This is a genomic window from Christiangramia flava JLT2011, assembly GCF_001951155.1.
Classification (GTDB): Bacteria; Bacteroidota; Bacteroidia; order Flavobacteriales; family Flavobacteriaceae; genus Christiangramia; species Christiangramia flava.
Genome location: NZ_CP016359.1, coordinates 2,235,761 through 2,351,103, shown reverse-complemented (window position 1 = coordinate 2,351,103; position 115,343 = coordinate 2,235,761). Strand labels below are relative to the sequence as shown.

Sequence of the window (115,343 nt, the reverse complement as noted above, 5' to 3'; positions counted from 1 at the left end):
TGAAAACCCAGGGAATACAAGCCTTTCCGGTTTTACTGAATTCAGTCGGCGGCCAGGAAATCACTGAAATGCTGCCTTCTGCCAAGCTTTTTGACCATTGTATCGTGCAGGTGCAGACCGATGAAGGCGTTCGTTATATAGATCCTACCATTAACAACCAGGGCGGTTACCTCTATTCGACCTATTCTCCAGATTATAAATTTGGACTGGTCTTGTCCAATTCGTCTTCGGAAATTGTCAAATTCCCATCGAACGAATCCAAACCGGTAGAGATATTTGAAACCATTCATGTGGAAGATATTGGTGGTGATGCCACCATGAACGTTAGCACGACTTATTATGGCTCGAATGCGGATGCCCGCCGAAGTGAATTTTCTGATAGCAGCCTGGAGTCGATACAAGAAAATTACCTGGATTATTACCGACTCATGTATCCCAGTATCGAGGCCGATGAAGAGATTATTTTTGACGACTTCCGAGGGGAGAATAAAATCATTGTAACTGAATCTTATAAAATCCCTGGTTTCTGGTCACCGAGTCCTGAAAACGATCAGATCATACAGGCCGATTTTTATCCTCTTTCCCTGGACAGCTATGTATTTCCTTCAGAAAATACGAACAGAAAAATGCCTTTTTATTTGAATGATGAACTGAACATTAATCATAATATCGCGGTAATCCTTCCGGAAAGTTGGAATATTGAAGAAGACGAGGTAAATATTTCTAATAAAAATTTTCAGTACAACTATGAAGTCAGCGGCTCCGGAAAAAGAATTGACATTAGCCATTCTTACAAAAACCTCAGCGCTTTTGTAGCCCCGGAAGACTATTCGGCTTATGTAAGTGATATCCAGGAAATACAGAAAAATCTTACCTATAGCATCACCTACAATAAAGGTTTGGGCGATAGTATCGCCACGGCGGGCATCAGCTGGCCGTCTGTGATGATCATCGCTATTGCCCTTTTTGCTTTTTCATTTCTATGTTATAAGGTGTATTACCGCTACGATCCTCGGCCAGAATTAGATCCCAGGGTTTTTCACCGCCCAATTGGCGGTTGGTTGGTTTTGATCGCCATCGGCCTTTGTGTCGCACCTGTCGTCATGCTGGTTCAATTATTTCAGACACCGGAATATCTGGGACCTGCCACCTGGGAACTCTGGCGCACAGGAAATCCGGGAATGACCTTATTTATTCTTTTCGAAATGATCTATAACTGTGGAATCCTGGTCTTCGGAATATTTGCGGCTATCGTTTTCTTTAAAAAGCGAACAATCGCGCCCAAGGTTATGATCGTCTATCTGGCGGCTAGCTTCGTTTTTCTTTTGGCCGATACCGTGATCGCCCTCAGCCTTATGCCAGATTATTTTACACCACAGGAAGAGAGTGAATTCTATGGCGAAACCTTGAAGGCTTTTTTCAGGGCAGGTATCTGGATCCCGTATTTCCTGGTAAGCAAGCGTGTAAAAGAAACTTTTACCGTCACCCTTAAAGACGAGCCGGAACCACTGGAACCAGCAGAGGAAGAGGTGTTGATCCCTCTTGAATAGACTCTGAAGCTCATTAAGAGCTTTCAATTTTATCATTTCTTCGGAAAACCTTAACAACGGTGCGCATTTTAAATCCCTAATTTTAAAATTCACCAAGCAGGTTTCCAATGTCTTTATTTAAAAAAATCAGAAACACCGTTAAGCTACTACAGTCGGTTGATATGGATCAACTGGCCAAGATCAACCAGAAAATCGATCTCGCCGAAGCCATGAAAACTTTAGGCAAACTCGATGACCGACAGTTAGTGGGTTTGATGAGAATGTTAAAAACCAAGAATAAAAAAGGACAACACGACCTCCCTCCTATTGACGGGGATTTTTACAACCTTGACCTGAAACTTACTCCGGAACAACGCGAACTGCAATTAAAAGTTCGCAATTTCATGGAAGATGAGATCAGGCCGCTTGTGAATGATTACTGGAAGAAGGACCAGTTCCCTTTTGAGATCATCGATAAATTCAAAAAAATGAATATCGTAGGTGTTCCCTATGAAGGCTATGGATGCCCAAATTTGCCGTTTTTGATGGAAGGTATCATCGCACAGGAAATTGCGCGGGTAGATGTTTCCACATCCACATTTTTCGGAGTTCATAGCGGGCTGGCAATGGGTTCTATCTACCTTTGCGGAAGTGAAGAACAGAAACAGGAATGGCTTCCGAAGATGCAGAAAATGGAAAAGATCGGAGCCTTTGGTTTAACCGAACCAAATGTGGGCTCTGGAGTAGCCGGCGGACTCGAAACTACCTGTAAATTTGATGGCGAAAACTGGGTGCTCAACGGTCAGAAAAAATGGATCGGGAATGCCACTTTTGCTGATGTTACCATTATCTGGGCTCGCGATCTGGATTCCAACCAGGTGAAAGGATTTCTGGTTAAAAAGGAAAATCCGGGATTCGAAACCGAAAAGATCCAGGATAAAATGGCCTTGAGAATCGTTCAGAATGCGATCATCACTTTAACCGATTGTAAAGTTCCTGAAAGCGATCGCCTTCAGAATGCTAATTCATTTAAAGATACCGCTAACGTCTTGAGAATGACCCGCGCCGGCGTTGCCTGGCAGGCCGTTGGCTGTGCCCGAGGGGCTTATGAAAGCGCCTTGAAATACACCAAAAAGAGGGAACAATTTGGAAGACCGATTGCTTCTTACCAGCTGGTACAAAATCACCTGGTAGAAATGCTTTCTAATCTTACCTCCATGCAAACCCTCTGTTTCAGGCTATCTGAATTACAGGATCAGGGTTTACTGAAAGATGAACATGCGAGCCTGGCAAAGGTTTATTGCTCTCTGCGAATGCGGGACACCGTAAGCCAGGCCAGGGAAGTTATGGGCGGAAATGGAATTCTGCTGGAATATGATGTAGCAAGATTTGTGGCAGATGCCGAAGCGATCTACAGCTATGAAGGAACCAAAGAAATTAATTCGCTTATCGTAGGCCGTGCCATTACCGGTTACAGTGCTTTCGTGAGCTAAAATGAAAAAGAAAAATTTATGTCGTTATTGATTGTATGCCCGGGAAGGGATCCCGAAAACTGGATTGAGACCATACGTAAAAAAGATTCAGCCATTGAATGTTATGCTTATCCCGAAGACCACCAGAAAGAAGACGTAGAATTTGCGTTAACCTGGAATCATCCCCGCGGAATATTTAAGAATTATCCCAATTTGAAAGTTATCGCCAGCATGGGTGCCGGCGTAGACCATATTTTAAGCGATCCTGCTTTGCCAGACGATATCCAGATTACCCGGGTAGTGGATGATAAAATGACCGAGGATATGAGCAATTTTGTGCTCACCCAGGCTCTGGCCCGGCTTCGTAAAATACAAGATTATACCAAACACCAAACCGAAAAGAAATGGGATCGAACCCAGTATGGCCGCCCTCAGGACACTAAAATCGGGATTATGGGACTTGGAGTTTTAGGAGATGCCGTTGCCGAAAAACTTCATAAGAATAATTTTCAGGTCTATGCCTGGTCTCGTACTGAAAAAGATTGCCAGAATATTACCTGCTTCCACGGAAAAGAGCAAATGGAAGAGTTCCTTAGTCATGCTGAAATTCTCGTGTGCCTTCTTCCGCTTACAGAAGACACGCGCAATATCCTGAATGCAGACCTTTTCGACATGCTTCCCGAAGGAGCTTACGTGATCAATGTGGCACGCGGGGAACACCTGGTGGAACACGACCTGCTGGAAATGATCGATAATGGTCATCTTAGCGGGGCTTCTCTTGATGTTTTCAGGGAAGAACCTTTACCAGATGAACATCCATTTTGGGAACATGAAAAGATCAATATCACGCCCCATATTGCCAGTCTAACCAGCCCCGAGTCGGTAGTGCCACAGATCATTGAAAATTATGACCGCATGATGGATGGCAAACCTCTCAGGCATGAAGTAGAACTGGAAAAAGGATACTAACTAATTTTCTGAAATATGGACGCTTTCAAAAATATCATGGTAGCTGTAGATTTTAATGACAGCATTGGTGAATTAATGGTCTATGCCGATAGCCTGGCCGCAAAATATGATTCCAAGGTCTGGATCGTTCACGTGGCCGATCCGGAACCCGATTTCGTGGGCTACCAACCCGGACCTCAATACATTCGGGATCTGAAGGCTGAAGAATACCGGGAAGAACATCATAATCTACAGGAGGTATGCAAAAACTTTCTCAGCGAAGGCATTGACAGCGAAGCCTTACTCATTCAGGGAAGCACCGTGGAAACAGTGATGCAGGAAGCTAAGAAACTTCAGGTAAATCTATTGATCGTAGGCACGCACAAACATAGTTTTTTGCACAACCTGTTACAGGAGAACGTCTCCATGGAGCTGCTGAAAAAATCTGAAATTCCCATGCTTACTATTCCGATTGAGGAAATTTAGGCCGAGCTTGCCAGGTATTTCCTATATTCGAAATAAAAAATGCAGCCAACCAGCGAACAGCTTCTCAAGGTTCATAAAAGGATCGAAAGTTATATTCACCGCACGCCGGTGCTCACTTCCACGCTCATTAACCAATTAACCGGTGCTGAAATTTTCTTTAAATGTGAGAATTTTCAGAAGATGGGTGCATTCAAAATGCGGGGTGCGGCGAATGCGATTTTAAATCTTCCGAAGTCCAAGCAGAAGAATGGCGTAGTTACCCACTCTTCCGGAAATTTTGCCCAGGCGCTCTCACTAGCCGCAAAAAGTATTGGAGTTCCTGCCTATATCGTGATGCCAGACACTGCTCCGGAAGTAAAAAAAGCGGCGGTGCGAACCTACTGCGGGCAGATTACGGAGTGCCCTTCGACGCTGAAAGATCGAGAGCGAACCGCAGCTGAAATCGTAAAGAATACCGGCGCTACTTTCATTCATCCTTCGAACGACCTGGATGTCATTTTGGGCCAGGGAACCGCGGCGTTGGAATTATTGCAGGAACAGCCGGAGCTCGCAAGCATTATTTGCCCGGTTGGAGGTGGCGGGCTCATCGCTGGCTCTTCTCTTGCTGTAAAACACTTCGGAAAAAAGGCTACCTGCATCGGAGCCGAACCTAAGGCTGCTGATGATGCCTGGCGCTCCTTAAAAAGTGGAAAAATCGAACAAAATGAGTCGGCTGAAACGATTGCAGATGGCTTGAAAACCCAGCTCGGAGATGTCAATTTCCCGATCATCTTAGATAATGTTTCAGAAATCATACGTGTGGAGGAGCCGGAAATACTGGAGGCAATGAAACTGATCTGGCAACACATGAAAATTATCGTAGAAGCATCCAGCGCCACGACACTGGCCGCCATTATCAAAGAAAAAGAACGATTTCAGGCTCAGAAGATCGGGGTGATTCTCTCTGGTGGAAATGTGGATCTCGACAATCTTCCTTTTTAAGCCTGCTCTTTTACAACTGAAATACTTACCAGCATCTGGCCAATATGCCTCTGGGTGTGTTCCGCCGCGTGAAATAGCAACCCTAATACCGTGGAGGGCAATTGCTTCCGGCCAACACCTCTGAACTCGGTAAGACTTTCCGAAGGGATTTCCGGTAATATTTGCAGCATTTCGTCAATCTTATTTTCGGCATTTTCAACCAAAGTATCCAGGCTGATCGTTTCCTGCATCACCCCCTCCTTTTTAAGGTATGAAAACTGTTCTTCAGTCAAAGATTTTCCTTCCGCATAAGTCAGCATTCGATCTATGACCCCGCAAATATGTTGCAGGTGAAAAGCGACCGAAGCTCTTCCAGCCGGGCGGTCCCACAACAAATTTCCAGGAAAATCCCGTGTATAATTCCTGATCTCTTCCCTGGACTGAATGAGCGCATGAGCCACAGGTTGCAACAACGCGGGAATTCCCGCCACCGGGCCTCTCAGCCAGGCTTCCGGTAAATTTTCAGAATGCATAGTTTCAGTAAAAAATGTTCCGGAAATTAGAAATAAATAACTTCAAATTAAAAGAATTAATATCTTTAATAGGAGACTGAATTACTAAACCAACCAGAAAATGGAGCTGTATCTTACGGTTGCGATCATCATTATTGGGATCATCCTGTTCGTTCGGGATTATTTCTCGATCGACACCACCTCGATTATCATCATGGCTCTATTTATAGTTTCCGGCGTGCTTAGCCCGGAAGAAGGCTTTTCCGGTTTCAATCACCCTGCGACGATCACATTAGGCTGTATGTTCGTGGTTAGTGCCGCCATTTTTAAGTCTGGAATCATCGATGGTCTTAGTGCCAAACTGATCAGGATCGCGCGGCTCAATTACTTTTTCGCACTGGTCTCTTTATGCCTCACTTCTGCCGTTTTATCAGCATTCATCAACGATTCGGCCGTGGTTGCCATTCTGATTCCGGTTGCTTTGCTGGTATGCCGCGAAACCGGGATCAGTCCCGCGAGATTATTGATCCCCATATCATTTTCGGCATTGTTCGGTGGAACCTGTACGCTCATAGGCACTTCCACCAATATTCTGGTGAGCGGTTATGCGGAACAGCTGGGGCAGGAAGGCTTCGGAATGTTCGAGTTTTCTCTGGTTGCACTATGCCTTATGGCCATTGGTTTGACCTATATCTTTCTCCTCGGGCCCCTTATTCTTCCGAAGCGAACACCACCTGAAGGCGCCGGCCTGAAGAAGGAAGCCGAACGCTATATGGCTGAAATTGAATTGTTGCCAGAAAGTGAAGATGTTAATATTCCTATTTCCAGGTCGCATCTCGTTGTGGATCATAAAGTGCAGATCCTCCGTATCAAACGCAAACATACCCGGGTTTACGAGATCAATGGGGAAACCGTTTTGCGAAGCAACGATACGATTCGTATTTTGGTAGACCCGGTAAACCTGGCCAAGCTTAAGATAAAAAAAGGAGTAGCGCTGATTGGTGATGAAGAAGACATTCACGAAGTGGCTCCGGAAAAAACTCCCAACAAACTTCAAAGACCGAACGAAGAAAAAAAGATTTTTGAAGTAATGATTCCCTATGGCTCTGAACTCGCGGGTAAATCATTGAAAGAATTAAACTTTCGAAGTGTGTATTATGCTTCCGTGCTGGCCATTCGCCACCGGAAGGAAACCATTACCGAGGATGTAACGCACGTCACGCTCCGGGAAGGTGACATGATGCTGTTGTTTGCTTCGGAAAAAGCGCTGAACGCACTGACTACTGATAAATTACTGGTAACCCTTTCAGAATATCAGGGTAAAAAAGTGGATTATAAAAAGGCCATCCCGGCATTGCTCATCGTCATCGGGGTGGTTTCAGCAGCCGCACTGAATATCACTTCCATTTTGATCAGCGCCATGATTGGCAGTTTGTTGCTCATCACATTGACTATTTTGAAACCGCAGGAAGCCTACGAAGCCATCGAATGGAAGGTGATTTTTATGATGGCTGGCGTACTTTCAATGGGGAAGGCACTGGAAAAAACAGGTGGTTCAGAAATTATCTCGCAGTATATCTTTGAATCCCTGGGAGGCCTGGATCCCCGGTGGACGCTCAGCCTGATTTTCCTGATTACATTCCTCTCCACCAACGTGCTGTCCAGCAAAGCGGCCGCTGCGCTCATGACCCCAATTGTCATTAGCCTGGCCGGCGCAATGCAGGTAAGTGAAAGACCATTTTTGATTGGGGTGATGTTTGCGTGTTCCCTTACATTTATGACGCCAGTAAGTTATCCTGTAAATACGATGGTTTACGCTCCTGGAAATTATCGCTTCCGGGATTTTTTAAAATTCGGAACTCCTCTTAACTTTATCGTCTGGGTAGCCGCATCATTTTTGATACCGATATTTTTCCCATTTTAGTATGAAACGCAAAGTACGCCTACATAACCCCTTCAAAACCCGGATCATCGATGAAAAGCTGATCAGGGAACACCTGGCTCTCGAACGCACCAAACTGGCCAACGAGCGCACAGTACTTTCTTATATCAAAGCTTCGCTATATCTTTTGATAGGCGGAATTGCCCTGCTTCAGGTCAAGGATTACCAGGGCATTAGTACCATTTGGGTTGGTTATTTGTCATTATTTTTCTGTGTGTTGTTCCTGATCGTGGGAATTTCAAGATACATTGCATTGGAACGTAAACTCAACAAGCTCCTAAAACCGGAAAGGTCTTCTCCCAACCATCAAAAAGAAGAAAGCGAGTGACCCAGCAGATTGTACATTATTCGCTTCACTTTCTCGCTGTAGGTCTGATAGCCTATTTTTACGACCGCAAAAACTGGAAAAAATACTGGCTGATCTTAATCGCCACCATGTTAGTAGATCTTGATCACCTTCTTGCTACGCCTTTTTTCGATCCTGAACGATGCTCCATCGGTTTTCATCCTTTACACAGTGAGCTTGCTATCACCATTTATGTTTTAGGGATGATCTTTGCCAAAAATAAAGTTCTTCGGCTAGTGTTCATTGGTCTATTCTTTCACATGCTTACCGACCTGTTGGATTGCCTGTGGACCTATGCCCGTTGCGCCCCCTGCATGCAGGATATTTTCTGAAGTTAAAAATTGGCATTCTACGAAAAGCTTTTCAGAAATCTGATTCTGTTAATCTTGCCAAAAAAAATCGGCCGAACCTGGAAATTGCCCTGCACATTAACACAATTCTTTTATCTTTACACCGCAAAAAGAGCCAAAGAAATTTCTAAATTATGCACGTAGCCATCGCAGGAAACATCGGTGCGGGAAAGACCACGTTGACCAGATTATTAGCTAAACACTATAAATGGGAACCGCAGTTCGAAGATGTTCTTGAGAATCCATATCTGGAAGATTTCTACAACAAAATGGAGCGATGGTCGTTCAACCTACAGATCTATTTCCTGAATAGCAGATTTCGGCAGATTCTTCAAATTCGCGAAAGCGGAAAAAAGATCATCCAGGATCGTACGATCTATGAAGATGCCTACATCTTCGCGCCGAACCTGCATGCCATGGGCCTTATGACCAATCGCGATTTTGAAAATTATAAATCTTTGTTCGATTTGATGGAAAGCGTGGTTCAGGGACCAGATTTGCTGATTTACCTGCGTAGCAGTATTCCAAACCTGGTTTCCCAGATTCACAGTCGTGGCCGGGATTATGAGAATTCGATCTCGATTGATTACCTCAGCAGGCTGAATGAAAGATACGAAGCCTGGGTACACGGATATGATAAAGGAAATTTACTGATTATTGACGTTGATAATATTAACTTTGTAGACAATCCGGAAGATCTTGGGAACATCATTAACAGGATCGATGGAGAGTTGCACGGACTTTTTTAAAAGCAGAGAGAATTATGGAATCTACAAAACTGAAAAGACCTAAACACAAAGGATCACCAAAGTTGTTCGACAACCCGATCCTCGAAAAATTAACACATACGCATATTTCAATCCCATTGATCATCTTCGGAGTGATCTCAGCAGCATTGGTCTATTACGGGATTATTGAAAAAGGATTTCAGGTACCTATGATGATCGCCCTGTTCTTTGCGGGACTATTCTTTTTCACCCTGATAGAATACATCATGCACCGTTACCTGTACCATATCCCGGCCACCACGCCGAGAAAACAGAAGTTATCGTATACGATGCACGGGGTACACCATGATTATCCCAAAGACAAATCTAGACTGGCCATGCCTCCGGTACTTAGTTTGGTGATCGCCACGGTATTGTTCATTATTTATCGGGCTGTCCTGGGAGATTTTGTATTCGGATTTTTAGCCGGTTTCCTCATTGGGTATGCCGCCTATCTGGCCGTACACTATTCGGTGCACGCTTTTAAGGTTCCGAACAATTTCCTGAAGACTTTATGGCACCACCATAGTATTCACCACTATCGCGAGCCAGACAGGGCTTTTGGAGTATCTTCTCCTCTATGGGACCACATTTTCAGTACCATGCCCAGAAAATCACCAAAAAATCAGCGTGCGGCAGTGGGAACGAGCATCGATCCCAGTTAAAATGAAAAGCATTTAGATTTATATGAAATCCCGGTACACCACCGGGATTTTTTTATTTGATCCAACCGTTTTCCCGGGCATGATCTACTGCATCCTGGGATTTTTCCACCATCATGACCGGCACCGTATCAAAATTATCGATCAGGCTGCGAACCCGTTGCATTCGTTTTTTGTGTCGAACACTCCTTAGATAGATCGCCAGGATCCTGTCTGAATACTGTGCGGCTATATCAGTATAAATTGATGCGTCATGTTCACCGCTGTCCCCTATCAGGATAAATTTCATATCGGGATAGGTCTTCAGAATATTGGTGATTTCTTTTTGCTTATGTGGTTTTTCAGGTTTTACGGCACTTTCAAAAGGCGTACGGAGATCGCGTAATAAAATAGCTCCTTTGGGAAATTCATTATGATCAAGGAACAACTTCAGATATTCATATAAATTCCACGGACTGTTACTGAGATAGAACATCGGGTTCTTGTTCTTACCGGAAGCGCCCAGGTGTAATTTCTGATAAAATTCCGGAGCACCTTTTAACGGAATTCGGGCGTATGCATTCGTAAGCAGGGAATTTTTCAGCAGTCGCCATTTCAGGAAAGAGGTAACACCTGTATGCAGGATCGTATCATCAATATCACTAATGACCCCAAATTCCGCATCAACCGGCGGAACGAGAAACTCCCCTTCGAAGGGATCGCCCAGTAATTCTGTACGTTCTTCCAGTTCACTTCGGTAAAAAATATGATAACTCACCCAGCCTTCTTCCGTAGCATGTTCCGCAAGATTCTGCTCGATGGTCTTATCGATCAAAAAATAACCTTCATCATTGGTCTTCGTGAGTACATCCAGCTGGTCCCTGATCTGTAATTCGATCTTGGCATCGGGGATCTCAAAACTATCGAACTGCTTCCAGGTATTTTTGATGGTTTTGAAAACTGACTGGTCCTGAATGATCTTCAGCGGTTCATTATCGAGCGCCCTTCCCTTGATATATAGGTGCGAGTAGGTACCATAACTGCGATACGGTACCACGTAAACCTGTTCCAAATTGCGATACCTGCCAATAAGTTTTTTAAAGCGTTTGACCATGCAATAAGTAGTTTCAGTCAATTTACAGATTATGGGCACAACAAGGCAGGCAGCTTATTCATTTTATCAATATTTTAATATTATAGGCCTTCCAGTGCCTCTATGGCCTTTTCCATGTTTAATCCTTCGGAAAGTACCGGGCTGAAAAGGTCTCCCTTTTGCTGAAGCCGCTCCGGCATATTTTTCAGGTTGAAATCCTGAATTTTCAAACCTTTTTTAACTTCTTTCCACTCCAGGGGAGCTGAAACCGGAGCTGATTTTTTAGGACGCACGCAGTAAGCCGAAGCGAGCGTTTGCCCCCGCCTGTTCTGAAGATAATCCAGATAGATCTTTCCTTTGCGGTTTTTGATCACCCGCTCCATACTGGTAAGCTTTTTGGTTTGCTCCTGAATATAATAACAAACCAGTTTTGTAAAATCCCTCGCTTCATCGTAAGAATAATTGCCCCCCAGAGGCAGGTAAATATGGAGTCCGCTGGAACCGGAAGTTTTGCAGTAAGCCGGAACCTCGATATTTTCGAGAATTTCACGTGCCACCTGGGCCACTTCAATCACCTCTTCCAAAGTATTTTTATCAGAAGGATCCAGATCAATTACCGCATAATCTGGACGATCCAGATTGTGAATCGTTGAATTCCACGGATTGATCTCAATGCATCCAAGATTGGCCATATATAACAGGGTGGCCTCATCCTGACACAGCAAATATTCTATATCCCTTGCAGCCGATTTTGAATGGATTCTGGTAGTTTCCACCCAGTCTTCCAGCAAACCCTCATTGTCTTTCTGGTAAAATCCTGGCCTGCCAATTCCGTTGGGATGACGATGCATATTTTCAGGACGATCCTTGAGGTAAGGCAAAATATAATCAGCCACCTGCAAATAGTAATCGATCAGGTCATACTTCCGCAAACCCGAATCGGGCCAGTACACTTTGTCCAGGTTGGTCAGCTTCAGTTTCCTGCCGTCAATTTCCAGGGTATTATCAGAAGTGGTTTCTTTATTTTGGATATTTTCAGCCTGTTGTTGCTTCGGAATGGTTATTTCCGCTGGCAGCTTATCTTCCCTGATCGCTTTAAAAACCGGATGTCTTAGATGCTCATCCCTGGTCCATTCTGAAAAATTCACCTCGCAGATCACTTCCGGCGCTGTCCAGTTCGGCTTGCGACCTTTTAGCTTGATCTTCCGGGAAAACGGACTCGTTTCCTGCTGAAAGGGCTCCAGTTTATTCAGGATTTCCTGTTGTTGTGAAACCGAAAAACCCGTTCCGCAGTTCCCGATATAACGCAGTTCGTCATTTTCAAAAACACCTAATATCAGGGATCCAAACGGGGTAGCTTTCGAATCAGTATACCCGCAGATCACCGCTTCCAGGCTCTCAACAGCTTTGATCTTCAACCAGTTTTCAGACCTTCTGCCAGGATCATACAAAGAATCGGCTTTTTTGGCAATTACACCTTCCAGTCCGGCTTCGATCGCTTTATTGTAAAATGCAGTCCCCAGGGACTCAATGTGATCACAATAGATGGCCAGTTGCGTATCTTCCAAAACTTCCGGAATTAGTGATTTTCGCTGAGTGAGCGGGAGATCCAGCATGCTGTGCCCGTTCAGAAACAGCATATCAAAAACATAATATCGAAGCGCTCCTTTGGTTTTTGAGGAATAATTCTGAAGCTCCTGAAACAGCGGTTTTCCTTCTTCATCCAGCACCACGACTTCCCCATCCAGGACCACATCCTGCGGGATCTGTTCCAGGTCCTGGACCAGGTTCGGGAATTTGGAATTGTACGATATACCGTTTCGGGAATGAATATAGACCTGGCCGTCGCTAACATGCGTGATCAATCGGTAACCATCCCATTTTAATTCGTAAATCCAGCCCGGATCGTTAAAAATTTCTTTAGCCGGAGTAGCCAGCATGGGCTGTACCGGGTCACGGAGTTTTAAGGTAGATCGGGTTTCAGGTTTTGCTTTTCCAGAAAAGTAATCTTCCGCATCATAATTAAGATCGGTTGAAAAATCATCTTTTTTCTTGATAAGTAACCAGTGATTCTGCGTTTCTTTCCTGTTGGTTCTCACAAGTGCAAATTCACCTTTCAGCTTTTTACCATTAAAGACCAGTTTTAAATCGCCATTTTTATAAGCATTGGAAAGATCCGAATCCTTTGTGCCCGAATAAAAAAGTCCCTCATCCCAGATCCACATATCGCCAGCGCCGTAATTTCCCTTCGGAATATTCCCTTCAAAATGCAGGTATTTTACAGGATGGTCCTCGGTTTCCACCGCCAGGCGCTTATCGCGATGGCTCATGGAAGGCCCTTTAGGAACGGCCCAGCTTTTGAGGACGCCATCAATTTCCAGCCGTAAATCGTAATGCAAACGTGTTGCCTCATGGCGCTGCACCACGAACCGACCTTTGTTCGAAGCGTCGACCTCCGCTTTTGGTTCAGGAGTTTTAGAAAAATTCCGCTTTTTTTGGTATTCCTCGAGAGACATCTTTTACGATGCTTTGCTTTTTTTCTTTTTCTTTTCCAGACTGGCTTTGAGCTGAGCCATCAAATCTTTAGCAGGCGTTGGTTTGCTGTCATATTCTTCAACTTCCTGCACCTCGCCAGTTGCTTTGGATTCAATAATTTTCAACAACTGATCATTGTAAACGTCTTTGTACTTTTTGAGATCGAATTTGGAAGTATATTGCTCAATAAGCGAAACTGCCATCTCCACTTCTTTCGGTTTGACCTTGGTAGTCGAAATCTTGAGGTCTTTAGGGTTTCTGATCTCGTCATTGAACCGGATCACGTGCAACACCAGCACATTTTTATAAACTCCCACGAGGCTCAAATGTTCCTTTTGCCGCATGACGAAAGTGGCTACACCAAGTTTGCCGGTCTTCTTAAGCGCATCGCGAAGTAAATTGTACGATTTTCCACCTTCCTTTTGTGGTTCTATGAAATAAGGTTTTTTGAAAAGCACATCAGCCACTTCTTCTTCATCGATAAATTCTTCAATATCGATGGTCTTACTTTTCTTCATGTTAGCCTTTTCAAAGTCTTCATCCTCCAGGATCACATAGCCTTCTTCCTTTTTGAAACCTTTGACGATATTTTTCCATTCCACCTCTTTTCCCGAATTTTCGTTCACCCGCTTATAGCGAATACGAGCATGATCGCTTTTATCCAGCATATCGAGATCCAGTTTCCGGTCTTCGGAACCAGAATACAATTTGACCGGTATGGAAACCAGTCCGAAACTAATTGAACCATTCCAGATCGATCTCATATCAGTTGTTTCTTAAAGCTTTGATCAATTCATCTTTAGACATCTCACTACGACCTTCAATTCCCACCTTCTTTGCTTCTTCGTAAAGATCGTCTTTCGTGCGATCTTCATATTTTTTGGCCTTTCCACCTTTTACTCCGGATTGGGAATCGTTGGCGATTCGTGCTGCTTTTTCCTTACTCATCCCTTTATCGCGAAGCTTTTCATATTGTTCGTCATTTTTAATCTGGTTTCCGTGATCCTTAGCCATTGTAAAATAATTTGAAGTCCTGTTAAAGCTACGATTTGTTAAGGATTTTTAATGGACGTAAAGACTTCGTTAACTATGATTTAACCCAAATTCTTAAGAAGCTACTAATCATAAGAATGTCAATTTTATGATCTTCAGGAGTTTTCCGTGGTAACAGATTTTAGTCGGCTTTTTCCTGATAAAAAAAGTTTAAAAGGGGGTTAAAATGGTTAAAAAAATGGCTTCGTAGCAGGCTTCCGATTAATTTTGTGAGGCATAAAAATAAAGGGGGAGGATAGTAATGAGATTGGCGGAAAAAAGAAAAACCATCAATTATCTCGAAAAGCTGAGAAGAACGAATTTTAAAAGCGCATACATTTACAAAGTCGCTCACGACCACGAAAAGCGACTCATGCTGAAGAATTTTTACCTGCGGCTTTTTGAGCAGAAAAAAATGTTCATCGAGCAGATTGAACACCTGATCGACCAGTTAAAAAAGGAAATTTCACCTTTACCAGATTCGGAATTATTGAATTTCTACCAGCGGAAGAAATGCCAGGTTTCGCACCTGTACCTGCATTACAAGATGCGTTTGAATTATACCGATGTCTACAAGCGGGAAACGAAAGCCCTCAATAAATACCTGAAGTATCTATCGAAAATTAATCATGGCTGCGTTCGCGAAATCCTAATGGAACACAAGCACAAGGTAAAGCTGAACCTTACAGAAATGAACGGAACCGGCATTATGAAATTTCCGGTGGCCTAAAACAAAAAATCCCCTGTTGCTAACAGGGGATTTTTCTATTTTTAACGCCAAACGTTATTTCAAATTCTCTATTTCGGCTTCCACTTCCTCCTCTGTTCCGGTGAAGTTGTATGTCTTGACCTCTTTCTTACCATTTTCAACCGAGGTAACTTCAACCCTGGCCACCGTTTGGTCATTCTGGCTCGTTAACTGTACTTTCAGCTCTTTTTGCTGAGAGATCATGGAGGTTTCAACTCCCGGCTGAGGAGTTTCTCCTTCCGTATGACCGCCCAGGATTGGCGCCAGCACCAGGCCAATAAGGCAGGTAAGCTTGATCAAAATGTTCATGGATGGCCCAGAAGTGTCTTTAAACGGGTCTCCCACCGTATCACCGGTTACCGCGGCTTTATGCGCATCAGAACCCTTATAAGTCATTTCTCCATTGATCATCACTCCAGCCTCAAAAGATTTCTTCGCATTATCCCAGGCTCCTCCCGCATTGTTCTGAAAAATTGCCCAAAGTACACCACTAACGGTTACCCCGGCCATATAACCGCCTAGCATTTCCGCAATTTCAATATTGGCATAGCCGAAAATCATTGGCAGGAATGCGATCGCGATCGGGAAACCAATGGTGATCACCCCGGGAAGCAACATTTCTTTCAAGGCTGCCGTTGTGGAAATTTCCACACATTTATCATATTGTGGTTTGGCAGTTCCTTCCATAATCCCGGGAATTTCCTTGAATTGTCTTCGTACTTCCCGAACCATCTGCATGGCCGCTTTTCCTACCGAGCTCATTGCCAATGCTGAAAATACTACGGGCACCATTCCACCCACAAATAGCATCGCAAGAACTGGTGCTTTAAAAATATTGATTCCGTCAATTCCTGTAAAAGTCACGTAGGCAGCAAACAGCGCCAAAGAAGTGAGCGCGGCTGAAGCGATCGCAAAACCTTTCCCGGTCGCAGCGGTAGTGTTTCCTACTGAATCTAAAATATCGGTTCTTTCCCGAACTTCCGAAGGCAGTTCACTCATTTCCGCAATACCACCAGCATTATCAGCAATAGGCCCAAAGGCATCGATAGCCAGCTGCATGGCAGTCGTTGCCATCATCGCAGAAGCCGCAAGTGCGACCCCATAGAAACCAGCAAAAGCATAAGATGCCCAGATCGCAACGGCAAAAAGTAATATCGAAAAGAAAGTGGAGATCATTCCGGTTGAAAGTCCGGCAATGATATTGGTCGCCGCACCGGTACTGGAATTCTGAACGATTCCAAGCACGGGTTTTTTGCCTAAACCTGTATAATATTCGGTTACCGCAGAGATCACTCCCCCCACGATGATCCCGATAAGCGTTGCATAGAACACGCGCATCGAGGAAATCTCCTTGAATTCAAATCCATCGGCACCTCCTTCAAAGAATCCCATGGACATTGGCTGGGAAGGCAACATCCATTTTACGAGGAAGAAACTGGCTACGGCAACCAGGAAAATGGAGAACCAGTTACCAATATTCAAAGCTTTTTGCACTTCAGCTTCCTTGGCGTCATTCGATTTGATACGTACCAATAAAGTCCCGATGATCGAAATAATAATTCCCACCCCGGCGATCGCCATTGGTAAGAGAATGGGGCCTATTCCGCCAAAACCTTCAGCAGTGATATCTCCGCCCATATCCTCGATAATGTAATTACCAAGCACCATGGCCGCGAGTACGGTTGCCACATAACTTCCAAAAAGATCGGCTCCCATACCGGCAACGTCACCCACGTTGTCGCCTACGTTATCAGCAATAGTGGCCGGATTACGAGGATCGTCTTCAGGGATACCGGCTTCCACTTTTCCTACCAGATCCGCTCCAACATCTGCCGCCTTGGTATAGATCCCACCCCCTACACGGGCAAAAAGTGCGATCGACTCGGCTCCAAGAGAGAAACCGGCCAGAGTTTCCAGAACGACGGTCATTTCTTCCGTAGAAGTCCAGACACCGCCCATGAAATAATTAAAGAACAAAATGAAGAAACCGGTAAGGCCTAAAACGGCTAAACCGGCAACACCCAGCCCCATGACCGTACCTCCACCAAATGAAACATTTAGCGCTTTTGGCAAACTGGTTCTCGCGGCCTGAGTGGTTCGAACATTTGACTGGGTGGCGATTCGCATTCCCATATTCCCAGCAAGGGCTGAAAATATCGCTCCGCAAATGAACGAGATGATAATGAGCCAGTGGGTGGTTGGCACAAAATAGGCAATCGCGAGTAAGGCCAAACTGGCTACGATCACGAAAATGGTCAATAATTTATATTCTGCTTTCAGGAAAGCGAGGGCGCCTTCGTAAATATGCGATGAAATATCTTTCATTTTTCCGTCGCCGGAATCCTGTTTCATCACCCAGGATCTTTTAGACCACATATAAATGAGTCCGATTATTGCCAAAACAGCAGGCATATAAATCATTAGTGCTTCCATATTTGCGTTTGTGTTTGTTAATTAAATATTAAATGCGCACTAATGTAATAAAATCGGATATAATTAAAAAAGCAATAACTTTTTAAGGTTATTGCTTTTAGAATGATAATATATTTAGGGAATTGTTACGCAATCTGAAAACGCGACTTATCGCCTTCATAGTTTTCGTAGCGTTGCACGCATTCCTTGATAATTTTTCGAGCTTCTTCTGCATTTCCGAAATCACCGGTATCTACTTTTTTCTTTTCAAGGTCTTTATACACTTTAAAGAAATGTTCTATTTCCTTGATCATGTGGCCATTCAGTTCACGAAGATCTGTAAGCCTGTTCCAGATAGGATCTGAAACCGGTACACAGATGATCTTCTCATCAGGACCTTTTTCATCAGCCATATGGAAAACGCCAATCGCCTTACATTGCATGACCACACCCGGGAAGGTTGGTTCTGTAACCAAGACCAGCACATCCAGCGGGTCATCGTCCAGCGCAAGGGTTTCAGGAATAAATCCGTAATCTGCAGGATACATCATGGAAGAAAAGATCATCCTGTCGTAACGTACCTTTTTCAGTTCGAAGTCGTATTCGTATTTGTTTCGGCTTCCTTTCGGTATTTCAATCAGTACATCAAAAGTGTCAAAATTCTCAGACATTTTTCTTTATTTTCTACATTATAATTAAGGGGTGCAAAGATAGTCAAATTCAGGCTTTAAAACCTTAACTAAAAGTGAAAACCGAAATCTGCCGTAATTGCAAAGGATCTTGCATCAGGAACATCGAAATAATTTCCGCGGAAATGGGCATCGATGCGCAGGATCTTGAAAATATTGCCTATTCCCACGCTGTATTCATAGAATGGGTCCTGGTTCGGCACCCGAAGCGGCAACCCGGAAGCATCAATTTCCCTGCTACCTTCAGAAATATCTCCCCAAACAGCCCTAAAGCCAACCAATTCTCTTAGATTCAGCTTGCGCAGTAAGGGAATTCTGGAAAAAAATCTTCCGTTGAAATTATGGTCAAAATGTGCCGCCGCATACGAATCGGTCACAAATTCGTAGTAGTTCAGGGTTGGAAAAGTATTGTACATCGCGAAATAGGTCTGGTTCCCAGGAACCACGCTCAACAGGCCAAGAGGGATATCCCCAAAGGTTTTCCCGGCCTCGATGCTGAGATTGGAACGCCCCAGCCCTCCTATCAATAACGGCTGGTTATAAAATAACTGCAGTTTCTTATAATCAAAATCGGAATTCAGGATTTCTTTTACCCCAAGACTGTAACTCAGGAAAATGGTCGGAAATTCTTCATCGTTCACGATCTGCCGTTCGACGCCATAACCCGAGGTCTTCCTTCCCGGAGTAAAAGTTAGAATAGTAGAAATTTCAGACTGGTTGATGATAGAATCGGTCCTGGTACGGGAGGCATCTGTATAGTATGCCAGGCTAAAACCAGGTGAGGCCGGTTTGATCTCGCGATAGCTGGACCCTACCCGAAGCGTAAAATTCTTCAGTGGTTCCATGGAAATAGCGAAAACCGAAAGATTGATGCTGCTTAATTTATCGTTTGCGCCTACATTGATGAGGGACGAAGAAGCGAGGCTTCGACCAAGAACATCGGTTGAATTGGTCAAATTCGTACCAAGTTGCTCCACATCCCTTCGGTTCCCCCCGGAAATGATCAGCCTGGACTTTGGATCGAGCAGTACTTTTCCTGAAATTCCATACTTCAGCTTATCATCTTTAAAACCATAGGCTCCATAACCTTCGATTCGCCAAAGGTCATTCTGACCGAAATAGGTTCGGCCTCCAAACCTCAACCGCATTCCTTCCACATCGTTGAAACCGAAAGTACTGTAAATTGGGCCATAATCCCATCCGTTCATTTCCACATAACCAGATTGTGCAATGGTCGCGATATCATACAGCCTGTTGAAAGCCTTTGTTTTAGTTAGCGTATCCAACATGGTATAGATCCCTTTCTCATCCTTATTCAGCTCCTCCATCCTGTTCTGAGCCCAGAATTCATCACTGCGGTCATAGGCCTGGTTCTGCGGATTATAAACTTCCTGTTGGTAAAATGATGCCGGTTTCTTTTTATTGAACTGGTAATCGTTGTAGAGTATGGTACGCTTAGAATAGACGCCCCGAGAATCTTTTTTCTTGTTCAACCCAAAATCTGCCTGAAAAAAGTCCCGATTGATCAGGAAGATAGAGTCATTTAAAACATCATATTCCTGCTCGATGTACACCTGCTTCACCCAGTTAATATTGGCGCTCGGGCTGGTTTCCATATTGATCTGCTTCACCGCCCAGGTCGTATCGTTCACCCAAAAATCTCCGCTAAAAGTGAGTTCATTTTTTCGGCGTGGATAGTACACAATCTTGTAACACCATTTCTCCTGAATATAGGCACTATCTGCCAGGACATAATTATAGGTGTCGATCCCGTTGGTGGAAACCGGGCTTACAAAACTCTTATCATAAAATTTGATGTAATTCTTATAAATATCATAGTCATCATAAAAGCCTTTCACGAAATCGATCAGGTTTCTATTCTGGTTGAAACCGGAATTCTTATTCCCCAGTAAGACTTCTTTTTTCTCATTGATCGTATTATCTCCATAGACCTCGTTCAGGGATTCATTAATGAACATGGGCAGATAGGTTTTACCGGTAACCCGGTTGGTATCGGCATAATCGAAAATAAATTCCATCCCGTTAAAAATCCTGTTATTAATGACGGAACTATCAATGGTATTCAGGTCGAATTCCAGTTTTTCATATTTTCGGTAAGCGTACTGATCAAAAGCATACACCCCGTTTTTACGCCGATTGGCCCATACTTTTTTCAGAATTTCGATTGCCGGGTTACCCTTTTTCGGTGTTTTTCCGCGGTAGATCACCACTTCGTCAAGTGATGAAGCTTCCTCCTGAAGGATGATTTCCAGGTTCATATTAACCGCCTTCTGAAGCGCCACATCCCGAGTAGCATATCCTATAAAGGAAATGGTGATGGTATCATAAGAACTGGAAGACTGGAGGTAAAATTCGCCATTTTCGTTACTCGTGGTTCCTTCCGAAGAATTCTTAAAAACCACATTAGCGAATGGGACGGTTTCCCCGCTGGAATCTTTGACCACTCCCCCAACCTTTGTCTGGGAAAAAGCGATAAAACCAAAGAGTAGGAAAATGCTATAGAGAACTGCTTGTTTGTTCATGTTTGGGTAAAAAAAAACTCCATCTAAAAAGATGGAGTCAAAGATAAGTTGATTAGGTCTACTTATACATTACCTTTTTCACAGCTTTAACAACATCTTCGCTATTCGGTAACCATTCTTTAAGCAGAACCGGTGAATATGGTGCCGGAGTATCGGCGGTATTCAGTTTTACGATTGGTGCATCCAGAAAATCGAATGCTTTACTTTGCACCTGGTAAGTAATTTCAGTAGCCACATTTCCAAAAGGCCATGCTTCTTCCAAAATTACCAGTCGGTTTGTTTTCTTCACAGATTCGATAATGGCATCATGATCCATTGGTCGAACGGTACGAAGATCGATGATCTCACAGGAGATACCTTCTTCTTCCAGTTTATCGGCAGCGGCGTAGGCTTCTTTAATGATCTTTCCAAAAGAAACGATGGTCACATCATTTCCTTCTCTTTTAATATCGGCCTTACCAATTTCAATTACATATTCCTCTTCCGGCACTTCCCCTTTATCACCGTACATCTGCTCGCTCTCCATAAAGATCACAGGATCGTCATCTCTAATGGCCGCTTTCAGCAATCCTTTCGCATCATATGGGTTGGAAGGCACGATCACCTTTAATCCCGGAGTATTGGCATACCAGCTCTCGAAAGCCTGCGAGTGCGTCGCACCAAGTTGCCCTGCACTGCCGGTAGGCCCACGAAAAACGATAGGAATATTGAACTGTCCACCGCTCATCTGGCGCATTTTAGCAGCATTATTAATGATCTGGTCAATTCCAACCAGTGAAAAGTTAAAGGTCATAAATTCAATGATCGGTCTGTTACCGTTCATCGCAGAACCGATACCGATCCCGGCGAAACCAAGCTCAGAAATTGGTGAATCGATCACACGCTCCGGCCCAAATTCGTCAAGCATCCCTTTAGAGGCCTTGTAAGCACCATTATATTCGGCAACTTCTTCACCCATTAAGTAAATACTCTCGTCGCGGCGCATTTCTTCGCTCATTGCTTCGGCAACAGCTTCTCTAAATTGAATTGTCCTCATTCTGTTATTTAATGTTTTAATTCTGGAAGAGCAAAAATAGTAATTCACTTAGGTATATACCATATTTGCCGGGCAAAATTTTGGTTTTTTGCCAAAAAGGAAAACTTCGGAAACAGCTCCAACAACAAATTGCCAATAAAATTTCTGTTAAATTGAATTTTATTCAGAATAATTTTAATTTTCTGACAATTTTTCAAAAACACCAACCGAATTTACCAAAAATTTATTATGCATGCATAGCATTTTTTCTATAAAATTGGTTACCTTCGTGAGCGAAAACGTTTTATTAAAAAAAGAACTTTATATATGAAAATCCTGGTATGTATTAGTCATGTCCCAGACACTACTTCAAAAATCAACTTTACGGATGATAATACAAAGTTCGACACCAATGGTGTTCAGTTTGTAATCAATCCGAACGATGAATTTGGTCTTACCCGAGCCATGTGGTTCAAAGAAAAACAGGGCGCAACCGTAGACGTCATCAATGTTGGCGGCGCCGAAACCGAACCAACGCTTCGTAAAGCCCTCGCCATTGGTGCTGATAGCGCCATCAGGGTAAACACTGAAGCTAAAGACGGTTTTCAGGTGGCTAAAGAACTCGCCAACGTGGTAAAAGACGGTGGTTACGACCTGGTCATTGCCGGAAGGGAATCTATCGACTATAATGGTGGAATGGTGCCTGGAATGCTGGCACAAATGATCAAGGCTAATTTTGTAAACAACTGTATTGGCCTAGAAATAGAAGGAGATAAAGCAACCGCCACCAGAGAGATCGACGGTGGTAAAGAAACTTTAAGCACAGCACTGCCTTTAGTGATCGGTGGTCAAAAAGGTTTGGTTGAAGAAAGCGACCTCAAAATTCCAAATATGAGAGGGATCATGCAGGCGCGTAAAAAACCTTTGAACGTGATGGAACCAGCGAATGCTGCTTCGGCTACGGAAGCGGTTAAATTTGAAAAACCGGCTCCAAAAGGTGAGGTAAAACTGATTGACCCAGATAATCTTGATGAATTGATCAACCTGCTTCACAACGAGGCCAAGGTGATCTAAATTTCAGCCAAATCAGGTAATAATCTTTAAAATTTAAAAGAATGTCAGTTTTAGTATATATAGAATCAGAAGAAGGAAAAATCAAGAAAGCAGGACTGGAAGTAGCCTCCTATGCCAAAGCAGTGGCTGAGAAAATGAGCGCTTCCGTGACCGCTATCACTTTCAATGCAGAAGAAACTTCCGAACTTGGAAAATACGGTGTGGAAAAGGTCCTGAAAGTATCAAATGATAAATTAGCAAAATTCAATGCTGAAGCCTATTCAGATGCCATCAAACAGGCTGCTGAAAAAGAGGGCAGCAGTGTAGTGGTAGTTAGCCAAAGCGCCAATGCCAAATACCTGGCTCCACTTCTGGCTGTTCAAATGGAAGCCGGATACGCGTCGAATGTGGTAGGAGTTCCAGAAAGTACGGAACCTTTTACCGTAAAGAGAAACGCTTTTTCCAATAAGGCTTTCAGTTTTACCAAAATCGCTACCGATAAAAAGATCATTGGCCTTGCCAAGAATGCTTTTGGCCTGGTAGAGAGCAATGCCTCTGCTTCCGAAGAAGCTTTCAGTCCAAACCTGGATGCGCACGATTTTGATGTAGAAGTGCAAAGTGTGGATAAAGCTACAGATAAAGTCACCATCGCCGATGCAGAGATCGTTGTTTCCGGAGGTCGCGGCCTCAAAGGGCCGGAAAACTGGGGGATGATCGAAGAAATGGCTGATATACTCGGTGCGGCAACTGCCTGTTCCAAGCCTGTGAGTGATATGGGCTGGAGACCACACAGCGAGCACGTAGGCCAGACCGGTAAACCGGTTGCTTCTAACCTCTATATAGCGGTAGGTATTTCTGGGGCGATTCAGCATCTTGCTGGTATCAACGCGGCAAAAACCAAGGTGGTGATCAATAATGATCCCGATGCGCCATTCTTTAAGGCCGCAGATTATGGGGTTGTAGGCGATGCTTTTGAAGTGGTTCCGAAGTTGAATGAAAAATTGAAGGAATTTAAGGAGAAAAACGCATAATTTTCATAAATTGCGACCCGTAAAAGGGCTGTCTAAATTCGGTAAATTGCCCTATTTAGACAGCCTTTTTAATTTATTGATGTATGAGTTTAGTGCGCCTGAATATTAAAGGAATATCTTATAGTCAAACGCAGAACGGAGCATACGCTCTTATATTGAATGAAGTTGGCGGGGAACGAAAATTACCAATAGTCATTGGTGCTTTCGAAGCCCAGTCAATCGCCATTGCCCTGGAAAAAGAAATTAAGCCGCCCAGACCGCTTACACACGACCTGTTCAAGAATTTTTCTGACAGGTTCGAAATTGTGGTAAAGCAGGTGATCATTCACAAACTGGTAGACGGTGTATTTTATTCCAGCCTAATTTGCGAACGCGACGGTATCGAGGAAATCATCGATGCCCGAACCAGCGATGCAATCGCCCTGGCCCTGCGATTCAATGCGCCAATTTTTACTTATAAAAATATCCTGGACAAAGCCGGGATCTATTTAAAAGCCGAAGAAGCCCAGCGAGAACAACAGGAGAAGGAGAAAGAAGAGATCATTTCAGAAGAATTGCTGCAGGAAGAAATCGAGCTTCAGGGTGAAGACGAGGATGATTCAGATTACCGGAAATTGTCTGTTTCTGAGCTGAATGAAATGCTTTCACAGGCCGTTGCCAAAGAAGATTACGAAAAAGCGGCCCGCATTCGGGACGAAATCTCCAAAAGAAAATAATACAGCATGAACAGAACCTGGTGTGCCCTACTCCTGATCGTATTTTCCATCTCATCAGCTCTTTCTCAAACCATATCCAAAACCTGGGAATTCCAGCAAAACGACAGCATCCAGCAACAACGATTTGGCGGTGCCAGTGAGTTGCATTTCAATGAAGGGAAATTCAGTTTTTTAAAAGAAGAAGATACACTTGCCCAAGGCGATTATCTATATCAGAATAATTTACTGGTCCTTTTTTACAATTTCCCGCAAGATTCCATACAGCACGTTCGAGTTGCAGCACTTGAAGACAATGCCATGAGCTTGAATATGGGGGGTGAAAATTTCAATTTTCAGGCGAGGGATCCGGAAGTTCAGGAAGTAGTTCCTGCAGAAGTTTCCAAAGAAATCATTCCCAGCCAGGGGCTCACTCTTTCCAGCATCCTGCGTGGGGTTTTGGGAATGTTCTCTTTAATTGTGATCGCATTCCTCTTCAGCAGCAATCGTCGTGGTATTAACTGGAAAACCGTGGGACTTGGGCTGGCAGCCCAGCTGCTACTGGCCATTGGCGTCCTGAAAGTCACGATCGTTCAAAAAGTATTTGAATTTGTTGGAAAAATCTTTGTCCTGATCCTCGATTTCACCATGGCGGGAAGCGAATTTTTATTAGGCGACCTGATGAATACCGACAGTTTCGGCTTTATTTTCCTTTTCCAGATCCTGCCCACCGTAATTTTCTTTTCCGCACTAACCTCGGTACTTTTCTACTTCGGAATCATCCAGGTTGTGGTAAAAGGAATGGCCTGGGTGCTCACCAAACTTTTAGGAATTTCAGGACAGGAAAGTTTAAGCGTTGCCGGGAATATTTTCCTTGGCCAAACCGAAGCTCCCTTAATGATCAAAGCCTACCTCGAGCGCATGACGCGATCAGAAATCCTGCTGGTAATGATTGGCGGTATGGCGACGGTTGCCGGTGGTGTGCTGGCGGCGTATATCGGCTTCCTGGGCGGCGACGATCCTGAATTGCGATTGCAGTTCGCCAAGCATTTATTGACCGCTTCAGTAATGGCGGCACCTGGTGCGATCGTAGTTTCAAAAATACTTTATCCGCAAACCGAAAAAGTGAATACAGACGTATCGGTTTCTTCGGAAAGCATCGGTTCAAACATCCTGGATGCTATTGCAAATGGTACTACTGAAGGTTTAAAACTGGCAGCAAACGTGGCGGCAATGCTACTGGTATTTATCGCATTTATCGCCATGATCAACTATATTCTCGGGTATGTTGGTGGCCTTACCACCTTGAATTCTTTAATCGCGGAATATACCCCGTATTCCAAATTTTCGCTGGAATCCATCCTCGGGCTGATCTTTGCGCCTTTAATGTGGCTTATTGGGGTAGCCAAGGAAGATGTCATGCTCATGGGGCAATTATTGGGAATCAAGCTGGCGGCGAGTGAATTCGTAGGTTACATCCAGCTGGCAGAATTGAAAAACCCTGTAAATGCACTGAGTCTTCAGTACGAAAAGTCGGTCATCATGGCTACTTATATGCTCTGCGGATTTGCGAATTTCGCTTCGATCGGGATACAGATCGGTGGAATTGGTTCACTGGCTCCTGGTCAGCGTAAAACCCTTTCCGAATTCGGAATAAAAGCCCTGATCGGGGGAACCCTTGCGTCCCTGCTTTCCGCAACTATCGCCGGAATGATCATTGGCTAAGCCAAATTTTTAGAAAACTTTCTAAATTGATTTTCTTTCAGCCACTCGATTAGTTCTAACTTTCGGCTACTAACCTGAAGTTGACGCCAACTGAAATGAGCGAAGATCAAACCAAGACCGTTTACCGCGGCGAAGAAGCGCAGTGGCCGCACCAGATCCCTCTGAAAGGCTGGATAGACATCGCCAAACGCGTTTTCCACGAAATGAAGGCAGATAACGTACAGATCGTTTCTGCGGGAGTTGCCTTTTATTTTTTCCTTGCTATCTTCCCCACGATCGTCGCGGCGATATCTGTCTACACCTTGGTGATCGATCCTGCCAGAATTGAACAACAGATCTCACATGTTCAACTTTTTTTACCGCAACAAAGTTTCGGGATGCTGATGAATTTCCTGGACCCGATCCTGAACCAGTCCAACCACGAAATTGGCTGGGGGCTTTTTATCAGTATAATTATCAGTATCTGGAGTTCTAATAAGGGAACCAGCGCGTTGTTTCAGGGTATCAATATCGCCTACGATGAGCCGGAAACCCGTCATTTTATCAAAAAGAACATACTCACCTTAGTCTTTACACTTGGAGGAGTGGTGATTGGGTTCATCAGCTTACTCATCGTTATATTCTTCCCATTGCTGATCGAAAAACTTGGTCTGGGTGCCAAAATCGAACACGTCCTGGGCTGGATTCGCTGGGTGATCCTGGGAATCATCCTTATTTTCAGCCTCAGCATGGTGTACAAGATCGCTCCCAATAGGAGAAGTCCCCGTTTCCGTTGGGTGAGCTGGGGAGCTTTCCTCGGAACACTAGTCTGGCTTGGCGGTTCTATCGCCTTTTCCTGGTATGTGAGCAATTTTGGCAGCTATGACGACCTCTACGGAAGTTTTGCTGCGGTCGCCATTCTCATGCTTTGGTTATTTCTCACCGCTTTTATTGTACTCATGGGTGCTGAAATCAATTCTGAAATGGAACATCAGACCCGTTATGACACCACGATAGGCAAACAAAAACCGATGGGAGAGCGCAATGCCTATCACGCCGATCGCTGTGCAGTTGACGGTGACTGTTAGCACCTCAGTAATTCACATCAAGTTGATAACTATTTTCGAATCCTTCTGAAATTGTCTTTCATTTTTTGCCTGTTTTCTTATTTTTATTCGGATAAATTTTCTGGAAAATAGACTGATTATGAAGCAGTATCACGATCTTTTAAAGCATGTTTTAGAACAGGGAGCCGTAAAAGGCGATCGCACCGGAACCGGCACCAAAAGCGTCTTCGGTTACCAGATGCGGTTTGACCTCAGCGAAGGTTTCCCAATGGTCACCACCAAAAAACTACATCTTAAATCGATCATTTATGAACTGCTTTGGTTCTTAAAAGGCGATACCAATATCGACTATCTTAAAGAAAATGGCGTACGCATCTGGAACGAGTGGGCCGATGAAAATGGCGATCTCGGGCCTGTTTACGGTCACCAGTGGAGAAACTGGAACAGTGAGGAGATCGACCAGATCCAGGAAGTCATCCAAACCCTGAAGACCAATCCTAACAGCAGAAGAATGATGGTTTCGGCCTGGAATCCTTCGGTTTTACCAGACACCTCCAAATCTTTTTCAGAAAATGTGGCGAACGGAAAAGCCGCACTACCTCCCTGCCACGCTTTTTTCCAGTTTTATGTGGCTGATGGTAAGTTATCCTGCCAGTTGTACCAGCGCAGCGCTGATGTTTTTCTAGGAGTACCCTTCAATATCGCCTCTTATGCCCTGCTTACCATGATGATGGCTCAGGTTTGCGGTTACGAGCCGGGAGATTTCGTACACACTTTTGGGGATGTTCATATTTACAGCAACCATATGGAGCAGGTAGCACTGCAGCTTTCCAGGGATCCCAGACCCCTTCCAAAGATGAAACTGAACCCAGAAATCGAAGATATTTTTGATTTTACGTTTGAAGATTTTAAATTGGAGAATTACGATCCGCATCCGGCCATAAAAGCCAAGGTAGCGGTGTAATTCTTTAATTTTTAAAATTTTCAAATTATTATGAAGCGCTTATTAGTTATTACATGCATTTTACTTGGTGGAATTGGTTTTGCCCAGGCCCAGCAAACATCACCCGTTTGGCCCGGTTGCGAAGACAGCGGCAACGTAAAGAAATGTTTTAACCAGAAATTATCCCAGCACGTTAGAGAAAATTACGTTTACCCTAAAAATGACGCGGGTGAGTACGTTCGCGGAAAAGTAACCGTTAGTTTTGAAATTGATGAGAACGGTAAAGTAAATGTGCTGGACATAAAAGGAAAAAATCAGCAGGTCAATGCGGCGGCCGAAAAAATGATCAATAAAATACCTGAAATGGAACCGGGAACCCTTCAGGGAGAACCCGACGCCCGTGAATTTACAGTCCCATTTAATTTTTAATACCATGAAAAAAATCTTAATCGCCTTCTTTTTGTTGGCAGGAATTACCACTTATGCTCAGGAAGATGTGAAGGTGGAAGGAAATACCGTAACCATTAAGGAATCTTCACCCGTTTGGCCCGGTTGTGATAACAAAGCCGATAAGGATGGCTGTTTCAACAAAATGCTCATGCAGCACGTGAAGACCAATTTCAAATATCCCAAAAATGATAAAGGCGAATATATCAGGGGAAAGGTCACGATCAAAATGGAAGTGAACGAAGAAGGCCGTGTTGTGGTGAATTCTGTAGACGGTAAATATCCTCAATTAAACGCCGAAGCCAAAAGAATGATGGAGGCGGCTCCCAAAATGACACCTGGAAAAAGAGGCGGCAAAGCCACTGCCATCAAATACACTATTCCGCTTACTTTTTAATATCCTAAGAAATGAACAATCCAAGGGATCTGGAAACAGGTCCCTTTTTTTGTACAAAATGGAAATTCAGGATTTAACTACACCTTAACTACTGCCTAAGTTTTTCGTCTATTGAAAATTGTAAATTTGAGAGATACCTAAAACGTATCCCTCTTTTTTATGCTCAATCAACAGGAAATCACTCAACTTTTCAAGGAAACCCGAACAGATTCTGAACTGATCTGTTCCTTCCTTAAAACTGAAGACTATGTGGTACAACCCGTGGAATATGTCTCACCCCCTAAATGGCATTTGGGGCATACTACCTGGTTTTTTGAAGAATTTATTCTGAAAAAATATGCGGAAGATCACCAGCTTTTTGATGAGCATACAGCCTATGTTTTCAATAGCTATTACGAAAGCGTTGGTGAAAAAGTGATCCGAACAGACCGGGGAAACCTGTCCAGGCCCAGCGTAGAATGGATCTATGATTTCCGCCGTTACGTAACCGATAAAATCCTGGAACTATTAGAAACTCAGGAACTTTCAGCGGAAGCACTTGGAGTCATGGAAATTGGTTGCCATCATGAAAAACAGCATCAGGAATTGCTGTATTACGACATCAAATACATTCTGGGAAACAACCCGCTATTTCCCAAATATAACGACCAGTTCCGGGAAAACCCTATTGAAGATTTCCCTAAGAAATGGATTGAAATTCCGGAAGACGTCTATGAAATCGGGCATAAAACAAATGATTTCAGCTATGATAATGAACTGGGCGTTCACAAGGTATACCTGCAGGATTACAAGATTTCCAACAAACTAGTCACAAATGCCGAATTCTTGGAATTCATTGAAGACGGCGGTTATGAGAAAGTACTTTTGTGGCATGCAGAAGGCTGGGACTGGGTGAACCAAAACAATATCCGGTCACCGCTGTACTGGCATAAGATTGGACAAAGCTGGCACCAGTATACATTAAACGGATTAGTTCCTCTAATCGGAGAAGCTCCTGTCACTCATATTTCCTATTACGAAGCTTTTGCTTTTGCCCAATGGAAAGGCATGAGGTTACCAACTGAACAGGAATGGGAGATCGCTCAGAAATATTTTGAATGGGGCTCCCGCTGGGAATGGACCGAGAGCGCTTATTCTCCTTATCCAAATTATCAAAAAGCCGATGGTGCTTTGGGCGAATACAATGGTAAATTCATGGTCAACCAAAAAGTGTTACGCGGTGCATCGGTAGCGACTTCCAGAGATCACCAACGCTACACGTACAGAAATTTCTTTCACGCGCCACTGCGATGGCATTTCAACGGGCTAAGGCTCGCTCAATAAAAAATTTATGAAAAACGAATCACAGATCACTTTCCAGTCGGCATTTGCCGAAGATACCTACAAAGGTTTGAGCAGCTACCCGAAGTTTCTCTATTCCAAATACATCTATGATGAAAAAGGCGATAAGCTTTTTCAGCAAATCATGGACATGCCGGAATATTACCTCACTTCCTGCGAATTCGACATACTGGAAATGAATGCGCCAGAAATTGCCGATTCTTTTCAGCATCCTGAAGGTGTGGACCTGATCGAACTGGGCGCAGGCGATGGAAAAAAAACTAAAGTACTTCTGAAGGAACTTCTAAAAAAAGAATATGATTTTCAGTATTTACCGGTGGATATCAGCCAGCATGCACTGGATGATCTTCAGCAATCTTTAAAAAAAGAATTACCGGCCGTAAAGGTAAAACCTCAGCAAGGCACCTATTTTAAAACCCTGGAAAAACTTTCAGAATACAATAGCCGAAAAAAGGTCATTTTGGTTCTGGGCAGTAATATTGGCAATCTTTCTCATAAGGAAGCAGTAAATTTCCTGAAGAACATCCAAACCGCAATGAGCAAGGAGGATATGCTTTTCATGGGATTCGACCAGAAAAAAGATCCGCAGGTAATTTTAAATGCCTATAACGATGAGTCCGGGATCACCGCAGCATTCAACAAGAATTTACTGGAGCGCATCAATAGGGAACTGGAGGCCAATTTCGACCTCGACGCCTTTCGACATTGGGAAACCTATGATCCTGAAACTGGAACTGCAAAGAGCTTTTTAGTCAGCGAAACAGCTCAAACCGTTAGAATCAAATCGCTGGAATTGGAAGTGAAATTTGACAAATGGGAAAGTATTCACACTGAAATTTCTCAAAAATATGATGATCATATCGTTCAATGGCTGGCTGATAATGCGGGGCTGGTCATTGAAAATGACTTTCATGACGTCGCAAACTGCTATAAAAATTATATCTTTAGGAGAAAGTAACCATCAAAAACCTGTTTATGAAAGCCGTCTGGAATGGCTCGGTCATCGCGGAAAGTGAGGAAACCCGCATCGTGGAAAGCAACCATTATTTTCCAATGGATTCCCTAAAACCGGAATATTTCACCAACAGTAAGAAGGAAACTCGCTGTGCATGGAAAGGCAAAGCTGCTTATTTCCACCTTCACGTAAAGGGGGAGGTAAATGAAGATGCCGCCTGGTATTATCCGAAGGCAAGCTATGCCGCTAAACCCATAGAGAATTATGTGGCATTTTGGAAAGGGGTTAAAGTCACCGTATAGGCAACTTTAACCAATTTTCAAACTATCAGAATATTTAAACAACTACCACGCTGTTCTCAGACGCGGCAAAGTCATTCCACTTGTAACCATCGGCCTCGGCATCATTAGTCCACTGCCCGTCTACAACATATTTAAACTGATATTCGCTATCTACAGGAACGTTCATTTGAGCCTTGAAAGTTCCGTTTTTAAATTTCTTCAGAGAAGTTGGTTCCCAGTTATTGAAATCTCCTGCAACCGCCACCTGATCGGCTTCAGCAGAAGGAAAAGTAAAAGTGATCTTACACTCCGGCTTGGATTTCAGGTATTGTTTTGTAATTGACATGACGCAAATTTTTGTGATTTTCTACGCTTCAAATAAAATCAATAAAGAAACACAAAACAATAAAAATCAGTTAGTTAGATTCATTTTTACGAATCAGTAAAAATTTTAACCAATTTTCGGTTAAGGATAAAATGCGCAAACGTTTTTTATCCCAAAATTTCTATAATTCCATAGTTTTTAACTTCGGAAGTTTTAGATTTTCAAAACCGAAAACAGGTGTTCCAGGTCTTCAGAAGTATTGAAATAATGCACGCTTACCCTGATCCCTTCTCCCCTTTGCGAAGTAATGATGCCTTCACCGCGAAGTTTCTGAAACAGTTTTTCATCCCCATTAATATTGAAAAGAGGTGAAAAATCTGGTCTTTCTGCTATCCATTCCGGGACCAAGCCAGCCTGAGCAAAACGCTTCATGGCCATTGTCTTTAGGGCTGTAACCTGAGTAGCAATCGCATCCATACCTTTCTGCTTGATGACTTCGAGCGCTATTTTGATACTTCCGTAGTTCAGCGTATCCTGATGACCCGGCTCAAATTTCCCGATAAAATTTCCTTCGTGAGCCTTGTATTTTCCCTGCAACGAACCAAAGCCAAGATGTTTGGGAGCAAGTTTGCCCTGTACGCTCTCGTTAAAGAGCATAAAACCGTTTCCGTAGCCCGCATTGAGCCATTTGTAGCAGCTGCTCAGCGCCACATCCAGACCGGAATCATCAAAATCAAATCTCTCTGTTCCAAAATATTGGGTCCCATCAGCCATCAGAATCACGTCGGGAAAATCGGCTTTCAGCTCTTTCAGAAATTTGGGACTCAACTTGACCCCACTGATATATTGCACGATACTGAAGGCAAAAAAATCTGGCTGCTCCTGTTCGAGTTTCTGCCGAATGTTTTGTTCGAGATTCTGATCAATTTCAGCATATACCACCTCGAAATTCCGCGATTCCACCGGCCAGTTTATAGAGGGATAATCTCCCTTCAGCAACAGGGCTTTTTTAGGTTTTTCCGAAGCGATACTTTCCAGAAGGCTATTGAAACCATAGGAAAAATTAGGAACAAGCGCTACCCGATTGGGCTGACAATTGAAAAATTGACCTACCGCCTCCCGAACACCTGTTAGGACTTTTCCCTGCTTTTCCTTCAGAATACTGGCCTGGATCAAAAAATCAAGATCATGTTCCTGGCGGTATTCCCAAACCTTTTCGGGTAATAAACCAGACGCGGCAGTGTTCAAATAGGTGTATTGTTCCAGTACCGGGAAGCCTTTTCTTAAATTATCCATAAGCTTTAGGAGGGTTCTTGAGTAAAACAGTAAATTTGAAAGTATACTAATTTAACCCTAATTATGTTCTCTAAAAAGAAAAACGAATCTAAAATAGATTACGAGCAGCGGGAACTCTATGAGAATGCCAGAGCCAGGACAAAGCAAAAAAAGAATCTATTTCGGCATTTTGTGGTCTACCTGATCGGAGCGGTATTCCTGATCGTTCTCAACGTCGTGATCGGGTACCAGGAAGATTTCAAACCTCTTGGCTATAACTGGTTCGTTTGGGCAGTTTTACTCTGGACACTGCTTTTTCTTATTCATTTTTTCAACGTTTTCATCGTAAATAGTTTGATGGGCAAGGAATGGGAAGCCAAACAGGTAGACCGTCTGGTTAAAAAGCAAAAGGAGAAAATTGCCAAATTACAGGCGAAGGTGGAGAAAGATCATCCGCTACCCGATAACCGGCAGGCGCTCCCAAAAGAAGAACCCAATATTCGAATCGAACCTAACGATCCCGATAGACCAATAAACAGTTAATCCATGCTCACTCTGATAGCCGCAGCTGCGGAAAATAACGCTCTAGGAAAAGACAATGATCTCGTTTGGCACTTGCCAGACGATTTTAAACGATTCAAAAGACTTACCTCGGGCCACCACATTATCATGGGACGTAAAACTTTCGAATCCTTTCCAAAACTGCTTCCTGATCGCACCCATATCGTGATCACCAGAAAAAAAGACTATCAACCGGAAGGTGTCATCGTGGTCCATTCTATGGAAGAAGCCATCAGGGCGGCAAAACTGGATGAACAAGCCTTTATTATTGGTGGCGGTGAGATTTACGAAATGGGCATGAGCCATGCCGATCGGATAGAGCTCACCCGCGTTCATGCCGAATTTGAGGCAGACGCTTTTTTTCCGGAAATAGATCGAAATATATGGAAGATCGTAAAGGACCAGTTTCATGATAAAGATGAAAAACACGACTACTCCTTTACCTATCTTACCTATGAGCGAATCTGAAAAAACCGAATTATTTTACCAGATCGCTGAAAAACACCAATTCTCGTTTCGAGAATATAATAGACTCACAGGTGGCGACATCAATGAGGTTTTTCTATTAAAAGGGCAGGATAGCCTGGTTTTAAAACTGAACGATGCACAGGCCTTCCCCGGAATGTTTGAAGCAGAAAGTCGAGGACTTCATAGTTTAAAATCTACTGAAGCTATAGACGTCCCCGCTCCTATCGCTACCGGAACACTTGGAAAGTATAGCTATTTGTTGGTGGAGTATCGGGAAACAGCTCCCAAAAGCTCTAATTTCTGGACGATATTTGGAGAACAGCTCGCCAGGCTCCATAGAAATACCAGTAAAAACTTTGGCTTTGAAGATGATAATTATATCGGCAGTCTCCCGCAGCACAATGACTTCAGAAAGAATTGCGCCGATTTCTACGTGGACATGCGGTTAGTTCCGCAGATTGATTTGGCCGAAAAACAAGGTTTTTATCTTCCCATTTCCGAGGCTTTTTATAAAAATTGCCGGCAACTTTTACCCGATGAACCGCCTGCCCTGATCCACGGTGATCTTTGGAACGGAAATTTTCTTGTAAACGCATATGGACAACCCTGCCTGATCGACCCTGCAACGGCCTATGCTGCCCGGGAAATGGATCTGGCAATGATGCAGCTTTTCGGTGGTTTTTCTCCAGAATTGTTCAACGTATACCAGGAAGAATTTCCTTTTACCGAAGGCTGGAAGCAACGAATACCACTTTGGCAATTGTACTATTTACTGGTACACCTCAATATCTTTGGATCTTCCTACCTGGGTCAGGTCACTTCAATCATCAAAAGCTTCAGCTGATTTTACAATTCTTAACAGCAATGCTTAGTTTTTTAATAGTTCCTTAGCGCAAAAGCAGCCCCTCCTCCGTTATCTTCATACAACAAAAAAATGGACTATGAGTACGAAAAATTTATACGATGCGGAAGCACGAGAAAAGATCAAATCTATTGTGGAAGATTCTAAAACCGGAATGCTGGTTACGAAAATAGGCGACAAACCATTAAATGCCGTACCCATGTATACCAAGCAGGTTGATGATCACGGCGCTTTATGGTTTTTAAGCCGAAGTGACAGCGAACATAATCGCAACATCGAGGACGATCGCGAAGTTCAATTGTTATACTGCAATAATGCCGACAAGGAATACATCAGCATTTTTGGAGAAGCTTTTATTGAAACAAATAAAGAAGTGCTTGACGAACTGTATTCCAAGATCGATGATGCCTGGTTCGAGCAGGGAAAAGATGATCCCGCTCTAACCGGGATCAAGGTCAATCCTTCTGAAGCATATTACTGGGATAATAAATCGAACAAATATATTACCCTATTTAAGATAGGCATGGCGGCGCTTAGCGGTGAACGAAAAGATATTGGTGAAAAAGGAAAGCTGAATGTCTAAACGCTGTATTTGTCGGAAAAGACCTCGTAACACCTCTTTTGTTATGAGGTCTTTTTTTTATTGCCTAATTTTGGAATTCTAAATTAAAGATATGAAAGCATACGTATTTCCCGGTCAGGGCGCGCAATTTAGCGGAATGGGTGCCGATCTTTATGATCAGTCACCCGAAGCCAAAGACCTTTTCGATCAGGCAAACGACATACTTGGTTTTTCTATAACCGATATCATGTTTGAAGGTTCTGCGGAAGATCTGAAGCAAACAAAAGTTACACAACCCGCCGTTTTCCTTCATTCAGTTATTCTAAGCAAAGTTCTTGGTGACCAATTTCAACCAGATATGGTCGCTGGACATTCATTGGGGGAATTTTCGGCCCTGGTTGCCAATAAGACCCTGAATTTTGAAGAAGGCCTTAAACTGGTAGCTCAAAGAGCTCAGGCCATGCAACATGCCTGCGAACTGGAAGCTTCAACCATGGCCGCCGTTTTAGGTCTGGAGGATGAACTAGTGGAAGCTGTATGCGCAGAAACTGAAGGCGTTGTGGTGGCAGCAAATTATAATTGCCCTGGCCAGCTCGTGATCTCAGGAGAAGTAGCCGCTGTTGAAAGAGCCTGTGAAAATCTAAAGGAACGAGGTGCAAAACGAGCGATGTTGCTTCCTGTTGGCGGTGCTTTTCATTCACCTTTAATGGAGCCGGCAAGAAAAGATCTGGCGGCAGCAATTGAAAATACCCTATTCAATGACCCTATCTGCCCGGTTTACCAGAACGTTTCCACTTTCGCAGTAAGCAGCCCTGAAGAGATTAAAAAAAACCTGATCTTCCAGCTTACCGCTCCGGTTAAATGGACACAGTCTGTTCAAAATATGATCAAAGACGGTGCTACCAGCTTCGTGGAAGTTGGCCCTGGAAAAGTTTTACAGGGATTGGTCAAGAAAATAGATCGTTCCGCTGAAACCAGTTCAGCTACCATTTTATAATTCAATTTAGAACTAGAATATGAAACAGCCCGGAAATTCCGGGCTGTTATTTTATACGGCATTCTGTTTTTGTCATTTTTATTATATTAGTATACACTTTTCTTTCCCTAGAGTTAAGTAGTTTCAATCGCAAAACCAGCCTATGCAAAAAATTACTTACTTCATTTTATGCTTCATTTTTACTCTTCAAGTAAGCGCTCAAGATTCGAAAATCCAAAAATTTCAGAATGATTATACCAATACTTTCAGCAAGAATCAGGAGAGTGTATTTATACATCTAAATAAAACTGCCTTACTCCCGGAAGAATTTTTATGGTTTTCGGTTTATATCTATGATCTGCAAACCAGTTTGCCAGCCAGCCAGAACGGCAATTTGGAACTGGAAGTGTTTGACAATAAAGGAAATTCCGTGGATCTTCTAACTACCTTCATCTGGCAGGGAAAATCGGCTGGCTATCTCAACCTGCAGAAAGAACAATATTCGGAAGGAACATACTATTTAAAAGCTGTTACCAGTTATATGAGCGAACAGCACCGAGACCTCCATGATCTGGTAAGTTTTCAGATAGTATCTCCTACTTTCCAGCCAGAAACGGCCAAAAACCCAGATTTTGATATTCAGCTATTACCGGAAGGGGGTCATTTATTAAGCGGCGTTACTAACCGCGTGGGCGTGAAGATCTTAAATGAACAGGGTTTTGCACCTGAAGCATTTTCTGGTATTTTGATCAATGATAAGGAAGAGGAATTGAAAAAATTTGATTCCAATAAAATGGGAATGGCCTCCTTCAGTATTAATCCTCTACCGGGAATGACTTACAAAGTGGTGATCAATTTCAGGGATGGGCACCAGGTAACACAGAACCTGCCTGAAGCTGAAGATTCGGGGGTCATTTTAAGTACCAATAATCACAAAAACGAGTATTTCATTTCCATTAAAACAAATCCTTCCCATAAAGAAAAAATAGGCAACGACCAGTTTCACCTTGCAATTTCCCAAAATTCCGCTATAAAAACATATAGTTTTCAGTTCCCGGCGAACGACCATGCTGCCTTATTTCGGTTTGCTAGTGACTCCATTTTTCCTGGGATCAATACACTCACTATATTTGACAAGAATTTTAACCCGATTTCAGAACGACTGATCTATAATCCCGTAGAAAATGAGAACCTGAAATTATCAGTTTCGGTAAAAGAAAAAATTGGTGATTCGATAAACTTAAAATTTTCAGCCAATAATAGTGAAACATACCGGTTGAGCGTTTCCGCATTACCGGCAGGAACCAAATCTTACAATCCGGAAGACAACATACTTTCCCAATTTCTACTGAAGCCTTATTTACAGGGAAGAATTGAAAATCCCTCCTATTATTTTGATCATTCTATTGATGCCAGGAAGCGCTACTACGATCTTGATTTACTGCTGTTGACCCAGGGCTGGTCCACTTATGATTGGGATGCAGGAAACAATTCCCCCGTTTCGGAGCCTGAAAGAAATCCTGGCTTCCATATCAAGGGGCAACTAACCAATTATTCCGATAAATTTGGACAGCTATTTATTAGAGATGACTCCTCAGGCTTACTGGAGCTAACCGAGCTAAGTGAAAATGGGAATTTTGAGTTTACCAATCTTTTTTTGAAAGATAGCACTGAACTGTCTTTTGGTTTGCTGAATAATCGAAAAGGAAGGGTGAAGAAGCCGGCCATTAATTACTCCATCACTCCAAAAAGAAGTACCACTTCCAAACTTCAACCCGAAAAATTCATTTTTAGAAACATTCCAAACGATTACAGTAAGCCCGTAGAAGGATTTTTAACACAAACAGAAGTATTAGATACCGTAAAAATTTCCGGCCGAAAAGCCTCAAAAGAAAAAGAACTGAGCGATGAATTGGTATTACTCAATACTCAAAGTCCATTATCAAAGCTTATAGAAGTAGATGATGAAGAAGCAAGGACAAATCCTTTTGTAACCGATATCATTGAACAAAATCATTTCAGGATCAAACGCGGATACAACGGGATCCAAATATATTCCATGACTCCAAACAGTTTTGCAACAGCTCCAGGTTCTGAAATGTTAAAACCACAAATCTATATAAACGGAGCCCGGATTTTTGATGAAAACATGCTAACCACCATGCGCTCAGCCGACGTTGCATACATTTATATTAACAGAAGTGGACAGGCAGGCTATGGTCAGGGAGCAGGGAATGGAGTGATCAAGATCAAAATGAAAGACGGGTCTGAGCAGAACAGTTCCAGGGCCAGAGAAACCATCAGAAAAATAATTGTGACGAATGGATTCCAAGCATATAAGAAATTTTATGCCCCCAAATACAAATCTTATTCAGCTGATCTTTATAAAGATTTTGGAGTCATCGATTGGATTCCGGATCTAATTATACAGAATGGTGAAGAAGTTATTCATAAAATACAGAATACCGCCCAGGATTCCTGCATTCTATTTATTGAAGGTTTTACAATGTCTGGAAAATTGATCTCCCGAAAAGTTGAAATAGACTTATAGTCAACAAAAAGCCCGGAAATTCCGGGCTTTGTTTATTCTTAAGCTAGAAACTCCTTAATCGCACTGGTGATAAAATTTATCTGCTCATCATCCAGCTCGGTATGCATCGGCAAGGAAATTACCTCTTGTACAAGCATATTGGTAACCGGGAAATCGGCCTCATTATACCGCTCATCCAAGTAAGCCTTCTGTCGATGAAGCGGAATTGGATAATAGATCCCAAACGGGATTCCTTTTTCCTGAAGATGTTTGGCAAGCGCATCACGCTTTCCGTCTTTGATCTTCAGCGTATACTGATGGTAAACATGGGTATCTTCCTTACCTTCTAAGAACGGGGTTTCTATCCCCTCCACATTCTTCAAAGCACTGGTATATTTTTCCGCAGCCTGCTGTCTCTGGGAATTATAATGATCCAGTTTTGGCAGTTTGGCCCTCAAAACTCCAGCCTGGAAACTATCCAACCTGGAATTAACACCCACCACATCATGATGGTAACGTTCGTACATTCCATGGTTTACGATCCCGCGAATGTCATGGGCTAACTCATCGTTATTGGTGAAAATGGCGCCACCATCACCATAACATCCTAAATTTTTAGAGGGAAAAAAAGAGGTTGCCGCTACATCGCCTATAGTTCCTGCTTTTTGAGAGTTTCCGTTGGCGGAATGGTAATTGGCCCCAATTGCCTGTGCATTATCTTCAATCACGAACAGATCATGTTCCCTGGCAATTTTCATGATCTCATCCATATTGGCGGTTTGACCGAAAAGATGAACTGGCACAATAGCCTTCGTATTGGGCGTGATCGCTCTTTTAATGGCTTCCGTATCGATATTAAAGGTTTTAGGGTCAACATCTACGAGCACCGGAGTTAGTTGCAATAATGCAATCACTTCCACAGTTGCCGCAAAGGTAAAATCGGCAGTAATCACCTCGTCACCTGGTTTGAGCCCGAGTCCCATCATGGCTATTTGCAGGGCATCTGTTCCGTTGGCGCAGGGAATCACATGTTTCACACCAAGATATTCCTGCAGCTCCTTTTGAAAATCATGAACCTGCGGGCCGTTAATAAAGGCCGTGCTTTCCAGGATTTCCTGCATGGAAGCATTCACTTCATCCTTAATTCCTTCATATTGACCTTTCAGGTCAACCATCTGAATCTTTTTCATGAAACTTTTTTTGGGAGTACAAAAATAGCAAATATACAGCCGGCTACCAATGCATTTCTGCTGAAAGGCTTATTTTAGCGTTTGTAAAAGCTCCCCATGCAAACTGTTTACAACGCCCTCATTAATTTAAGCGGAATCGTGCTGAAATCGGCTGGATTCTTCAGCGGTAAGCTTCAAAAATTCACTGAAGGCAGGAAGGAACTTTTCCCGAAACTGGAAAATTTCTGTACACATGATCAGAAACGTATTTGGGTGCATGCCGCATCACTGGGAGAATTTGAGATGGCAGTTCCGGTTTTAAAAGTTCTGAAGGAGGAATTTCCCGATCATCAAATTGTGGTAAGCTTTTTTTCCCCTTCCGGCTATGAAAACAAAAAGAAACATCAATATGTTGATTTTTTCACTTATCTGCCGCTTGACACACCTCATAATGCCCAACAATTTCTAGAAATCTTAGCTCCCGAAATGGCCATTTTTGTAAAGTATGATTTCTGGCCCAACTTTTTGCTGGAATTAAAGCGACGAAAGATCAGGAGTTTTTTGATTTCCGGCGTATTTAAAAGCAGTCAGCTTTTTTTTCAGTCCTATGGAAAATGGATGCAAAAATCGCTTCAGGCTTTTGAACATTTTTTTGTGCAGGATAAACGGTCTGCAGAATTATTGAAGCAGATCGGTTTTACGAACTGCACGGTTGCCGGTGACAATCGCTTTGATAGAGTGGCGGCGCAGTTAGAGGGCAGTAATTCCATAGATTTCATCGAAACTTTTAAAAATGACAAGACCCTTTTCGTTTTCGGAAGTTCCTGGCCTGCTGATGAAGCGCTATATATTGATTATATCAATAAAAATCCCTCAACGAAGTTCCTCATTGCTCCGCATGAGATTCATGCAGAAAAAATAGCCAGACTGGAATCTCGACTGAAACTTCAAACGGTGAAGTATTCGGAAATGAAACCAGAATATTTGGCAAAAAGTCAGGTTTTTATCCTTGACACTATTGGTTATTTAGGCAAATCCTACAGTTATGCAGATATCGCCTATGTAGGTGGTGCAGCTGGCAACACCGGACTTCATAATGTTTTGGAACCCGCCACTTTCGGCATCCCGATTATTACCGGGGAACATATTCAAAAATTCCCGGAAGCGCTTCAGCTTGAAAAACTGGCTGGACTTTTTAAAGTTTCAACCGCTTCGGAGTTTGAAAAAATTGCTGGAAAACTGCTAACAGATATTGAGTTTCGTCAAAAAACAGGAATGATTAGCGGTCATTTTATCAATTCCAATACCGGAGCTACCAGGATTTTCCAGGAGTATATTTCCTTATAAAATTTATTGTTTTTTAACATTTATTGCTAAAATTCAGTAAAAATAAACTGAACCGATCGGATTTGGTTTTAAATTCGTCAATTCAATCATAATACTGAAACTATGAAACGTACTTTATTAAGTATTAGCCTAGGTCTCGCGATCGCAGCTGGTTTTACTTCTTGTAGAGATACGGAAGAAAAGGAAACCAAAACGATAGTTCGTGAGGTAGAAGTTGAAAAAGCTCCGGATACCGTCGTGAAAGAGCGTGAAGGAATCCTGGAAAGAACCGCCAAAGAAGTTGACAAAGAGGTCAATAAAGAAATTGACAAACAAATTGACAATATTGGCGACGACAACTAAATCAAGTTGTTTTATGAAAAGTTTAGCAGCAATTTAAACTTTTGCTAGGCTTAGCCTTTTACATTTGTTGAACAAAACCAAAAAACTAATAAAGATGAAAAAGCCAATTTTAATGTTAGCAATGGTATTTACCATGGGAATTTTCTTTACTTCCTGTAGAGATACCGCTAATAATAATTCAGATGACACAGAAATGTCTGACGACATGGATGATGTAAACGATGATGCCGATGATGTGGCAGACGACCTTCAGGAAGCCGGACAGGACGTTGGTGACGCTGTTGAAAATGCTGCCAACGAAACTGGAGACGCAGTGAAAAAAGCAGCTAACGAAACCAGCGACGCTGTAAATGACGCTGCTGACGAAGTTGACGGTAACGACGATTATTAATCTGGCTAATACCGATTATGAAAAAAGCCTTTTAAGGCAAAACTGACCAACACTAAAAGCCCTTTTTGAAAAAAAAGGGCTTTTTTTATGCTCTTTTAAAAGACTGAAGCTCTTTTTTCAATTCATTCATGGAACGTTGTAATTCCTGAAACAAACCACTATTAGAAGGATTGTCCAGATTGAAAGTTAATTTCGAATTTACCTGCCAGATTTCCTGGATTTCCCCAATACTGATCTCCAGCGGAAGATATTCTTCATTTAAGGAAATCAGCAAAACTTTTGTAGGATCAGGCAGCTTTTGAAGTTTCTTTACCAAAACCGAATCGTACATCACAATTACATACACGCGGTTATTAGTGGCTTCATCAATACTTGCAACAGCCTTTCCCATTACCCATTCACCGGGACGATAATCGGGCAACATACTGTCACCTTCTATCTGGAAGCCACGATAAGTCGCATTACGGAATTCCGGTAACGGAAAATCAAAAGCCGGCAGTTGATGGTACCATTCCACATCGCCGATATTATGAGGATAACCGGCAGCGGCCTTTTGGTTAACCAAAACAATGTTTTCATTGTCTGAATTATCAACGGTCACAACTTTTGGACTTACATCACCTTTGGAAATTTTCAGGTATTTCTGCCCACTATCCCCAAACAGCCATAAGGGATTAATTCCAAATTGGCGAAGCAATTCCGCAACCACTTTTCCGGAGAGCTTGGTCTTTCCGCGTTCAATATCTGCGGTGGAATTGTTAATTCCCAGCAGCACTGCAAATTCAGCCTGGGTATAATTGTGTTCTTCCCGAACTTCTTTAAAATGTTTTACTTCGATGCTTCCCGGTGTACCCATAATCGTAATTTTAGGAATATTTCCAAATTTAAATAAATTATCGGAATATTTCCGATTTATTTACGAGCGATAATTAAATCCTAATAAACGAAGCGCATTGAGTACTACTACAATGGTCGAGCCCTCATGAAAAACCACTGCGATACCAATATTAGCCAGCCCGAAGATTGTAGATGGAAGTAGCAGGGCCACAACTCCCAGGCTGATCCATAGGTTCTGTTTAATGATTTGCCTGGATTTGCGACTTAAGGCGATCGCAAAGGGTAAAATTTCCAATTTATCTGCCATCAGCGCAACATCAGCGGTCTCGAGTGCCACGTCACTCCCCGCGGCTCCCATGGCAATTCCTACGGTAGAATTGGCTATTGCTGGCGCATCGTTAACCCCATCGCCTACCATGGCAATTTTGGATTCGCTTTTTTTAAGTTCTTTGATTTTATCCACCTTTTCCTGCGGAAGCAAACTTCCGTAAGCATCAGTCAGCCCAATTTCTTTTGCAACTGCCTGGGCCACTTCCTGGTTATCGCCGGTAAGCATGATCATTTTTCGGATCCCAATTTTCTGAAGCCTGGAAAGAGTTTCTTTGGCCGCCTCTCTTGGCACATCCATCAGAGCAAGAATTGCGACGAAATCTGAACCTGATTTCGCCAGCATCACTGTCTTCCCTTCTTTTTCCAATGCATTGATCCTTTCAGAAGTGTCCTGCGGAACATTTTCAAACAGCTCCAGATTTCCGATTTTGATCATCTCACCTGAAACTTCTCCGGTAATCCCCTTCCCCTGGACCGCTTCCACATTTTGCACTTCCGGCAAACGAAGGTTTCCTGAAAATTCCTTTTTCCCATCCCGTACAATAGCTCGTGCCAAAGGGTGGTTGCTGGTATTTTCCAGAGCTATGATCTCGGCATAAACCTGCTCTTTTTCAGCATCATTCAGCAATATAAAATCGGTGAGTTTCGGCTTACCTTCCGTAAGCGTCCCCGTTTTATCAAAAGCAATGGCGCGTAGTGTGCCAAGATCTTCCAGAGGTTTTCCTCCCTTGATGAGCACCCCTCCTTTTCCCGCGCGGGCAATTCCGCTTAACACTGCGGAAGGAGTGGAAATCGCCAGCGCACAAGGGCTTGCCGCCACTAATGCGGCCATAGACCGATAAAAACTTTCCGACCAAGTTTCATCGATCACCAGAAAAGCAAAATTCAGCAATACGATCAGGATCAGCACAGCTGGCACGTAATATTTTTCAAATTTATCGGCCAGCAACTGTGTGGGAGATTTCTTCTCCTGGGCTTCCTGGACCATATTCACCAAACGCTGTAAGGTAGAATCCTGATATTCACGGATCACGTAGATCTCCAGCACATTATCACCATTAATGGAACCGGCAAAAACACGGTTTTTCTCGTTAATATCCTCATCTGCGGAAAATTCTTTGGATGCTTCCGGATGAGCTTCTTTATCAACCGGAATACTCTCCCCGGTTATGGGCGCCTGATTGACACTGGATTTACCTGAAACTACCACACCATCAGCACTCACTGCGGAATTGGGTTTCACGCGGATGATATCCCCAACCTGAAGATCTTCAACCGCGACTTCCTCAAAATTCCCATTTACTTTCTTCAGTGCAGTCTTTGGTGAAAGATTGGTAAGGGATTCGATAGATTTTCTGGCTTTTTCCATTGCCATATGCTCGAGAGCGTGTCCCAGACTAAAAAGGAACAACAATAGCGCACCTTCTGCCCACTTATTCAGAAATGCCGCGCCAATTGCGGCGACCAGCATTAAAAAATCAATTTCGAAGCGACCATGGGAAATTTCCTGGATGGCCTCCTTCAGCGTGAAGAATCCACCGAAAATGTAGGATATCGCGTAAATGACGATAATGGTGATTTCAGAAAGATCGGTAAAAGTATGTAAAAGGTATCCACCAATCAGAAAAATTCCGCTGAGGATAGCGAAATACAACTCCGTTTTTTCTCCTAAAAATCCAGCAGAATGATCGTGTGAATGTGATTTTCCATTGCAATTACTACAAGCCATCTTTTTTATTTACGAAGATAGCTTCAAAAACGTGCAATCTAAGTGCATTTATCGCAAAGGCCTTTGAGCACCAGGTTCATATCTTCTGCCCGGTAACCGGAGGGAAGATTGATATGAGGAATTTTATGATCGGTCAAGCAAACAGTCTCGTTGCAGCGATTACAATGAAAATGTAAGTGGAGGGCGGCTTTCCCGGCATTTTCTTCATCCAGTGCATATTTCATGACCCCAGTACCATCATCGATCTGATGCACGATACCGTTTTTTTCAAAGGTTTTGATGGTACGATAAAGAGTGGTTCTTTCAGAATTATCAAAAGCGATTTCGATATCGTTCAAGGCCAGTGCGACATCTTTATCCTTAAGAAACTGATAGATCAGCAAACGCATTGCGGTTGGGCGGATGTCGTGCTTTTTAAGAATGCTGCTGATATCTTCCATAAGTTGAAATACTGCCTAAAGTTACGGGATGTGACAGAAATAAAAAACCGGAAATCACTTTCCGGCTCTAAAATTATAATGCTTCATCCCCACAGCAATCACAAATGCGCAATTTCTGGATTTGATAGGCAAGCCTGGCTTTCTCTACCGCAAGGTTACCGTTGGCGAAAATCCCGAGATACAGTCTCTCGTCCACCTGTGGCAGACTAAGACAATTGTCCCGATGAATGATGATACTGCCATGTTCATCAGGAACAGTTGTGGAATAGTAGAATTTCATGTAGCAATTTTCGTTCGAGAATTCGAAATTGATTAATCTTTTTCCAATTATAATAAACGTTTTTGATTTGATGTAGATAAAGAAATTGAAATAGCTTTGAGTATGATAGAAGATAGTAATGAGAAGAAAAAAGCCCCATCCATGAAAGAATGAGAATTAGATAAAATTTTTACAGAATTAAAAGAAACAAAAATCAGATTGAGATTTGTGAAGGGGAAATGAAAATTCTAAAGAATTAAAGCTACTAAATCGTCAGCCAAATTTTGAAACAGATTGATCAAGCCTCCATTATTGGACCAAACCAGGAATTTTGAAGAAACGTGATATTGGAAAGAGCATCTTTAATAAGCAATTTGAAGTCGAAAATGCTCTGGTCGCTGCCGGGTTCGATTACATCTACTGAAACGAAAATTTGAAAATGCAACTCCACCGTGCTTATCCAATGAAAAATCAGAAAAAAGGTTTAGAAAAAACAGTTTGGAGATGGTCTAATGAATTTAACAAGATCAGTTTTAACTCAATAAGACAATAAACCAGTAACTAAGAAAGATTTAATGAATTTATTTCTCAAATAAATCAAAGGTACGGGTCGGTGGGAACATAAAAAATAGTCAATTTGAAGAAAGGCCATTTTTACGTGACTTCTAATTTGTTTGTTTTTTGAATAGTTCTAAATTCCCGACAACTGAGTTAAATTATTAAAGAGTACTCATGTTTAAAGAAATAGAATTACAAAAACATAGTAAAAACGACCTATTCTATATTTTCTATTAGATTAGTGCTTTCTTTAAGAATATCCCAGTATGATCAAAACAGTTATAATTGATGACGAAGTCAATGCTCAGAATTTATTGGAAAAAACGTTGCACAAGTACTTTCCGCATAAATTCAATATTACCGCCAAGTGCAGATCGGTAGACGCAGGGGTAATTGCCATTCAAACATATGAGCCAGATTTAGTGTTTCTGGATATTCAGATGCCCGAGAAAAATGGATTTGAGCTTTTCCGCTATTTCGATAAAGTGAATTTTGAAACCATCTTTATCACGGCATACAGCAAGTATGCTATTGATGCAATAAGACGGAGTGCTCTGGATTATATTCTAAAACCCATCAACCACGTTGATCTTGCCCAGGCTATTAAAAGGTTTGAATCGAAAAGCGAACACAGTTTTGCTCAAAAGAAACTTTCCTTATTGCTGGAGAATTTAAATGTTAATGATCAAAATACCAGTAAAATCGCGTTCCCTACTACGGAAGGATTTGAATTTATTCATTCCAACCAGATCCTTTATTGTAAAGCTGAAAGCAATTACTGCAAGGTGAAACGCATAGATGGAATTGAAAAACTCACTGCCAGAACCCTGAAATTCGTAGAAGAGATTCTACCTCCTCATTTTATAAGAATTCACAAAAGCTATGTTTTGAATCTTAATTTCGTTGTTAGGTACAACAAGTCTAACAAAGAAGTTGAAGTAACCAATGGAGAAAAATTGCCGGTATCATTCAGAAAAGAAGAAGAATTTTTAAATGCTGTTCTCCAAAATCAATAGACTTCTCTTACTCGTTTTATTAATTAGCTGGAGTGTATTTTCTCAAAAATACCCGGGAAAGGTTTATAATGCTAGCAACGTCTTACCCAATAATACGATAAGATCGTTGTTTGTGGATAGCACAAACACACTATGGATTGGAACCGATAATGGAATAGTAAGCAAAAAGAATGGTGTTTTTGAAAGTTATTTTGAAGAAGATGGGCTTGCTCTGAATAGTTGCTGGGCTATTTCAGAAGACATTTTTCAGAACATGTGGTTTGGAAGCTACGGAGCCGGAATAAGCATTTATAACGGCACAGAATTCAGAATAATTTCCGAAAATGACGGACTGGTACATAATGAGATCACTAAACTGTTTCCATATGGAGATTTTATGTATGTAGGCACCAGTGATGGTGTATCCAGGATCAATATTAAGAACTATAAGGTAAGTTCCTGGGATTATTCAGAAACTGATGACCTGTTCCGGGTGAGCGGATTTTTTGAATATAAAGACCAGCTATATCTAACCACTTACAAAACCGGAGTTTATTCGGTTGCAGAAGATGAAAACACGCTTCGTTTAAAAAAAATAAACGATCGCAAACCTATATATTCTGTTTTTGTTAAAAATGATAGTATCTATAGTAACCAGAAAGGTTATTCCACCAAGGAACATTTAGCAAAATATCTACAGCAAAATGCTTCGGAAAATACTGAACAACTTGGTAAATCTATAATCTGGCAACAGGTTCAAACAAAAAATGATAAAATGTTCGCGGGGGCCTGGGGTATTTATGATACCAGTGGTGGCATCTTTGAGATAGATGGAGAAAAATTCGTTTCCAGGGCAGCAGATTTTAATGTAAATAGCAACCAGGTTTACTCGTTAGAATATGACCCTGAATTGGATAAACTTTACATTGGAACTCTGGACGAAGGTCTACATGAGATCAATCTTAGTCAGGATGTTAGCTTTCATCCGCTACCCGGAAAGGTTCTAGGTTTCACACGCACAAAATTTTCCTCGGCTACCTTATCAAGCCAGGGATTGCAAATAATAGGCAAAACCTCGAATACCATCTCATTAAAACGTTTCAAAGAATGGCAGGAAAATTATGTAAGTAAAAATTCTTTGAATTTACCCAAGCATGAAGATTCGTTTTACGAACTGGACTATGAAACACCGGCTGAAGAGATTAGATTTTATGACATAAAGGTATTTGAAGAAAATTACTGGATAAATACAAATATTGGAATTTTTGCTGTTGGCAATTCTGGTAAACTTAAGCGTTACATCCCTATACATTCTGAAGAAATTAATTTTACCCAGGATGGAAAGCTAATCGAAACACACCCATATGGCGGAGTAAGAGTTTACACAGACCTGAATGCCTTTGATTATCACTATTACAGTCCTGAAGATCCCGCTACCCCTACCATGATCGTAAATAGTTTCAGAAATGAAGAAGAAACTTATTTCTTATCTGTGTTTTCAGGACTTTATAAATGGAGAAATGATCGTTTTATTTCATATTTAAATAGTGATATATGGCCTGAAAAACAGCTAAGGCATATTTCTCCCATAGGTGACAAACTGGCCATTTCAACTGAATTTGGAGACATCTACATCGTAAATGACCATAAGTCTTTTGAAATCCTGAAGAAAATTCCGAGAGCAAAAATTCAGGGAAACACGATATCATTCCTAAGTTCATATAAGGAATACCTGATCATTGCTACGGAAAAAGGACTCACATTTTTAAACAACGAGAAACAAATTTTCCTGGATAAAGAGCAAGGCTTAAATCAACCTTTATTGGCCACTGAATTATTTAAAAATCATTTATTCGTAGGTAGTGAAGGTGGGTTTTATATTCTTGAACTGGACAGGATTTTAGAGGCAGAAAGAAAAATTAATGAACTTAAACTTACGGAGATTCGCATCAATAATAATGAAAAATCCTTAAAGAATTTATCATCCAAAAATGAATTGGAATTCGATCATGACGAAAATACAGTTCTCATTAAATTCGCTACAAATGCACATCCATTTCCAGATAAATTAAGGTATCAATACAAACTTCATCCAAAAGAAAAATGGAGTTTACCGTTTTCAAAATCTGAAATCTTCCTTCCCTTCTTAAGTTCTTCAACATACGATATTCAAGTAAAAGTTACCGATTATAGTACGGGTACAAAATACCATCAAAAATTATTAAACCTTGCTATCAAACCACCTTTTTGGAAGACATGGTGGTTTTATTTGTTGATTATAGCTGGGATTACGTTGCTTATTCTGAGTATATACCGGTATGAAATTCGGAAAAATAAAAGATTTGAATCGCAGAAAAGTCTGATACAAAAACGCTTTGAGGAGACCAAAATGGAGGCTTTATTAGCCCAGATGAACCCTCATTTTATTTTCAATGCGATGAACTCCATTCAGAATTTCATCCTGGAGAATAATGTGGAAAAAGCTTCTGAATTTTTAGGGGATTTTGCAAAGTTGATAAGATTGAATCTTGAATACTGTACGAAACCAAAGATCTCCCTGGAAGAGGAAATCCTATACCTGAAATCGTATATTAAAGTTGAAAATACGAGATTTAACGATTCGGTAAAAGTAAATTTTCATGTAGATCCAGATATCGACACTTACGAAGTAGAGGTCCCTTCTATGCTCATGCAGACTTTTATTGAAAATGTATTTGTACACGCTTTTCCGCCTAAAATTAAGAATCCGACTTTAAACATTTCATTCAATGAACTTGACTCCGGAAGTATAGAATGCAGAATCCAGGACAATGGTATTGGATATGAAAATGCTTCCGAAAATTCATCCCATCAGTCTAAAGGTACAAGCTTGGCTAGGGAAAGGCTGGCATTTATGGGATACAATAATCAAAGTTTGCAGATTAGTTCTAATAAAGGAAAAGGTACTTTGGTGATTTTGATATTATAATCGCAACGATAACTTCCAAAATCAATACGTTAACTAATCCAATCACTCTACTCTAGAGATTCAATTTATTTTTGAACCCTAAATTAGATGTAGTGGCGGCTTGTTTATGTAATTGATCTTTGGGTAGGGACTTGGATCATTTGCAGATGATAGCAGTCACTACTCTGTTTTTAACAATGATCTGAAAACAGTTTACTCTTCTCATATTTTTCCTAATTCAAAACTCATATTTTAATAGCATCATAATTGGTCATTGCCTATAAGTTCATTTGCCGGAACATTTGAATCAAAAGGCTGAACATTTTATTTTCCTGGTTAAATTTTCGATATAGCAGATCCATCCGATATTCAAACTCTGCGGTTCTTATATGATGTAAATCCAGCAGGATGAATATTCAAATTATTACCAGTTTCGAAGAAATTCTAACAGTTTCCTTTCCGATATTAGATATTTAAATGCGTTAAGGTATTCATGTCAAACAAAGGGCAACAAATCTTCCGCCAAAAACCTGGGAAAATTCTAATTTGTATTCTTCAGAAGCCAACCTGTATTAAACTTACTGAATATTAGGGTGAAGTATTTATTATAAATTTGACCCCACTAAATACAGTATGAAAAGAACTTTGGTTAAATATAGAAATTCTGCATTCGGAAGGTTCATTTATCGCAATCAGAAGTATGCTCCCATTCTTTTTTTTATGGGCGGTTTTATTTTTGACACTCTTACTTTAGGACGCGTAGACCGTGTTTATGACACGGTGGTACTTTGCATGCATATGACCTTATTATCCATAACACTTTATTTATTCAATACGGTGGATGAGGACAAGTGGAAAGGTTCTTTAATAGCTCGCTATTCCGAATATTTTCCGTTAGCCATACAATTCTTTTTTGGGGCTCTTTCAAGTGCTTTTGTGATCTATTTTTTCAGAAGTGTATCAATGTCCAAAACCTTGTTTTTTTTCATTCTACTGGTGCTACTCTTATTCGCGAACGAGTTTCTAAAAAAGAAAATATCCAATAAATACCTTCAGTTTAGCATTTACTTCTTTATCAGCTTTACCTTTTTCGCTTTTATGATCCCTACGCTGATCAAGGAAATGAATACCTTCATTTTTATCGTTTCGGGACTTATCAGTTTAGGATGTACACTCGCACTTATCACGATTATTTACGGTTCCAGTACAAATACTAGAGTTGAAATAAGTCTTAAAAAACTGATCAGTTTAATTCTTTCCATCTACATAACGATTAATGTTTTTTACTATTTCAATCTTATTCCGCCCGTCCCCCTGGCTATGGATACCGGATTGGTAGCTCATGACGTAAGGAAATTAAACAATGAATATATTGTCACGTACGAAAAGAATCCATGGTATGTCTTTTGGCGTAAACATCACGTCACTTTTCATCGACAGGCAGGTGAAAGAGTTTATGTGTTCACTTCTGTTTTCGCGCCTACCAATTTAAAAAAGTCCGTTTTTCATAGGTGGAAATGGTACAATGCTGACACCAGGAAATGGGAAGTAACAGATGACATTGATTTTGAAGTTTCCGGTGGGCGTGACAGTGGTTTCCGTGGATATACTTATAAAAATAACCTGAAAGAAGGCCAGTGGAAGGTTGAAGTAATCACCGAAGAGGAATTGATACTTGGGATTGTGGATTTTGAAATTAAAAACACCTCTGAACCTTATAAAGGAGGGATCGTTAGGAAATCGTTTTAACAACTGTCGGCTCAAATATCATTATCACTAGTAAGTTCTTAAAAAGTCCCTGCATGGATATCTTTCACTTAGTATTTCACAAATTCTTGGATTATCAAACTCAAGACTATCCTATGATGAACTACTGCTGACTAGGGCGATATTTATAAACATAGACTCGGAAAATATTAGGAATTTAAAGCAGTCTTGTCTTTGCAGAAATCGAGTAAAATTTATAAGAGTTAAATCCCCAAATTCCATGCTAATTGAGATGGATAAGGGAGTACTTTAAATCTAAACATCTATAGAAAAGAGGAGGATTTCACTCAAAATATTATTTCCATTTTCTTCTTAATATTCTTTAGAAGGGCAAAATAGAGTAGTATTTATATTATAAAAAGGAAGATCATTAAAACAAAAAAGCCCCTGCAATTGCAAAGGCTTTCAGTACTCGGAGCGGGACTTGAACCCGCACGGACGCATTTGTCCATTGGATTTTAAGTCCAACGTGTCTACCAATTCCACCATCCGAGCGAAAAACAAAACCCCGTTCAACCGGGGTCTGATTTCAATTTTCTGAGCGAAAAACGGGATTCGAACCCGCGACCTCCACCTTGGCAAGGTGGCGCTCTACCAACTGAGCTATTTTCGCAAGTTTAAGAACATCGCAACTCGTAATCCTCACTACTTCCGTTGCGGATGCAAATTTAATACAAATCTCAATATAGCAAAGATTTTTTTCAAAAATATAGGCTATTTTCCAGTCTTCTTTTCCTTACTTCCCAGCATTCGCTTGATCTCATTTAATTTCATCAAGGCTTCCACCGGCGTAAGTGTATCAATATCAATCCCGAGCAGTTCCTGCTTCAAATCTTCCAGTAACGGATCATCCAGATTGAAAAAACTCAATTGCATCTCTTCTTCTGCTGATTTCCTCAAAATATCGCCCGAATCTTCCATAGCATGGGAGGCCTCCAGCTTTTTCAGGATCTTATTGGCACGCTGGATCACCATTTGAGGCATACCCGCCATCTTCGCGACATGAATTCCGAAACTATGCTCGCTGCCCCCTGGTACCAGCTTCCGAAGAAAAAGAACCTTATCCTTCAATTCTTTCACAGAAACGTTGTAATTCTTAATACGGTCAAAGGTCTCGCACATCTCGTTCAATTCGTGATAATGCGTAGCGAAAAGGGTTTTGGCCCTCGCCGGATGTTCGTGCAGGTATTCACTGATCGCCCAGGCGATCGAAATTCCGTCATATGTACTGGTTCCCCGCCCAATTTCATCCAAAAGCACCAGGCTTCTTTCCGAAATATTATTCAGGATACTCGCAGTTTCATTCATTTCCACCATGAAGGTAGATTCGCCCATCGAAATATTATCACTGGCCCCAACCCTTGTAAATATTTTGTCCACGATCCCGATTTCTGCCGCCTGAGCAGGAACAAAACTTCCCATTTGAGCCATTAGTACGATTAAAGCGGTTTGCCTTAAAATAGCCGATTTACCACTCATATTTGGCCCGGTGATCATCACGATCTGCTGCTCTTCCCTATCCAGATGCACACTGTTGGTGACATACATTTCTCCTGCCGGCAATTGCTTTTCAATAACAGGATGGCGGCCATCAGTAATACCCAGGCTAAAATCCTGGCTCATTTCAGGCCTGCTGTAATTTTCCTGCTGGGCATGCTGGGCAAACGAACATAGGCAATCCAGGCGGGCAATCAGGCGGGCGTTTCGCTGAACAGGGTCAATATAATCCTGCATCCAGGCGATTAATTTCCCGAAAAGTTCCTGTTCCAATTGCAGAATTTTTTCCTCCGCTCCCAGAATTTTTGATTCGTATTCCTTCAGTTCCTCTGTAATATAGCGCTCGGCATTTACCAGCGTTTGCTTACGGGTCCAGCTCTCCGGAACCTTATCTTTATGAGAATTGCGAACTTCGATATAGTAACCGTACACGTTATTATTACCAATCTTCAGCGAACTGATACCGGTACTTTCGGTCTCCCGCCGAATCATTTCATCCAGGTAATCCTTACCGGAAAACGCAATATTCCGCAAATTATCCAGTTCTTCGGAAAAGCCTTTGGCAATCACATTGCCTTTCTGAACATTTACCGGGGCTTCTTCTGAAATACTTTCGGCGATCTTTTTCCGAAGCAGTTCACAAGAATGCAAATTGTCGCCAATCACTTTCAAAGCCTCATTATTACAGGAAGCGGCAAGTGATTTCACCGGCTCGATAGCGTCTAGCGAATGCTTCAGCTGATTTACTTCCCGCGGACTGATCCTCGCAGTGGCCACTTTGGAAATGAGCCTTTCAAGATCACTGATCTCCCTGATCTGCTCCTGGATCCCGTTCAGGTCTTCAGGATGCTTCAGCAAATATTCCACCACATCGTGCCGCTGCCTGATGGCGTCCATGTTTTTAAGCGGCAAAGCCAGCCATCGCTTCAGCAATCTTCCGCCCATAGGCGAAATAGTTTTGTCTATCACATCGAGCAGGGTCACCGCGTTGGCCGCTGTGGAATGGTATAATTCAAGATTCCGGATAGTAAACCTGTCCATCCACACATATTCTTCTTCAGGAATTCTCGTAATCGCCGTGATATGCTGCAGGCGGTGATGACGGGTCTCTGCAAGGTAATACAGCACCGCGCCTGCTGCGATCACCCCATTTTCCAGGTGATCAATACCAAAACCTTTCAGTGACTTGGTCTGGAAATGGGCATTCAGCGTTTCTTCCGCGTAATCATTTTTGAAAACCCAGTCGTCGAGGTAAAAGCAGTGCAGGTCTTTTCCAAAAGACTCCTGAAACTCTTTTTTGAACTTCTTCTGAACAAGGATCTCGCTCGGTCCGAAATTCTGAAGCAATTTGTCTATATACTCAACCGTTCCCTGCGCACAAAGGAATTCTCCCGTGGAAACGTCCAGGAAAGAAACTCCCAGCTGTTTTTTGGAAAAATGAACGGCACATAAAAAGTTGTTGGATTTGCTCTGAAGGATGTCGTCATTCATCGCCACACCCGGGGTAACCAGCTCGGTAACTCCCCGTTTTACGATGGTTTTGGTCATTTTAGGATCTTCCAGCTGGTCACATATCGCCACACGCTGCCCGGCCTTTACCAGTTTGGGAAGATACGTGTTCAGGGAATGGTGTGGAAATCCTGCCAGCTCGGTTCGCTCGCTACCGTTGTTTCGGTTGGTTAGAACAATGTTCAGAATACGTGCGGCTTTGACTGCATCCTCGCCAAAAGTTTCATAAAAATCGCCTACACGAAATAGCAGCAGGGCATCAGGATATTTTTCCTTGATACTGTTATACTGCTTCATAAGCGGAGTAACCTTAGCGGACTTTTTAGCTGTCAAAACTTCAAATTTTTATGCTCGCTAAAGTAACTATTCTCTATTTTTCTCTGAAGGAAATTCGCGTTCAGTTATCAATCGTTTTTAACAGTTTTCAGTCTTTCAAGGCTGCTGGCATATGGTACAATTTCTTTCCGGCTTCTTCATATTTATCGCCCTGGACCCAGAAAGGCGTTTCGGCATCATTGGCGATCAGTCTTCCGGAATAGACATAGCCCTGGTAAAATTTCAGCAAATACTGATAATCCAGCGAATTTGCTTCATCAGAAGGCTGGTGGTAATATTTAAAGATTTCGGCATCAAAGGCATCAAAACCGGTTGAATAAGTGGGCGCGGGAATTCCCATTTTCGCAAAGCTCACATTATCACTACGGTCAAAAAGCCCCTGTTCCTTCGCTGGGTCATCAATAGCTCGGAGTCCAAAAGTTTCCGCTCCGTTTTTAATGTGTTTTGCAGCAGTAGTTCGTTCCAGGCCAATGATCGTGGCCAGTTCCGTGTTATTGTACCCCCCGCCGTCGGTATTAAAACAATAGACCATTTTTTCCAGCGGAATTATGGGGTGTTTCACGTAATACTGGCTCCCCAGCAAGCCTTTCTCTTCTCCAGTAAAAAGAATGAACAAAGCAGAGCGCTTGGTGGGATAGTTCCCGATATTTTCAGCCATAGAAAGAACCGCCGTGGTTCCAATCGCATTATCCCGGGCGCCGTTGTAGATCGAGTCCCCTTCGGCATTCGGGCGGCCAATTCCCACATGATCGTAATGCGCGGAATAGATGATGTATTCATTTTTCAGTTCCGGATCAGTCCCTTCCATGTACCCAACCACATTTTGAGTGGCTAGCTTTTTTTCCTTTTTTCCTGTTGCGGAAATTCTAAAATCTACCTGTTTTCCTTTTTCAAATTTCGGAGGCAGGCTATCATTTACCCATAGCTGAAGAAATTCTGAATGAGCCGTCGAATCTTCCGTAAAACGAACTGACTTATGAAAGGAATGCGCTATGGAACTCCAGGTCTGACTGTCTATGGACACAAATTCGACCATTCCGGCAGCTCCTTTTTCCTTCAGGATTTCAGCCTTTTCCATTCCTCTTCGGTAAACCGATCGCGGCGCCTGACCATCTGAAGTTCCGCCTTTGAAAATCACGATTTTCCCTTGGAGATCGGCTTTTTTTAGCTCTGTATCGCTTCCGTAATCCAGATAGATCGCCTTGCCGGAAAGGTCCAGGTTATTCGCATTGATCGGCATCACCTCGGAATACGTCTTATCATTTGCTGAAAATTCCACTTCCGGGGCGGTCGTTTCCACCAGTTCGAAAGGCTGGTAATAGGTATTGGTTTCCGGGTTAGGCTTGGCGCCGTAACTCCGAAGCATATTAGCCAGGTAACTGGCCGCAATTTTGTTGCCGGGAGTTCCGGTTTCACGTCCCATCAACAGGTCATCTGCAAGAAAGTAAATATGGCCTTTCACAATATTACTGTCAACCGTATTTTCAGCCAGTTCCTTATCGGTTTGAGCAAAACTATTCAGTGCTATTCCAAGCAACGAAAGCAATAGTAGCTGTTTCATGTAATTCTTTGATTTTCTGAAAACTAAATATAGTAAATCGCCTTTTAATAGGTCTTAAAGCTGCGGAAATACTCCCGTTCCATATCTCAAAAATCCCGGTGATCCTGAAATTGTACGTTTCGACTGACTTATTTTTAATTTCCTCCATACTGAAATCAGCCAAAAAACCAATCTCATCGCCAAACCGAACATCCTGTAAAGCATTAATTTTCAGCTAGTTTGTAGCTTAAAATCACAAAAAAGAAGTACCTTGAGTTCATAATCCGCTGTCTCCCTTGAACTTCCTTCTATTACCAACCAAAAATCACACATTATGAAAAAAATCTTTCGCGTTTTAGGGATCTGTTCCTTATTCCTGGTGCTGGTTTCAGCAAATTCCAACGACACTCACCTCATTACTTTAACGGTCGATACCTCCGCTATCAATAGTTCCAACATTGATGAAGTGAGCAGCTTCGGGCAGGAAAGCGGCGTGACCAACGAAGAATATACGATAACTGTCAAATCTGGCGACATTGTGGTTTGGCAGGGTGTGTCCAGTAGTTCTGAAGATGATGAAGTACTGATCTCGGCCATCAATTACCAGGGCGGAACCAACGTTTTCGGGCAAAACACCTTAAAAGATACTTCCCAGAATCCTGGAGTGGTGATTGGTGTGGTAGGCGACCATCCAGATGGCACCGAAACCAAGTACATGATCTCCTTCAAAGTTCGAAATAACGGCTCCAGGAGAAATGGCACGTTTAATATCGACCCGAAGATCATGGTGAAAAATTAAAGAAGGTAACAGGCCAATGAAAAAGGGAATCTTCACTTTAATATTGATTTTTGGCGCTTTTGCAAGTTGCCTGTCGCAAAATCAGGCAAAAGCAGACAGTCTGGAAAAAATATACCTGAAGAATTCCTTGAAACCCTCGGAAAAACTGGAGATCCTGAAACAGATCGCCGAAGAACAGCTGGAACCGGAGAAAAAGATCGCTTATGCGAACCGACTCATAAAAATGAGTTCCGAAGTAGATTCGGCCAGTTTCCTGTTTTCAGGACATCTTCAAAAGGCGAATGCCTTTCGGCTTAAAGGAGATTTCAATGAAGCCCTGAAGGAAAATTTTATAGCCGCTTCCATCGCTTCAAAAAATGAACTGCAGAATGAAAAGGCCATCGTCAACATCACGATTGCCGATGTGTATTCCCTGATGGGCAGCCACAAACGGGCGGTCAATTATTACCATGAAGCTATTGAAGAGCTGCAGACTTTGAACGATTCTGCTTCGCTTGCTTCAGCCATGCTTAACCTGGGTGACGAATATTTTCAGCATCAAAATCTGGATTCAGCGCTGTATTATTTCAACAAATCAGGCATCATTTTCCGCAAACTGAACTACGAGACCGGCCTGGGTTACAATCTCGGGAATATGGGGCTCGTTTATGCGGCGATGGGGGAAAATAAAAAAGCTGAGGATAATATGCATCGGGCCGTCCAGATCCTGGAACGAAATGGCGATTTTTACCCGGTATGCGTGTATTTGCGCTATATGGCAGACGTGTACCTGGAAAAAGGACAGGATTCTCTGGCTATGGGCTTCGCGCTTCAAAGTCTCGACCTGGCGAGGTCGTACGGACTCAAGGATGAAATTAGCGAAAGCAGCCTGAAGGTTTCCCAGCTTTACGAGAATTCGGGAGATCTGCCCAGGGCCTTTCAGAATTACAAAGAGCATATCGTATACCGTGACAGTGTGCGGAATCTTGCGGCAACCCAGGAAATGGCCAATCTCCGGGCAGATTACGAGGTGGCCCAAAAACAAATAGAAGTAGACCTGCTCAATCAGCAGCGGCGTAATCAGCGGCTTATTAATATTCTGGTTATCGGTATCATGACCGTGGTGGCCTTCCTCGCTTTCATGCTGCATCGCCGCAATCGCTATATCAAAAAGACCAGCGCAATTATCGAACGGGAGAAGAATCGCTCAGAGCGGTTGTTGCTGAATATTCTTCCGGAGGAAACCGCCATGGAACTGAAAGAAAATGGCCATGTGCGTGCCAAGAAATTTGAAAAAGTAAGCGTCCTTTTTGCTGATTTTAAAGATTTCTCCAGGTATGCCGAGCATATGGAACCGGAACGACTGCTTCAGAACCTGGACTACTATTTTTCAGAATTTGATAAGATCGTAGACAAATACAATCTCGAAAAGATCAAAACGCTGGGCGATTGTTACATGATCGCCGGCGGATTACCGTTTCCAGACGATGACCACCCCAGGAAAATTGTCGCCGCTTCGTTCGAGATCATGGATTTTGTGAATAGTACCAAGCGCGATCAGAACCTGCCTGATGCCAGTTTGGAAGTTCGTATTGGCATTCACACCGGGCCGGTAGTGGCGGGCGTCGTGGGTCACAAAAAATTCGCGTACGACATCTGGGGTGATACCGTGAATATTGCTTCCCGGCTGCAAACGGCTTCGGAAGCCGGAAAGATCAATGTTTCTGAAAATACCTGCATGATGGTTAAAGATTTCTTTGAATGCCATTACCGCGGGGAAATTGAAGTGAAAAACCGGGGAATCCTGAAAATGTACTATTTGAATCGGCCTTCTTCAGAAGTTCACCAGAAGAAAACTTACCACCGCGCCGAGCAGGAGTAAAAGTCCGATAGCCAGAAAACTTAGCGAGCGGTTCACATTTCGGAATTTATAGGAAGCGATTTTAGAAATAATATAGATCTGCTGTCCCAGCTGGTCAAAAAGTTCTTCCTCATCAAGGCTGGTTTCATAGAAAGTTTTGGAAAACTGCCTGATATCTCCAAATTTCGTTACGATATCACCAAAAAAGAACATATTTCGGTCATACCGGGATTCGATCCGCGGCATAAAGCATCGAATACTGAAGTAAATGGAGAGTGCCGTACAGATGAACCAACCGGCTGAGAAAAGGAAAAATGCCAGGCTGGCATCTTTATCCAGTGCCACGGAAACATGCTGAAAAATAAAGTTCAGCAGGATCCCGTAAAAAGACAAAATAAGACCGGCTTTCAATTCCGAAGCCTTGATAAGACTGAAGACGTAATTGATACTGCCCCAATAATGATCTACCAGTTCTTCGGAATGGGCCGCACGAATCTTTTCGGGGCGCAATTTGTCGAATTTAGCCATACCGGGAGCGGCTTAATACAACATATTGTTCAGGATGCGCTCCATGTTCTGCTCCAGCATCATGTACTTCCTGTCTGAAGCAAAAACGGCTTTCATATCCAGTTTCAGCTGGTTGAGTTCCCGCCAGGAATATTCATGCAGCGCAATGTTACGCTCGAGCTTTGAAAAGCTCACTTCTTCGGAATCTTTCAGAAACTCCTCATAAATCCTTCCAAAACAATCAGCATCCACTTTGGACCTGATAACATTCAATTCCTGTTCCTGCAAATCGGCATCCGCATTGGCACATAAAAGAAGTATGTAGACCTGCAATTCTGCCTTCGACCATCTTGTCACGGGTGTTTCCATAATGTTGAGATTAAAAGATTGTAATTCGATCAATTACCGGGAATAGGGCTCCGGTTTCAGGGCAAGTCTTAAAACCTAAATGTAATCGATTTTTTGATCGAATGCAAGGTTTAACCGCTAAATATTAGACACTTACAGAATCAATCTTGGAATCGAAGCACCTCCCCTGTAGAACCTTCTGAAGATGGAACCAGCCTGAGTTCGGCATCTGGTTGAAGTTCTTTTTCCGGGCGATGAGACACATAGAGAATGGTAGTCTCGCTGTTTGCAGCAATAGAATTGACGAAATACACCAGCTTTTCAATACCCATGGCGTCCAGGCCGGCGGTTGGCTCATCAAGGATCAATAGCGGGGGATGTTTGATCATGGCCCGGGCAATCAGGATCAGCCTTTTTTCGGTCTCCGGAAGCTCGATAAAGACCTGGCTTGAAAGCCTGGAAAAGCCCAGAATCTTCAACCACTCTCCTGCACAACGCAATTGGGTGCCGCTAGGTTGCTGGTAAAGCCCTACGCTATCCACCATGCCCGAAACAAGCATTTCCAAGACCGTATTTCGCCTCGTGAAAAGATCGATCATGGAAGGTGAGAAGAAACCCATTTTCTCCCGAAGTTCCCAGATGGTTTCCCCACTGCCTTTTCGGTTTCCGAAAATTTCCAGGTCGGTGCCATACGCCTTGGGATTATTCCCGTAGATCATGTCTAAAAGCGTGGATTTCCCTGCTCCGTTAGGTCCGGAGATCTGCCAGAATTCGTTTTTGCGAACCTGCCAGCTGATGTTTCGAAGAATATCCTTTCCGGAATAATGAAGATTCACATTTTTAAAATCGACTAAAACTTCCGGTGCTGTAATTTGATTGATAGGCGGAGGCAGTTCGAAATGGGCAGGCTTTTCTGAAGCTTTTGACAACTGATTTTCTGCTCGAGGATCTACAAACTCCTCCGCATACTTTACCTGTTCGATAAAAGCTAAGCGATCTTCTTTTTTCCGAAAGAACTGTATAAAACTGATCTCCTCCTTCACATTTATAAACTTCTGAATATAAACCGGAATCGACTCTTTGTCCAGGCAATCAAAAACTTCATCCAGGATTAGAACGCCCGGACGCTGTTTCAGCAAATGATCAAGCAGCATTTTACGGCGTTCCCCGCTGGAATAACTGGAAAACGTTCGTAAATTATCAGGAGTCAGAATGGAGTTTCCGTGGCGGCGATCTTCTAAAAGGTAATGCTGCAGTACACTTTCAGAAAATTCGAGAATGTTTTTTCCTTTGAAATTTTCTGGAAGATCTCCTTCAGAAAAGCGCTTTTTCAGCCAAGAGACATCCGCAATTCCCGAAGTGTCAATTCCCAGGTGATTTGTCATTCCTGTAAGTTTTGCAGCCAGCTGGCAAGAATTTCATTCCAGTCCTGAAGATAATATTGGCCAGTTCCGAAAGCAAAACCGTGGCCTCCTTTGGGGTAAATATGCATTTCAGCCGGCACCTTGGAATTCACCAGAGCTTCATAAAAGCGCAGGCTGTTCTGGACCGGTACGACCTCATCATCAGAAGTGCCCACTAGAAAAGTTGGTGGAGTTTCAGAAGTTACCTGCAATTCATTGGAAAATTTCTTAACGAGCTCTTCCCCTGGATTTTGGCCAAGCAGGGAATTCCTGGAACCCTGGTGTGTGTATTCTGAATTCATGGTGATCACCGGGTATACCAGGACCATAAAATCTGGTTTGGCCTTCAGTTTATTGATCTCATCCCCTCTCAGATTTTCTTCCATTTCCAGATGCGTTCCCAGAGTTGAAGCCAGGTGACCCCCCGCGGAAAAACCCATCACGCCAATCTTGTTTTCATCCAGTTTCCATTCTTCTGCACGAGAACGGATTAGGCGCATCGCTCGCCGGGCATCCTGAAGTGGCGCCTTGTAACTGGTCTCTATTGATCTGGAATTTGGAAGCCGGTATTTCAGAACGATCCCGGCAATCCCTTTTGAATTCAGCCATTTCGCTATCTGCCTGCCTTCCCAGTCGAATGCCAGTCCCTGGTAACCACCGCCAGGGCAGATCAGAACCGCCTGGCCCGTCGCGATCTGCGGTACGGGCAAATACACCTCGATTCCAGGAATCTGCACCTGCCTTATCCAGAGAATTCCATTTTTATCCTGGATTTCTTTTTCGTCAGAAGGCCGACTGTTTGGAATTTCATCTGGCCATAATGCCAGTTCTAAGTCCTGTGCGACAGCGAAACTGCTTACAAGAAGCATTAACAAAAGTATTCGTTTCATAAGTGCGGTTGAAGGTTGCTTCTCAAAGTTACAAAGACGATCTTAAAAAGCTGGTTAATTCAACAGTATCGCATAAAAAAAGCAGGCCGAAGCCTGCTATCATCATTTTTCAACCGGGAAAAATTTCATTCTTTCCGGGCGAGGGTAGATTTAAAATTATCTACATACCCGTAGAATTCTTCCAGTTTTGCCATGGTTTGTTCCTGCCCGCCGGTAAGTTTGGCCATCTCGCCAAGCCATTTCACGTCCTCAGGAGACGTTTCATAATTCATAGCCTCGAGACCTTCGGTCATCTCCCAAACCACCATCATATCATAATCGCCACCAACGAGGTGGTAAATGGTTGGTGGTTTGATACCAGCAGCTTCATCAGCCTTCGCAAAATAATCTTCCACGATTTTCATAGCCTTGCTTTTGCCCATCGGTTTGAACTTGATCATGCCCACACTTACCCAGTGCGGGTTGTCATACTTTTTGGCTGTGACTTCCTGCCCGAACGCCATTCCCGAAAGAACAAAGCACAGGCTGAACAAGAACATTTTGAATTGTTTCATTTTGATTGGTTTTTTGGTTAATTGAATGTGACTTTCTAAAAGTCAAGTAGTTGTCCTGAAATTAACTAAATTAAACCTATCAACCTCAGAATAAGTGAATTATGACAAAAATTACGGTAAAACCCTTACATGATTCAGATTTCACATCAGAATAGTATTTTTGCCCTATGCAAAACAGGAAATTGAAAAATGCCGAGTTGGATCGCAAAAGCGTGGAAGAATTCAAAAATGCTGAAAAAACGCCTATGATCGTGGTCCTGGATAATGTTCGAAGCCTGAATAACATCGGTTCGGTGTTTCGTACGGCAGATGCTTTTCTAATCGAAAAGATCTATCTCTGCGGCATTACCGCCACACCACCTCATAAAGACATACACAAGACCGCTCTTGGGGCGACCGATACCGTGAACTGGGAATATGTGGAAAACACCACAGACCTGGTAAAACAGCTTCAGCAAGAGGAGATCAAAGTCTACAGTATTGAACAGGCTGAGAATTCAATTTCTTTGAATGAATTTCAGCTTCCTGACGGAAAAATCGCCGTAGTTTTCGGCAATGAGGTGAAAGGCGTGCAGCAAAGCGTTGTCACTCTAAGTGACGGGGTGATCGAGATCCCGCAGGCGGGAAGCAAACATTCTCTCAATATTTCAGTCAGCGCGGGAGTGGTGCTCTGGGATCTTTATGCTAAACTGACTTTTTAACGGCGTCATCAATCTGGTCCAGCAGCCAAAGGTAATCTGCCCGGCGATTCACAAAATCCAAACCGGAAATATCAATCACCTGCACTTTCATATTCCGCTGGGATTTAATAAAATTCAGGTAGCTTTTGTTGATGTTGATCAGGTAATCTGGCTGGATATTCTGCTCGTAATCGCGCCCCCGCTTCTTAATATTTTCCAGTAATCGCTCGGTATTTTGATATAAGTAGATGTACAGTTCCGGCTTCACCAGCTCTTTGTACATGAGGTGAAACAACTTGTGGTAGAGCAAATACTCATCTTCATGCAGGGTGATCTTCGCAAAAATAAGAGATTTGAACACGTCGTAATCAGAGATCACGAAATCTTTGAAAAGGTCGTACTGTGCAAGATCATCAGATAATTGCTGGTAACGATCGGCCAGAAAAGACATTTCCAGCGGGAACGCGTAACGCTCCTGGTTTTCATAGAATTTAGGAAGAAAGGGATTGTCTTTAAAACGTTCCAGAATCAGTTTCGCATTAAAGTCTTCGGAAACCATCGTTGAAAAACTCGTTTTCCCGGCCCCAATATTTCCTTCGACCGCGATATAATTGCAGGTATTGAAAATATACTTTTTGGAGGGGATCTTCAGTTCCTCATCAAAAACCGTAATTTCTGAAGCATCATCGCAAAAATTCAATAATTCACTCACCTTTCGATTCAATTCCGGGTGTTGCAAACTGGGGGCAATATCATTCAAAGGCTGCAAAACAAAGCGCCGTCCAGGGATGCCCGGATGCGGAATCTGCAGGTCTTTCTCCTGGATGATCTCTTTGTCTACAAATAAAATATCGATATCGATAGGCCTGTTCTGGTAGCTAGCATTCTCAGTGCGTTTTCTCCCCTGCTCCTTTTCAATCTCCAGCAATAAAACCAGCAGCTGCCAGGGTGTTTTTCGGGTTTCTACTTCGATACAGGCATTCAAAAATGCAGCTCCCTCGAAACCCCAGGCCGGCGTTTCATAGACTTTTGAAACTGCCGTGATCCAGCCAACCTGCTCATGGATTTGCTGGATGGCATTTTGCAAATTCTCCATACGGTCACCCAGGTTACTGCCGAGCGCCAATTGTACTGTTTTCGGGTTTTCCAAGCTGATTTAAGAAAATTTTAATAGGGAGTATTCCATAATTTCACAGCAAATTAAGCAAAACAAAAGCACATACCCGTAATTTTGTTAACAGACTTTAATAAAAAAATTTGGCGGAAAATTACCTGAAAAAAAAGGGCTGGGCTCAGAACGTTTATATGATCCTCAGCGCGCTGTTCATTACATCTCTGGTCGTTTCGAACCTGATCTTTCAAAAGTTTTTTTACTGGGATTTCTTCGGAATCTACACTTTTGAGATTTCGGTTGGAATTCTGCCCTATCCCGTGACCTTTCTCATTACTGATATCATCAGCGAGATCTACGGAAAGAAAAAGGCAAACCAGGTCGTAACAACAGGAATTTTCGCGTCGTTCTTTTCATTATTGATCGTTTATACTTCAGAAGCTGTACCGGCAACCGAGTGGTCTCCAATTGGAGACGAGCTTTTCAGGAAGGTGTTTGGCGCGACCGCGATCGCCGTGTTCGCATCTATGGCCGCCTATTTACTGGCGCAATACATCGATATTCAGCTATTTCATTTCTGGAAAAATATCACCAAGGGGAAACATTTATGGATCAGGAATAATTTTTCCACGTTCCTGTCCCAGTTCGTGGATACCTTTTCGGTCCTGTTTTTGCTCTGTAGTTTCGGAAAGATCGATTGGGAGTTATTTGGCGGACTGCTACTGAGCGGATTTCTATTCAAAGTGCTGATCGCCATTTGTGATACTCCCTTTTTATATCTCGCGGTGTATGTATTCCGAAAGGTCTTCGGACTAAAACCCGCGGAAGAATTAAAGTTTGACTAACTATGAAAAAGGCTTTAAAAATTGTAGGTTTTGCGATTCTGGTAATCATCATATTACTGGTTTCCGCACCATTTGTATTTGAATCTCAACTGAAGGATCTTCTGCGGAAGACCATCAATAACAATGTAAATGCACAGGTAGCATTTGCCGATGTTGATCTTTCGATGTTCCGAAGTTTTCCCCAGGCAACTCTGGTCATAGACGATCTGAGCATTGTGAACAACGAACCGTTTAAAGGCGATACGCTGGCCACGAGCGACGAGGTGATCCTGGAAATGTCAGTAAAAGAATTATTCAAAAGCGCTGATGAACCTAAAAAGATCGATCAGTTAAAATTCAATAATGCCTACGTCAATATTCATGTTGATTCCCTCGGAAGAGCAAATTACGACATCGCGAAACAAGATACGACTACGGTAGCTTCAGATACCGCGAGTGCCGGATTTAGCCTGGATCTGAAACATTATGAGATCAATAATTCCCGCGTGAAATATATAGATGAAAAAGGAAAGATCGCGCTTGATGTCACCAATCTGAATCATGATGGAACTGGGGATTTTTCCCTGGATCAATCAGAATTAGACACTCATTCTGAAGCCAATGTAGCGCTGGATTATGATGGTGTGAACTATCTGAACAACCACAAAGTCAGTCTTGATGCAGTTCTTGATATGGATTTGGACAAAATGCGCTATACTTTTCTGAAAAATGAAGCTAAAATCAACCAATTACCGCTCACTTTTGATGGATACGTGCAGGTCAATGAAGAGAATAACGAGCTGGACCTGAGCTTTAAAACCCCTTCTTCAGATTTCAAGAATTTCCTGGCGGTTATTCCGGAAACCTATGCCAAGAATATCGAAAATGTGGATACTAATGGCGATTTCGTGGTGAATGGTAGACTTTTCGGGGTAGTTGATGATACTTACATTCCAAAAATGGATGTGGAGATCACTTCCAGTAATGCCTCTTTTAAATATCCGGATTTGCCAAAAAGCGTACAGGATATCAACCTGGACATGCAAATCGTCAATGAATCTGGTTTAGCCGAAGGCACTTACGTCAATATCAACAACGCCACTTTCAGAATCGAGCAGGATCGCTTTAATACCAAAGGAAAGATCAGTAATCTAACTGATAATATGCTGGTGAACCTGGATGTGAATGGAACGATCAACCTTGCCAATTTGAGCCAGGCTTATCCATTAGAACTGGAACAGGACCTCAACGGAATCCTGACTGCTGATGTTCAGACCAGTTTTGATATGAATTCCATTGAAAAAGAACAATATCAGAATGTGAACAGTAGTGGTACAGCTTCTATCAAAAATTTCAGCTATAAGTCTCCTGAAATTCCAAATGAAGTAAAGATCGCCAATGCGAATATGAACTTTAACCAGGGAAATGCCCAGGTACCTGACCTAAAATTGACTACTGGCAGAACTGATATACAAGCATCGGGTAGCCTTCAGAATTTGATGGGTTTTCTGTTCACCGATCAGCAATTGAAAGGTAATTTCAAGGTTCAATCGAATACTTTCGCAGTCAACGATTTTATGGTTGCCGAAACCAAAGAAGTAAAAACTACGGAAGGTGGTGAAGAAAAAACCGTTTCTCAGCCCACCGGTAAAGAGGCTGTAAAAATCCCATCATTCCTGGATATGGAACTGGCATTCAACGCCAGGAAAGTGTATTACGATAACCTGGAACTAGACAATGCGAAAGGCGTCCTAGTTATTCGAGATGAAACGGCAAGCCTGAAAAACATCAGCACCAATATCTTCAACGGAAGCATTGGACTTGATGGAATGGTTTCTACCAAAAATCAGACCCCAACATTTGAAATGAAACTGGATCTCAATGCTCTTGATATTGCATCCTCATTTAACGGAATGGAAATGCTACAAGGAATGGCTCCAATTGCCAAGGCGCTTCAGGGTAAGCTACAATCTACGTTGAACCTGAAAGGAAATCTCAACGAGGATCTAACTCCGCAACTAACCAGCCTGGCCGGGAATGCGCTGGCCCAATTACTCACAGCAGATATCGATGTCTCGAAATCTCCTTTATTGGCCAATTTAGACAGTAAATTAAATTTCATTAATCTAAACGATATTGATCTCAATAATTTAAAAACACAGCTCACTTTCGAGAACGGAAAGGTGAACATTGCTCCTTTCGATTTCAATATTAAAGATATTAATATCCAGATTGGCGGCTCGCATGGTTTTGACAACACGATGAATTACAACCTCAACCTGGACGTGCCAGCAAAATATCTTGGTTCACAGGTTGGTGGCACTTTGAGCAAACTAAGTGGTAGCGACCTTCAGCAAATGGAAGTGGAATTACCTATTGGTTTGACCGGTACCTTTCAGAATCCGCAGATCAACCTGAATATGCAGCAGGCAGTTAATAGCTTAACGCAAAAGATCGTTGCCGAGCAAAAAGAGGAGTTAAAAGAAAAAGGCAAGGATGCCTTGGGCAACATTATTAGCGGTGCCATTAACAAACAAACTCAGAATAAATCAGGCGATACGACGATCGTAAAACAGGATTCTACCGGAACGCAACCTAAGAGTACGACGAAACGGGATTCCATTAATCGATCTCAGCAGGAACAGGTTCAAAATGCGGCGAAAAATATACTTGGAGGCATTTTGAAAAATTCTAAAAAGAAAACAGATACGACGAAGAACAATCAATAAGAATTAAGCTTCGGCATTCGCGTTTTTAAAATCTGGTCGGTATTTTTTCTCGACCAGATTTTTTTTGTTGGAATATCTCCATTTCTGAAAAAGTCCGGGAGCGATTCCGAAGAAAATAAGACTGACGGAAATCAGTACCAAAACGGGCAATTTGGTGATCGTATTTCCAAAGCTGAACATTCCCAGGATCAGGATAATAGACATCGGAAAGGAAAGCGCGAGGATATTGATCGCAAGCGTATTGCTGAAGGTTTTGAATTTCCTGCCTTCCTGCTGCTCTCTCGAACCTATAGCCGCAATGTGCGCAAACGGCCAGAAACTGCAGGCACTTAAAGAAAATGCCAGGACGATCAACCGGTCTGTCCCAAAACTAATATTCCCCAGGCTAATGAATAGGGTGCTGATCAGGATTACCACGCCGGCGCGGAGCATCAGCATACTAAAGATCTTCTGAAACTGCCCTTTTTTGATCGACACAGCCAGACCGATAAACAAGAGGACCAGTGGCGTCATGAGCAGGCTTAATCTTTTTAATGTTTCTGAAAAAACAACCGGCAGATTTTCCAGATGGTAACCAAAACCCAGCAAGATCAATGCGGCGATGATAAAAAGATTGACAGGTTCTGCTATCAACACCTTCAGAAGATCCCTGATCTTTGAAATATGCAGACTGGAACTGGCGCCATGAACCTTATAGAACCAGTTCATTGCCACGATATAAAGAATGATCAACACGAATACCTTGTTTCCCAGATCGGCCATTGCCGCTTTCGCAAGCGCCCCATCACCTAAATATTCCAGGATGAAGGGAAAAGCCGATAAACCGGGGGCCAGTGAAGGAATCAAAAGAGAGGCCGTTCGGTATTCCGAAGTGTCTTTTTTGATTCCGCACAAAGGCAATAAAAATGGAAAAATAAAGAATAATAACAGGTTTAAAATAAGGGCAAGAAAAGGCAATAGAAAAAGTTCTTTCTTCAACTCTACGCTGAGAAGTGCAATAAAGATGGTGGCCGGAAGTGCCAGGTTCAAAATGATCTTTTTGATCCCCGTCGTTTCCTCTTTTTGTCGGAATTTAACTTTTAAAAGCAGCCCAATCCCGATGAATACTAGAAATCCAACTGTTTTTTGAAGGCTTACATCCATAAATTACGATTACGAGTTAAACCAGTATCTCGTTCAGCGCTCCGGTAAACAGTTCCATTTCTTCCATTTTTCCCATACTCACACGGCACCAGTCCTGATCCCAGAATTTAAAAGCACGAACCGCCATATCCCTTTCGTAAACCTTACTGAGAAATTCGTCGCCGGCAACCTCAATTGGGAAGATCACGAAATTGGTTTGTGAAGGCATATAGCTGATGTTTCGGCTATCCAGATAGCTGGTGAAATACTTTCGCGCATCCACGAGTTTTGTTCTGCAGTAGGCCAGGAATTCGGTATCGTCCATACTGGCTGAAGCCGCAGCGATTGAAGGCCCTGTGATCCCCATTCCGCCGCGAGTGATCTGGTTGATCATCTCCAGTGTTTCCGCTTTCCCAATCGTGTAGCCAATTCGCAAACCAGCCATTCCGTGGATCTTTGAAAATGTTCTTGAAACGAGAATATTCTCATTATCGACAACCAGTGGCGCCATACTGTTCGCCATTCCGCCGTCGGATAATTCGATATAGGCTTCATCGATAAAAACCGGAACCTTCTTGGAAACACGCCTGCAGAAGTCTTTCATTTTCTCCGTATCGGTGATGGTAGCCGTTGGATTGTTAGGATTGGTAATATATACTAGCTTGGTATCTGCATCGATTGCAGCCTCCATCGCATCGAGGTCATGCTGATAATCTGAAGTTAGCTTTACGCTTTTCCAGCTTCCACCGGCAGCTTCAGCAACGGCTACTAAAGACATATAGCTGGGATCAGCACTTACTACATTCCCGCCATGCTGGAAAAATACTAAGGCGGTTTTCTCCAGTAGATCGGAAGAACCCGGTCCCATCATGACCTGTTCCGGCTTCACTCCTTCCATTTTGGCAATTTTGGAGGTAAGTTGTCCTAAGCTTTTCCAGTTATAATGATTGCCATTAAAGACCTCCTTCTGAAAAGCTTCCGCAGCCATTTCGGAAGGACCATATGGATTCTCATTCCACATGAGTCTTGCTTTCAGATTATCCAGATCAGGAAATTTCGGCGGAGTATATTCGTTAAAGTGGTTATTGTGAAAAAGAAACTTGCTTTTGGTCGTTAAAGCATTTTCTACGCGATTTGACCATACTACTTGCGGAGCAACAGCAACCGCTCCTATTGACAATAAGCTTTTCTTGATCCAGTCCCGACGGGTATTTGATAGATTTTGCATTTCTGGTGGTTTTCTAGTGCCTTAAAGTTAGGCAGAAGCACCGCAGAATCCTATCCTAATAATTTAAAAATGAAGGGGTTAATTTATTAATTTCGGAAATTGAGCTACCGGTTTTTTCTAATTTCGAAACCCGGTTTTAAGACAAGACTTTCAGATCTACTACAAAACCCTCATGCCCCCTAACGTTGAAAACAGTCCCGTTCTCAAAAATAAGGTACTGACCTTTAATTCCCGATAAGACACCTTCGAAGAACGGATTTTTAGCCAGGTTCAGGGTTTTGATCTTCTTCGGAAATTCCTTGACCGGAAACTTGATCTCCAGTTCGGTTTGATTTCGGAGGTAATATTGCTGTACTTCTTCCGGGATAAAATCTTTGAGTTTCTCGCGCTCTTCGGCCAGGTTCAGATCAACGATCTCGTTTGTGAGCATTTTGCGCCAGTTGGTCTTATCACTTACATGATCCTTCAAGGCAACTTCCGTAATCCCGGCCAGGTAACGATTAGGAACTTCCACGATTTCAATAGCTTCATGGGCTCCCTGGTCGATCCATCGCGTCGGGATCTGGGATTTCCTGGTCACACCAACTTTCACATCGCTGGAATTTGCTAAGTAGACCACGTGTGGCTGCAACTGTGCACGCTTTTCAAATTCTAGGTCACGATCTTCTTCATCTAAATGCGCTTTACTTAATTCCGGTCGCATGATCCAGTCACCGGCAGAGGGAATACTGCTCCAGCAATCATAACAATAACCCTGGCGGAAGATCTTTTTCTCCAGCCCGCAGTTCAAACACTCAAATTTCAAGAAATTGATACTGATCTTTTTCCCGATCAACTGATTCAGGTTCACAAAGTCTTTTTTCCAAACAAGGTAGTACTGAACCTCGTCAACAATTTCGGTTTGCATTTTCGTAAGAACTCCTTCGTATTGCATGTAATTTTATTTAGGCTTACTGAATTTTTTTGCAGGCTTGAAAGTTTCGATTATTTTTAACTGAATAACCAACCAGGCTTACAAAAGCGTGGCTTAAAGATACAAGAAATAATGCCAATTCCATTAGTAAATTCGGTCGCTTCGTGGTTTCTGAAGAAACGTATTCATCAAATGGAATTGTTCGTAAAATACCCCAACGAGGTTCAGCAGGAGTTGCTTAAAAATCTCATTTCCAAGGCTAAAAACACGGAAATTGGTCAGCAATACTCCTTTTCAGAAATTGAAAATTACGAGACTTTTCGTGAGCGGGTCCCGATCCAGAAATACGAGGATATCGAACCAAGTATTGAAAGAAGCCGAAGAGGGGAGAATAATATTTTCTGGCCAACGCCTATAAAATGGTTTGCCAAATCCAGTGGAACCACCAATTCCAAAAGTAAATTTATTCCCGTAAGCCACGATTCGCTGCTGGATTGCCACTACGCGGCTGGAAAGGATTTGCTGTGTATTTACCTCAACAATAATCCGCAATCACAATTATTTACAGGAAAAAGTCTGCGTTTGGGTGGCAGCAAGGAAATCTATCGGGAAAACGGGACATCTTACGGAGATCTTTCAGCCATATTGATCGATAATATGCCTTTTTGGGCAGAATTCAGCAGTACGCCGAGCAATGAAGTTTCTTTAATGCACGACTGGGAAATTAAAATGCCAGCGATCGTCAATGAAACGATTCACGAAAATGTGACCAGTCTAGCCGGGGTTCCAAGCTGGATGCTTGTTTTGCTGAATAACGTACTGGATACGACCGGTCATGATAATTTATTTGAAGTCTGGCCGAACCTGGAGGTCTATTTTCACGGCGGCGTGAGCTTTGAGCCTTATGCACCGCAATACCAGAAGATCATTCCGCAGGAGAATTTTAGATTCTATGAAATTTATAATGCTTCGGAAGGATTCTTTGCCTGCCAGGATCAAAACGACCAAAAGGATATGTTGCTGCTTTTAGACTACGGAATTTTCTATGAGTTCATTCCAATGGACATCTATGGAAAAGAAAAAGAACAGGCTATTCCTTTAAGCGAAGTCGAAATTGGAAAGAATTACGCAGTGGTGATTACCACCAATGCCGGGTTATGGCGCTATAAAATTGGTGATACGGTTCGATTTACCAGTATCGATCCTTACCGCATTAAAGTTTCAGGAAGAACCAAACACCACATTAATGTATTTGGAGAAGAATTGATCATTGAAAATGCCGAAACCGCTTTGAAGAAAGTATCGCTGGTGACCAGTTGCGAAATTCTGGATTATACTGTCGCACCTGTTTTCATGGAAGGACGTGAAAAAGGTGCTCATGAATGGATGATCGAATTTAAAACTCCGCCAAAGGATTTTGAAAAATTTCAGAAACAATTAGACCTTGCACTTCAGGAAGTGAACAGTGATTACGAGGCGAAACGTTTTAATGATATGACGCTGCGGAAGCCAACCATTCATAGAGCTCGCCCATGCTTGTTTTACGATTGGCTAAAAAAACATGATAAAGTAGGCGGGCAACATAAAGTCCCCCGCCTGTCCAATTCCAGATCGTATCTCGAAGAATTACTGGAAATGAATTCCCTTAAAGTGTCTTAGCCACTTTATTGGCCGCGTTGATCGTCGCGTCCAGGTCTTCATAGCTCAATGCTTCGGAAATAAACCAGGTTTCATAGGCACTTGGCGCAATATACACCCCGTTATCCAGCATTCCGTGGAAGAATTTATTGAATACTCCGAGAGAAGCTGATGCTGCCGAAGTGGCAAAATCGTATACCGGTTTATCTCCAAAATGAATAGAGATCATCGAACCAACGCGGTTGATCGTATGTTTGATATCGTGATCATTCATCACCCTGGCGAGACCTTTATGCAAGTATTCGGTCTTTTCATCAATACTTTTGAAGATTTCAGGATTTTCATGCAGCTCGGTTAACATTGCGAGTCCAGCTGCCATCGCCAGCGGATTCCCGCTCAAAGTTCCAGCCTGGTAAACCGGACCAACAGGTGCCAGGTAATCCATAATTTCATTTCGGGCTGCAAAAGCTCCTACCGGCATACCTCCTCCAATTACTTTTCCGAAGCACAAAATATCAGCATTAATACCAAGGCGTTCCTGGACACCTCCTTCCGCTAATCTAAAACCAGTCATAACCTCATCAAAAACGAGCAAAATTCCGGTTTCATCACAAATCTCTCTCAGTCCTTCCAAAAAACCTTCTTTTGGCGGGATACACCCCATATTACCGGCAACAGGTTCTAAAATGATACAGGCAATCGAATCTCTGTTGGCTTCTACCAATTCATTTACATTATCAAGGTCATTATAATTGGCCAGCAAAGTATCCTTCGCGGTCCCTTCGGTCACGCCAGGACTATTGGGTGTTCCAAAGGTCATTGCTCCACTACCCGCCTGGATCAGGAAAGAATCGCTATGCCCGTGATAACAACCTGCAAATTTGATGATCTTATCCTTCCCGGTAAAACCACGGGCGAGACGAACCGCACTCATACAGGCTTCCGTACCAGAATTAACCATTCTGATCTTATCGATATTCGGAACCATCTTTACTGCTAATTCAGCAATTTTGGTTTCAATTTCGGTAGGAGTTCCAAAAGAAGTTCCGCTTTTTGTCTTTTCGATGATCGCATCTACCACCGGCTGGTGAGCATGACCCAAAATCATTGGCCCCCAGGAATTGATATAATCGATCAGTTTATTTCCGTCTTCATCATATAAATAAGGCCCCTTAGCGTTTTTAATGAACAGCGGTTCACCGCCAACCGCTTTAAATGCCCGAACCGGTGAATTGACACCGCCGGGAATTACTTTTTGAGCCTGCTGAAATAGTTCACTGCTTCTCTTATAAATCATAAAATCTTTTTATTTGATATTCAAGACCTGGCCAATACTGATATTGTTGCTGTCCAGACCATTGGTTTTCTTAATATTTTCCACGGTTGTATTGTAACGCTTCGCAATGGAATACAGGGTATCACCTTTCCGGACCGTATGGGTCTCTGCGGCAGGAATACTGCGACTTTCGATCTTGCGCTCCACGATGGCTGCATCAGAGTAGCGGCTGCTATCGGGAAGATCGGCGTCATACCGGTATAGTTCGTAACGCTCTATTAGATCGATCAGTTTATCCGGATACCTCCTGTCAGTCGCGTAACCAGCTTTCCGAAGACCTTTTGCCCAACCTTTGTAATCGTCTGTATCCAGATCGAAGAGGAAGGCGTACCGCGAACGATTTGCCAGGAACAGGGAATGATCGCGAAAACTGTATTTCGCCTGCTTATACTTCCGAAAACATTCTCCCCTGCGATCGTCATCGTGATAAACCTTTTCACCGGTCCAATCGTGACATTTTATTCCGAAGTGATTATTCGCCTGTCGCACCAGCGTTCCTCTGCCGGCACCTGATTCCAGTATTCCCTGCGCCAGCGTGATACTGGCAGGAATGTGGTATAATTTCATTTCTTCCTGCGCGATGGATGCATAGGTTTGGATGTAACCTTCCACACTTTCAGTATAAGTACCGTAAACAGGAGCTGACTTTTCTTGTTTTGGCGGAGTCGCGGCCGGCTGATCTGGTCGTGGCTGGTAAACCTCTCTCCGGTCTTCATTCTTCTTCTTTGTCACCACTTTCTTACGGCCGCCACAGGCAACCAGTAGGGTTGCGACAAGCAGCAGGCTCAGGAACCGGTAAAATTTTTTCATACTCCTATAATTTGAGGCCAGTTTTTCTTCCTTAAAAATTCGTTCATTCCTTCAATTCCCTGGATTCCGCCGGTGTGAATGGCTAATATCCTGGAATTCTCCGGAAAAAATTGCTGTGTTGCCAGCTCAAAAATACCAAAAAGCATTTTCCCGGTGTAAACAGGATCGAGGGCAATCTGGTACATTCTATAAAAATTATTGATAAAATCAATTAAATCAGCATTTACTTTAGCATAACCGCCAAAATGATAGTTTAGTATCAGTTCCCAGTTGGTTTTCCCGGTCATTTTTTGGATCTCTTCGAGGAGGTAATCAGATTTCAGGGCCGAAAAACCTAAAATTTGCTGGTGTTCTTCAGAAGCATGGAGAATCCCGGCCATTGTTCCACCGGTTCCTACTGATGTGCAGATATAATCAAATTCCGAATCAGTTTTCGTTAAGATTTCAGCACAGCCCCGAATGGCAAATTCGTTGGTTCCACCTTCCGGGATCAGGTAAAAATCACCAAAACCTTGCTTCAGTTTTTCACGATATGCTACGGAATCTTTTACCCGGTATTCCTCTCGCGAAATAAACTCCAGTTTCATACCACTTTCCGAAGCATACCGCAAGCTTGGGCTCCATTTTTCAGGATTTTCGGCTAATTCCTCTCCGCGAATGATCCCGATCGTTTTAAAATCGAACTTTTTCCCGGCCGCCGCCACCGCCGCGATGTGATTGGAATGTGCCCCGCCAAAAGTGAGCAGTTTACTAAGAGATTTTTTACGAGCCTCTGAAAGATTATATTTCAGTTTTCGGAATTTGTTTCCGGAGATCCGCGGATGCAGCAAATCCTCTCGTTTCAGCCAAAGTTCTACGTTTCCCGGGAACTTCTGAATGAATTCACTGGGTACCTTTTTTGAAAAATCACTTCCGAAGAAATCTTCCATAGCACAAAGATAAAATCGATTTCAGAGACTGGGTCAAAGAAATTTCAGAAATGCCCAAAAAGGCCTGTTTTTAAGATAGGTTAGGTCATTTTCACGTCGGTACGCCTCACGCTCCAGGCTGATATTTTTATAGGCTTTCAACGAATTTCCAGATTTCAGGTAACGCCACAGGTACTCTGCCAGATACCAGATGTAGAAGAAGATCACCAGCATTTCCAACTGCTGCCGAAGGTGAATGCGCTCATGATTCAGGAAAAACTTATCATTCTTAAGATTCTGGTTTTTAAGGATCACGAAAGGCCAAAGGGTAATGCCTTTGAACCTGCTTGAAAGCAGCCTTTTGTTCACGATCAGAATCATGCTTTCAAGATAAGAAATTGTAACTTAGCGGCATGAGTTTTCAGAAGAAAAGAATCCCTCTGGAAGATGGCGATTATTACCTTACGCCTGAAGGTTACCGGTGCTTTACCGAGCAATACCACTTGAAACGAGGATACTGCTGTGAAAGTGGTTGCCGCCATTGCCCATACGGGTATAATAAAAATACGAATAGACAAGAATCTTAATATGACATTCAAGGAACAGCTGATACAGGGAATTCCAAATGAACTACCTGCAAAGAAAAAGTATGATAAAAATGTAAATCATGCACCAAAACGAAAAGCAATTCTTGATGATGAGGAAAACAAACTGGCGCTGGAAAATGCCTTAAGATATTTTGATAAAAGGCATCATAAAGAACTGCTGCCGGAATTCAGGGAAGAACTGGAAAAATACGGAAGGATTTACATGTACCGTTTTAAGCCTGATTATGAGTTTTATGCTCGTTCGATAGACGAATATCCAGGAAAAAGTCTCCAGGCGAAAGGAATTATGCTGATGATCCAGAATAACCTGGACCCGGAAGTGGCGCAGCATCCAGATGAACTGATTACTTATGGAGGCAATGGAGCGGTTTTTCAGAATTGGGCACAGTATTTATTGACGATGCAGTACCTGGCCAATATGGACGATACTCAAACACTGGTGATGTATTCCGGGCACCCGATGGGGCTTTTTCCCTCCCACGAAAAAGCTCCAAGAGTAGTGGTTACAAACGGAATGATGATCCCGAACTATTCACAACCCGATGACTGGGAAAAATTCAATGCGCTTGGTGTAACACAGTACGGCCAAATGACCGCGGGAAGTTATATGTACATCGGCCCGCAGGGAATTGTTCATGGTACAACCATTACCGTTTTAAACGCAGGAAGAAAAATCTCGAAAGATGGTGAAGGTCTTGCAGGAAAACTTTTTGTAACCAGCGGACTTGGCGGAATGAGCGGCGCGCAGCCTAAGGCAGGAAATATTGCCGGTTGCATTACCGTTTGTGCGGAAGTGAATCCGAAAGCTATTGAGACCCGACATAAACAGGCTTGGGTGGATGAAGTTATTGATGACGTGGAGGAGCTTGCTGAAAGAGTTCAAAAAGCAAAAGATAAAAAAGAAGTGGTTTCTATCGCCTTCCACGGAAACATTGTTGATATCTGGGAATATTTTGCTGAAAATAATATCTATATCGACCTGGGAAGTGATCAAACGTCTCTGCATAATCCCTGGGCTGGCGGTTACTATCCAGTAACCCTGAGTTTTGAGGAAGCTCAAAAGATGATGGCTGAAGATCCCGATCAGTTCAAAAAAGAAGTTCAGGAAAGTTTGCGACGCCAGGCTGATGCGATCAACAAGCACACTTCAAAAGGAACCTATTTCTTTGATTATGGAAATGCCTTTTTACTGGAGGCTTCTCGCGCCGGTGCCGATATTATGGCTGAAAATGGCAAGGACTTCATTTACCTAAGTTACGTTCAGGATATCATGGGACCCATGTGCTTTGATTATGGTTTCGGACCTTTCCGATGGGTGTGTGCTTCCGGAAAAGAGGAAGATCTTCAGAAAACTGATGAAATTGCCGCAACTATCTTAAAGCAAATCATGGAAAGATCTCCCGCTGAAATTCAGCAGCAAATGCAGGATAATATTCAATGGATCCAGGGAGCGCGTGAAAATAAACTGGTTGTTGGTTCCAAAGCCAGGATCCTTTATGCCGATGCTGAAGGCCGCATGGAAATTGCTAAAGCATTTAATGATGCCATTGGCAAAGGTGAAATAGGGCCTGTGATCCTGGGACGCGATCATCATGATGTATCAGGAACAGATTCTCCTTTCCGTGAAACTTCAAATATCTATGATGGATCTCGCTTCACCGCTGACATGGCCATACAAAATGTTATTGGAGACAGCTTTCGTGGAGCGACCTGGGTAAGCATTCATAATGGTGGTGGAGTTGGATGGGGCGAAGTGATCAATGGAGGCTTCGGCATGATTCTTGAAGGAAATAAAGCATCTGAAGATCGTTTGAAATCCATGTTATTCTGGGATGTGAACAACGGAATTGCCCGCAGAAACTGGGCAAGAAACGAAGGAGCTATTTTTACTGCCAAACGCGCAATGGAAAGTAATCCGCAGCTCAAGATCACGATTCCTAACCTGGTAGATCCAACGCTTTTCGATTAACGAATTTGTACAAATTTAAATCGAACACCTATGAAAGTTCTAAAATTTACTCCGCTACTGCTGCTTTTTGCTTTGGTTTTCACTTCCTGTAGCAGCGTTCAGGTAGCTTCTGACTACGATCGGGAAGCCAATTTCAGCAATTATAAGACCTATGCTTTTTTCAAGCCTGGAATTGATAAAGCTGAAATTTCTGACCTGGATAAAAAAAGGATCCTGCGAGCGATCGAAACAGAGATGAATGCCAAAGGCTTCACTAAATCTGAAAACCCAGATATTCTGGTAAGCATATTCACTAAAACGAACGAAAATATCAATATTTACAACAATTCCTATCCTTTCTATGGTTATGGATGGGGATGGAATCCCTGGTACTGGGGTTCTGGTTTTAACACGGTAAACCGTACCAGTGAAGGCACATTGTATATAGACCTCATCGATTCCAACGATAAAGAACTGGTATGGCAGGGTATGGGAACCGCCGCACTTGCCAAGGAGGTTAACAAGAAGCAGGAACGTATTAACGAAATCGTTTCGAAGATCATGGAAAAGTACCCGCCTGAAATGGGAACAAAATAATATTAGAAGCCCCAAATTGGGGCTTTTTTTATGGGCATTCTTCAGGTGTTTTCAGAATGGTTCTGATTCAAATTTTGTACATTTATCGCAAACGTTATAGTGAACAGAACATGTTGGAAAAAATTGAATCAAATGAGATCCTGGAGAAACTTCCTGCTCATTTAAAACAATATATCAAACCACAGAATTATGATGATTACACCCCTATAAACCAGGCGGTGTGGCGTTATGTTATGCGAAAGAACGTGGCATACCTGAGCAGAGTCGCGCATGAATCGTATACCAAAGGTTTGAAGCAAACCGGCATTTCTATAGACAGCATCCCCAATATGTACGGGATGAATCGCATCCTCAAAGAAATTGGCTGGGCAGCAGTAGCGGTAGACGGATTCATTCCCCCGGCAGCTTTTATGGAATTTCAGGCCTATAATGTGTTGGTGATCGCCAGTGATATTCGCCAGCTGGAACATATAGAATACACTCCCGCACCCGACATCATTCATGAAGGAGCCGGTCATGCGCCGATCATTGCCAATCCAGAATATGCTGAATACCTCAGGCGTTTTGGGGAAATTGGCTGTAAAGCGATCTCCAGTTCTCATGATTATGATATATATGAGGCTATTCGTGAGCTATCCATTTTAAAAGAAGCCGAAGACACTCCCGCGGAAAAAATAGCGGAAGTTGAAAAAAAGGTCGATGAGTTGCAGAGCAAAGATGTGAAGCCAAGCGAAATGTCGCAGATCCGGAATCTTCACTGGTGGACCGTGGAATACGGACTCATCGGAACGCTCGAAAACCCGAAGATTTACGGAGCGGGACTACTTTCTTCTATCGGGGAAAGCAAATCCTGCCTTACAGATGCCGTGGAAAAACGACCATATACCATTGAAGCCGCCAAACAGGAATTTGATATTACCAAACCACAACCTCAGCTATATGTCACTCCAGATTTCGCACATCTCAGCCTGGTTCTCGAAGAATTTGCCAATAATATGGCGCTTCGCCGTGGCGGACTCTCAGGCATTAAAAAACTCATTGATTCCCGCCACCTGGGAAGCATAGAACTCAGCACCGGGCTGCAGGTTTCAGGAAATTTCAGCCGAGTGATTGAATTTGAAGATCGTCCGGCCTATTTTCAAACTACCGGAAAAACTGCCCTTTCCTATCGCGAAAAGGAACTTGTGGGGCATGGGGTACAATCACATCCAGAGGGTTTTGGTTCTCCTGTTGGGAAGTTAAAGGGGATCAATCTTGCAATCGAAGATATGAGTCCGCGGGATCTGAAGGCTTATGATATCTATGAAGGCAAGCGGGTTACGCTGGAATTTGAAGGCGGGATCTTCATTGAAGGCGAGATCATTACCGGCACCAGAAATCTCCAGGGCAAGATCATCCTCATCAGTTTTAAAGATTGTAGCGTTACCTATGACGGGGAAATGCTGTTCCAACCAGAATGGGGACGATATGATATGGCGGTTGGTAAAGAAGTTGTTTCGGCTTTTGCAGGCCCGGCAGATCATCAATCTTTTGACTTCATCACCCACCAGCCTTCCAGCACGACCATCAAAAGCAAAAAAACGCAAGAAAAGGCTGAACTGGAATCACTCTATGAGTCGGTTAGGAATATCAGGAATGGGGAAAACACCAAATATTCACTGGAAGCAGCTTTTGATATTTTGAAAAAGTACCACCCGAAAGACTGGTTACTTGCTGTGGAAATCTATGAACTCGCCGCGGAAGATGATCACAGGCTGCAAGCGGAAGTGAGAAACCACCTGGAAGCCCTACGTCAACGCAGGCCTGAAATAGCTCATTTGATTACTGATGGCCTCGAAATGGCCAAACAACCGGTCGCTTCCAGTTAAAGTTTTAAGCTGTTCAGGTCACTTTCGGAATCTATGGGAGTATTCTGGTATTCCAAAGTCCAACCCATACTGTTCGTAAGGATATAGATCTTTTGGAGCTCACTGATGAGCCTGTTTTGCGCGTTGCTCTTCAATGTTGATTGCTCGATCTTTTCTCTCAGCCCTTTTTCAATTCTGGATTTGATCTTATTGTAATCTTCGGCATCGAACTGGTTCAAGTAATCCTGCGTTACATCGTAATATTTGATATTGGGATTGATATTGATTTCTTCCAAAGGAATTTTCCTAATGATCACTCGCTGGTTCTCCGCATCGATTTCAGTTTCCAGTTTGCTGAGGTCATAAGAAACACTAACCTCGGCATTGACCACGATAAGCGCCTTTTTTCTTGCTGAAAAGATATCCAGGTAAAAACTCTTGGAGTTTTTATAGGAGTAGACCTGTGAAAAAGTACCTTCGGTCACAACGAGTTTCCCTACATTCCTGATCTGTTCCTGTATCAGTGCGGTACGTTCTTCAAAACTTTCACGCTCCTGTTTCTTTTCCTTATAATAAAGGAAACCAAGAATTACAATTCCGATAGCCAGGACGCCTACAAGCAGGTTTTTCATGTAATGCATTTTGTTGCGATATTGAAAGTAGAAAATTTGTAGGAAAAATGCCGGAAAGGAATGCTAAAGAAAATATAAAAGCTCTATAAAAAACTAAAGGACGGCCCCACCCGTCCTTTAGTATAATTCTAAAATCTACCCCAACAAATTTTAGAAGTAGATCTCCTGTAACTTCCTGATTATCTTCAAGCTTAACCTTACAGATAGAGAACGGAAATACTTTCGATCTACTTTGTAAAAATACGAATTATTCGAACAGATATATAAAATTAATGTTGCTGAATTCTTAAAAATTAAGAATTATGAGAATTTACGCGGGTTCAGAAAAAGATATTTCAGGGTGTTTTTTTTGAATTTCCTCGATTTTCGATTGTAATTTCGTAAGAAATTTCTTATGACTACCGCTTAATTCTTCCGGAAGTCGGTGGTGGCGGGCTTTTTGAATAGAATCGATTTCTCGCAAAATACTAATGCTTTCCGGAGCCAGCCAGGCATCTGTAAACCGATTCCAGATATACTCAATAGCCATATTGGAAGGATGAATCATGTCTTGAGAATAAAAACGATAATCGCGTAATTCATCCATCATTATCTCATAAGCCGGAAAGTAAAAATTGTAGGAATTTTGTCTAACGATTTGATGAACCGCGGTAAGAAGTTGTGCTTTGCCCAAACTGTTTTCCACCACTCCATCTTTGATATGCCGAACCGGTGAAACCGTAAAGATCACACTACAGTCCGGATTTATTCTCCTGATATTTTTCATACAAAACTGCAGATCATCCTGAAGTTCCTTAACCGATGAAAGTTGCTTTTGAAATTCCTTTTGTGGGACTTTATGGCAATTGGCCACAACCGAACCAGTCGCTAAATGGCGGTAATACCATGCAGACCCCAGGGTCACTACTACGTGGGTCGCTGCAGATAGAAATTTTTCAGTTTTTTCAAGCCCAGAATTTAACCGCAGTAAACATTCTTCCATAGTGGCTCCACTTACACGCGAGTGCGACTCATAAGACTGCCATCTCCCCTGGAATTTAAAGATATCTTCCGCAGTATAGTTCCGCTTTGCCTCAACGCGATAAAGAAATTTCCCAATTACATGGGGATGAAAGAGAATACCGGTAGGATTTTGCAAATTTCGGAAACGGAACCAATCCAGTTTATGCCCAATATTTTCCACGAAACAAGAACCTATAAGGAAAATCAAAGAATGGTGATCCATCTTCGGTTGGCCTTCCGGTATCTGAAATTGTATCCTGAAATTCATTTTAAAAAGCAAAATCCCGGCTAAACCGGGATCTTTATATTAGTCGATATATTTTTTAGCTTCCTGAAGCGCCTGGTCAATTCCGGCAGGATTTTTCCCTCCGGCAGTTGCGAAAAAGGCCTGACCTCCTCCACCTCCCTGGATATATTTACCCAGTTCGCGCACGATTTGGCCCGCGTTAAGATTCTTAGTTGCCGCCAGATCTTTAGAAATATAGCAACAAAGCAGGGCTTTTCCGTCTTTTTCCGAGCCTAACAACACAAAAAGCTGCTCGATCTCGTCACCTAACTGGTATGCCAAATCTTTCATCCCAGCGGCATCAAGATCTACTTTTTTGCTCAGGAAGTTTAATCCATTAATATTATCAACTTCTGCCTTAAGATCTGTCTTTAGGTTTTTCGCTTTAGCGCTTAACAATTCGGCCACTTCCGCTTTCAGAGCCGCATTTTCTTCCTGCAAACTTGTTACTGCTTTCAGAGGATCCTTGGCATTTTTCAAATTCTCCCGAATCTCCTTTAGCATTTGCTCCTGAGATTCGAAATATTCCATTGCTGCCTTTCCCGTGATCGCTTCAATTCTCCGAATTCCCGAAGCGACAGATGATTCTCCCATGATCTTAAAATACCAGATTTCCGCAGTATTTTTCACATGCGTCCCCCCACAAAGCTCCATAGATTCTCCAAACCGGATCGCACGCACATCATCGCCATATTTCTCTCCGAAAAGTGCAATAGCTCCCTGGTCGATCGCGTCCTGGTAAGCCATATTTCTTTGCTCTTCCAGCTGCAGCTGTTCGCGGATCCTGGCATTCACAAAATTTTCTACTTTTTCCAGTTCTTCTGGGGTAACCTTACCAAAATGAGAAAAATCGAATCGCAGATAATCGCTTTTAACCAACGAACCCTTTTGTTCCACATGTGTACCAAGAACCTTTCGCAGTGCCTGGTGCAGCAGGTGCGTTGCGGTATGGTTAGAAGCCGTTCTGCTCCTTTCTTCGGAAGAAACGATTGCCTTAAAGCTTTGATCTGGATTCTGCGGAAGTTTATCGGTAAAATGAATGATCAGGTTGTTCTCTTTTTTGGTGTCTTTGATCTTGATCACCACTCCCTCCGGAGACATTAAAATTCCCTTATCACCCACCTGGCCTCCACCTTCCGGGTAAAAAGGTGTTTTGTTCAGTACGATCTGGAACAATTCTCCTTTTTTGGTTTGCACTTTTCGGAATTTGGCAATTTTCACCTCGGTTTCCAATTCGTCATAACCCACGAAAGCCTGTTCTTCGATATCTGCTTGCTCGATCCAGTCGCCGGCAGTCACCTGTGTTGCGGCACGGGAACGATCTTTTTGCTTCTGTAATTCCTTTTCGAAGCCTGCCTGATCCAGCTGAAATCCGTTTTCCCGCGCTATCAGCGCAGTAAGATCTATTGGGAAACCATAGGTATCATACAGCTCAAAGGCCTTTTCTCCCGAAATTTGCTTTTCCGAAGCCTCCTGCATAAGCTTTTCCAGCAAAACCAAGCCCTGTTCCAGTGTTCGAAGGAAACTGTTCTCCTCCTCGCGGATCACATTCTCCATCAATCCTTTCTGAGCGATCAGCTCCGGGAAGGCACTTCCCATTTGCCTGCTCAGGACATCGATGAGCTCAAAAATGAAGGCCTCTTTAGTATTTAAAAAGGTGAAACCATAACGAATCGCTCTTCTCAAAATCCTCCTGATCACATAACCGGCCCCGGTATTGCTTGGTAACTGTCCATCAGCAATTGAAAAGGCAACGGCCCGAACATGATCGGCAATTACGCGCATAGCAATATCATCAGTAATAGAAACGCCGTATTTTTTTCCGGTAAGACGTTCAATTTCCGAAATAATTGGAGTAAAAACATCGGTATCGTAATTCGAGGTCTTCTTCTGCAATACCATGCACAGGCGTTCAAATCCCATCCCGGTATCAATATGCTTCGCCGGCAATTCTTCCAGAGAGCCGTTGGCTTTACGATTATATTGCATGAAAACCAGGTTCCAGATTTCCACTACCTGCGGGTGATCTTTATTTACCAGCTCACGCCCGGGAGTTTTCTCTTTTTCTTCAGCAGATCGAATATCGATATGAATTTCCGAACATGGGCCACATGGCCCCTGGTCTCCCATTTCCCAAAAATTATCCTTTTTATTTCCGTAGATGATCCGGTCTTCCGGAACGATCTTTTTCCAGATGTCCAAGGCTTCGGTATCCAGTGAGAGATTATCAGCATCATCAGTTCCTTCAAAAACGGAAACATAGAGCATTTCCGGATCGATTTGAAACACCTCGGTAAGCAGTTCCCAGGCCCAGTTAATCGCTTCTTTCTTGAAATAATCACCAAAACTCCAGTTCCCAAGCATTTCGAACATGGTATGGTGGTAGGTATCGTGCCCTACCTCTTCCAGATCGTTATGCTTTCCGCTTACTCTCAAACATTTCTGAGTATCAGTAACACGTTTGCTTTTAGGGGTACTATTACCCAAAAAGTATTCTTTGAACTGGTTCATCCCGGCATTGGTAAACATCAAAGTGGGATCATCCTTAATGACCATGGGTGCCGAAGGAACGATTTGGTGCGATTTCGACTTAAAAAATTCTAGAAACTGTTTGCGGATCTCCTGTGACTTCATGCAGCTATTTTCTTGCAAATTTCATTAAATTGTGACAACGGCAAAACAATTCATATATTTGTTCGTTTACCGTTATAAATTGCACGGTATTTGCGCCGTTTTGCAACGCAAAAATAGCATAATTTTAACTCATGTCGAAGGTTAAATATTATTACGATAGCGAGACGCTTTCTTATAAGAAAATCGAGCAGAAAAAAGGCCGCAGGCTTGGCATTGCCCTGCTTAGTGTTACCGGTTCCTTTCTGGCCGGTTTTATCCTATTAATTATCTACCTGAATATTCCGCAGATCGAAACGCCTAAAGAAAAGGCCCTGAAACGCGAGCTACAGAATATGAAACTCCAATACGGGCTGTTGAATAAGAAAATGGACCAGATCCAGGATGTCATGGCGAATATTGAAGATCGGGACAACAATATCTACCGGTTGTATTTTGAAGCGAACCCGATCCCGGAAGAACAACGCAAAGCCGGTTTTGGAGGAATTAACCGCTATAAAGACCTTGAAGGTTTTGAAAACAGCAAACTCATCACAGAGACTTCCAAAAGAATGGATGTGCTTACCAAACGCCTGGTTGTACAGTCAAAATCTCTGGATGAGATCGCCAAACTGGCGAAAGAAAAAGAAAGCCTACTGGCGGCCATTCCCGCCATTCAGCCGGTGGCCAATGAGGACCTGAGCAGGATTGCTTCCGGTTATGGCTGGAGAACCGATCCGTTTACGAAAGTTAGAAAATTCCACTACGGAATGGATTTTACGGCTCCCCGCGGAACACCGGTTTACGCGACCGGCGATGGGCGTGTGATCAGAGCCGATAACCGTTCCACCGGTTACGGAAACCACATCCGCATCGACCATGGTTACGGATATACCAGTCTTTACGGGCATTTATACAAATACAACGTGCGCCGTGGCCAACAAGTAAAGCGCGGTGATGTGATAGGTTTTGTAGGTAGTACCGGGAGATCAGAAGCTCCTCACCTGCACTATGAAATCTTCAAGGACGATGAAAAGATCAACCCGATCAATTTCTATTATGGAAACCTTTCTCCGGAGGAATTCAGCGAAGTTCTGGAAAAAGCTCAACGTGAGAACCAATCTCTTGATTAATGCATATTGATCTTCCTGAAAAACGCTATTACAGCATTGGCGAGGTTGCCGAAGCTTTTAAGGTGAACACTTCTCTTATTCGATTTTGGGAGAAAGAGTTCGACGCCATCAAACCGAAGAAAAATGCCAAGGGAAACCGCAAATTCACTCCGGAAGATATTAAAAACCTCGAGCTGATCTATCACCTGGTGAAAGAACGCGGCTTTACATTAGAAGGAGCGAAAACCCATTTAAAAGAAGAAAAACACAAGACCCTCAGCAATTTTGAGATCATCAGAAAGCTGGAAGGCATTAAATCAGAACTAATCAACCTAAAAAATCAATTATAAAAATGAAAAAGTGGCTAATACCTATAGGAATCATCGTATTACTGGTGATCCTGATCGCATCTCCATTCAATTCCCTAGTAAACCTTCAGGAAGATGCTGAAAAATCCTGGAATAACGTAGAGTCATCCTATCAGAGAAGAAATGACCTGATTGGTAATCTCGTAAAAACCGTTCAGGGAGCTGCTGATTTTGAACGCGGTACCCTGACCGATGTCATTGAAGCCCGCTCTAAAGCTACTTCGGTAAAGGTGGATGCCAGCAACCTCAGCGCAGAACAAATCCGGCAGTATCAGGAGGCACAACAGGGAGTTTCTTCGGCTTTATCCAGATTATTGGTCACCGTGGAACGCTATCCTGAGTTGAAAGCCAATCAGAATTTCCTTCAGCTACAATCTCAACTGGAAGGAACTGAAAACCGCATCAATGTGGCTCGTGACCGTTTTAACGAAGACGTGGCCAATTACGAAAAGAAACGCCGTAGTTTCCCAAGCAATATCACTGCCATGCTTTTTGGTTTTGACGAAATGGAAGGCTTCCAGGCTGATGCAGGTGCAGAGAATGCTCCGGAAGTAGAATTCGATTTTTAAGATGAGCAAGACCGAAGATTTCCTGACCAAAGCGGAAGAAGAAGCGATCGTGGATGCCATTCGCAAGGCAGAGCTGCAAACCTCCGGCGAGATCAGGGTACACCTGGAACCAACTTCCGGAAAAACCGATATTTTTGAACGAGCCATGGAAGTTTTTCATCTGCTAAAAATGGATAATACCAAGCAAAGCAACGGAGTGTTGATCTACGTGGCGGTGGAAGATCGCAATTTTGTGATCTATGGCGACCAGGGCATCAACGATAAAGTAGCTGATGATTTCTGGGAAAGCACCAAAGATGTGATCGTTTCACATTTTAAAAAAGGCCATTTTAAGCAAGGCCTTGTAGACGGGATCCTGATGGCCGGCGAACAGCTTCAGAAACATTTCCCGTACGATCAAGGGGATATCAATGAATTATCTGATCAAATTTCAAAAGGCTAAACCTATCAAAAATTTTCTCACATTTCTTCTATTGATCGCAGGTTTTGCGGTACAGGCTCAACTCGACATCCCGCAAAAACCGGGGAAAGAGACCAGCGTGTACGATAGTGCCGGCATGATGAACACCACTGAAGCCAGGCAACTTGAACAAAAACTGATCAATTACGCCGATACCACTTCCACGCAAATAGTTGTGGTGACCATACCTTCACTGAACGGTGAATACGAAGGTACGTACGCCGCTCACTGGGCGCAGAAATGGGGAATTGGACAAAGCAAAGAAGACAATGGTTTGCTGATTCTTGTGGCAAAGCAGGATCGCAAGATCTGGATTACTACAGGTTATGGACTCGAGGAATATTTAACCGATTATCGCACCAAGCAGATCATTGAAGATATCATTCTTCCGGAATTCCGGAATGGGAATATCTACAGCGGCCTAGATAAAGGGACCACGGCGATTTTTGAAGTTCTGAACGGAACTTTTACAGGAACACCTCAGAATGGCAATAGTGGGATACCCTTTCGGGCCATCATCGTCTTTATCATCTTTATCATCATTATTATCTCCATGTTCAATAAACGTGGCGGTCGCGGTGGTGGCCGTGGTGGCGGAAGAAGTTTGCTGTGGGACGCGATTATTTTAAGTTCTCTTGGCCGCGGAAGCATGGGCGGCGGTAGTTTTGGCAGCGGAAGCTCTGGTGGAGGTTTCGGAGGGGGCGGATTTGGTGGAGGCTTCGGTGGCGGAGGCTTCGGCGGCGGCGGTGCCGGTGGTAGCTGGTAACTTCAGAAAGCAATTATGACAGCCGATTTTTTTACCGACGAACATTTCTCGCAACTTACCAAGAATGACCTGAAAACTGGCGAATATGAGGCCTGTAGCTTCAGCAATTGCCAGTTCCCGGAAGCAGATCTTTCTTCCTTCCGTTTTATTGATTGTGATTTTACGGAATGTGACTTAAGCAATGCCAGGCTAAAGGGAACATCTTTTCAGAATTGCACGTTTACAGGTTGCAAAATGATTGGGCTGAATTTCGAAAACTGCGAAAAATTTGGCTTTTCCATCGGCGCCAAAAATTCGATTTTAACGCATTGCACTTTTTACCAATTAAGCCTTCCAAAATCCATATTTATTGGTTGCAAATTTGAGGGTGCAGATTTCACAGAAGCTATTTTTACCTATTCCAATTTCCAGGAATGCGATTTCCTGAATGCCATTTTTGACCGAACACAACTGGAGAAATGTGATTTTCGCAATGCTCAAAATTTCCTGATAGACCCGGAAAGAAACCAGGTTTTTCAGGCGAAATTTTCAAAAGACAACCTGGCAGGGCTACTTCAGAAATACCAGTTAACGATCGAATAATAAAAAAAGCCGCTATCATCAGATAGCGGCTTTTTTCGTATTATCATCAATTTCTACGATACTGCTTTCAGCTTGCTCATCGTAGATTTATTCAGTTTATCTTCTGCATATTCCCTATCAACGGTCAATTCATCCTCCCCGCTTTCCGGAAGTTCGAACATCGCATCGGTCAAAATTGCTTCGCAAAGCGAACGCAATCCCCGGGCACCCAGCTTGTATTCCACCGCTTTATCCACGATATAATCCAAAGCTTTGTCGGTAATCTCAAAATCGATATCATCCATTTCGAACAGCTTTTTGTACTGCTTGATGATCGCGTTCTTTGGCTCGGTCAAAATAGCTCTCAAGGTGTCTCGATCCAGCGGATTCATATAGGTAAGCGCCGGAAGTCGACCAATGATCTCAGGAATCAGTCCAAATTCTTTCAAATCCTTCGGAATGATGTATTTCAGCATATTGGTTCTTTCAATAGCGTCTTCACTTTTCGACGCGCTGAAACCTACAGCCTGCATATTCAAGCGCTTGCTGATGATTCGCTCAATTCCATCAAAAGCTCCACCGGCAATGAAAAGGATATTTTCGGTATTCACCTCGATGAATTTCTGATCGGGATGCTTACGCCCCCCTTTCGGCGGAACGTTCACCACGGTTCCCTCGAGCAATTTCAGCAATGCCTGCTGAACACCTTCTCCTGAGACATCACGCGTGATCGAAGGGTTATCGCTTTTACGGGCAATTTTATCGATCTCGTCAATAAAAACAATGCCTCGCTGCGCTTTTTCGGTGTTATAGTCAGCCGCCTGCAATAACCGGGTTAAAATCCCCTCTACATCTTCTCCTACGTAACCTGCTTCGGTTAGAACAGTAGCATCAACAATCGCCAGTGGCACATTTAGCATTTTGGCAATGGTACGAGCCATGAGCGTTTTACCGGTTCCGGTTTCCCCAACCATCACGATATTACTCTTTTGAATCTCTACATCGTCTTCATTATCTGGCTGCAACAATCTTTTATAATGATTGTAAACCGCCACCGAAAGCACTTTCTTAGTTTGTTCCTGGCCTATCACATATTCATCCAGAAAAGATTTGATCGATTTTGGCTTGCTCAGCATCAGGTCTGAAGAAAGTTCACGGGCTTCACCCTGTTTCGATTCTTCTACCACAATGCCATGAGCCTGCTCGATGCAGCGATCACAGATATGCGCATCCAGCCCGGCTATAAGCAGGTTAGTCTCGGGTTTTTTCCTTCCACAAAAGGAACATTCTAAATCTTCTTTCGCCATCTTTTAGTTTTTCGCTCGTTTCCTGAAGTTAAAAAAAGTAATTTGAAAATTAGTCTTCGCGTTTTAAAACTTCATCAATCATTCCGTACTCTTTCGCTTTTTCAGCTTTCATCCAGTAATCACGATCACTGTCTTCATGCACTTTTTCATAAGTCTGCCCGGAATGCTTGGCAATGATTTTATACAATTCTTCTTTCAATGTTAAGATCTCTCTTGCCGTGATTTCGATATCGCTTGCCTGGCCCTGGGCTCCACCCATAGGCTGATGAATCATGACACGGGAATGCGGCAAACCACTGCGCTTGCCTTTCTCTCCGGCACACAACAGCACGGCTCCCATTGAGGCTGCCATCCCGGTGCAGATCGTCGCCACATCTGGCTTGATAAACTGCATGGTATCATAAATCCCCAAACCTGCATAAACGCTTCCTCCCGGAGAGTTAATATAAATCTGGATGTCTTTATTAGCATCGGTACTCTCCAAAAACAGCAACTGTGCCTGTACGATATTTGCTACCTGATCATTGATACCCGTACCTAGAAAAATGATACGGTCCATCATCAGCCTCGAAAATACGTCCATCGCCACCGCGTTCATTTGTCGTTCTTCGATAATATTTGGGGTCATTCCTACCGGCATCATGCTGCTCACGATCTTATCGTAATAATTTCCGTTCACTCCATGATCCAGCGTCGCATATTTGCGAAATTCTTTTCCGTAGTCCATTAATTTTTTAAAATTTAAGTCTTTTAAAATGCTTCGGGAAAACCAAAAAAGGCGTTATCCCGAATCGAGTTAACGCCTTAAAGATAGATAATATATCGTAAAAAGGCTTACTTATAAATCGCTTTCACGAATTCGTCGTAAGTCACTTCTTTTTCTTCAAATTTTACTTTCTCCTTGTAGAATTCCAGAAGCTTCTCGTTCATCAATTGCTCTGAAAGGCGCTTTACTTCTTCCTGGTTAGACAGGATTCGAGCGGCGATATCATCCAGTTCTTTCTGTGATGGATCTGTTTGGCCAAATTGTGCCATTTGCTGCTTGATCTTTTCTGAAGTAAAAGCTTTCAGGTCATCGAAGTTCACGTTCAACTCGTTGTCGTTCACCACTTTTCCTTCGATCAACTGGTAACGAAGTCCTTTTTCACTCTTTTCGTACTCTTCCACAGCCTCTTCATCGGTCAATGGTTTTTCTCCAACAGTCTGGATCCATTTCTGAAGAAATTCTTTCGGAAGCTCAAAATTGGTTTGCTCGATCAACTTTTCAGTGATATCGTTCATCAACTGCTGGTCGCTTTGCTGCTGAAATTGCTTGGCAGCATCTTCCTTGATCTTGTCTTTTAATTCGGTAACCGATTTTACCTGGTCTTTTCCGAAGAGCTTATCAAAAAATTCCTGATCCAGATCAGCCAGTTCTCTTTCGTTGATTTCATTGATCGTGAAAGTCACCTCAACATCCAGGTCATGCGCTCGATCATGATCCACGCTCAAGTGATTGATCAAATCATGGTCATCTTCAAACAAATTCTTGGTTTTAAGACTTAAGGTATCTCCAACCTTGGCACCAACGAATTTATTCAGGTTTCTTTTCCCTTTGATTTTGGAAAGTTCGAAAGAAGTTTCATTTTCAATGCCCTCTTCTTCGTTTTTGAAAACCCCGGCAACTGTATCTCCTTCTTCCGCTGTTTCCTTGGTTTTCATCTTTCCGTATTGCTTCTGAAGGTGCTCCACCTGGTCATTTACCATTTTTTCATCAGCAACGATGTTGTACTTGGTCACTTTCTTATCCAGACCGTCCAAGTTCACCTCGAATTCCGGAGCCAGTCCAAGTTCAAATTCAAAGCTATAGTTATCCTTATCCCAGTCAAAATCTTTCTGCTCTTTCGGAATTGGGTTTCCAAGAACGTCCAGTTTCTCTTCGGTAAGATATTTATTAAGGCCTTCCTGAAGCAATTTGTTCACCTCATCTACCAAAACAGCCTTACCATATTGTTTCTTCACCATTCCCATTGGAACGTGACCTTTCCTGAAACCAGGAATATTGGCATTCTTACGGTAATCGTTTAAGATTTTATCTACTTTACCTTCATAGTCTTCTTTGGCGATATCAACTTTAACCACCGCATTTAGTTCATCAATATTCTCTCTGGTAATATTCATTTTGATCTTTTATAAAAAATTGGAGTGCAAAATTACATTTTTTTCAAAAGCCTGCAAAGTTTCAAATCACTGAAATTCAGTTTGCTTTAATCCTTATCCAGAAGTGAAAAGAGTACCGACTGAAATAACGACAGCAACAAACTGAAAACAATCGCCATGAACCAGCCATCCACGTCAAACCCACCCACAAAACCATCAGCTATGAAAATGATGATCGCATTGATGATCAAAAGGAAAAGACCCAGTGTTAAAATAGTCACCGGCAGGGTTAAAATTACCAACAGAGGCTTTACCAGGAAATTGAGCACCGCCAGCACCAGCGCTACGATCACAGCAGTCAAATAACTATTTACGGTCACTCCCGGCAGAATCTTCGCAAGAATGACGACCGCTACTGCCGTAAGCAATAATTTGAGAATGAATTTCATAATTTCTGAATATTGTTATTGGTAAAAGTGCAAAAAAATAGCCGGGTCTTACCCGGCTATTCAAAATTTATGTCAATTTTAATACTACTGCACTCCCTGGTCCAGGGTCACTGTAGGATATTCTCCAATATTCGCTCTTGGAACAGAAGCATCGTAAGTCTCATTGATTTCAGAAATGATCGCATTAGCAATCACCGCATAGCCTCTTGGTGTTAAGTGAACCCCGTCCAGTGAAAAAGCTCCACCTGTTACAAAGGTGGAATTCACGCTTACGCCATCCATACTAATCCCGCTGTTTCCAAGCTGATCCAGCAAGGCATTCGCATCTACCATTCCAAGGCCATACGCCTGAGCCACTCCGGCAATTGCCGCGTTGTATTTTACAGTAGCATCAGCGATCATTTCCTGTTCTCCGGAAGTCAATACGTACTGATCTCCTAACGGAACAGACACCCCGTTTACTAACATCGGGTTATTGTTCACCGTTGTTCCGATGAAAGAAGCCGCGGTAAGCGGAATAAGATCTCCGGAATTTGCCTGTCTTAACTGGCTCAACAATCCGGCGGTTTGGGCATCCAGGTTAAAGGGCTCGCCCATCAGGATACTGGCAAGCGGAGTAAGGTCTTCATCAACCAGTGTCACGAAGTTTCCAGCTCCTTCAGAAAAAGTGATCTTTCTGCTGTCAGCTTCAGCCTGAGTAATAACACCTGCCTGCACAAGTCCCGGAAGGATCATGGTATTGTAAGCTCCAAACTGCGCATTCAAAGCACCGGCAGTGGCCGCATCCAAAGGAATTGGGTTTACCGGAACTACTTTAAAGAAAGGAATGCTTGACACATTCGGAATATTGATCAAAACTCCCTCGGCATTTGCCGCAAGATTTTGAACTATCTGGTCGTATACAAAAGCAAAAGCATTCGGATCTGTAATGTCATTTTCACCATACGTTGCAAAATCAGTATTATTCAGCTGGTATTCTCCAGCACCTCCAGAAGTAGCAAAACCTAACACATCGTTATTTCCAATCCACAAGGTGAAAAAAGTAGGATTTTGGGCAAGCGCATCTGCCAGTACAGTGGTACTTTCAGAAGAAGCGAATCTCGCGAAATACGGGTTGGCTGTTCCAGCAGCTACACCGGCGACACTTCCATAACCGGGAGCCACCAAATGATATGATTTTGCTCCGGGCACTCCCATATTATTGAATGGCCCTTCAACCTTAGCGGTCACTTCGGTAGTTGGGGTTGCACTGTAGCGCACCGGCATAGGATTTCCATTAGCATCCACGCTCAATACGTATCTTGTGGCAGCGATCGGCTGGCCACTGTATAACAAGCCGCCAAAATCGTCACTTACATAAGGTTGCATGAATTCCTCGGTATCCTGAGCAAGAGCAAATTTTGCTGCCAGGATGCTCGGATAAGAATTTTTCTGGCCGCTCAGGTACAAAGCTCCATCAGCATAACCGGCAGTCAACGAGTTCCCCAGCGCCACATAATTGGAAAAATCGGCTTCCCCGTTGCTGTAAAAACCTTCGTCTTCAATAGAATTTTCGAGTTCAGGCTCACAAGAAACAAGGCCTAAAGCAAGAATTCCGGATAGTATAAAATATTTTTTCATCATTTCTTCAAATTAAATTTTTATGGTTACACCGAGACCTGGCACAAAAGCACTGGACTTGTAAGTTCCACCGAATGACACATTCTGGCCGTTTTCCTGGTAATAATCATACGATTCGTCTACTTCTTCAAAACGGCTGTAAAGGAAAGCGGCATCGATCGCAACCTTATCGGTTACGTTAATAGACAATCCGCCGGTAAAGTTATTCGAATCATTACGCGGAGTCTCTGGCGCAAAATATCCTGATTGTACAGGCGACTGATCGAAGTAATAACCTGCTCTCAACTGGAACGTTTCATTGGCGGTGTACTGAAGCCCCAAACGGTAGATCGAAGAATTCTTGTAATTTCTCGGGTTTTTAGAGTCGGGGATATTTGGATCAGCAAAATCAAGGTCTAATGACTCGTAAGTATCCCAGAAAGTCCTGTTATAATCAAAGGCAAAAAGCCATTTTTCATTCAGCTGGTAAGAAAGTCCAACAGTTAATTCAGCTGGCAGCGGAAGCTCCGCATCGAAAGTAGTATCGTTGAACGGGGTTAATGGCGAATTTGGCACATTCATAAAATCTGCTGAACCATCTTCTGCTTTCATGGTAATTTCTGAACGGTAATTTACTCCAATTCTCAGGCTGTCGATTGGGCTATACATTAAGCCGGCAGACCACCCAAAAGCGTGTACCCCTTTGGCTTCCACGGTTACATTAGAACGATTCCCTTCCAGATCGGTCAGGTTTCTGCTCAGGTTCCTGTTGAAATTTACTGAACCGTTTACATAGATTGGCCCTGCTCCCACAGATAATTTGTCGCTGATCTTATAAGAAGCAAGCGCCTGAACATAAATCGCTTTCAGGTCGATGTTATTGATAAGGTGCGATCCCGCCCAGTCGGTTGGCCATTCCACGCTACTACCGTAAGGTGTATACGCCGCAAAACCAAGGGTGAATTTATCGCTCAATTTGTAAGAGAAGTACGCATAAAAAGGCGTTCCCACAGGACTATCTGTTCTGGCAAATTCTCCATACTGTTCATTTTGCCATACAACATCAGAAAATACAGCACTAACCCCTACGGCTGCATTTATCTTATTTTCCAGATATACCAACCCGGCCGGGTTGAAGAAGGCCAGCTCCGCATTGTTCACCACAGCAACCCCCGTGTGCCCCATGGCCAGCGAGCGCTGCCCCTGCAGACTTACGCGGTAACCACCGGCATAGGTCGAGGCTGTGGCCAGGATCAAAAGGCCAAGTAAAAATAGTCTTTTCATAATTTTGTTAGGATTAGATTTAATATGTGTTAAAATACTACGGTCAAAAATAGCATAAATTGGATATTACGCAACAATTCCTACAATTTTATTATGCATACATAATAAATTTAGAAAGAATTTAAACAAATTGCAGAATGGTAGCCAGAAAGGCCTCCATCTTTTCAGCGTGAACCCAGTGACCAGCATCTTTAATAGTCACAAAACTGGCCTTCGGAAATATCGTGCGGATATTCAATTCATCCGTTTTCTCGATATAATCTGAATTTGCTCCTTTGATGAACAGTGCCGGGCCACTGTAGGAGTTACCCTCTGGAAGTGCTTCGCCGATATTCTCAATATTCTCCTTGAGCGAATCGAGATTTAATTTTAAAGACAATTGCTCCTTGGTTTTCCAATAAAGATTTTTCAGCAGAAATAAGCGAACACCTGTTTGCGGAATATATTCTGCAAGAAAATCTTCCGCATCACCGCGGGAAGTGAGTTTAGCGTCATCGAGCGCCGTTAGCCCTTTCAGGATCTGCTGGTGGTGTGGTGCGTAGTACTTGGGCGCGATATCAACCACGATCAGCTTTTCGATCAACTCTTCATTTTCACAGGCTGCAAGCATTGCCGTTTTACCTCCCATGGAATGTCCCATCAAAATGATCTTTTCCAACTGGTGTTCCTGGGAGTAAGCCACGAGATCTTCTGCCAGCAACTGGTAAGAAAACTCCACGCTGTGCGGACTTTTACCATGATTCCGCTGGTCGACCAGGTGCACCTCAAAACCCTTTTCAGCCAGATGTTTTCCTACCGTTTTCCAGTTATCACTCATCCCCAGAAACCCATGCAAAATCACAAAAGGTTTGCCCTCACCAAGTATCGTTGAATGTAATTTCATCTATTTCAAAAATTTCAAATATTGCTGAATGGTTTTTTCAAGCCCCATGAATAGCGCTTCAGAAATGAGTGCGTGCCCAATGCTCACCTCAGCCAAGTGCGGAACAGCTTTCTTGAAATACTCGATATTATCGAGAGACAGATCGTGCCCGGCATTGATTTCCAGTCCAAGTTCATGGGCCAGGCCGGCACATTCAGCATAGGCTTTTGCGGAATCTTCCTTCCCTTTGGCAAAATCGGTAGCGAACTGCTCGGTATATAATTCAATCCTGTCAGTTCCGGTTTTTGCCGCACCCTCGATCATTTTTTTGTCAGCATCCACGAAAATGGAGGTTCTAATCCCATGTTTTTGAAACTCTGAAATCACCTCTTTTAAATAGCTCTCGTATTTTATGGTATCCCAACCGGCGTTCGAGGTAATGGCGTCTTCAGCATCTGGAACCAGGGTAACCTGCGCAGGTTTTACTTCCAGCACCAAATTGGTGAATTGCTGTATGGGTTTTCCTTCAATATTAAACTCGGTAGTAAGAACCGGTTTCAGGTCGCGAACATCCTGGTACCGAATATGACGCTCATCTGGTCTTGGGTGAACCGTGATTCCCTGAGCTCCAAAAGATTCGATTTTCCTGGCAGCTTCCACTACATTAGGCACATCCCCGCCACGGGCATTTCTCAAGGTTGCGATCTTATTGATATTGACGCTTAATTTTGTCATTAGAATGTGTTTTTATTAACAAAAATACAAAGCTACCGCGGCTTGATTGAATATTATTTTGATTAATTTGCAGAAAAGGAGAGAGATTATGAGCCTGACAGAATACATACTGAACGATGTTGAAATCTTAAATCCGCACATGAAGATCGGCGAGATCAAACTGCTTTTCAACGAGCTTACTTACACGCATTTGCCGGTGGAAAGTGATGGTATTTATCTTGGCTGTATTTCTGAAAATGACGTTCGCTGTTTTGAGGCCAACAAAAGCATCGATGATTATCGTTACGCTTTGGAAGGTTTTTTTACCCGCGACACCAATTACTGGCTGGACACGCTGGAAGCTTTTGCGCAGAACAGCAGCAATATCATGCCGGTGCTGGATGAAGAAAACCACTACCTGGGATACCTCGAACTGAGCGAGATCATGACCTTATTCAATGAAACACCATTTTTAAGCGAAAGCGGAAATATTTTAGTGATAGAAAAGGCATTTAAAGACTATTCATTCAGTGAAATTTCACAAATCGTGGAATCGAACAACGCCCATATTCTGGGATCGTTTATTTCCAAAATTGAAAATGATATGGCGCAGATCACCATGAAGATCAGCCCTTCCGGAATGAATGAGATCATTCAGTCCTTCCGAAGATATGGTTACATCATCATTTCAGAACACCAGGAAGACACCTTCAATAAAAACCTGAAAGACCGTTCCAAATATCTGGACAAATACCTTAATATATAAGTATGAAAATCGGCATTTACGGGCAGTTTTACCATCCCAACGCAGCTGAATATATCGGGCAGCTGCTGGAAATACTGGACCAGAAAAACATCGAAGTTCATATTGAGGAAGATTTCCTGGGACTCATTCAGGAAAATAAGACCATTACCAAAGATTACCCGAGATTCAAGGCCTTTGAGGAACTGGACAACTCTTTTGAGCTGTTTTTTTGCATTGGCGGGGATGGAACTATCCTGAAATCGATCAATTACATCAGGAACCTGGACATTCCCATCGTTGGAATTAACACCGGGCGGCTGGGTTTCCTGGCGACCATTCAAAAGGAACAGATTCCTGAAACCATCGACGAAATACTGAATAAAAATTTCGCTTTATCGCCAAGATCGGTCTTAAGTATTGCAACCAACCCGGAAAGCGAAGACGAGATCTATTCAAATATCGCGTTGAATGAAATTGCCGTAAGCCGAAAGAACACCACCTCCATGATCACCGTGGAAACCTGGCTGGACGACCAGTTTCTAACATCTTACTGGGCTGATGGGCTAATTATTGCCACGCCAACAGGTTCTACCGGTTACTCGCTGAGTTGCGGCGGGCCGGTCATTATACCTGATACCGATTCTTTGGTGATCACGCCAATCGCGCCTCATAACCTGAATGCGCGGCCCCTGGTGATTAAAGATCATACCGTGATTAAATTAAAGGTTTCCGGAAGGGAAAACTCCCACCTGGTCTCCATGGACTCCCGAATTGCCACGCTTGAAAATGAGACCGAAATCATCATTAAGAAAGCTCCCTACACCGTCAATTTCGTGGAACTGCAACAGGACAGTTTCCTGAATACTCTCCGAAAAAAACTTTTATGGGGAGAAGATAAGCGGAATTAAGCAATAAAAACTTTCAAAAACTGTTTATAGTCATGTACAAATCTGCTCAAATTATTGCAGAGCAAACAGAATTGTTATATTTGCAAACTTTTGAAAACCTATGAGGTACCTAATTGCTTTTGTAGTTATGGCATTTTTTACGACGAGTATGCGTTCCCAGCAGTTTGAGCTAGGAGCATTTGCCGGTGGCTCCAATTTTATAGGTGACGTAGGTCGAACATATTATATTTTGCCCAATGAACCCGTAGTTGGTTTTTTGACAAAATGGAATCGCAGCCCCCGTCATGCCATTCGGTTTTCGCTCAATTACGCGAAGATCAGTGCTGATGATGCCAAGTCTGACGATACCCGTAGACAGCAGCGAGGCTATTCTTTTCAGAATAGTATTGCGGAAGCTTCCCTCGGAATAGAATTCAATTTTTTTGAGTTTGACCTGAGCGACGAACTGCCGCAAAGCACGCCATATGTTTACACCGGGATCACCTATTTCAGGGCAGACCATGTGTATCTCAAGGATGGTCGAAATGGAAAACTTTCTAATGAAGGGACCAACTGGGATTTTGCGATCCCGATGGTGGTAGGTTATAAAGAAGCGATTACCGAACATATTATTGGCGGTCTCGAAATCGGGGCGCGATATACGTTTACCGATAACCTGGACGGCAGCTGGCCGGAAGAGTATCTTGGAAGACGTGATCCAAAAATAGAATTCGGTAACCGGAATACAAATGACTGGTACGTGTTTACCGGTGTAAGTTTTACGTTCACATTTGGGCGCAAACCTTGTTATTGCTTTTAAATGAACTATAAAGAAAACATTGACCTTCAAAAGCTCCCCGCTCACATTGCGATCATTATGGATGGCAATGGCAGGTGGGCCAAGCAAAAAGGTTTTTTAAGAGCGTCCGGGCACGAAGAAGGCACTAAAGCCGTTCGTGATGTGGTGGAAGGCTGCGCAGAACTGGGAGTTCCCAATCTAACCCTGTATGCCTTTTCTACGGAAAACTGGAACCGCCCGAAACTCGAGGTCGACACCCTGATGCGTTTACTGGTTTCTTCTCTTAAAAAAGAGATCAAAACCCTTCAGGATAACGATATTCGACTTCATTCTATTGGTAATCTTGCCAGTCTTCCGAAGAAAGCTCAGAAAGAATTAACCGATGTGATCGAAAAAACCAGCGGCAACAAACGTATGACCCTTAGCCTTGCCCTGAGTTATGGCAGCAGGGAAGAGCTTACACATTGCATCAGGACGATCGCCTCAAAGGTCAAAAATGGGGAAATATCAGCCCAGGATGTTGACGATAAGCTTATAAATGAGCATCTTTACACCCGCAATTTACCCGATGTGGACCTGCTGATCAGGACCAGCGGTGAACAGCGAATCAGCAATTTCCTGCTTTGGCAAATCGCCTATGCAGAATTGTATTTTACAAAAAAACTATGGCCAGATTACCGAAGAGAAGATCTTTTCGAGGCTATTCACAATTATCAAAACAGAGAAAGACGATTTGGAAAAACCAGTGAGCAACTCAGCTAGTGCATTGATGATAAGAAAGACTATTACACTTTTTGCGCTTTTCTTTTTGATTTCTTTATCCCTTACTGCCCAGGATCTACCCCTCGGTGATTCCCAGAAATATGTGATTGGAGATATTAGTGTTTCAGGTGTTACTACCTACTCAGAAAATACCGTTATCGCATTTACGGGGCTGAAGAAGGGAGACGAAATCTACCTTCCAGGACAAAAATCAAGTGATATCATTAATAAACTTTGGAACACCAAATTGTTCAGCGATGTGAACTTATATATCACCAATATCGAAGGGAATGTTGCCGATATTGAAATTGAAGTGGTAGAAGTTCCCGTTCTTCATGAGGTGAAGTTCACCGGAATCAAAAAAGGTAAAAAAGAGGAGCTCATCGATGAAAACGACCTGAAACCGGGCGCAAAAGTCACTGAAAACCTCATCACCACGACCCAGAACTATATCGCCAATAAATACCGAAAGGACGGGTTTTTGAATGCTTCTGCGGAAATAAGAACCAGAAAATACGAAGACACTGCACAAGCCAATAGCAACATGGTTAATATGGTTGTTGATATTGATAAGGGAGAGCGCGTAAAAGTTTCCAGCATTGAATTTACGGGGAACGAAAAAATGAAGGATAAGAAGCTGCGCGGTGCCCTGAAAAATACCAAGCGCAAGAACCTCATCCGTTTCTGGAAGCGCTCAAAGTATGTTCCGGGTGATTTTGAAGAAGACAAGAAAAAATTGATCGACCGCTATAAGGAGTATGGCTACCGCGATGCACGAATACTTTCAGATACCCTTATCAAAGAAGACGAGAAAAATGTTGCCATCAAAATTGAAGTGGAAGAAGGTGATCAATATTATATTGGCGACATCAACTTCCTTGGAAATGCAGCCTTTACTGATGCCCAGCTGGAGCGTACGCTTGGACTGGACAAAGGTGACGTATACAATGGCGTCCTGATGGATGAGCGCGTGAACAGCCGTGAACCAAATAAGAATTCGATTGCCAACACCTATCAGAATAACGGGTATCTGTTCTCCCAGGTAGACCTTGTGGAAACAAATGTTTACAATGACACTATCGACTTTGAGGTACGAATCCTCGAAGGTAAAGAGACTTATTTTGACCAGATCAGGGTTGTTGGAAACACAAAGACCAAAGACCATGTGATCTATCGTGAAATGCGTACCAAGCCAGGACAAAAATACAGCCAGGAAGCCGTGGTGAATACAATCAGGGAACTTGGAGCTCTTGGATTCTTTGATGCGGAAAATCTTAGTCCGGAAATCATCAATCCTGATCCACAAGCCGGAACCGTTGACCTGGAATACCAGGTAACTGAAGCCGGAGCGAGCCAGATCGAGCTGCAAGGTGGTTACGGTGGTGGAGGTTTTATAGGAACCCTTGGACTATCGTTCAATAACTTCTCAATACAGGGATTATTTGATAAAGATGCCTACCGCCCAATCCCGATGGGAGATGGCCAGAGTCTTTCTCTTAGAGCCCAGGCCAGTACTTTTTACCAGACTTATAGCCTATCTTTCAGAGAACCATGGTTAGGCGGGAAAAGACCGGTTAGTTTGAGTACTTCTTTCAGCTATACCAGGCAGTTCTTATACGACTATGTAAACCGTGAAGCTGATAAATCTAGAAGCTTTGATATCCTTGGAGTGAGTGTTGGTTTAGCAAAACGTCTTACCTCACCAGATCAGTTCGTAACCATCTCCAATTCGATTGGTTTCCAGCGATACAATCTTAATAATTATAATACCGGGCTATTTACTTTTGGTGACGGGTTCTCCAATAACCTGTACTACCAGCTAGGGATCACAAGGGATAACACCGCTGTTAACCCAATTTTCCCAACTTCCGGTTCCAAATTCTCCGTTATCGCAAAGCTTACACCTCCTTACTCTTTATGGAATGGGGTAGATTACGGAAATCTTGAAAATGAAGACGACTACCAGCTACGTGATGATAATGGCAATTTGATCGATAATAACGGAAACAGGGTGACCGCTGAAAATTCAGTTCCCGACACTCAGAAAGTAGATCAGAAAAAATATAACTGGCTGGAGTTTTACAAAGTGAAATTTTCAGGAGACTGGTACAACACTCTTTTCAGTTTTGGACCAAGTAGCAACCTGGTTCTGAGAACTCATGCCGAATACGGTTTCCTTGGAGCCTATAACAAAGATCGGGGCGTTGTTCCATTCGAACGTTTCTATGTAGGTGGAGACGGTCTTGGAGCTTACAGCCTTGATGGTCGTGAGACCATTCAGCTGAGAGGGTATCCTAACCAGTCTATCGTACCAATAGACCGTGCACTGGACGCCAGAGACGATGGTGCGACGATCTATAATAAATATTCTTTGGAACTTCGTTTCCCAATTACCTTAAAACCTCAGGCATCAATCTATGCCCTGTCATTTTTGGAAGCTGGTGCATCGTTTGACAATTTCAGAGATTACAACCCATTTCAGTTGAACAGATCTGCTGGTCTTGGTTTGAGAATCTTTATGCCAACATTTGGATTATTAGGTATTGACTTCGGATACGGATTTGATCCAATTGTGGGGCAACAAGGTCCTAACGGATGGGAAACACACTTTATAATTGGGCAACAGTTTTAAAATGGCATGATATTTTCTATATTCGAAAAAAATGAATAAAAATATATTTAAAATATTGATTATCCTTCTCAGCGTAAGCGCCTTACACGCACAAAAGTCTATTCGCGTGGGATATATTGATATGGAATATATTTTGGAAAATGTGCCGGAATATCAGGAAGCACAGAATCAGCTTGATAATCGCGTACAGGATTGGAAAAAAGAAGCCGAACAAAAATTACAGAAGGTCACAGACATGCGCCAGAAACTGGATAATGAACGTGCCCTGCTCACCGCTGAACTGATTGAGGATCGAGAGGAAGAGATTTCTTATATGGAGCAACAGGCGAGAGATTACCAGCAAAAAAGATTCGGCCCCAATGGAGATTATATTATTCAGAAGAAACAACTGGTAAGACCGGTGCAGGACCAGGTATTTGCCGCGGTGCAGGAAATAGCCAAATTGAGAAATTTTGATTTTATTTTTGACCGCACTTCAGAAATTGGAATGATATATGCAGACCAACAATACGATGTAAGCGATCTTGTACTGAGAACGATTAAGCGTACCGCTAATCGCAAGCAACTGGAAGGAAAAGAGGAGATCCAGGAGATGGAGAAGAAAGAAGAACTCAGCATCGAGCAGGAAGAACAGCTTACGGAAAGAGAGCAAATGATCGAGCAGCGCAAGAAGGAAAGAGATTCGCTTGCAGCTGCCAGAAAAAAAGAATACGACTCCATTCGATCTGCAAAACAGGCAGAATTCGAGGCGAGAAGAAAAAGAATACTGGAAGAAAGACAGAGAAAAAGGGACTCTATCGTTCAGGCCAGGCAACAGAAGAATGATACGATAAATTAATAATTTAACCCTAATTAAACTTAACGAGAATTACGATGAAACAATTCAGAACACTTTTTATAGCTTTAGCTTTAATGATCGGTGCTACTGCCTTTACGAACGCACAGTCTAAAGTTGCGCACATTGCTACCCAGGAGCTGGTACAATCATTACCGGAGTATAAAAGCGCGATGGATCAGTTAGACAAGCTTGGAAAAACCTATGATGCCGAGATCAAAGACATGCTGTCTGAAGCTCAAAGCACCATGCAACGTTACGAAGCAGAAGCCAACACGAAGACTGATGAAGAGAACCAAAAGAGAGCTACTGAACTTCAGGCTGCCCAGAAAAGAATTCAGGATCACAGCCAGCAGGCAAGACAGGATCTTGCCAAAAAAGAGCAGGATTTACTAAGACCAATTTTGGAAAAAGTACGTACCGCTATCCAGAAAGTAGCTCGCGCTAAAGGTTACGACTACGTATTAGATTCTACTACCGGAACCGGAGTACTTTTGGCTGATGGTTACGATCTAATGCCTGATGTGAAAAAAGAATTAGGAGTACAATAATCAATCTCACATAGATTTCTTTAAAAAACTGCGTAAGACCTACGCAGTTTTTTATTTTTGATACATGGCTGATTCCTCCCCAATTGGGTTATTTGATTCTGGTGTTGGTGGCACCTCTATCTGGAAAGAGATTCATGAGCTGCTGCCTCATGAACAAACCATCTATCTTTCCGACAGTAAAAATGCGCCCTACGGCATCAGGCCGCAGGAAGAAATCATCAGTCTGTCCATAAAAAATACGGAAAAGCTCCTGGAACTCGGCTGTAAGATCATCGTGGTTGCCTGCAACACTGCCACCACAAATGCTATTAAGATCCTTAGAAACAGCTACAAAGTGCCATTTATCGGTATCGAGCCGGCCATTAAACCCGCCGCCCTTAAAAGCACTCACAAGGCCGTGGGAATTCTTGCCACCCGGGGCACCCTGAGCAGCGAATTGTTTGCTAAAACTTCGGAATTATATACCAAAGACATTAACGTGCTCGAAGTGGAAGGAAAGGGCCTGGTTGAACTCATTGAAAATGGGAAAAAGGATAGTCCTGAAATGACTGAAATCTTAACCCATTTACTTCAGCCCATGCTGGATGCACAAATAGATTACCTGGTTTTAGGCTGCAGCCACTACCCTTACCTTATTCCGCAGTTGCGTAAAATCCTTCCGAAGCATATCAGCATTATCGATTCTGGGGAAGCGGTAGCCAGGCAAACCCGTGCGATACTGGAGAAAAATGATTTGCTGAATATGGAAAATTCCATACCCATCCCCCAGTTCTACTCCAATAAAGATCCTAAAGTTCTTTCTGATTTGATACAGGCAGAAAAATTTGCCTACCAGGTAGCCTTTCTCGATTTCTAATTATTTACCGCCGGGCAATGACAATCATATCGCTGCCTGCTTTGCCCTAGATTGTAACCCAGCGTGATCTGGTGAAAGCCGCTTTTGCTCAACACTACTGAATTGATCTGGTAACTGAAGGTATATCCAAAAATAAACTTGTTCCAGCCTATCCCCACAAATGGCGTAAGGTATCGTAGTTGTTGAGATTTTACCTCCTGCCCATCTGTGGTATATTCGGCGCCTTCGAAGCTGTTGCGATAGCTTAAACCACCCCAAAGGGTGGAATTTTCAAGTTCGTAATAGGCTTTGATGTTTCCGTCTATCGCCATTTCTTCAGTAGCTTCCCGCACCTGGAACAATATCGAAGGCTCGAAGCTCCATTCATCGTTGGGATTCAGGTCCAGAACATACCCGGCAGAAACCAGGTATTTTCGCATATTGCTGGGCACAGCATCAGAATAAAACAGTTCCCGGTTAACGGACAGTAAATTCTTAGCTGCCAGGTGAAAGTAAAAATCCCGATAGAAATAAGACATTCCGAGGTCCATATTGGCAAAAATATCGGTAGAATTATTTCCTAGTGCGGGATCAAAACCAGTAAACCCGCTTTGATCGAGTCGGTGCTGGATAACTCCCAGGCTGAGACCAAAGGATAATTGATTGAGATCTGCATTGCTACGGGAAAACATCAGGTGGTAAGCAAAGGTGCCATACGCACCCAGTTTGGAATAATTTCCGTTCTCATCCCGAAATAAAATTCCCCCAACACCAATTTTATCTCCCAATCTGAAATTCGCCGCAAGCGTTTGTAAGTTGGGCGCATCCTGCACGTCGAACCACTGCGTCCTCCCGGTAAGGCGAATCTGGTCGTAATTGGAAGCGCCAGCCATGGAAGGATGTATGAGGTATAGGTTATCAGTAAGATAATCGGAATAGGTTGGAATGACTTCCTGGGCGGAAACCGAATTCAGTCCCGCACAGGTCGTGATCATAAAAATGAACAACCTGAAAATATTTGAAAAATCACTGTTAGATTTGACGAATTGGATGATTGATCGATGCCCTACCATAAAGCCCATAAATATAGGTAATACCTTGATTTTCTTTAGTATTTTTGCCAAAAATTTTGAGATGGAAGAATATTCTATAAAAATAGTTCCCACAGCAACACCGGGAATCGTCAAATTTGAAGCCAACAAATTTTTAACTCAGCATGAAAGTTTTGAGTTCAAAAATATTGATGAGGCGCAGGCCTCTCCCCTGGCTCAGCAATTATTCTACCTTCCATTCGTGAAGACGGTTTATATCGCTCAGAACTTTGTAGCGATCGAGAAATACAATATCGTAGAATGGCCAGATGTACAGAATGAAGTAGCCGAACAGATCTCTAATTACCTAAACAAAGGTGGGGAAGTGATCAAACAGGTTGAACAGAAGACCGGCAACATCCCGGTTACTGTTTATGCGGAAAGCACGCCAAATCCAGGGGTTATGAAGTTTGTGGCCAACAAAAAGCTGGTGATCAACGCCGCTGAATTCAAAAATATCGATGAGGCACAAACCTCACCTCTTGCTGTAAAATTGTTCCATTTCCCTTTCGTAAAAGAGATTTTTATCGATCAGAATTATATTTCCATCCAGAAATATGATATGGCCGATTGGAATGATATTACCATGGAATTGCGTGAATTCATCCGGAATTATATCCAGGAAGGGAATGAGGTGATCACTGCCGAAACTGACAATGCGAGCAAGGAAGAAGCCGTGGCCAAACAAGCCGAAGAACAGGCAAACTCTTTTGACAATCTTGACGCAACTTCTAAAGAGATCGTCGCCATCCTCGATGAGTATATCAAGCCGGCAGTAGCCAGTGACGGAGGAAATATTTTATTCGATAGTTACAATGCGGAAAGTAAAACCGTAAAAGTGATCCTGCAAGGTGCCTGTAGCGGCTGTCCATCGTCCACTATGACCCTGAAGAATGGTATTGAAACCATGCTTCGTGATATGCTGGCCAATCGCGTGGAACGCGTGGAGGCGATAAATGGGTAAAACTGAAAGTTCAAGAAAAATAAAAAAAGCGGCATCAAAAATGCCGCTTTTTTTGGTTAATAAGCTGTAGTTCTGGCCTCGTTATAAAATTCCTGAAACAGCTGCAACAAACTCATCGTGGAACTGATTAGATCTTTAGTTTCCAGGAGGATTCCAAAGTACAGCTTGGTGTTTTTAGGGCTGCTTTCCGAAGTTCGAATACGGGTGATCTGTTTCTGGATCAATTCACTTACATATTCCAATAGGTCCTGTTTTTCGGTCAGGAGTCGGTTGATATTGCCAAATTCATGGTTATCAAAAGTCTCTTTGATCTCATCGAAAAGCACCTGCATGCGATCATCTACTTTCTTCAGGTCCCGTATCTGGTTAAACTTGAGATTCTTATGGTTGTTGTGAACGTGATTATAGCTGTTCCTGGTTATAAAACCGATAGATTGCACCATATCCTGGAGATAATCCAGCGTGAGTATATAAAATTTACTGGCTTCCACTGAATCTTCTTCCAGTGACTTGATAAAATAGAAAATATTGCCTTTCAGCTCATCTACATCAGCTTCCAGTTTCTCGATCTTTTTATGCGATTTCTTCAGTTTGCTCAGGTCATAATACCCAAGATTATCAACGGTTCGCGTGTACATCTTGTTGATGCCGCCAATCACGTTTGAAATATTTTCCGAAGTTTCCGAAGTGATCTCGTTGATCGTAATAATATCACTTCGATTGAAACGCTTTTTATTCTTTTCGTCTTTTGACTTTTTAGAGTGCAGGATTGCTCCACGCACCACAATCGTTAGAGCCAGAAGGATCAGGACTACAAGTGCTATAATTCCGCCGAAATAAATAATACTGGCAAAAATTGCGGCAGCGGTGAATGCGACCAGGGCGGTCACGAACCATCCTCCAATCACGTTTAGCACACCGGCCACACGGTAAACGGCACTTTCGCGATCCCATGCCCGATCTGCCAGGGAAGAACCCATCGCCACCATAAAAGTCACGTAAGTTGTGGATAATGGCAGTTTCAGGTTGGTCCCGATTGAGATCAGAATACTCGCCACCACCAGGTTTACAGAAGCACGAACCATATCGAAAGCCGGTGCGTCGAGGCGTTTGCTTTTTGTATTGGCCTTATGTTCAAATTTCCGATCGATCCTGTTTTTCATGGATTCCGGAAGTACCGCGGTGATTGCATTGCTCAACAACACCGAATATCGCACGATCCCGCGAGAAAGGAAATTAGGTTCGAATCGCTCCACGCCATCTCCCTGCCGGGCCAGGTTGATCCCGGTATCCACCACAGATCTAGCCTTGCTGGAAAACCATAAAGTAGCAACCATAATCCCGCCGGCACCGATTAATAAGATTTCCGGAGTTGGAACGCTCCCCGCCAGGCCGTTCATGGCAAATTCCGAAGGCAGCACACCCGTTTGGGCATAAGCCGCCTGCCACAAGCCGAACGACTGCCAGGCCGCAATTGGAACCCCAATGAAGTTCACCAGGTCATTCCCGGCAAAGGCTAAAGCAAGGGCAAAAGTTCCAATAACAATGATGATCCTCAGGATATTCAGTTTCATCACGCTCATCAGGAACTGAGAAATTCCGGTGAAGATCACAAAGCCGATCAGAACGATCAGCCAGGTATGATTATTAATAAAAACGAAGGTTGATTCATCGATGAACGGGACACTTTTTATCCCCTTTATCAGAATAAAATACAGAATTGAAGTAAGGGAAAGTCCGCCAAAAGCCGCCCCTACATATTTCATTTTCTTTTCATACTGAAAGGAAAAGACCAGACGGGAAATATACTGAATGATCGTTCCTGTAATAAAAGCCACGAGCACGGCCAGTAATATCCCGGTAATAATCTCCGTAGCTTTGGAAGTATTGATAAAATCACCCAGTGCGGCAAGGTCGCCGCCCTGCTCGTTATATATCTTGATCACGGCAATACACACGGCCGCTCCCAATAATTCAAAAACAATGGAAACCGTTGTAGAGGTGGGTAATCCCAGGGAATTGAAAAAGTCCAGCAGGAGCACATCGGTGATCATTACCGCCATGAAAATAATCATGATCTCGTCAAAATAGAACTCTCCCGGCATGAAAATTCCTTTCCTGGCAACTTCCATGAGTCCGCTGGAAAATATCGCTCCCACGGCCACCCCAAGACTGGCGGTGATCATGATGGTTCGCATGGAAACCGCTTTTGAGCCGATCGCCGAATTAAGGAAATTGATGGCATCGTTACTCACTCCCACCACCAGGTCTGTAATAGCCAGCGCAAAAAGCGCTACAAGCATTACAATAAAAATATCTTCCATAGCCAGTTTTGTTAACAACCAGCAAAAGTCTGGCTTTTTTACTAATTAAGGCGGAAAGTAAAGTTATTAAAAGATTAATAAAAGCAGCCTTAAGCCATTGGCTATTTGGTACTTTTGAAAGAACACCGAATATTTTACGATATGCCAGATCCTGAAGATCATCCTTACACCAACGAACTCATTCATGAATCGAGTCCCTACCTCCTGCAACACGCGCACAACCCAGTAAACTGGAAGGCCTGGAATGACCAATCGCTAAACGAGGCAATTGATAATGAAAAGCTGCTATTAATTAGTGTGGGATATTCAGCCTGCCACTGGTGCCACGTGATGGAGCACGAAAGTTTTGAAGATCCGGAAGTCGCCGCCATCATGAACAAATATTTCGTAAATATTAAGGTTGATCGTGAAGAACGACCAGATGTAGACCAGGTTTACATGAATGCCGTGCAGGTCATGACCGGCGCCGGCGGCTGGCCCATGAATGTGGTGGCCCTGCCAGATGGACGACCTGTTTGGGGAGGAACCTATTTTCAAAAAAAGCAATGGATGGATGCCCTGCAACAGCTCGCAAATTTATTTCAAAAAGAACCGAAGCAGCTTTATGAATATGCTTACCGACTCGAACAGGGCCTGCAACAGCTGGACCTCGTAGATTTGCCAGAAGACCAAAAAGATTACTCACAAGAACTGTTTATCCCAATGCTGGAAAAATGGAAACGTTTTCTTGATTTTACGCATGGCGGTTCTAGCGGCGCACCCAAGTTCATGATGCCGAGCAATCTCGATTTCCTGATGCGCTGGGCTTTTCAGAATCAAAACAGGGAATTATCGAATTATGTTCAGGTGAGCCTGGATAAAATTTCTTTCGGCGGAACTTATGACCCCGTGGAAGGCGGGTTTTCCAGGTATTCGGTAGACGCTCGATGGCATGTCCCGCATTTCGAAAAAATGCTTTATGACAATGCCCAATTGCTTAGCCTCTACTCAAAAGCGTATAAACTATATCAGAAAAACTGGTATGCCGAAGTAGTGGAACAAACGGCCAGTTTTTTGCTTTCAGAAATGCGTTCGCCCGATGGCTGTTTTTATTCTGCCTATGATGCTGATAGTCCCAATTCTGAAGGAAAGAATGAAGAAGGTGCGTATTACGTCTGGACCAAAGCGGAATTGAAGGAGCTGCTGAACGAGGAATTTGACCTTTTTGCCAAATTCTATCATATCGACCAGACCGGCCATTGGGAAAATGGCAATTATGTACTTTACCGAACAGCTGATTCCCGTATTTTTGCTGAAGAGAACCAACTTTCAGAAGCTGCGTTTATTGAAAAAAAGGCAAACTGGCTGAAGTTACTGCGAGAAAATCGAAAAAAACGTGACAAACCGGGATTAGACGACAAAGCCCTTACTTCCTGGAACTGTATGACCATCACGGGCCTTTGTCACGCTTACCAGGCGGTTCAAAATCCTGCATTCCAACAGGCAGCGCTGGAAACCTTCAGCTGGCTGGAAAATAACATGTTGCAGGAAAATGGGCGACTGTTGCATTCATATAAAAACGGAAAGTCTTCAATCAACGCTTATCTGGAAGATTATGCATTTGCGATTGAAGCAGCGATAAGCCTGTTTGAAACCTTTTCCGAAGAAAGATTTCTGGAATTTGCAGAAAAACTTACCGAAATTGTGAAAATAGATTTTGCAGACGCAGCCAACCCACTTTTCTTTTTCACCTCCTCCAGTGACCGGAAACTGGTAACTCGCACCAAAGAACTCACCGATAATGTCATTCCTGCCTCCAATTCGGTTATGGCTCGAAACCTGTTCAAATTAGGAAAACTTACGGCAAAAAATTCCATAATCGCTGAAGCTTCGGAAATGCTTCAATGTCTTTTGGAAAAGATTCCCGAATATCCGCAATATTATTCCGGGTGGTTGGATCTGCTGATGAATTTCACCCATCCGTTTTACGAAATTGCTATTTGCGGGGAGAATTTTGCTGAAATTTCCGAAGAGATCCAGGAAAGTTATATTCCGAATTCGATCCTCATAGCCGGCGATCAGCATTCCTCGCTCAAATTACTGGAAAACCGATACCAACCTGGAAAAAACCTGATCTACCTATGCGAAGAGGGCAGCTGCCAGCGACCAACCGACTCAAAAGCGGGTGTAATGGCCCAAATACGGCAAGTTTAACAAAAATTACACATAGTTTTTCCCAGTTTTTTTTACCATTAACCCCGAAATCAAAAAATTAAAGAAAATTTCTATGGACAAGCTGAATGATTACGGGCATATCGCTAAAGAATATGCCGAAAAATTCATCGATTATCTTCCTACGCTTCTTGGAGCCATTGCGCTGCTGCTCATTGGTCTCTGGGTGATCAAGATCATCGTAAAGTATATTGAAAAAATATTCCAGAAAAAAGATTACGATCCCACCCTTGAAAAGTTCACCGTGAACGCTGCGAGCTGGGGACTGAAAATTCTGCTTTTTGTACTGGTTATCACGCAGCTTGGAGTGGAAAGCGCTTCACTGGTAGCAGCCATTGGTGCAGCAGGTCTGGCGATTGGTCTGGCCTTACAGGGATCCTTATCCAACCTTGCCGGTGGTGTACTAATCATCGTTCTCAAACCTTTTAAAGTTGGTGACTGGATCGAAGCCCAGGGAGTTTCTGGAAGCGTTGTGGAAATTTCTCTTTTTTACACTAAGCTGAACACTTTTGGGAACCAGCGTGCCGTGATCCCAAACGGGGAACTGAGCAACGACAACATCGTGAATTACAGTTTTAATGATACCCGCCGTGAAAACCTCACTTTCGGTATCTCGTATGATGATGACATTAAAAAAGCCAAAGAGGTACTTACCAATATGGTGATGGAGCGTGACGACATTGAGAAAGAACCGGCTCCTCAAATTATCGTTTCCGAACTTGGAGACAGTTCCGTGAACTTCTCGGTACGTTATTTTGCCAAAAACAGCGTTTTCTGGGATATTCACTGGTATATGATCGAGGAAGGTAAGATCAGGCTGGAAGAGGCTGGAATGACAATTCCTTATCCGCAGAGAGATGTGTATCTGTATGATCAAACAAAAATGAAGGGAACGATCAGGGACAAAAGATCGGAATAGTTAACCCGCTATAAAATCTTTCAGATAATAAGGTTCAAAATAAGCGACATCTACCGTGTCGCTTTTTTTGTGCATTTCCTCGGCGATCCCACACATTTCAGTTGCGGAAGGAAACTCCTGGATATGGAAATTGGCATTTGGGTGATTACAGACCTCCTGGAATTTCTGAACCCCGTTCCCTATAAAGTGAACAGGCCCCTGGGACAGATATTCCTCAAAAGAATTTTCCTCCAGAATTTCTGCTTTCGTGTCTCTTACCTGCTCAAATTCGGGATTAAAAACTGCGGAATATACCTCCATTCTGCGGGCGTCCATGAGCGGAACGATAAACCCTTCTGTGACCTTAATCCTGTGACTGATCAGGTCCAATGTTGGAATCGCAATAAGGGGAATATCCAGAGAAAAACAAAGGCCTTTGGCCGCTGAAACCCCAATTCTCAGGCCGGTGTAAGAACCAGGCCCTTTACTGATTGCCAGCGCATCCAGAGCCGTTGGCTCCAACTGCTGTTCCTTCAGGATCTCATCGATGAACACATGCAGTTTTTCAGCATGAGAATATTGTTTGCTGTTGATTTCCCTTAAAGCAATCTGTTTGCCATCCCTGGCCAGCGCAACCGAGCAATTGGTCGTCGCAGTTTCCAGACAAAGAATTAGTGCCAAAATTCAGTAATTAGTCGGCATTTGGAGGCCCACCTTTTTTCACCTCGATCTCATCGCCCGGCTGAAGCTCTTTAGTCACCGTACTGTAAGGCCCGGTAATCACTTCCTCACCTTCTTTAAGGCCTTCGGAGATCTCGATAAAGGTATCGTCCTGAATACCTGTTTTCACCACGCGAAGTTTAGCCTTATTTCCGTCTTTTACAAATACACACTCAAATTTTTGCTGATTTTCGTCAACAGGTTCTGAGATTAGTACTTTTTTAGTAGCGGTCGTATCGGTTTTGA

At 42.9% G+C, this 115,343-nt stretch carries 107 protein-coding genes and 2 tRNA genes (2 of these 109 running past the window's edge); 61 read left to right on the top strand and 48 right to left on the bottom strand.

What is annotated here, in order from left to right; all coding sequences use genetic code 11:
- The 5 genes from GRFL_RS10340 to GRFL_RS10320 all read left to right on the top strand — a co-directional run.
- Window positions 1-1,550: the 3' portion of a DUF3857 domain-containing protein gene (locus GRFL_RS10340; protein WP_158091618.1), read on the top strand. 1,003 nt of this gene lie to the left of the window's left edge; only the last 1,550 of its 2,553 coding nucleotides appear in the window; its start codon lies off the left edge, out of view; the stop codon is at window positions 1,548-1,550.
- Between the two features lie 107 nt (window positions 1,551-1,657).
- The gene (locus GRFL_RS10335) at window positions 1,658-3,022 is read left to right on the top strand and encodes an acyl-CoA dehydrogenase family protein (RefSeq protein WP_083644549.1); all 1,365 of its coding nucleotides are present in this window, start codon (window positions 1,658-1,660) and stop codon (window positions 3,020-3,022) included.
- Window positions 3,023-3,040: 18 nt separating this feature from the next.
- The gene (locus tag GRFL_RS10330; RefSeq protein WP_083644548.1) at window positions 3,041-3,970 is read left to right on the top strand and encodes a 2-hydroxyacid dehydrogenase; all 930 of its coding nucleotides are present in this window, start codon (window positions 3,041-3,043) and stop codon (window positions 3,968-3,970) included.
- Between the two features lie 15 nt (window positions 3,971-3,985).
- Window positions 3,986-4,435 (top strand): universal stress protein, encoded by a 450-nt coding sequence (locus GRFL_RS10325; protein ID WP_083644547.1) that lies wholly within the window; start codon window positions 3,986-3,988, stop codon window positions 4,433-4,435.
- A gap of 39 nt (window positions 4,436-4,474) precedes the next feature.
- Complete coding sequence (locus GRFL_RS10320; RefSeq protein ID WP_083644546.1) at window positions 4,475-5,416, top strand: threonine ammonia-lyase; 942 nt, start codon at window positions 4,475-4,477, stop codon at window positions 5,414-5,416.
- On the opposite strand, the gene GRFL_RS10315 is transcribed toward GRFL_RS10320, so the two are convergent.
- Window positions 5,413-5,928, bottom strand: a complete 516-nt coding sequence (locus tag GRFL_RS10315; RefSeq protein ID WP_083644545.1) for a DinB family protein — start codon at window positions 5,926-5,928, stop codon at window positions 5,413-5,415. The two genes, GRFL_RS10320 and GRFL_RS10315, sit on opposite strands and share 4 nt — an antisense overlap.
- 100 nt (window positions 5,929-6,028) lie before the next feature.
- Here GRFL_RS10315 and GRFL_RS10310 point away from each other — a divergent pair, with 100 nt between their 5' ends.
- The 5 genes from GRFL_RS10310 to GRFL_RS10290 all read left to right on the top strand — a co-directional run bounded on the left by GRFL_RS10310 (window position 6,029) and on the right by GRFL_RS10290 (window position 9,977).
- On the top strand, window positions 6,029-7,831 hold the full coding sequence (locus tag GRFL_RS10310) for an SLC13 family permease (protein WP_083644544.1): 1,803 nt from the start codon (window positions 6,029-6,031) through the stop codon (window positions 7,829-7,831).
- A 1-nt stretch (window position 7,832) separates the two neighbouring features.
- Window positions 7,833-8,177, top strand: coding sequence for a DUF202 domain-containing protein (locus GRFL_RS10305; protein ID WP_083644543.1), 345 nt, complete (start codon window positions 7,833-7,835; stop codon window positions 8,175-8,177).
- Window positions 8,174-8,527: a DUF6122 family protein gene (locus tag GRFL_RS10300; protein ID WP_083644542.1), complete on the top strand. Its 354-nt coding sequence runs from the start codon at window positions 8,174-8,176 to the stop codon at window positions 8,525-8,527. Before GRFL_RS10305 ends, GRFL_RS10300 begins: the two co-directional genes overlap by 4 nt.
- Window positions 8,528-8,679: 152 nt before the next feature.
- Window positions 8,680-9,294 (top strand): deoxynucleoside kinase, encoded by a 615-nt coding sequence (locus GRFL_RS10295; protein ID WP_083644541.1) that lies wholly within the window; start codon window positions 8,680-8,682, stop codon window positions 9,292-9,294.
- A gap of 14 nt (window positions 9,295-9,308) precedes the next feature.
- Entirely contained in the window at window positions 9,309-9,977 is a 669-nt protein-coding gene (locus GRFL_RS10290) for a sterol desaturase family protein (protein ID WP_083644540.1), read from the top strand.
- A 52-nt stretch (window positions 9,978-10,029) separates the two neighbouring features.
- Here the strand turns inward: GRFL_RS10290 and GRFL_RS10285 are convergent, their stop codons facing one another.
- From GRFL_RS10285 to GRFL_RS10270, 4 genes are all read right to left on the bottom strand, one after another.
- Window positions 10,030-11,067: an App1 family protein gene (locus GRFL_RS10285; RefSeq protein WP_083644539.1), complete on the bottom strand. Its 1,038-nt coding sequence runs from the start codon at window positions 11,065-11,067 to the stop codon at window positions 10,030-10,032.
- A gap of 80 nt (window positions 11,068-11,147) precedes the next feature.
- On the bottom strand, window positions 11,148-13,562 hold the full coding sequence (gene ligD / locus GRFL_RS10280) for a DNA ligase D (RefSeq protein WP_083644538.1): 2,415 nt from the start codon (window positions 13,560-13,562) through the stop codon (window positions 11,148-11,150).
- Between the two features lie 3 nt (window positions 13,563-13,565).
- A complete protein-coding gene (ku, locus tag GRFL_RS10275; protein WP_083644537.1) occupies window positions 13,566-14,345 on the bottom strand; it encodes a non-homologous end joining protein Ku in 780 nt (259 codons plus the stop codon).
- Between the two features lies 1 nt (window position 14,346).
- Window positions 14,347-14,595: a DUF7218 family protein gene (locus GRFL_RS10270; protein WP_083644536.1), complete on the bottom strand. Its 249-nt coding sequence runs from the start codon at window positions 14,593-14,595 to the stop codon at window positions 14,347-14,349.
- 280 nt (window positions 14,596-14,875) lie between these two features.
- On the opposite strand from GRFL_RS10270, the gene GRFL_RS10265 reads away from it, so the two are divergent.
- Window positions 14,876-15,343, top strand: a complete 468-nt coding sequence (locus tag GRFL_RS10265) for a hypothetical protein (protein WP_083644535.1) — start codon at window positions 14,876-14,878, stop codon at window positions 15,341-15,343.
- 54 nt (window positions 15,344-15,397) lie between these two features.
- Here the strand turns inward: GRFL_RS10265 and GRFL_RS10260 are convergent, their stop codons facing one another.
- From GRFL_RS10260 to GRFL_RS10245, 4 genes are all read right to left on the bottom strand, one after another.
- On the bottom strand, window positions 15,398-17,794 hold the full coding sequence (locus GRFL_RS10260) for a sodium-translocating pyrophosphatase (RefSeq protein WP_083644534.1): 2,397 nt from the start codon (window positions 17,792-17,794) through the stop codon (window positions 15,398-15,400).
- Window positions 17,795-17,919: 125 nt separating this feature from the next.
- Entirely contained in the window at window positions 17,920-18,444 is a 525-nt protein-coding gene (locus GRFL_RS10255) for an inorganic diphosphatase (protein ID WP_083644533.1), read from the bottom strand.
- A 68-nt stretch (window positions 18,445-18,512) separates the two neighbouring features.
- Complete coding sequence (locus GRFL_RS10250) at window positions 18,513-21,005, bottom strand: DUF5686 and carboxypeptidase-like regulatory domain-containing protein (protein ID WP_083644532.1); 2,493 nt, start codon at window positions 21,003-21,005, stop codon at window positions 18,513-18,515.
- Between the two features lie 58 nt (window positions 21,006-21,063).
- On the bottom strand, window positions 21,064-22,041 hold the full coding sequence (locus GRFL_RS10245; RefSeq protein ID WP_083644531.1) for a pyruvate dehydrogenase complex E1 component subunit beta: 978 nt from the start codon (window positions 22,039-22,041) through the stop codon (window positions 21,064-21,066).
- 306 nt (window positions 22,042-22,347) lie between these two features.
- On the opposite strand from GRFL_RS10245, the gene GRFL_RS10240 reads away from it, so the two are divergent.
- The 11 genes from GRFL_RS10240 (at window position 22,348) to GRFL_RS10190 (ending at window position 31,952) form a co-directional block, all read left to right on the top strand.
- Window positions 22,348-23,094 carry an electron transfer flavoprotein subunit beta/FixA family protein gene (locus GRFL_RS10240; protein ID WP_083644530.1) on the top strand — a complete coding sequence of 249 codons (747 nt, stop codon included), beginning with the start codon at window positions 22,348-22,350 and terminating at the stop codon, window positions 23,092-23,094.
- Window positions 23,095-23,135: 41 nt separating this feature from the next.
- On the top strand, window positions 23,136-24,104 hold the full coding sequence (locus GRFL_RS10235; protein WP_083644529.1) for an electron transfer flavoprotein subunit alpha/FixB family protein: 969 nt from the start codon (window positions 23,136-23,138) through the stop codon (window positions 24,102-24,104).
- 83 nt (window positions 24,105-24,187) lie between these two features.
- Window positions 24,188-24,820 (top strand): bifunctional nuclease family protein, encoded by a 633-nt coding sequence (locus tag GRFL_RS10230; RefSeq protein WP_083644528.1) that lies wholly within the window; start codon window positions 24,188-24,190, stop codon window positions 24,818-24,820.
- 6 nt (window positions 24,821-24,826) lie between these two features.
- Window positions 24,827-26,521: a NupC/NupG family nucleoside CNT transporter gene (locus tag GRFL_RS10225; protein WP_083644527.1), complete on the top strand. Its 1,695-nt coding sequence runs from the start codon at window positions 24,827-24,829 to the stop codon at window positions 26,519-26,521.
- 95 nt (window positions 26,522-26,616) lie between these two features.
- The gene (locus GRFL_RS10220) at window positions 26,617-27,588 is read left to right on the top strand and encodes a YihY/virulence factor BrkB family protein (protein WP_083644526.1); all 972 of its coding nucleotides are present in this window, start codon (window positions 26,617-26,619) and stop codon (window positions 27,586-27,588) included.
- A gap of 118 nt (window positions 27,589-27,706) precedes the next feature.
- On the top strand, window positions 27,707-28,531 hold the full coding sequence (locus GRFL_RS10215) for a thymidylate synthase (protein WP_083644525.1): 825 nt from the start codon (window positions 27,707-27,709) through the stop codon (window positions 28,529-28,531).
- A 30-nt stretch (window positions 28,532-28,561) separates the two neighbouring features.
- Window positions 28,562-28,939, top strand: a complete 378-nt coding sequence (locus tag GRFL_RS10210; protein WP_083644524.1) for an energy transducer TonB — start codon at window positions 28,562-28,564, stop codon at window positions 28,937-28,939.
- A 4-nt stretch (window positions 28,940-28,943) separates the two neighbouring features.
- Entirely contained in the window at window positions 28,944-29,354 is a 411-nt protein-coding gene (locus tag GRFL_RS10205; protein ID WP_083644523.1) for a TonB family protein, read from the top strand.
- 159 nt (window positions 29,355-29,513) lie between these two features.
- Complete coding sequence (gene egtB, locus GRFL_RS10200) at window positions 29,514-30,677, top strand: ergothioneine biosynthesis protein EgtB (protein ID WP_083644522.1); 1,164 nt, start codon at window positions 29,514-29,516, stop codon at window positions 30,675-30,677.
- A 7-nt stretch (window positions 30,678-30,684) separates the two neighbouring features.
- On the top strand, window positions 30,685-31,653 hold the full coding sequence (egtD, locus tag GRFL_RS10195; protein WP_083644521.1) for an L-histidine N(alpha)-methyltransferase: 969 nt from the start codon (window positions 30,685-30,687) through the stop codon (window positions 31,651-31,653).
- A 17-nt stretch (window positions 31,654-31,670) separates the two neighbouring features.
- Window positions 31,671-31,952: a DUF427 domain-containing protein gene (locus GRFL_RS10190; protein ID WP_083644520.1), complete on the top strand. Its 282-nt coding sequence runs from the start codon at window positions 31,671-31,673 to the stop codon at window positions 31,950-31,952.
- 34 nt (window positions 31,953-31,986) lie between these two features.
- Here GRFL_RS10190 and GRFL_RS10185 read toward each other — a convergent pair whose 3' ends face one another.
- A complete protein-coding gene (locus GRFL_RS10185) occupies window positions 31,987-32,277 on the bottom strand; it encodes an isoamylase early set domain-containing protein (protein ID WP_083644519.1) in 291 nt (96 codons plus the stop codon).
- A gap of 192 nt (window positions 32,278-32,469) precedes the next feature.
- Window positions 32,470-33,552, bottom strand: a complete 1,083-nt coding sequence (locus tag GRFL_RS10180) for an aminotransferase class V-fold PLP-dependent enzyme (protein ID WP_083644518.1) — start codon at window positions 33,550-33,552, stop codon at window positions 32,470-32,472.
- Window positions 33,553-33,615: 63 nt separating this feature from the next.
- Here GRFL_RS10180 and GRFL_RS10175 point away from each other — a divergent pair, with 63 nt between their 5' ends.
- From GRFL_RS10175 to GRFL_RS10150, 6 genes are all read left to right on the top strand, one after another.
- Window positions 33,616-34,074, top strand: a complete 459-nt coding sequence (locus GRFL_RS10175; protein WP_083644517.1) for a 2TM domain-containing protein — start codon at window positions 33,616-33,618, stop codon at window positions 34,072-34,074.
- Between the two features lie 3 nt (window positions 34,075-34,077).
- Window positions 34,078-34,560: a dihydrofolate reductase gene (locus tag GRFL_RS10170; protein WP_083644516.1), complete on the top strand. Its 483-nt coding sequence runs from the start codon at window positions 34,078-34,080 to the stop codon at window positions 34,558-34,560.
- A complete protein-coding gene (locus GRFL_RS10165; RefSeq protein WP_083644515.1) occupies window positions 34,547-35,404 on the top strand; it encodes a fructosamine kinase family protein in 858 nt (285 codons plus the stop codon). Before GRFL_RS10170 ends, GRFL_RS10165 begins: the two co-directional genes overlap by 14 nt.
- Before the next feature lie 97 nt (window positions 35,405-35,501).
- Window positions 35,502-36,005, top strand: a complete 504-nt coding sequence (locus GRFL_RS10160) for a pyridoxamine 5'-phosphate oxidase family protein (RefSeq protein WP_083644514.1) — start codon at window positions 35,502-35,504, stop codon at window positions 36,003-36,005.
- Between the two features lie 91 nt (window positions 36,006-36,096).
- On the top strand, window positions 36,097-36,981 hold the full coding sequence (fabD, locus tag GRFL_RS10155; protein WP_083644513.1) for an ACP S-malonyltransferase: 885 nt from the start codon (window positions 36,097-36,099) through the stop codon (window positions 36,979-36,981).
- Between the two features lie 142 nt (window positions 36,982-37,123).
- The gene (locus GRFL_RS10150; protein WP_083644512.1) at window positions 37,124-39,511 is read left to right on the top strand and encodes a hypothetical protein; all 2,388 of its coding nucleotides are present in this window, start codon (window positions 37,124-37,126) and stop codon (window positions 39,509-39,511) included.
- 38 nt (window positions 39,512-39,549) lie between these two features.
- On the opposite strand, the gene GRFL_RS10145 is transcribed toward GRFL_RS10150, so the two are convergent.
- Complete coding sequence (locus GRFL_RS10145) at window positions 39,550-40,680, bottom strand: DegT/DnrJ/EryC1/StrS family aminotransferase (RefSeq protein WP_083644511.1); 1,131 nt, start codon at window positions 40,678-40,680, stop codon at window positions 39,550-39,552.
- A gap of 96 nt (window positions 40,681-40,776) precedes the next feature.
- On the opposite strand from GRFL_RS10145, the gene GRFL_RS10140 reads away from it, so the two are divergent.
- From GRFL_RS10140 to GRFL_RS10130, 3 genes are all read left to right on the top strand, one after another.
- A complete protein-coding gene (locus GRFL_RS10140; protein ID WP_083644510.1) occupies window positions 40,777-42,006 on the top strand; it encodes a 3-deoxy-D-manno-octulosonic acid transferase in 1,230 nt (409 codons plus the stop codon).
- 102 nt (window positions 42,007-42,108) lie between these two features.
- On the top strand, window positions 42,109-42,348 hold the full coding sequence (locus GRFL_RS10135) for a hypothetical protein (protein WP_083644509.1): 240 nt from the start codon (window positions 42,109-42,111) through the stop codon (window positions 42,346-42,348).
- Between the two features lie 94 nt (window positions 42,349-42,442).
- Window positions 42,443-42,739, top strand: coding sequence for a hypothetical protein (locus tag GRFL_RS10130; RefSeq protein WP_083644508.1), 297 nt, complete (start codon window positions 42,443-42,445; stop codon window positions 42,737-42,739).
- Between the two features lie 85 nt (window positions 42,740-42,824).
- On the opposite strand, the gene GRFL_RS10125 is transcribed toward GRFL_RS10130, so the two are convergent.
- From GRFL_RS10125 to GRFL_RS10110, 4 genes are all read right to left on the bottom strand, one after another.
- Window positions 42,825-43,595: a LexA family transcriptional regulator gene (locus tag GRFL_RS10125; RefSeq protein WP_083644507.1), complete on the bottom strand. Its 771-nt coding sequence runs from the start codon at window positions 43,593-43,595 to the stop codon at window positions 42,825-42,827.
- Window positions 43,596-43,655: 60 nt separating this feature from the next.
- Window positions 43,656-45,635, bottom strand: a complete 1,980-nt coding sequence (locus GRFL_RS10120; RefSeq protein WP_083644506.1) for a heavy metal translocating P-type ATPase — start codon at window positions 45,633-45,635, stop codon at window positions 43,656-43,658.
- A 38-nt stretch (window positions 45,636-45,673) separates the two neighbouring features.
- A complete protein-coding gene (locus GRFL_RS10115; protein ID WP_083644505.1) occupies window positions 45,674-46,075 on the bottom strand; it encodes a Fur family transcriptional regulator in 402 nt (133 codons plus the stop codon).
- Between the two features lie 73 nt (window positions 46,076-46,148).
- The gene (locus GRFL_RS10110) at window positions 46,149-46,355 is read right to left on the bottom strand and encodes a hypothetical protein (RefSeq protein ID WP_083644504.1); all 207 of its coding nucleotides are present in this window, start codon (window positions 46,353-46,355) and stop codon (window positions 46,149-46,151) included.
- Window positions 46,356-47,158: 803 nt separating this feature from the next.
- Between GRFL_RS10110 and GRFL_RS10105 the strand changes: the two genes are divergently transcribed.
- The 3 genes from GRFL_RS10105 to GRFL_RS10095 all read left to right on the top strand — a co-directional run bounded on the left by GRFL_RS10105 (window position 47,159) and on the right by GRFL_RS10095 (window position 52,583).
- Window positions 47,159-47,908 (top strand): LytR/AlgR family response regulator transcription factor, encoded by a 750-nt coding sequence (locus GRFL_RS10105; RefSeq protein WP_083644503.1) that lies wholly within the window; start codon window positions 47,159-47,161, stop codon window positions 47,906-47,908.
- Window positions 47,886-50,855, top strand: coding sequence for a sensor histidine kinase (locus GRFL_RS10100; RefSeq protein WP_083644502.1), 2,970 nt, complete (start codon window positions 47,886-47,888; stop codon window positions 50,853-50,855). Before GRFL_RS10105 ends, GRFL_RS10100 begins: the two co-directional genes overlap by 23 nt.
- A gap of 612 nt (window positions 50,856-51,467) precedes the next feature.
- The gene (locus tag GRFL_RS10095; protein ID WP_083644501.1) at window positions 51,468-52,583 is read left to right on the top strand and encodes a DUF2914 domain-containing protein; all 1,116 of its coding nucleotides are present in this window, start codon (window positions 51,468-51,470) and stop codon (window positions 52,581-52,583) included.
- A 427-nt stretch (window positions 52,584-53,010) separates the two neighbouring features.
- On the opposite strand, the gene GRFL_RS10090 is transcribed toward GRFL_RS10095, so the two are convergent.
- The 4 genes from GRFL_RS10090 to GRFL_RS10075 form a co-directional block, all read right to left on the bottom strand.
- Window positions 53,011-53,096, bottom strand: a tRNA-Leu gene (locus GRFL_RS10090).
- A 45-nt stretch (window positions 53,097-53,141) separates the two neighbouring features.
- Window positions 53,142-53,214 (bottom strand) — tRNA-Gly (locus tag GRFL_RS10085).
- A gap of 101 nt (window positions 53,215-53,315) precedes the next feature.
- Window positions 53,316-55,940, bottom strand: a complete 2,625-nt coding sequence (gene mutS / locus GRFL_RS10080; protein ID WP_236995786.1) for a DNA mismatch repair protein MutS — start codon at window positions 55,938-55,940, stop codon at window positions 53,316-53,318.
- Between the two features lie 91 nt (window positions 55,941-56,031).
- A complete protein-coding gene (locus tag GRFL_RS10075) occupies window positions 56,032-57,504 on the bottom strand; it encodes a M28 family peptidase (RefSeq protein WP_083644499.1) in 1,473 nt (490 codons plus the stop codon).
- A 313-nt stretch (window positions 57,505-57,817) separates the two neighbouring features.
- Between GRFL_RS10075 and GRFL_RS10070 the strand changes: the two genes are divergently transcribed.
- Together GRFL_RS10070 and GRFL_RS10065 are read left to right on the top strand one after the other, a co-directional pair.
- A complete protein-coding gene (locus GRFL_RS10070; protein ID WP_083644498.1) occupies window positions 57,818-58,282 on the top strand; it encodes a hypothetical protein in 465 nt (154 codons plus the stop codon).
- Between the two features lie 16 nt (window positions 58,283-58,298).
- Window positions 58,299-60,143 (top strand): adenylate/guanylate cyclase domain-containing protein, encoded by a 1,845-nt coding sequence (locus tag GRFL_RS10065; RefSeq protein WP_083644497.1) that lies wholly within the window; start codon window positions 58,299-58,301, stop codon window positions 60,141-60,143.
- On the opposite strand, the gene GRFL_RS10060 is transcribed toward GRFL_RS10065, so the two are convergent.
- The 5 genes from GRFL_RS10060 to GRFL_RS10040 form a co-directional block, all read right to left on the bottom strand.
- On the bottom strand, window positions 60,096-60,650 hold the full coding sequence (locus tag GRFL_RS10060) for a Pycsar system effector family protein (RefSeq protein ID WP_083644496.1): 555 nt from the start codon (window positions 60,648-60,650) through the stop codon (window positions 60,096-60,098). The genes GRFL_RS10065 and GRFL_RS10060 overlap by 48 nt on opposite strands.
- 12 nt (window positions 60,651-60,662) lie before the next feature.
- Entirely contained in the window at window positions 60,663-60,998 is a 336-nt protein-coding gene (locus GRFL_RS10055) for a hypothetical protein (protein WP_083644495.1), read from the bottom strand.
- Window positions 60,999-61,138: 140 nt separating this feature from the next.
- A complete protein-coding gene (locus tag GRFL_RS10050; RefSeq protein WP_083644494.1) occupies window positions 61,139-62,362 on the bottom strand; it encodes an ATP-binding cassette domain-containing protein in 1,224 nt (407 codons plus the stop codon).
- Window positions 62,359-63,270 (bottom strand): alpha/beta hydrolase, encoded by a 912-nt coding sequence (locus tag GRFL_RS10045; RefSeq protein ID WP_083644493.1) that lies wholly within the window; start codon window positions 63,268-63,270, stop codon window positions 62,359-62,361. The genes GRFL_RS10050 and GRFL_RS10045 overlap by 4 nt, the downstream gene beginning before the upstream one ends.
- Before the next feature lie 125 nt (window positions 63,271-63,395).
- A complete protein-coding gene (locus GRFL_RS10040) occupies window positions 63,396-63,824 on the bottom strand; it encodes a hypothetical protein (protein ID WP_139839227.1) in 429 nt (142 codons plus the stop codon).
- Window positions 63,825-63,991: 167 nt separating this feature from the next.
- Here GRFL_RS10040 and GRFL_RS10035 point away from each other — a divergent pair, with 167 nt between their 5' ends.
- A complete protein-coding gene (locus tag GRFL_RS10035; RefSeq protein ID WP_083644491.1) occupies window positions 63,992-64,525 on the top strand; it encodes an RNA methyltransferase in 534 nt (177 codons plus the stop codon).
- Here GRFL_RS10035 and folK read toward each other — a convergent pair.
- A complete protein-coding gene (gene folK / locus GRFL_RS10030; RefSeq protein ID WP_083644490.1) occupies window positions 64,509-65,654 on the bottom strand; it encodes a 2-amino-4-hydroxy-6-hydroxymethyldihydropteridine diphosphokinase in 1,146 nt (381 codons plus the stop codon). The two genes, GRFL_RS10035 and folK, sit on opposite strands and share 17 nt — an antisense overlap.
- 155 nt (window positions 65,655-65,809) lie before the next feature.
- On the opposite strand from folK, the gene GRFL_RS10025 reads away from it, so the two are divergent.
- Together GRFL_RS10025 and GRFL_RS10020 are read left to right on the top strand one after the other, a co-directional pair.
- Window positions 65,810-66,460: a queuosine precursor transporter gene (locus tag GRFL_RS10025; protein ID WP_083646071.1), complete on the top strand. Its 651-nt coding sequence runs from the start codon at window positions 65,810-65,812 to the stop codon at window positions 66,458-66,460.
- A gap of 2 nt (window positions 66,461-66,462) precedes the next feature.
- Entirely contained in the window at window positions 66,463-69,168 is a 2,706-nt protein-coding gene (locus tag GRFL_RS10020; protein ID WP_083644489.1) for an AsmA family protein, read from the top strand.
- A gap of 3 nt (window positions 69,169-69,171) precedes the next feature.
- Here the strand turns inward: GRFL_RS10020 and GRFL_RS10015 are convergent, their stop codons facing one another.
- The 3 genes from GRFL_RS10015 to GRFL_RS10005 form a co-directional block, all read right to left on the bottom strand.
- Window positions 69,172-70,311 (bottom strand): AEC family transporter, encoded by a 1,140-nt coding sequence (locus GRFL_RS10015; protein ID WP_083644488.1) that lies wholly within the window; start codon window positions 70,309-70,311, stop codon window positions 69,172-69,174.
- 16 nt (window positions 70,312-70,327) lie between these two features.
- A complete protein-coding gene (locus GRFL_RS10010; protein ID WP_083644487.1) occupies window positions 70,328-71,518 on the bottom strand; it encodes a pyridoxal phosphate-dependent aminotransferase in 1,191 nt (396 codons plus the stop codon).
- 136 nt (window positions 71,519-71,654) lie between these two features.
- Complete coding sequence (locus GRFL_RS10005; RefSeq protein ID WP_083644486.1) at window positions 71,655-72,452, bottom strand: DUF2797 domain-containing protein; 798 nt, start codon at window positions 72,450-72,452, stop codon at window positions 71,655-71,657.
- Window positions 72,453-72,563: 111 nt separating this feature from the next.
- On the opposite strand from GRFL_RS10005, the gene GRFL_RS10000 reads away from it, so the two are divergent.
- Complete coding sequence (locus GRFL_RS10000) at window positions 72,564-74,090, top strand: GH3 auxin-responsive promoter family protein (protein ID WP_083644485.1); 1,527 nt, start codon at window positions 72,564-72,566, stop codon at window positions 74,088-74,090.
- On the opposite strand, the gene hemL is transcribed toward GRFL_RS10000, so the two are convergent.
- From hemL to GRFL_RS09980, 4 genes are read right to left on the bottom strand one after another with little or no spacing between them, the layout of a single operon-like run.
- On the bottom strand, window positions 74,077-75,366 hold the full coding sequence (gene hemL, locus GRFL_RS09995; RefSeq protein ID WP_083644484.1) for a glutamate-1-semialdehyde 2,1-aminomutase: 1,290 nt from the start codon (window positions 75,364-75,366) through the stop codon (window positions 74,077-74,079). The two genes, GRFL_RS10000 and hemL, sit on opposite strands and share 14 nt — an antisense overlap.
- A gap of 9 nt (window positions 75,367-75,375) precedes the next feature.
- A complete protein-coding gene (locus tag GRFL_RS09990) occupies window positions 75,376-76,215 on the bottom strand; it encodes a glucosaminidase domain-containing protein (RefSeq protein ID WP_083644483.1) in 840 nt (279 codons plus the stop codon).
- Window positions 76,212-77,144, bottom strand: coding sequence for a 1-aminocyclopropane-1-carboxylate deaminase/D-cysteine desulfhydrase (locus GRFL_RS09985; RefSeq protein WP_083644482.1), 933 nt, complete (start codon window positions 77,142-77,144; stop codon window positions 76,212-76,214). Before GRFL_RS09985 ends, GRFL_RS09990 begins: the two co-directional genes overlap by 4 nt.
- Window positions 77,145-77,177: 33 nt before the next feature.
- A complete protein-coding gene (locus GRFL_RS09980) occupies window positions 77,178-77,504 on the bottom strand; it encodes a hypothetical protein (RefSeq protein ID WP_083644481.1) in 327 nt (108 codons plus the stop codon).
- 32 nt (window positions 77,505-77,536) lie between these two features.
- On the opposite strand from GRFL_RS09980, the gene GRFL_RS18090 reads away from it, so the two are divergent.
- The 4 genes from GRFL_RS18090 to GRFL_RS09965 all read left to right on the top strand — a co-directional run bounded on the left by GRFL_RS18090 (window position 77,537) and on the right by GRFL_RS09965 (window position 82,144).
- Window positions 77,537-77,710, top strand: a complete 174-nt coding sequence (locus GRFL_RS18090) for a C1orf53 family protein (protein ID WP_158091619.1) — start codon at window positions 77,537-77,539, stop codon at window positions 77,708-77,710.
- 1 nt (window position 77,711) lies between these two features.
- The gene (locus GRFL_RS09975; RefSeq protein WP_083644480.1) at window positions 77,712-79,700 is read left to right on the top strand and encodes a urocanate hydratase; all 1,989 of its coding nucleotides are present in this window, start codon (window positions 77,712-77,714) and stop codon (window positions 79,698-79,700) included.
- A 30-nt stretch (window positions 79,701-79,730) separates the two neighbouring features.
- Entirely contained in the window at window positions 79,731-80,276 is a 546-nt protein-coding gene (locus GRFL_RS09970; protein WP_083644479.1) for a DUF4136 domain-containing protein, read from the top strand.
- 110 nt (window positions 80,277-80,386) lie between these two features.
- Complete coding sequence (locus GRFL_RS09965; RefSeq protein ID WP_083646069.1) at window positions 80,387-82,144, top strand: aromatic amino acid hydroxylase; 1,758 nt, start codon at window positions 80,387-80,389, stop codon at window positions 82,142-82,144.
- Here GRFL_RS09965 and GRFL_RS09960 read toward each other — a convergent pair.
- The 3 genes from GRFL_RS09960 to alaS all read right to left on the bottom strand — a co-directional run bounded on the left by GRFL_RS09960 (window position 82,141) and on the right by alaS (window position 86,677).
- On the bottom strand, window positions 82,141-82,755 hold the full coding sequence (locus GRFL_RS09960) for a DUF4230 domain-containing protein (protein WP_083644478.1): 615 nt from the start codon (window positions 82,753-82,755) through the stop codon (window positions 82,141-82,143). The genes GRFL_RS09965 and GRFL_RS09960 overlap by 4 nt on opposite strands.
- Before the next feature lie 310 nt (window positions 82,756-83,065).
- Window positions 83,066-84,025, bottom strand: a complete 960-nt coding sequence (locus GRFL_RS09955) for a GSCFA domain-containing protein (protein ID WP_083644477.1) — start codon at window positions 84,023-84,025, stop codon at window positions 83,066-83,068.
- Window positions 84,026-84,064: 39 nt separating this feature from the next.
- Window positions 84,065-86,677: an alanine--tRNA ligase gene (gene alaS / locus GRFL_RS09950; protein ID WP_083644476.1), complete on the bottom strand. Its 2,613-nt coding sequence runs from the start codon at window positions 86,675-86,677 to the stop codon at window positions 84,065-84,067.
- Between the two features lie 131 nt (window positions 86,678-86,808).
- Between alaS and GRFL_RS09945 the strand changes: the two genes are divergently transcribed.
- Genes GRFL_RS09945 through GRFL_RS09920 form a run of 6 tightly spaced genes read left to right on the top strand, consistent with a single transcriptional unit; the run spans window position 86,809 to window position 90,510 of the window.
- On the top strand, window positions 86,809-87,786 hold the full coding sequence (locus GRFL_RS09945) for a M23 family metallopeptidase (protein WP_083644475.1): 978 nt from the start codon (window positions 86,809-86,811) through the stop codon (window positions 87,784-87,786).
- On the top strand, window positions 87,786-88,115 hold the full coding sequence (locus GRFL_RS09940) for a MerR family transcriptional regulator (protein ID WP_083644474.1): 330 nt from the start codon (window positions 87,786-87,788) through the stop codon (window positions 88,113-88,115). The genes GRFL_RS09945 and GRFL_RS09940 overlap by 1 nt, the downstream gene beginning before the upstream one ends.
- Before the next feature lie 2 nt (window positions 88,116-88,117).
- Window positions 88,118-88,702 carry a LemA family protein gene (locus tag GRFL_RS09935; RefSeq protein ID WP_083644473.1) on the top strand — a complete coding sequence of 195 codons (585 nt, stop codon included), beginning with the start codon at window positions 88,118-88,120 and terminating at the stop codon, window positions 88,700-88,702.
- Window position 88,703: 1 nt separating this feature from the next.
- Window positions 88,704-89,144 carry a TPM domain-containing protein gene (locus tag GRFL_RS09930; protein WP_083644472.1) on the top strand — a complete coding sequence of 147 codons (441 nt, stop codon included), beginning with the start codon at window positions 88,704-88,706 and terminating at the stop codon, window positions 89,142-89,144.
- Window positions 89,113-89,928, top strand: coding sequence for a TPM domain-containing protein (locus GRFL_RS09925; protein ID WP_083644471.1), 816 nt, complete (start codon window positions 89,113-89,115; stop codon window positions 89,926-89,928). The genes GRFL_RS09930 and GRFL_RS09925 overlap by 32 nt, the downstream gene beginning before the upstream one ends.
- 15 nt (window positions 89,929-89,943) lie before the next feature.
- Entirely contained in the window at window positions 89,944-90,510 is a 567-nt protein-coding gene (locus GRFL_RS09920; protein ID WP_083644470.1) for a pentapeptide repeat-containing protein, read from the top strand.
- 53 nt (window positions 90,511-90,563) lie between these two features.
- On the opposite strand, the gene clpX is transcribed toward GRFL_RS09920, so the two are convergent.
- The 8 genes from clpX to GRFL_RS09880 form a co-directional block, all read right to left on the bottom strand.
- Window positions 90,564-91,796 carry an ATP-dependent Clp protease ATP-binding subunit ClpX gene (clpX, locus tag GRFL_RS09915; protein WP_083644469.1) on the bottom strand — a complete coding sequence of 411 codons (1,233 nt, stop codon included), beginning with the start codon at window positions 91,794-91,796 and terminating at the stop codon, window positions 90,564-90,566.
- A 49-nt stretch (window positions 91,797-91,845) separates the two neighbouring features.
- Window positions 91,846-92,523: an ATP-dependent Clp endopeptidase proteolytic subunit ClpP gene (clpP, locus tag GRFL_RS09910; protein ID WP_083644468.1), complete on the bottom strand. Its 678-nt coding sequence runs from the start codon at window positions 92,521-92,523 to the stop codon at window positions 91,846-91,848.
- Window positions 92,524-92,630: 107 nt separating this feature from the next.
- Window positions 92,631-93,956 (bottom strand): trigger factor, encoded by a 1,326-nt coding sequence (tig, locus tag GRFL_RS09905; RefSeq protein WP_083644467.1) that lies wholly within the window; start codon window positions 93,954-93,956, stop codon window positions 92,631-92,633.
- 86 nt (window positions 93,957-94,042) lie between these two features.
- Window positions 94,043-94,384 carry a phage holin family protein gene (locus tag GRFL_RS09900; RefSeq protein WP_083644466.1) on the bottom strand — a complete coding sequence of 114 codons (342 nt, stop codon included), beginning with the start codon at window positions 94,382-94,384 and terminating at the stop codon, window positions 94,043-94,045.
- Window positions 94,385-94,468: 84 nt separating this feature from the next.
- Window positions 94,469-96,007, bottom strand: a complete 1,539-nt coding sequence (locus GRFL_RS09895) for an SGNH/GDSL hydrolase family protein (RefSeq protein WP_341475742.1) — start codon at window positions 96,005-96,007, stop codon at window positions 94,469-94,471.
- Between the two features lie 9 nt (window positions 96,008-96,016).
- Window positions 96,017-97,267, bottom strand: a complete 1,251-nt coding sequence (locus GRFL_RS09890) for an OmpP1/FadL family transporter (RefSeq protein ID WP_083644465.1) — start codon at window positions 97,265-97,267, stop codon at window positions 96,017-96,019.
- A gap of 121 nt (window positions 97,268-97,388) precedes the next feature.
- Complete coding sequence (locus tag GRFL_RS09885) at window positions 97,389-98,150, bottom strand: alpha/beta fold hydrolase (protein ID WP_083644464.1); 762 nt, start codon at window positions 98,148-98,150, stop codon at window positions 97,389-97,391.
- Window positions 98,151-98,864 carry a pyridoxine 5'-phosphate synthase gene (locus GRFL_RS09880; RefSeq protein ID WP_083644463.1) on the bottom strand — a complete coding sequence of 238 codons (714 nt, stop codon included), beginning with the start codon at window positions 98,862-98,864 and terminating at the stop codon, window positions 98,151-98,153.
- A gap of 88 nt (window positions 98,865-98,952) precedes the next feature.
- On the opposite strand from GRFL_RS09880, the gene GRFL_RS09875 reads away from it, so the two are divergent.
- The 8 genes from GRFL_RS09875 to murI all read left to right on the top strand — a co-directional run bounded on the left by GRFL_RS09875 (window position 98,953) and on the right by murI (window position 106,910).
- Window positions 98,953-99,609, top strand: coding sequence for a CBS domain-containing protein (locus GRFL_RS09875; protein ID WP_083644462.1), 657 nt, complete (start codon window positions 98,953-98,955; stop codon window positions 99,607-99,609).
- A gap of 2 nt (window positions 99,610-99,611) precedes the next feature.
- Entirely contained in the window at window positions 99,612-100,496 is an 885-nt protein-coding gene (locus tag GRFL_RS09870; RefSeq protein ID WP_083644461.1) for an NAD kinase, read from the top strand.
- A 100-nt stretch (window positions 100,497-100,596) separates the two neighbouring features.
- Window positions 100,597-101,295: a type IX secretion system protein PorG gene (gene porG, locus GRFL_RS09865; protein WP_083644460.1), complete on the top strand. Its 699-nt coding sequence runs from the start codon at window positions 100,597-100,599 to the stop codon at window positions 101,293-101,295.
- A complete protein-coding gene (locus GRFL_RS09860; RefSeq protein ID WP_083644459.1) occupies window positions 101,296-102,036 on the top strand; it encodes an isoprenyl transferase in 741 nt (246 codons plus the stop codon). It begins immediately after the preceding gene.
- 7 nt (window positions 102,037-102,043) lie between these two features.
- Window positions 102,044-104,668: an outer membrane protein assembly factor BamA gene (bamA, locus tag GRFL_RS09855; RefSeq protein ID WP_083644458.1), complete on the top strand. Its 2,625-nt coding sequence runs from the start codon at window positions 102,044-102,046 to the stop codon at window positions 104,666-104,668.
- Window positions 104,669-104,699: 31 nt separating this feature from the next.
- Complete coding sequence (locus GRFL_RS09850) at window positions 104,700-105,506, top strand: OmpH/Skp family outer membrane protein (protein ID WP_083644457.1); 807 nt, start codon at window positions 104,700-104,702, stop codon at window positions 105,504-105,506.
- 35 nt (window positions 105,507-105,541) lie between these two features.
- Window positions 105,542-106,054, top strand: a complete 513-nt coding sequence (locus GRFL_RS09845; protein ID WP_083644456.1) for an OmpH/Skp family outer membrane protein — start codon at window positions 105,542-105,544, stop codon at window positions 106,052-106,054.
- A 64-nt stretch (window positions 106,055-106,118) separates the two neighbouring features.
- Complete coding sequence (gene murI / locus GRFL_RS09840) at window positions 106,119-106,910, top strand: glutamate racemase (RefSeq protein ID WP_083644455.1); 792 nt, start codon at window positions 106,119-106,121, stop codon at window positions 106,908-106,910.
- Here murI and GRFL_RS09835 read toward each other — a convergent pair.
- Window positions 106,907-108,013 carry a PorP/SprF family type IX secretion system membrane protein gene (locus GRFL_RS09835; RefSeq protein WP_479873014.1) on the bottom strand — a complete coding sequence of 369 codons (1,107 nt, stop codon included), beginning with the start codon at window positions 108,011-108,013 and terminating at the stop codon, window positions 106,907-106,909. The genes murI and GRFL_RS09835 overlap by 4 nt on opposite strands.
- A 10-nt stretch (window positions 108,014-108,023) precedes the next feature.
- Between GRFL_RS09835 and GRFL_RS09830 the strand changes: the two genes are divergently transcribed.
- Complete coding sequence (locus tag GRFL_RS09830; RefSeq protein ID WP_083644454.1) at window positions 108,024-108,944, top strand: NifU family protein; 921 nt, start codon at window positions 108,024-108,026, stop codon at window positions 108,942-108,944.
- Window positions 108,945-109,000: 56 nt separating this feature from the next.
- Here the strand turns inward: GRFL_RS09830 and GRFL_RS09825 are convergent, their stop codons facing one another.
- Complete coding sequence (locus GRFL_RS09825; RefSeq protein ID WP_083644453.1) at window positions 109,001-111,268, bottom strand: inorganic phosphate transporter; 2,268 nt, start codon at window positions 111,266-111,268, stop codon at window positions 109,001-109,003.
- 114 nt (window positions 111,269-111,382) lie between these two features.
- Here GRFL_RS09825 and GRFL_RS09820 point away from each other — a divergent pair, with 114 nt between their 5' ends.
- Both GRFL_RS09820 and GRFL_RS09815 read left to right on the top strand, forming a co-directional pair.
- Complete coding sequence (locus GRFL_RS09820; protein WP_236995785.1) at window positions 111,383-113,461, top strand: thioredoxin domain-containing protein; 2,079 nt, start codon at window positions 111,383-111,385, stop codon at window positions 113,459-113,461.
- Between the two features lie 73 nt (window positions 113,462-113,534).
- Entirely contained in the window at window positions 113,535-114,398 is an 864-nt protein-coding gene (locus tag GRFL_RS09815; RefSeq protein WP_083644451.1) for a mechanosensitive ion channel family protein, read from the top strand.
- Here the strand turns inward: GRFL_RS09815 and tsaB are convergent, their stop codons facing one another.
- Window positions 114,399-115,058 carry a tRNA (adenosine(37)-N6)-threonylcarbamoyltransferase complex dimerization subunit type 1 TsaB gene (tsaB, locus tag GRFL_RS09810; protein ID WP_083644450.1) on the bottom strand — a complete coding sequence of 220 codons (660 nt, stop codon included), beginning with the start codon at window positions 115,056-115,058 and terminating at the stop codon, window positions 114,399-114,401.
- A gap of 10 nt (window positions 115,059-115,068) precedes the next feature.
- Window positions 115,069-115,343, bottom strand: the final stretch of a protein-coding gene (locus GRFL_RS09805) for an efflux RND transporter periplasmic adaptor subunit (protein ID WP_083644449.1). It continues 1,003 nt past the right edge of the window; the window shows 275 of its 1,278 coding nt (coding positions 1,004-1,278); its start codon lies beyond the right edge, outside the window; it ends in the stop codon at window positions 115,069-115,071.

Bases quoted from the DNA above. Each gene is read 5' to 3' on its own strand.
- GRFL_RS09930 (WP_083644472.1), top strand. From the start codon at position 88,704: ATGAGCAAGACCGAAGATTTCCTGACCAAAGCGGAAGAAGAAGCGATC.
- GRFL_RS10170 (WP_083644516.1), top strand. From the start codon at position 34,078: ATGCTCACTCTGATAGCCGCAGCTGCGGAAAATAACGCTCTAGGAAAA.
- porG (WP_083644460.1), top strand. From the start codon at position 100,597: ATGAGGTACCTAATTGCTTTTGTAGTTATGGCATTTTTTACGACGAGT.
- GRFL_RS10065 (WP_083644497.1), top strand. From the start codon at position 58,299: ATGAAAAAGGGAATCTTCACTTTAATATTGATTTTTGGCGCTTTTGCA.
- GRFL_RS09900 (WP_083644466.1), bottom strand. From the start codon at position 94,384: ATGAAATTCATTCTCAAATTATTGCTTACGGCAGTAGCGGTCGTCATT.
- GRFL_RS09965 (WP_083646069.1), top strand. From the start codon at position 80,387: ATGTTGGAAAAAATTGAATCAAATGAGATCCTGGAGAAACTTCCTGCT.
- GRFL_RS09970 (WP_083644479.1), top strand. From the start codon at position 79,731: ATGAAAGTTCTAAAATTTACTCCGCTACTGCTGCTTTTTGCTTTGGTT.
- bamA (WP_083644458.1), top strand. From the start codon at position 102,044: ATGATAAGAAAGACTATTACACTTTTTGCGCTTTTCTTTTTGATTTCT.
- GRFL_RS09925 (WP_083644471.1), top strand. From the start codon at position 89,113: ATGAATTATCTGATCAAATTTCAAAAGGCTAAACCTATCAAAAATTTT.
- egtB (WP_083644522.1), top strand. From the start codon at position 29,514: ATGCTCAATCAACAGGAAATCACTCAACTTTTCAAGGAAACCCGAACA.
- GRFL_RS09940 (WP_083644474.1), top strand. From the start codon at position 87,786: ATGCATATTGATCTTCCTGAAAAACGCTATTACAGCATTGGCGAGGTT.
- egtD (WP_083644521.1), top strand. From the start codon at position 30,685: ATGAAAAACGAATCACAGATCACTTTCCAGTCGGCATTTGCCGAAGAT.
- GRFL_RS09960 (WP_083644478.1), bottom strand. From the start codon at position 82,755: ATGAAAAACCTGCTTGTAGGCGTCCTGGCTATCGGAATTGTAATTCTT.
- GRFL_RS09880 (WP_083644463.1), bottom strand. From the start codon at position 98,864: ATGACAAAATTAAGCGTCAATATCAATAAGATCGCAACCTTGAGAAAT.
- GRFL_RS10215 (WP_083644525.1), top strand. From the start codon at position 27,707: ATGAAGCAGTATCACGATCTTTTAAAGCATGTTTTAGAACAGGGAGCC.
- ku (WP_083644537.1), bottom strand. From the start codon at position 14,345: ATGAGATCGATCTGGAATGGTTCAATTAGTTTCGGACTGGTTTCCATA.
- GRFL_RS10120 (WP_083644506.1), bottom strand. From the start codon at position 45,635: ATGGCTTGTAGTAATTGCAATGGAAAATCACATTCACACGATCATTCT.
- GRFL_RS09830 (WP_083644454.1), top strand. From the start codon at position 108,024: ATGGAAGAATATTCTATAAAAATAGTTCCCACAGCAACACCGGGAATC.
- GRFL_RS10220 (WP_083644526.1), top strand. From the start codon at position 26,617: ATGAGCGAAGATCAAACCAAGACCGTTTACCGCGGCGAAGAAGCGCAG.
- GRFL_RS10035 (WP_083644491.1), top strand. From the start codon at position 63,992: ATGCAAAACAGGAAATTGAAAAATGCCGAGTTGGATCGCAAAAGCGTG.
- GRFL_RS10190 (WP_083644520.1), top strand. From the start codon at position 31,671: ATGAAAGCCGTCTGGAATGGCTCGGTCATCGCGGAAAGTGAGGAAACC.
- GRFL_RS10000 (WP_083644485.1), top strand. From the start codon at position 72,564: ATGCCAATTCCATTAGTAAATTCGGTCGCTTCGTGGTTTCTGAAGAAA.
- GRFL_RS10075 (WP_083644499.1), bottom strand. From the start codon at position 57,504: ATGAAACAGCTACTATTGCTTTCGTTGCTTGGAATAGCACTGAATAGT.
- GRFL_RS10210 (WP_083644524.1), top strand. From the start codon at position 28,562: ATGAAGCGCTTATTAGTTATTACATGCATTTTACTTGGTGGAATTGGT.
- GRFL_RS10310 (WP_083644544.1), top strand. From the start codon at position 6,029: ATGGAGCTGTATCTTACGGTTGCGATCATCATTATTGGGATCATCCTG.
- GRFL_RS10140 (WP_083644510.1), top strand. From the start codon at position 40,777: ATGCAAACTGTTTACAACGCCCTCATTAATTTAAGCGGAATCGTGCTG.
- GRFL_RS10005 (WP_083644486.1), bottom strand. From the start codon at position 72,452: ATGCAATACGAAGGAGTTCTTACGAAAATGCAAACCGAAATTGTTGAC.
- GRFL_RS10160 (WP_083644514.1), top strand. From the start codon at position 35,502: ATGAGTACGAAAAATTTATACGATGCGGAAGCACGAGAAAAGATCAAA.
- GRFL_RS10135 (WP_083644509.1), top strand. From the start codon at position 42,109: ATGAAACGTACTTTATTAAGTATTAGCCTAGGTCTCGCGATCGCAGCT.
- hemL (WP_083644484.1), bottom strand. From the start codon at position 75,366: ATGATTTATAAGAGAAGCAGTGAACTATTTCAGCAGGCTCAAAAAGTA.
- GRFL_RS09935 (WP_083644473.1), top strand. From the start codon at position 88,118: ATGAAAAAGTGGCTAATACCTATAGGAATCATCGTATTACTGGTGATC.
- GRFL_RS10130 (WP_083644508.1), top strand. From the start codon at position 42,443: ATGAAAAAGCCAATTTTAATGTTAGCAATGGTATTTACCATGGGAATT.
- GRFL_RS10095 (WP_083644501.1), top strand. From the start codon at position 51,468: ATGAAAAGAACTTTGGTTAAATATAGAAATTCTGCATTCGGAAGGTTC.
- GRFL_RS09845 (WP_083644456.1), top strand. From the start codon at position 105,542: ATGAAACAATTCAGAACACTTTTTATAGCTTTAGCTTTAATGATCGGT.
- GRFL_RS10100 (WP_083644502.1), top strand. From the start codon at position 47,886: ATGCTGTTCTCCAAAATCAATAGACTTCTCTTACTCGTTTTATTAATT.
- GRFL_RS10330 (WP_083644548.1), top strand. From the start codon at position 3,041: ATGTCGTTATTGATTGTATGCCCGGGAAGGGATCCCGAAAACTGGATT.
- GRFL_RS09885 (WP_083644464.1), bottom strand. From the start codon at position 98,150: ATGAAATTACATTCAACGATACTTGGTGAGGGCAAACCTTTTGTGATT.
- GRFL_RS10315 (WP_083644545.1), bottom strand. From the start codon at position 5,928: ATGCATTCTGAAAATTTACCGGAAGCCTGGCTGAGAGGCCCGGTGGCG.
- GRFL_RS09890 (WP_083644465.1), bottom strand. From the start codon at position 97,267: ATGAAAAGACTATTTTTACTTGGCCTTTTGATCCTGGCCACAGCCTCG.
- GRFL_RS10305 (WP_083644543.1), top strand. From the start codon at position 7,833: ATGAAACGCAAAGTACGCCTACATAACCCCTTCAAAACCCGGATCATC.
- GRFL_RS10225 (WP_083644527.1), top strand. From the start codon at position 24,827: ATGAACAGAACCTGGTGTGCCCTACTCCTGATCGTATTTTCCATCTCA.
- GRFL_RS09985 (WP_083644482.1), bottom strand. From the start codon at position 77,144: ATGGAAGATTTCTTCGGAAGTGATTTTTCAAAAAAGGTACCCAGTGAA.
- GRFL_RS09860 (WP_083644459.1), top strand. From the start codon at position 101,296: ATGAACTATAAAGAAAACATTGACCTTCAAAAGCTCCCCGCTCACATT.
- GRFL_RS10175 (WP_083644517.1), top strand. From the start codon at position 33,616: ATGTTCTCTAAAAAGAAAAACGAATCTAAAATAGATTACGAGCAGCGG.
- clpX (WP_083644469.1), bottom strand. From the start codon at position 91,796: ATGGCGAAAGAAGATTTAGAATGTTCCTTTTGTGGAAGGAAAAAACCC.
- GRFL_RS10020 (WP_083644489.1), top strand. From the start codon at position 66,463: ATGAAAAAGGCTTTAAAAATTGTAGGTTTTGCGATTCTGGTAATCATC.
- GRFL_RS10270 (WP_083644536.1), bottom strand. From the start codon at position 14,595: ATGGCTAAGGATCACGGAAACCAGATTAAAAATGACGAACAATATGAA.
- GRFL_RS10110 (WP_083644504.1), bottom strand. From the start codon at position 46,355: ATGAAATTCTACTATTCCACAACTGTTCCTGATGAACATGGCAGTATC.
- GRFL_RS10125 (WP_083644507.1), bottom strand. From the start codon at position 43,595: ATGGGTACACCGGGAAGCATCGAAGTAAAACATTTTAAAGAAGTTCGG.
- GRFL_RS10165 (WP_083644515.1), top strand. From the start codon at position 34,547: ATGAGCGAATCTGAAAAAACCGAATTATTTTACCAGATCGCTGAAAAA.
- GRFL_RS10180 (WP_083644518.1), bottom strand. From the start codon at position 33,552: ATGGATAATTTAAGAAAAGGCTTCCCGGTACTGGAACAATACACCTAT.
- GRFL_RS10060 (WP_083644496.1), bottom strand. From the start codon at position 60,650: ATGGCTAAATTCGACAAATTGCGCCCCGAAAAGATTCGTGCGGCCCAT.
- GRFL_RS18090 (WP_158091619.1), top strand. From the start codon at position 77,537: ATGAGTTTTCAGAAGAAAAGAATCCCTCTGGAAGATGGCGATTATTAC.
- GRFL_RS09945 (WP_083644475.1), top strand. From the start codon at position 86,809: ATGTCGAAGGTTAAATATTATTACGATAGCGAGACGCTTTCTTATAAG.
- GRFL_RS10255 (WP_083644533.1), bottom strand. From the start codon at position 18,444: ATGTCTGAGAATTTTGACACTTTTGATGTACTGATTGAAATACCGAAA.
- GRFL_RS09875 (WP_083644462.1), top strand. From the start codon at position 98,953: ATGAGCCTGACAGAATACATACTGAACGATGTTGAAATCTTAAATCCG.
- GRFL_RS09955 (WP_083644477.1), bottom strand. From the start codon at position 84,025: ATGAATTTCAGGATACAATTTCAGATACCGGAAGGCCAACCGAAGATG.
- GRFL_RS10010 (WP_083644487.1), bottom strand. From the start codon at position 71,518: ATGCAAAATCTATCAAATACCCGTCGGGACTGGATCAAGAAAAGCTTA.
- tig (WP_083644467.1), bottom strand. From the start codon at position 93,956: ATGAATATTACCAGAGAGAATATTGATGAACTAAATGCGGTGGTTAAA.
- GRFL_RS10105 (WP_083644503.1), top strand. From the start codon at position 47,159: ATGATCAAAACAGTTATAATTGATGACGAAGTCAATGCTCAGAATTTA.
- GRFL_RS09895 (WP_341475742.1), bottom strand. From the start codon at position 96,007: ATGATGAAAAAATATTTTATACTATCCGGAATTCTTGCTTTAGGCCTT.
- GRFL_RS10055 (WP_083644495.1), bottom strand. From the start codon at position 60,998: ATGGAAACACCCGTGACAAGATGGTCGAAGGCAGAATTGCAGGTCTAC.
- GRFL_RS10245 (WP_083644531.1), bottom strand. From the start codon at position 22,041: ATGAGGACAATTCAATTTAGAGAAGCTGTTGCCGAAGCAATGAGCGAA.
- GRFL_RS09920 (WP_083644470.1), top strand. From the start codon at position 89,944: ATGACAGCCGATTTTTTTACCGACGAACATTTCTCGCAACTTACCAAG.
- GRFL_RS10250 (WP_083644532.1), bottom strand. From the start codon at position 21,005: ATGAACAAACAAGCAGTTCTCTATAGCATTTTCCTACTCTTTGGTTTT.
- GRFL_RS09975 (WP_083644480.1), top strand. From the start codon at position 77,712: ATGACATTCAAGGAACAGCTGATACAGGGAATTCCAAATGAACTACCT.
- GRFL_RS10025 (WP_083646071.1), top strand. From the start codon at position 65,810: ATGATCCTCAGCGCGCTGTTCATTACATCTCTGGTCGTTTCGAACCTG.
- GRFL_RS10285 (WP_083644539.1), bottom strand. From the start codon at position 11,067: ATGGTCAAACGCTTTAAAAAACTTATTGGCAGGTATCGCAATTTGGAA.
- GRFL_RS10295 (WP_083644541.1), top strand. From the start codon at position 8,680: ATGCACGTAGCCATCGCAGGAAACATCGGTGCGGGAAAGACCACGTTG.
- GRFL_RS10290 (WP_083644540.1), top strand. From the start codon at position 9,309: ATGGAATCTACAAAACTGAAAAGACCTAAACACAAAGGATCACCAAAG.
- GRFL_RS10320 (WP_083644546.1), top strand. From the start codon at position 4,475: ATGCAGCCAACCAGCGAACAGCTTCTCAAGGTTCATAAAAGGATCGAA.
- GRFL_RS10015 (WP_083644488.1), bottom strand. From the start codon at position 70,311: ATGGATGTAAGCCTTCAAAAAACAGTTGGATTTCTAGTATTCATCGGG.
- fabD (WP_083644513.1), top strand. From the start codon at position 36,097: ATGAAAGCATACGTATTTCCCGGTCAGGGCGCGCAATTTAGCGGAATG.
- GRFL_RS10240 (WP_083644530.1), top strand. From the start codon at position 22,348: ATGAAAATCCTGGTATGTATTAGTCATGTCCCAGACACTACTTCAAAA.
- alaS (WP_083644476.1), bottom strand. From the start codon at position 86,677: ATGAAGTCACAGGAGATCCGCAAACAGTTTCTAGAATTTTTTAAGTCG.
- GRFL_RS10260 (WP_083644534.1), bottom strand. From the start codon at position 17,794: ATGGAAGCACTAATGATTTATATGCCTGCTGTTTTGGCAATAATCGGA.
- GRFL_RS10230 (WP_083644528.1), top strand. From the start codon at position 24,188: ATGAGTTTAGTGCGCCTGAATATTAAAGGAATATCTTATAGTCAAACG.
- GRFL_RS09870 (WP_083644461.1), top strand. From the start codon at position 99,612: ATGAAAATCGGCATTTACGGGCAGTTTTACCATCCCAACGCAGCTGAA.
- GRFL_RS10045 (WP_083644493.1), bottom strand. From the start codon at position 63,270: ATGAAACGAATACTTTTGTTAATGCTTCTTGTAAGCAGTTTCGCTGTC.
- ligD (WP_083644538.1), bottom strand. From the start codon at position 13,562: ATGTCTCTCGAGGAATACCAAAAAAAGCGGAATTTTTCTAAAACTCCT.
- GRFL_RS10070 (WP_083644498.1), top strand. From the start codon at position 57,818: ATGAAAAAAATCTTTCGCGTTTTAGGGATCTGTTCCTTATTCCTGGTG.
- GRFL_RS10205 (WP_083644523.1), top strand. From the start codon at position 28,944: ATGAAAAAAATCTTAATCGCCTTCTTTTTGTTGGCAGGAATTACCACT.
- GRFL_RS10325 (WP_083644547.1), top strand. From the start codon at position 3,986: ATGGACGCTTTCAAAAATATCATGGTAGCTGTAGATTTTAATGACAGC.
- GRFL_RS10235 (WP_083644529.1), top strand. From the start codon at position 23,136: ATGTCAGTTTTAGTATATATAGAATCAGAAGAAGGAAAAATCAAGAAA.
- GRFL_RS10150 (WP_083644512.1), top strand. From the start codon at position 37,124: ATGCAAAAAATTACTTACTTCATTTTATGCTTCATTTTTACTCTTCAA.
- GRFL_RS10265 (WP_083644535.1), top strand. From the start codon at position 14,876: ATGAGATTGGCGGAAAAAAGAAAAACCATCAATTATCTCGAAAAGCTG.
- GRFL_RS10145 (WP_083644511.1), bottom strand. From the start codon at position 40,680: ATGAAAAAGATTCAGATGGTTGACCTGAAAGGTCAATATGAAGGAATT.
- GRFL_RS09990 (WP_083644483.1), bottom strand. From the start codon at position 76,215: ATGAAAAAATTTTACCGGTTCCTGAGCCTGCTGCTTGTCGCAACCCTA.
- GRFL_RS10335 (WP_083644549.1), top strand. From the start codon at position 1,658: ATGTCTTTATTTAAAAAAATCAGAAACACCGTTAAGCTACTACAGTCG.
- clpP (WP_083644468.1), bottom strand. From the start codon at position 92,523: ATGGACTACGGAAAAGAATTTCGCAAATATGCGACGCTGGATCATGGA.
- GRFL_RS09825 (WP_083644453.1), bottom strand. From the start codon at position 111,268: ATGGAAGATATTTTTATTGTAATGCTTGTAGCGCTTTTTGCGCTGGCT.
- GRFL_RS10115 (WP_083644505.1), bottom strand. From the start codon at position 46,075: ATGGAAGATATCAGCAGCATTCTTAAAAAGCACGACATCCGCCCAACC.
- murI (WP_083644455.1), top strand. From the start codon at position 106,119: ATGGCTGATTCCTCCCCAATTGGGTTATTTGATTCTGGTGTTGGTGGC.
- GRFL_RS10050 (WP_083644494.1), bottom strand. From the start codon at position 62,362: ATGACAAATCACCTGGGAATTGACACTTCGGGAATTGCGGATGTCTCT.
- GRFL_RS09815 (WP_083644451.1), top strand. From the start codon at position 113,535: ATGGACAAGCTGAATGATTACGGGCATATCGCTAAAGAATATGCCGAA.
- GRFL_RS09980 (WP_083644481.1), bottom strand. From the start codon at position 77,504: ATGATTCTGATCGTGAACAAAAGGCTGCTTTCAAGCAGGTTCAAAGGC.
- GRFL_RS10040 (WP_139839227.1), bottom strand. From the start codon at position 63,824: ATGAAACAATTCAAAATGTTCTTGTTCAGCCTGTGCTTTGTTCTTTCG.
- GRFL_RS10185 (WP_083644519.1), bottom strand. From the start codon at position 32,277: ATGTCAATTACAAAACAATACCTGAAATCCAAGCCGGAGTGTAAGATC.
- GRFL_RS09850 (WP_083644457.1), top strand. From the start codon at position 104,700: ATGAATAAAAATATATTTAAAATATTGATTATCCTTCTCAGCGTAAGC.